At 42.2% G+C, this 92,988-nt stretch carries 71 protein-coding genes, 1 other RNA gene and 2 pseudogenes; 43 read left to right on the top strand and 31 right to left on the bottom strand.

The genetic code is table 11. The features are described 5' to 3' along the window. Positions 1-620: 620 nt before the first annotated feature. Positions 621-1,895, top strand: coding sequence for a CinA family nicotinamide mononucleotide deamidase-related protein (locus AB4160_RS06715; RefSeq protein WP_102440351.1), 1,275 nt, complete (start codon positions 621-623; stop codon positions 1,893-1,895). 77 nt (positions 1,896-1,972) lie between these two features. On the opposite strand, the gene AB4160_RS06710 is transcribed toward AB4160_RS06715, so the two are convergent. From AB4160_RS06710 to argE, 3 genes are all read right to left on the bottom strand, one after another. Continuing rightward, positions 1,973-2,509 carry a DUF1439 domain-containing protein gene (locus AB4160_RS06710; protein WP_102440350.1) on the bottom strand — a complete coding sequence of 179 codons (537 nt, stop codon included), beginning with the start codon at positions 2,507-2,509 and terminating at the stop codon, positions 1,973-1,975. Then, on the bottom strand, positions 2,509-5,157 hold the full coding sequence (gene ppc / locus AB4160_RS06705) for a phosphoenolpyruvate carboxylase (protein ID WP_102475814.1): 2,649 nt from the start codon (positions 5,155-5,157) through the stop codon (positions 2,509-2,511). Before ppc ends, AB4160_RS06710 begins: the two co-directional genes overlap by 1 nt. A 125-nt stretch (positions 5,158-5,282) precedes the next feature. Beyond that, positions 5,283-6,434, bottom strand: coding sequence for an acetylornithine deacetylase (gene argE / locus AB4160_RS06700; protein ID WP_102440348.1), 1,152 nt, complete (start codon positions 6,432-6,434; stop codon positions 5,283-5,285). Positions 6,435-6,695: 261 nt separating this feature from the next. Here argE and argC point away from each other — a divergent pair, with 261 nt between their 5' ends. The 5 genes from argC (at position 6,696) to argH (ending at position 12,123) form a co-directional block, all read left to right on the top strand. Next, positions 6,696-7,676: an N-acetyl-gamma-glutamyl-phosphate reductase gene (argC, locus tag AB4160_RS06695; RefSeq protein ID WP_372001404.1), complete on the top strand. Its 981-nt coding sequence runs from the start codon at positions 6,696-6,698 to the stop codon at positions 7,674-7,676. A gap of 14 nt (positions 7,677-7,690) precedes the next feature. Then, positions 7,691-8,473 (top strand): acetylglutamate kinase, encoded by a 783-nt coding sequence (argB, locus tag AB4160_RS06690; RefSeq protein WP_372003983.1) that lies wholly within the window; start codon positions 7,691-7,693, stop codon positions 8,471-8,473. Positions 8,474-8,484: 11 nt separating this feature from the next. Further along, complete coding sequence (locus AB4160_RS06685) at positions 8,485-9,390, top strand: ornithine carbamoyltransferase (RefSeq protein WP_076542002.1); 906 nt, start codon at positions 8,485-8,487, stop codon at positions 9,388-9,390. Positions 9,391-9,456: 66 nt separating this feature from the next. Beyond that, positions 9,457-10,677, top strand: a complete 1,221-nt coding sequence (locus AB4160_RS06680; RefSeq protein WP_102440345.1) for an argininosuccinate synthase — start codon at positions 9,457-9,459, stop codon at positions 10,675-10,677. A gap of 75 nt (positions 10,678-10,752) precedes the next feature. After that, positions 10,753-12,123, top strand: coding sequence for an argininosuccinate lyase (gene argH, locus AB4160_RS06675; protein WP_102440344.1), 1,371 nt, complete (start codon positions 10,753-10,755; stop codon positions 12,121-12,123). A 135-nt stretch (positions 12,124-12,258) separates the two neighbouring features. On the opposite strand, the gene AB4160_RS06670 is transcribed toward argH, so the two are convergent. Then, positions 12,259-14,880 (bottom strand): penicillin-binding protein 1A, encoded by a 2,622-nt coding sequence (locus AB4160_RS06670; protein ID WP_198589290.1) that lies wholly within the window; start codon positions 14,878-14,880, stop codon positions 12,259-12,261. 188 nt (positions 14,881-15,068) lie between these two features. Between AB4160_RS06670 and AB4160_RS06665 the strand changes: the two genes are divergently transcribed. The 9 genes from AB4160_RS06665 (at position 15,069) to AB4160_RS06625 (ending at position 24,249) form a co-directional block, all read left to right on the top strand. Next, positions 15,069-16,148: a pilus assembly protein PilM gene (locus AB4160_RS06665; RefSeq protein ID WP_102440342.1), complete on the top strand. Its 1,080-nt coding sequence runs from the start codon at positions 15,069-15,071 to the stop codon at positions 16,146-16,148. Further along, positions 16,136-16,714: a PilN domain-containing protein gene (locus AB4160_RS06660; RefSeq protein WP_102440341.1), complete on the top strand. Its 579-nt coding sequence runs from the start codon at positions 16,136-16,138 to the stop codon at positions 16,712-16,714. The genes AB4160_RS06665 and AB4160_RS06660 overlap by 13 nt, the downstream gene beginning before the upstream one ends. Beyond that, on the top strand, positions 16,711-17,325 hold the full coding sequence (locus AB4160_RS06655; RefSeq protein ID WP_076541990.1) for a type 4a pilus biogenesis protein PilO: 615 nt from the start codon (positions 16,711-16,713) through the stop codon (positions 17,323-17,325). The genes AB4160_RS06660 and AB4160_RS06655 overlap by 4 nt, the downstream gene beginning before the upstream one ends. Further along, the gene (locus AB4160_RS06650) at positions 17,325-17,840 is read left to right on the top strand and encodes a pilus assembly protein PilP (RefSeq protein WP_102440340.1); all 516 of its coding nucleotides are present in this window, start codon (positions 17,325-17,327) and stop codon (positions 17,838-17,840) included. Before AB4160_RS06655 ends, AB4160_RS06650 begins: the two co-directional genes overlap by 1 nt. 19 nt (positions 17,841-17,859) lie before the next feature. Further along, positions 17,860-19,908: a type IV pilus secretin PilQ gene (locus tag AB4160_RS06645; protein ID WP_102440339.1), complete on the top strand. Its 2,049-nt coding sequence runs from the start codon at positions 17,860-17,862 to the stop codon at positions 19,906-19,908. 296 nt (positions 19,909-20,204) lie between these two features. After that, the gene (gene aroK / locus AB4160_RS06640) at positions 20,205-20,720 is read left to right on the top strand and encodes a shikimate kinase AroK (protein WP_076541984.1); all 516 of its coding nucleotides are present in this window, start codon (positions 20,205-20,207) and stop codon (positions 20,718-20,720) included. An 8-nt stretch (positions 20,721-20,728) separates the two neighbouring features. Continuing rightward, complete coding sequence (gene aroB, locus AB4160_RS06635) at positions 20,729-21,805, top strand: 3-dehydroquinate synthase (RefSeq protein WP_102440338.1); 1,077 nt, start codon at positions 20,729-20,731, stop codon at positions 21,803-21,805. A 24-nt stretch (positions 21,806-21,829) separates the two neighbouring features. Next, positions 21,830-23,323 carry an ATP-binding protein gene (locus AB4160_RS06630; protein WP_303412352.1) on the top strand — a complete coding sequence of 498 codons (1,494 nt, stop codon included), beginning with the start codon at positions 21,830-21,832 and terminating at the stop codon, positions 23,321-23,323. 86 nt (positions 23,324-23,409) lie between these two features. Continuing rightward, on the top strand, positions 23,410-24,249 hold the full coding sequence (locus tag AB4160_RS06625) for a Dam family site-specific DNA-(adenine-N6)-methyltransferase (protein WP_102475816.1): 840 nt from the start codon (positions 23,410-23,412) through the stop codon (positions 24,247-24,249). Positions 24,250-24,288: 39 nt separating this feature from the next. On the opposite strand, the gene AB4160_RS06620 is transcribed toward AB4160_RS06625, so the two are convergent. Next, positions 24,289-24,471: a DUF2970 domain-containing protein gene (locus tag AB4160_RS06620; protein WP_372003981.1), complete on the bottom strand. Its 183-nt coding sequence runs from the start codon at positions 24,469-24,471 to the stop codon at positions 24,289-24,291. Then, complete coding sequence (locus AB4160_RS06615) at positions 24,471-24,839, bottom strand: hypothetical protein (protein WP_102440336.1); 369 nt, start codon at positions 24,837-24,839, stop codon at positions 24,471-24,473. Before AB4160_RS06615 ends, AB4160_RS06620 begins: the two co-directional genes overlap by 1 nt. A 300-nt stretch (positions 24,840-25,139) precedes the next feature. Between AB4160_RS06615 and rpe the strand changes: the two genes are divergently transcribed. From rpe to AB4160_RS06595, 4 genes and pseudogenes are all read left to right on the top strand, one after another. Then, a complete protein-coding gene (gene rpe, locus AB4160_RS06610) occupies positions 25,140-25,814 on the top strand; it encodes a ribulose-phosphate 3-epimerase (protein WP_102440335.1) in 675 nt (224 codons plus the stop codon). Positions 25,815-25,816: 2 nt separating this feature from the next. Further along, complete coding sequence (locus AB4160_RS06605) at positions 25,817-26,539, top strand: phosphoglycolate phosphatase (protein WP_102440334.1); 723 nt, start codon at positions 25,817-25,819, stop codon at positions 26,537-26,539. Between the two features lie 4 nt (positions 26,540-26,543). Further along, entirely contained in the window at positions 26,544-27,545 is a 1,002-nt protein-coding gene (gene trpS / locus AB4160_RS06600) for a tryptophan--tRNA ligase (protein WP_102440333.1), read from the top strand. A gap of 74 nt (positions 27,546-27,619) precedes the next feature. Further along, positions 27,620-27,817: pseudogene (locus tag AB4160_RS06595) on the top strand (EamA/RhaT family transporter); the annotation flags it as partial. Between the two features lie 83 nt (positions 27,818-27,900). Here AB4160_RS06595 and AB4160_RS06590 read toward each other — a convergent pair. The 4 genes from AB4160_RS06590 to AB4160_RS06575 all read right to left on the bottom strand — a co-directional run bounded on the left by AB4160_RS06590 (position 27,901) and on the right by AB4160_RS06575 (position 31,309). Then, positions 27,901-28,476, bottom strand: coding sequence for a BON domain-containing protein (locus tag AB4160_RS06590; protein ID WP_102440332.1), 576 nt, complete (start codon positions 28,474-28,476; stop codon positions 27,901-27,903). After that, the gene (locus tag AB4160_RS06585) at positions 28,473-29,066 is read right to left on the bottom strand and encodes a phosphoheptose isomerase (RefSeq protein ID WP_076541969.1); all 594 of its coding nucleotides are present in this window, start codon (positions 29,064-29,066) and stop codon (positions 28,473-28,475) included. Before AB4160_RS06585 ends, AB4160_RS06590 begins: the two co-directional genes overlap by 4 nt. An 81-nt stretch (positions 29,067-29,147) precedes the next feature. Further along, the gene (locus AB4160_RS06580) at positions 29,148-29,486 is read right to left on the bottom strand and encodes a YraN family protein (RefSeq protein ID WP_372001410.1); all 339 of its coding nucleotides are present in this window, start codon (positions 29,484-29,486) and stop codon (positions 29,148-29,150) included. Beyond that, a complete protein-coding gene (locus AB4160_RS06575) occupies positions 29,486-31,309 on the bottom strand; it encodes a penicillin-binding protein activator (RefSeq protein ID WP_372003979.1) in 1,824 nt (607 codons plus the stop codon). Before AB4160_RS06575 ends, AB4160_RS06580 begins: the two co-directional genes overlap by 1 nt. Before the next feature lie 89 nt (positions 31,310-31,398). Here AB4160_RS06575 and rsmI point away from each other — a divergent pair, with 89 nt between their 5' ends. The 4 genes from rsmI (at position 31,399) to rbsK (ending at position 34,830) form a co-directional block, all read left to right on the top strand. Continuing rightward, positions 31,399-32,241: a 16S rRNA (cytidine(1402)-2'-O)-methyltransferase gene (rsmI, locus tag AB4160_RS06570; protein ID WP_102440330.1), complete on the top strand. Its 843-nt coding sequence runs from the start codon at positions 31,399-31,401 to the stop codon at positions 32,239-32,241. 113 nt (positions 32,242-32,354) lie between these two features. Next, positions 32,355-32,698: RNase P RNA component class A (rnpB, locus tag AB4160_RS06565), an RNA gene on the top strand. 165 nt (positions 32,699-32,863) lie between these two features. Beyond that, positions 32,864-33,796: a pyrimidine-specific ribonucleoside hydrolase RihA gene (gene rihA, locus AB4160_RS06560; protein ID WP_372003977.1), complete on the top strand. Its 933-nt coding sequence runs from the start codon at positions 32,864-32,866 to the stop codon at positions 33,794-33,796. Positions 33,797-33,897: 101 nt separating this feature from the next. Further along, on the top strand, positions 33,898-34,830 hold the full coding sequence (gene rbsK / locus AB4160_RS06555) for a ribokinase (protein WP_372003975.1): 933 nt from the start codon (positions 33,898-33,900) through the stop codon (positions 34,828-34,830). 243 nt (positions 34,831-35,073) lie between these two features. On the opposite strand, the gene AB4160_RS06550 is transcribed toward rbsK, so the two are convergent. The 4 genes from AB4160_RS06550 to AB4160_RS06535 form a co-directional block, all read right to left on the bottom strand. Continuing rightward, positions 35,074-35,427: a YeeE/YedE thiosulfate transporter family protein gene (locus AB4160_RS06550; protein WP_372003973.1), complete on the bottom strand. Its 354-nt coding sequence runs from the start codon at positions 35,425-35,427 to the stop codon at positions 35,074-35,076. Between the two features lie 257 nt (positions 35,428-35,684). After that, positions 35,685-37,943 (bottom strand): hypothetical protein, encoded by a 2,259-nt coding sequence (locus AB4160_RS06545; protein ID WP_372003971.1) that lies wholly within the window; start codon positions 37,941-37,943, stop codon positions 35,685-35,687. Between the two features lie 397 nt (positions 37,944-38,340). After that, on the bottom strand, positions 38,341-39,612 hold the full coding sequence (locus AB4160_RS06540; protein ID WP_372003969.1) for a YeeE/YedE family protein: 1,272 nt from the start codon (positions 39,610-39,612) through the stop codon (positions 38,341-38,343). 496 nt (positions 39,613-40,108) lie between these two features. After that, a complete protein-coding gene (locus AB4160_RS06535; RefSeq protein ID WP_102440328.1) occupies positions 40,109-41,041 on the bottom strand; it encodes a LysR family transcriptional regulator in 933 nt (310 codons plus the stop codon). Between the two features lie 88 nt (positions 41,042-41,129). Between AB4160_RS06535 and AB4160_RS06530 the strand changes: the two genes are divergently transcribed. The 9 genes from AB4160_RS06530 to AB4160_RS06490 all read left to right on the top strand — a co-directional run bounded on the left by AB4160_RS06530 (position 41,130) and on the right by AB4160_RS06490 (position 55,827). Next, positions 41,130-41,936: a class II aldolase/adducin family protein gene (locus AB4160_RS06530; RefSeq protein WP_102440327.1), complete on the top strand. Its 807-nt coding sequence runs from the start codon at positions 41,130-41,132 to the stop codon at positions 41,934-41,936. A 106-nt stretch (positions 41,937-42,042) separates the two neighbouring features. Beyond that, the gene (locus AB4160_RS06525; protein WP_102440326.1) at positions 42,043-42,933 is read left to right on the top strand and encodes a bile acid:sodium symporter family protein; all 891 of its coding nucleotides are present in this window, start codon (positions 42,043-42,045) and stop codon (positions 42,931-42,933) included. Between the two features lie 287 nt (positions 42,934-43,220). Further along, positions 43,221-46,301: a chemotaxis protein CheB gene (locus AB4160_RS06520; RefSeq protein WP_372003967.1), complete on the top strand. Its 3,081-nt coding sequence runs from the start codon at positions 43,221-43,223 to the stop codon at positions 46,299-46,301. Between the two features lie 50 nt (positions 46,302-46,351). Then, complete coding sequence (locus AB4160_RS06515; RefSeq protein ID WP_372003965.1) at positions 46,352-48,634, top strand: EAL domain-containing protein; 2,283 nt, start codon at positions 46,352-46,354, stop codon at positions 48,632-48,634. Positions 48,635-48,913: 279 nt separating this feature from the next. Beyond that, positions 48,914-49,645: a histidine phosphatase family protein gene (locus tag AB4160_RS06510; protein ID WP_372003963.1), complete on the top strand. Its 732-nt coding sequence runs from the start codon at positions 48,914-48,916 to the stop codon at positions 49,643-49,645. Between the two features lie 89 nt (positions 49,646-49,734). Then, positions 49,735-50,481, top strand: coding sequence for an SDR family oxidoreductase (locus AB4160_RS06505; protein ID WP_303502915.1), 747 nt, complete (start codon positions 49,735-49,737; stop codon positions 50,479-50,481). A 281-nt stretch (positions 50,482-50,762) separates the two neighbouring features. Beyond that, positions 50,763-51,938 carry a BamA/TamA family outer membrane protein gene (locus AB4160_RS06500; RefSeq protein WP_102440321.1) on the top strand — a complete coding sequence of 392 codons (1,176 nt, stop codon included), beginning with the start codon at positions 50,763-50,765 and terminating at the stop codon, positions 51,936-51,938. Between the two features lie 1,191 nt (positions 51,939-53,129). Then, positions 53,130-55,280 (top strand): bifunctional 2',3'-cyclic-nucleotide 2'-phosphodiesterase/3'-nucleotidase, encoded by a 2,151-nt coding sequence (locus tag AB4160_RS06495; RefSeq protein ID WP_372003961.1) that lies wholly within the window; start codon positions 53,130-53,132, stop codon positions 55,278-55,280. Positions 55,281-55,527: 247 nt separating this feature from the next. Continuing rightward, on the top strand, positions 55,528-55,827 hold the full coding sequence (locus AB4160_RS06490) for a DUF3144 domain-containing protein (RefSeq protein WP_102440319.1): 300 nt from the start codon (positions 55,528-55,530) through the stop codon (positions 55,825-55,827). A 311-nt stretch (positions 55,828-56,138) separates the two neighbouring features. On the opposite strand, the gene AB4160_RS06485 is transcribed toward AB4160_RS06490, so the two are convergent. From AB4160_RS06485 to AB4160_RS06465, 5 genes are all read right to left on the bottom strand, one after another. Continuing rightward, a complete protein-coding gene (locus AB4160_RS06485) occupies positions 56,139-57,317 on the bottom strand; it encodes a transcriptional regulator (protein WP_372003959.1) in 1,179 nt (392 codons plus the stop codon). A gap of 142 nt (positions 57,318-57,459) precedes the next feature. Beyond that, positions 57,460-59,730, bottom strand: a complete 2,271-nt coding sequence (locus AB4160_RS06480; RefSeq protein ID WP_372003957.1) for an OmcA/MtrC family decaheme c-type cytochrome — start codon at positions 59,728-59,730, stop codon at positions 57,460-57,462. Positions 59,731-60,031: 301 nt separating this feature from the next. After that, positions 60,032-60,688, bottom strand: a complete 657-nt coding sequence (locus tag AB4160_RS06475; protein WP_372003955.1) for a hypothetical protein — start codon at positions 60,686-60,688, stop codon at positions 60,032-60,034. Positions 60,689-60,735: 47 nt separating this feature from the next. Then, on the bottom strand, positions 60,736-61,431 hold the full coding sequence (locus AB4160_RS06470; RefSeq protein ID WP_372003954.1) for a HupE/UreJ family protein: 696 nt from the start codon (positions 61,429-61,431) through the stop codon (positions 60,736-60,738). Positions 61,432-61,592: 161 nt separating this feature from the next. Continuing rightward, positions 61,593-61,991 (bottom strand): hypothetical protein, encoded by a 399-nt coding sequence (locus tag AB4160_RS06465; RefSeq protein WP_102519723.1) that lies wholly within the window; start codon positions 61,989-61,991, stop codon positions 61,593-61,595. A gap of 229 nt (positions 61,992-62,220) precedes the next feature. Here AB4160_RS06465 and AB4160_RS06460 point away from each other — a divergent pair, with 229 nt between their 5' ends. Beyond that, on the top strand, positions 62,221-62,817 hold the full coding sequence (locus AB4160_RS06460) for a TetR/AcrR family transcriptional regulator (protein ID WP_102440316.1): 597 nt from the start codon (positions 62,221-62,223) through the stop codon (positions 62,815-62,817). A gap of 97 nt (positions 62,818-62,914) precedes the next feature. Continuing rightward, positions 62,915-63,604, top strand: a complete 690-nt coding sequence (locus tag AB4160_RS06455) for a haloacid dehalogenase type II (RefSeq protein ID WP_102530826.1) — start codon at positions 62,915-62,917, stop codon at positions 63,602-63,604. A 173-nt stretch (positions 63,605-63,777) separates the two neighbouring features. Here AB4160_RS06455 and AB4160_RS06450 read toward each other — a convergent pair whose 3' ends face one another. Together AB4160_RS06450 and AB4160_RS06445 are read right to left on the bottom strand one after the other, a co-directional pair. Next, complete coding sequence (locus tag AB4160_RS06450; protein ID WP_372003951.1) at positions 63,778-64,434, bottom strand: DsbA family oxidoreductase; 657 nt, start codon at positions 64,432-64,434, stop codon at positions 63,778-63,780. Between the two features lie 220 nt (positions 64,435-64,654). After that, positions 64,655-65,203 (bottom strand): carboxymuconolactone decarboxylase family protein, encoded by a 549-nt coding sequence (locus AB4160_RS06445; protein ID WP_372003949.1) that lies wholly within the window; start codon positions 65,201-65,203, stop codon positions 64,655-64,657. Positions 65,204-65,671: 468 nt separating this feature from the next. Here AB4160_RS06445 and AB4160_RS06440 point away from each other — a divergent pair, with 468 nt between their 5' ends. Together AB4160_RS06440 and AB4160_RS06435 are read left to right on the top strand one after the other, a co-directional pair. Further along, positions 65,672-66,622, top strand: coding sequence for a LysR family transcriptional regulator (locus AB4160_RS06440; protein ID WP_303446348.1), 951 nt, complete (start codon positions 65,672-65,674; stop codon positions 66,620-66,622). Positions 66,623-66,734: 112 nt separating this feature from the next. Continuing rightward, positions 66,735-67,160 (top strand): DUF6491 family protein, encoded by a 426-nt coding sequence (locus AB4160_RS06435; protein WP_102440311.1) that lies wholly within the window; start codon positions 66,735-66,737, stop codon positions 67,158-67,160. A gap of 48 nt (positions 67,161-67,208) precedes the next feature. Here the strand turns inward: AB4160_RS06435 and AB4160_RS06430 are convergent, their stop codons facing one another. From AB4160_RS06430 to AB4160_RS06415, 4 genes are all read right to left on the bottom strand, one after another. Next, positions 67,209-68,759, bottom strand: a complete 1,551-nt coding sequence (locus AB4160_RS06430) for a ShlB/FhaC/HecB family hemolysin secretion/activation protein (RefSeq protein WP_372003986.1) — start codon at positions 68,757-68,759, stop codon at positions 67,209-67,211. Between the two features lie 403 nt (positions 68,760-69,162). Continuing rightward, positions 69,163-70,383 (bottom strand): threonine/serine exporter ThrE family protein, encoded by a 1,221-nt coding sequence (locus AB4160_RS06425; protein ID WP_102440310.1) that lies wholly within the window; start codon positions 70,381-70,383, stop codon positions 69,163-69,165. Positions 70,384-70,719: 336 nt separating this feature from the next. Beyond that, the gene (locus tag AB4160_RS06420) at positions 70,720-72,054 is read right to left on the bottom strand and encodes a spinster family MFS transporter (RefSeq protein ID WP_372003946.1); all 1,335 of its coding nucleotides are present in this window, start codon (positions 72,052-72,054) and stop codon (positions 70,720-70,722) included. A gap of 36 nt (positions 72,055-72,090) precedes the next feature. Beyond that, positions 72,091-73,638, bottom strand: a complete 1,548-nt coding sequence (locus tag AB4160_RS06415; RefSeq protein ID WP_372003945.1) for a M81 family metallopeptidase — start codon at positions 73,636-73,638, stop codon at positions 72,091-72,093. Between the two features lie 330 nt (positions 73,639-73,968). On the opposite strand from AB4160_RS06415, the gene AB4160_RS06410 reads away from it, so the two are divergent. Next, positions 73,969-76,146 (top strand): TonB-dependent receptor, encoded by a 2,178-nt coding sequence (locus AB4160_RS06410; protein WP_372003943.1) that lies wholly within the window; start codon positions 73,969-73,971, stop codon positions 76,144-76,146. A 194-nt stretch (positions 76,147-76,340) separates the two neighbouring features. Here AB4160_RS06410 and AB4160_RS06405 read toward each other — a convergent pair whose 3' ends face one another. Continuing rightward, a complete protein-coding gene (locus AB4160_RS06405) occupies positions 76,341-77,060 on the bottom strand; it encodes a Crp/Fnr family transcriptional regulator (protein WP_372003941.1) in 720 nt (239 codons plus the stop codon). A gap of 308 nt (positions 77,061-77,368) precedes the next feature. Here AB4160_RS06405 and AB4160_RS06400 point away from each other — a divergent pair, with 308 nt between their 5' ends. Beyond that, entirely contained in the window at positions 77,369-77,740 is a 372-nt protein-coding gene (locus AB4160_RS06400; protein WP_102475793.1) for a RidA family protein, read from the top strand. Positions 77,741-77,775: 35 nt separating this feature from the next. Next, positions 77,776-79,032 (top strand): D-amino acid dehydrogenase, encoded by a 1,257-nt coding sequence (locus tag AB4160_RS06395; protein WP_372003939.1) that lies wholly within the window; start codon positions 77,776-77,778, stop codon positions 79,030-79,032. Positions 79,033-79,127: 95 nt separating this feature from the next. Here the strand turns inward: AB4160_RS06395 and AB4160_RS06390 are convergent, their stop codons facing one another. Both AB4160_RS06390 and AB4160_RS06385 read right to left on the bottom strand, forming a co-directional pair. Beyond that, positions 79,128-80,507, bottom strand: a complete 1,380-nt coding sequence (locus tag AB4160_RS06390; RefSeq protein ID WP_372003937.1) for an FAD-binding oxidoreductase — start codon at positions 80,505-80,507, stop codon at positions 79,128-79,130. Positions 80,508-80,529: 22 nt separating this feature from the next. Continuing rightward, a complete protein-coding gene (locus AB4160_RS06385; RefSeq protein ID WP_372003935.1) occupies positions 80,530-84,018 on the bottom strand; it encodes an indolepyruvate ferredoxin oxidoreductase family protein in 3,489 nt (1,162 codons plus the stop codon). Between the two features lie 219 nt (positions 84,019-84,237). Between AB4160_RS06385 and AB4160_RS06380 the strand changes: the two genes are divergently transcribed. From AB4160_RS06380 to AB4160_RS06370, 3 genes are all read left to right on the top strand, one after another. Next, positions 84,238-84,633 (top strand): MAPEG family protein, encoded by a 396-nt coding sequence (locus tag AB4160_RS06380; protein WP_102440300.1) that lies wholly within the window; start codon positions 84,238-84,240, stop codon positions 84,631-84,633. A 177-nt stretch (positions 84,634-84,810) separates the two neighbouring features. Beyond that, a complete protein-coding gene (locus tag AB4160_RS06375) occupies positions 84,811-87,159 on the top strand; it encodes a YgiQ family radical SAM protein (protein WP_372003933.1) in 2,349 nt (782 codons plus the stop codon). Positions 87,160-87,388: 229 nt separating this feature from the next. After that, positions 87,389-87,943 carry a hypothetical protein gene (locus AB4160_RS06370; protein WP_241901006.1) on the top strand — a complete coding sequence of 185 codons (555 nt, stop codon included), beginning with the start codon at positions 87,389-87,391 and terminating at the stop codon, positions 87,941-87,943. A 2,174-nt stretch (positions 87,944-90,117) separates the two neighbouring features. Here AB4160_RS06370 and AB4160_RS06365 read toward each other — a convergent pair. From AB4160_RS06365 to AB4160_RS06355, 3 genes are all read right to left on the bottom strand, one after another. Next, positions 90,118-90,690 (bottom strand): YSC84-related protein, encoded by a 573-nt coding sequence (locus AB4160_RS06365; protein ID WP_102440297.1) that lies wholly within the window; start codon positions 90,688-90,690, stop codon positions 90,118-90,120. Between the two features lie 263 nt (positions 90,691-90,953). Next, positions 90,954-91,799, bottom strand: a complete 846-nt coding sequence (locus AB4160_RS06360) for a hypothetical protein (RefSeq protein ID WP_133126568.1) — start codon at positions 91,797-91,799, stop codon at positions 90,954-90,956. Positions 91,800-91,913: 114 nt separating this feature from the next. Further along, positions 91,914-92,330, bottom strand: coding sequence for a nitrous oxide-stimulated promoter family protein (locus AB4160_RS06355; RefSeq protein ID WP_102440295.1), 417 nt, complete (start codon positions 92,328-92,330; stop codon positions 91,914-91,916). A 315-nt stretch (positions 92,331-92,645) separates the two neighbouring features. Here AB4160_RS06355 and AB4160_RS06350 point away from each other — a divergent pair. Continuing rightward, positions 92,646-92,988, top strand: a pseudogene (locus tag AB4160_RS06350) (hypothetical protein); the annotation flags it as partial.

The following is a 92,988-nucleotide window of genomic DNA, read 5'->3' as shown; positions in this document are numbered from 1 at the left end:
TTTTTCGTATTGGGGGAAAACAACAATACCTAATGCTGATAATTTGAGTTATTAGCTGCAACATATCAGCGTGAGCGGTGAGTGTGGACGAATGCCCATGTGAAACTAGGGTGTAATGTCTGTGATTATAAAGCAAGGTTTTATACAGACATGGAACGCGAAGGATTTATCCGCAGCTGAACATCGCCAAGCGCTTAATATCTCTCGTAAGAGAGTCGATAAAGCCTGACTCACCGTGTCAGGTTTTTTCGTTTTTAGGATATAAATATCAACAAGTTCTGATAATTGAAGTATTTAACCATATTTTTCTGAATATAAATGTGGGCAATAAGCCAATGTAGAACCAAGTTTAAGTCAATGGCCTAATTTTTCTAGATAGAATAATTAGCCTATTACTTAAGAGTCAGGCTTTATTGTGTTTGTGATTATAGCGCTGCTTACAATTAATAATTCACTTAAGAACCTGTTGAGTGCACAAGTTGAACTTAAAACAACCTATTGCAGTATTAAATAGCAGTAACGTAATGCAGCTATCATGATGGTAAGCTATCTTGTAGGTTATTTTGCGGATTTAATCTTGCTTGTTGTTTCTTTTCAAGACAGGCTTTTTAGGGATAATGATGAAACTAGAGATGATTTGTACTGGCGAAGAAGTACTATCTGGCCAGATTATAGATACTAATGCTGCCTGGGTTGCTAATACCATGATGGAGTTAGGTATTGAAATGCAGCACCGTATTACAGTTGGTGATCGCTTAGATGATCTTGTTCAAGCATTTATTGATAGAAGCCATCATGCCGATGTGATTATTATTAACGGCGGTTTAGGGCCAACCAGTGATGATATGTCAGCAGAAGCGATGGCGTTAGCTAAGGGGGAGCCTTTAGTTGAGAATGTTGAATGGCGAGAGAAATTAATTGAATGGTTTTCGCGTAACAACCGTGTGATGGCCAAGAGTAACCTTAAACAGGCTTGGTTACCTGAGTCTGCAGTAATGATTGATAATCCTGTTGGAACAGCATGTGGTTTTAGAGTTAAGTTAAATAAAGCATGGTTATTTTTTACTCCCGGTGTTCCTTTTGAATTAAAGCACATGATCACCGAGCAGTTTATTCCTTTTATTAAGGCTGAATTTAAAGCTAGTGAAAACACTGCGCTAAAAAAACTGCTTACCATAGGTCATGGGGAGTCTTCTTTAGCTGATAGCCTAGCGGATTTAACTTTGCCTGATGGTGTCACCTTAGGTTACCGCTCTTCTATGCCACATATTGAGATTAAAATATTTGCTCGTGGCGATGAAGCAATTAGACAACTCTCAAGCGTTACCCAAGAAGTCAAAGCGATTCTCGGTACTGCAGTGGTCGCTGATGATAAGCCCACACTTGCTGCAGAAATTCATCAACGTTTATATCAATCTGGTTTTAGTTTAAGTGTTGCAGAGTCTTGTACTGGCGGTTTAGTAACGAGCCAGTTAATTGATTTTGCAGGCAGCTCATCTTATTTACATCATGGCTTAGTGACCTATAGCAATGAATCGAAAGTCAAAGTACTGGGGGTTAATCCACAGGTTTTGGATGATCACGGCGCGGTTTCTATTCAAACTGTTGAGGCTATGGCTAAAGGCGCTAGAGAGATTTTAGATAGTGACTACGCCTTATCTACTAGTGGCATAGCTGGACCTGATGGAGGTTCAGAGGAAAAACCTGTTGGGACAGTGGCCATTGCGCTGGCGACTAAAAATGCGGTATATAGTCAGATGATTAAAGTTTCCAGCCGCTCACGAAGTTTGGTGCGCAGTTTAAGCGCTGCAGTTGCCTATGACATGTTACGCAGAGCATTATTAGATGAAGCGATTATTGTTGATTACCCATCAATAAAACGTTTTGATAAGTAATTGAGCTTATTGTCTTTATATAAAAAAAGTAGCAATATTTATTGCTACCTTTTTTGTTTCAGTTGCATAATTAAGGTTTAAAACTTAATGACAATCTTGCCTTTTTGCACTTCAATCTCTTTGGTGATTGAGGCCATTAGTGCTTGATTAGCATCATTTTCATCCAGCACGTAGACAGGTTGCGATGCTAGAAAAGTACTAAGAAACATCATTAGCTGTGGTGTGATTGATGAAAGCATTTTTTCAATATCTGCGGGGGTTGATTTAACCTCAACCAAATCTAACTTCTTTAAATAGATGCTTTTGGTTTCAACGTCATACCAAGGCTCAGCCTCAAATGTTGTCACAAGATCCGCTTCTATAGATTTAAAAGGGTTTTTAACGGCCATTCTTGTTTGGGCTGTGACCGCAATAGTATTGGGCTTGTGGCCCAATTCTACTTCCATATCATTGAGTTTAAGTTGAAGCCCAAAAACTTGGTTACCTTGGGAGACTTCATAATGCATCTCGTTATTTAGGTAATCTTCAACTTCAGACTCACTAATGCTGTACTGAGTGGCGCAACCAGTCAGTAATAGCATTAGTAAACCTAAACCACATTTAAGTATGCGCATTAGCCAGTGTTTCTCATTCCTGCTGCGACGCCAGCAATGGTTAACATCAGTGCAAGTTCAACTTGTTTAGATGCTTGATCTTCATTACGGGTACGAGCGAGCAATTCAGCTTGTAAAAAGTTGAGTGGGTCAATATACGGGTTACGTAACTTAACAGACTCGCGGTTCCAAGGTGTATGCGCCATTAACTCTTCTGATTGGGTTAATGACAATACCTCATCAATACCTAATTGTAGGCTGGCGCGCAGCTTTATGCCCAAATGTTTTAATTCATCAGGAACAAGGCAGCTATCGTAATAACTAGCAAGGTTTGGCTCCGCTTTCATGTATACCATTTCAAGCATTGAAACACGGGTCTCAAAGAATGGCCATTGTTGCTCCATTTCTATGAGTAAATCAGCTTCACCTCGTTGTGACGCGGCTTGTAGTGCTTCGCCTGCACCTAACCATGCTGGTAGCATTAGGCGGTTTTGAGACCATGCAAATATCCATGGGATGGCACGTAAACTCTCAATGCCGCCATCGACACGACGTTTTGCTGGGCGACTCCCTAATGGCAGTTTACCTAGTTCAACTTCAGGTGTCGCTGCGCGAAAGTAAGCCACAAAATCAGGCTCTTCACGGACGATGCCGCGATAGGCTTTAACTGAATCATCTGCTAAGCGCTGCATACAGTCACGCCATTGCTGTTTAGGCTCAGGTGGCGGCAGTAAGGTTGCCTCCATAACTGCTGAAGTATATAAAGCCAAGCTTTGAACGGCCACTTTAGGTAGGCCAAATTTAAAGCGGATCATCTCCCCTTGTTCGGTGACACGAATTCGACCATCAACAGAACCCGGTGGTTGCGATAAAATTGCTTTATGAGCTGGTCCGCCGCCTCGGCCAATGGAGCCACCACGACCATGGAACAGCATCAGTTTTACATCTGCTTTCTTACATACTGCTACTAATTGCTCTTGGGCATGATATTGCGCCCATGCAGCAGCAATCACGCCGGCATCTTTGGCTGAATCAGAATAGCCGATCATCACCTCTTGCATGCCTTTGGTGTAACCGCGATACCAGTCAATATTAAGCAGTTGAGTCATGCAATCAGCTGCTGTGGTTAAATCACTTAATGTTTCAAACAATGGCACTACGCGCATTGGATGCTGGCAGCCACTTTCTTTAAGTAATAACAGCACCGCTAATACATCTGATGGCTTACTTGCCATTGAAATAACATATGAACCCAGTGCTGTCGCAGGCTGGCTTGCAACCAGTTTACAGGTGTTAAGCACTTCTTGTACGTCAGCCGTTGGTTGCCACGTGCTTGGAATAAGCGGTCTGCGACCTGTTAGTTCACGTAATAAAAACGCCTGCTTTTCGTTTTCATCCCAGTGATCATAGTCACCTAGGCCTAAGTAGCGTGTTAGCTCGGCAATGACGTCGCTGTGACGTTCAGCATCTTGGCGGATATCCAACCTGAGCATATGGATACCGAAACAGGCCATACGGCGAAGAATATCTAACAATAATCCGTTGGCAATAAGCCGCATACCTGATGAGGTTAAACTACGGTATAGCAGCTCTAGTGGTAGCTTTAAGTCTTCAAGTTCCCAAATAGTTTCATCAGGTTTCATATCGACTTGATGACCTTCAAGGCGGATATTTAAGTAGTCGATGGTATTACGTAATTTGTTACGTAGATCACGCAGCACATCACGGTAGGGCTCTTTACTGTTATTGGTTAATGCCATCAGTTCTTCACTGGCATCTTCCATGGATAATTCATTAATCAGCTTAACGATATCTTTGAGGTATAAGCGTGCGGCAGCATGGCGGTTTCGTAGTAATACTTCTTGTGTGACGACTGAGGTAACAAATGGATTACCGTCTCTATCTCCGCCCATCCAGCTAGAAAAACGTACTGGGCATATGTCTGTGGAAATTTGTTTGCCCGTTTTAGCTTGTACATGATCATTGAGCTGGCGTAAGAAGTCGGGTACAGCTTGCCATAGTGATGTTTCAATTGTGCTAAGTCCCCAGCGAGCTTCATCAACAGGGGTTGGCCTGTCATGACGAATTTCATTGGTATGCCATATTTGTGCGATGAGCTGGCGTAAGCGTAAATGAGATTGGCCTATTTCTCGCTCAGTTAGTTGCTGATTTTCTTGCTCTGTCAGACAATCGACCACCGCGGAGTATTTTTGAATGAGGGTGCGACGTGAAATCTCGGTGGGATGTGCTGTGAGTACTAAATCGATATCGAGGTTTTCAAGACACTGAATAACCTCTTGCTCATTGGAGCTGCTGTTAAGCATTCGTCCAAGTAGCTGCTCTACTGGATCCGGTGTACATACAAGCTCATCACAATTACGGCTAATGGTATGGAATTGCTCCGCGATATTCGCCAAATTAAGGAATTGATTGAAGGCTTTGGCAAACGGGACTAATTCTTCATCAGGAAGCGAGTTGAGTAAAGTGAGCATCTGTTGGCGTGATTCTGCATTTCCTTGGCGGGATTCTTTAGCCAAAATGCGGATTTGCTCGACCTTTTCGAGAAAACCTTCACCAAGATGATCGCGCATAGTATCACCTAAAATTTGTCCTAAGTTGCTGACATTAGAACGCAAGGATGCATACATATCGGCGGTTTGATCTGCCATAATTACTCCATAAGTTACTTAATAAGCGGTGACAATTTTTCCATAAGCTTTAGCACAATAGCGAGCGACAACTGCTTGGTCAATGGCTGATGAGATAAATTCAAAAGCCATTAATCTGCTTGTTGTTATTTAATACAAGCTTGATAAATCAGTTTTTTAATGAGCTCAACCGTTGGGGTTAAATATTCAAGGCCAATATATTCATCGGGCTGATGGGCCTGATTGATACTCCCGGGGCCAAGTACTAATGTTTGACAGCCTAATTGATTTATATAAGGCGCTTCAGTGGCGTAATTGACCACTTCAGCTTGGCTATTAGCAAGCTCAGTAACCAGCTTGGTCCAATAACTATCAGCTTTTCCTGCAAATGACTCAGAGCCTGGGTATAAGGTGCGTACTTCAATACTGCCTGGATATTGCTTATTAATTTCAGCAAGGTAGTTAATGACCATTAACTCTAAATCAGCTAATTCAATACCGGGCAGTGGGCGAATATCAAGGTGTAAGTCGCAGCAGCCACAAATACGGTTGGCTGCATCGCCGCCGTGAATATGGCCAAAGTTCATGGTTGGGTAGGGCACGCTAAAGGCATCTTCTCGGTAGTTTTCACTTAAGTGTTGCTTGAGCTTTATTAACTGACCTGTGACTTGATGCATTATCTCGATGGCATTAAGCCCACGTGCAGGATCTGATGAATGACCACTGCGACCAATAACGCGAATACCTTGGGCTAAATGGCCTTTATGCATATACACCGGCTTTAAGCTGGTTGGCTCGCCGATAATGGCATAATCTGGTGCTATAGATGTTGATTCAGCAAAGGCTTTAGCGCCATTCATGGTGGTTTCTTCATCGGCACTGGCAAAAATATGTAATGGACGCTTTAACTCAGTTAATGGGATGTCTTTTAACGCTTCCATGATTAGGGCAAAAAAGCCTTTCATATCGCAGGTACCTAGGCCATACCAGCGATTGTCTTTCTCAGTTAATTCAAATGGACTTTGGCTCCAACGACCTTCATCAAAGGGAACGGTATCGGTGTGGCCAGCTAATAACAAGCCGCCTTTGCCAGAACCAATGGTGGCGACAAGGTTTTGTTTACCTCTGCTATCAGCGACAGTACTAATTGTGCAGTCAAACCCCATGTCGCTAAACCAAGACTGTAGCAGTGCAATAACTGCATGGTTACTCATATCTTGTTCTACTTCTAAGGCACTGATTGAAGGTAGTGCAATCAACTGTTTAAAAGCATCTTTTAATTCTGGTAGTGAGTTCATAAGGGCCTTTTATAAATATTTAATTAAATAATCATTCATAATTATTGCATAAGTAATGTTTTGTGTTAGTCTAGCAAACAGCTAAGGAATTCACCATAACTTGATAAATATTTAAGAACTATAGATATGTATGTAATTGCGATTCAATTCACTGTAACAGATCCCAAAGTAAACTATTCTCGACGATAGTTTTAATCTCGAGCACCCTGCTCATATTTCAAATAAAAATTAATAGTTTACTGACTTAAAGATGACAACATAATGAAAAAAATCGCAATAATTGGTGCTAGTGGTTATACCGGAGCACAAATCACCGCTCTTATTGATGCGCAAGCGTCACTATCGATCCAAGGCTTATATGTTTCTGAAAACAGCCTAGATAAAGACCGGTTATTAGCAGATCTATACCCGAGTTATCAACACATTCAAATTCCTCTGTCACCGTTATCGGCTGATGCTAAACAAGCCATCGTTGATCAAGCTGACGCTGTTGTATTAGCAACAGAGCATTCAGTTAGTTTGGAATTGGCCGCATTCTTTTATAACCAAGGTTTAGCTGTATTTGATTTAAGTGGCGCATATCGGTTTGCTGATACCGCTCAATATCCTAAATGGTATGGTTTTGAACATACTCAAGCAGCAGTGCTTGCTGATGCGGTTTACGGCCTAGCAGAATGGAACGCGCAAGCCATTGCTAATAGCAAAATGATTGCTGTGCCAGGTTGTTATCCAACTGCATCACTCACAGCGCTAAAACCATTAAAACCATTGTTAACTGATGCTTACCCTGTAATTAACGCAGTCAGTGGTGTGACCGGTGCAGGCAGAAAAGCCCAATTGCATACCAGTTTTTGTGAAGTCAGCTTAACGCCCTATGGTGTATTAGGGCATAGACATCAACCAGAAATCGCCACCCAGCTGGGTCAAGAAGTTATCTTTACCCCGCATTTAGGTAATTTTAAGCGTGGAATTTTAGCCACCATTACTGTGCAACTTAAAGCGGGTACTACAGAAGCTGACATTGCTAAAGCTTATGGCGTATATGATGACTCGCCACTGGTGAGCGTAAAGCATAACCAATTTCCTAAAGTCGATGATGTGGTGCTAACACCCAATTGTATCGTGGGCTGGAAGTTTGACCCGCAAAGCAATTACCTAGTGGTCGCTAGCGCCATTGATAATTTAATGAAAGGCGCTGCAAGCCAAGGTCTGCAGTGCATTAATATTCACTTCGGTCTATAACAGGAGCCTTGATTATGTCTAATACCAACCCTGTTATCGTACTTAAAGTGGGTGGCGCGCTGTTGCAATCAGAGCCTGGCATGGCAGAGTTGATGTCAGTAGTTGCTGAAATGATGCAGCAAGGGCAGAAAGTGATTTTTGTTCACGGCGGTGGTTGCTTGGTCGATGAACAGCTTGAAGCTAATGGCAAGCAAACGATTAAGCTTGAGGGCCTGCGTGTTACCCCTGCTGATCAGATCCCGATTGTTGCTGGCGCTTTGGCAGGCACATCGAATAAAATTTTACAGGCCGCGGCAATTAAAGCTGGCATCGTCAGTGTGGGCATGAGCTTGGCTGATGGCAATATCGTCAATGCCAAAATTAAACATGAAAAGTTAGGTTTGGTGGGGGAAGTATCACCGAATGATCCGAGTTATTTAACTTATTTATTGTCGCAAAACTGGTTACCTATTTGCAGTTCAATCGCGATTTCACCAGCGGGCGATATGCTGAATGTCAATGCCGATCAAGCCGCTACCGCATTAGCTAAACTCGTTGCCGGTCAGCTGGTGTTATTGTCAGACGTACCCGGTGTACTTGATGCTAAAGGTGAGTTAATTGCCCAATTAGATCAACAACAAATTAGCTCGCTTGTGGAGCAAGGTGTGATTGAAAAAGGCATGAAAGTAAAAGTTGAAGCGGCATTAGAGGTCGCTCAATGGATGGGCAAAGCCGTACAGGTCGCCTCATGGAAACAACCCCAACAATTAATAGCATTAACTAACGGACAATCCGTTGGCACTCAAATTCAGCCTTAGGAGCAAAGCTAATGGAACACTTATTATCACTTAAAGACTTGTCGCAAACCCAGCTATTAGACTTACTGGCTTTGGCGAAAAAAATTAAAGCAAACCCAGCTGATTATAATCAAGCGCTGGCAGGCAAAAGTGTGGTGATGTTATTTGAAAAGCCATCACTGCGTACTCGAGTAAGTTTTGATATCGGTATTAACAAGCTAGGTGGTCATTCAGTTTATCTTGATCAACAAAATGGTGCATTAGGCAAACGTGAGCCAGTATCTGATTTTGCGACTAACATTTCGTGCTGGGCAGATGCGATTGTAGCAAGAACTTTTTCGCATACAACTATTGCAGGTCTTGCTGAACATGCGTCAGTTCCGGTGATTAATGCGCTATGTAATTTGTACCACCCTTGCCAAGGCTTAGCAGACTTTTTGACCTTATCAGAGAAGTTTGATGATGTAAGTAAAGTGAAATTAGCTTACCTAGGTGATGGTAACAATGTGACACACTCTTTGATGTATGGCGCTGCTATCTTAGGTGCGACCATGACTGTAGTTTGCCCGCCAGGCCACTTCCCTGACGGCAATATTGTCTGTGAAGTACAAGCTTTGGCTGCCAAGCATGGTGGCAAGCTTATCTTGACCTCGGATGTGAGTGAAATGGGCCCGCAAGATGCCATATACACAGATACGTGGATCTCAATGGGCGACAATACTTCAATGGCAGAAATTGAAGCGAAATTTAAGCCTTATCAAGTTAATAGTGAATTAATGAATAAGGTAGGTGCCAATTACTTTATGCATTGTTTGCCAGCTTACCGTGAAGTGGAAGCAACAGCAGAAGTAGTGGATGGTGAAGGTTCACTTATCCTCCAGCAAGCAGAAAACAGAATGCATGCACAAAACGCCGTATTGGTTACTTTGTTAGGTTAATAAATCATATTTTCATCAGCTGGCGTTAGCGAGCTTTTATAAAACAAATTTACGTTAGGAATTACCATGTCAATTGCAGCACAACCAAATATTAAAAAAGTCGTATTAGCTTATTCGGGTGGATTAGACACCTCAGCGATTATCCCATGGCTAAAAGAAACCTATGATAATTGTGAAATTGTCGCCTTTTGTGCTGATGTTGGTCAAGGTGCAGAAGAACTTGAAGGTTTATATGAAAAAGCCATCGCATCAGGTGCTTCAGAGTGTTATATCGTCGATTTAAAAGAAGAGCTGGTGGCTGATTATATTTATCCGACTATTGCCACAGGTGCTATCTATGAAGGTACGTACTTACTGGGTACCTCAATGGCGCGTCCAATTATTGCTAAGGCGCAAGTAGAAGTCGCCCGTAAAGTTGGCGCTGATGCGGTATGTCATGGTTGTACCGGTAAAGGTAATGACCAAGTACGTTTCGAGGGTTGTTTTGCCGCACTTGCACCAGAGTTAACCGTTATTGCGCCTTGGCGTGAATGGTCAATGGTCAGCCGTGAAGATTTGCTTGATTACCTTGCTGAAAGAAACATCGAAACTACAGCATCAGCGACTAAGATTTATAGCCGTGATGCCAACGCATGGCATATCTCTCACGAAGGCGGTGAGTTAGAAGATCCGTGGAATGAGCCAAGCAAAGAAGTATGGACCATGACAGTGGCACCAGAAGATGCCCCAAATACCCCTGAGTATGTTGGGCTAACCATCGCCAATGGTCGTGTTACTCATGTTGATGATGTTGCGCTATCTCCATATGACGCACTAATGAAGCTAAATGAATTAGCTGCAGCACACGGTGTTGGTCGTATCGACATTACCGAAAACCGTTTAGTGGGCATGAAGTCTCGTGGCTGTTATGAAACCCCTGGTGGAACAGTGATGTTTGCAGGCCTACGCGCAATCGAAGAGCTAGTGCTCGATAAAACAAGCCGTGAGTGGCGTGAGCAAGTCGGCGCACAAATGGCTCATCTTGTATATGATGGACGTTGGTTTACGCCATTGTGTAATTCATTGATTGCCGCGTCAGAATCTTTAGCTGAATTAGTTAACGGCGAAGTGGTCGTCAAACTTTATAAAGGCCAAGCAAGTGTGGTGAAAAAGCGCTCTCCAAACAGCTTATATTCAGAAGAGTTCGCGACCTTTGGTGACGACAATGTTTATGACCAAAAAGATGCAGCAGGCTTTATCCGCCTTTACTCTTTATCAAGCCGTATTAGAGCATTAAATACCAAGTAATTTCCTGTTATTTAAGATTGATACGGGGCTCATATAGCCCCGTTTTTATAGAATAAGTTAAAAGAGGGTATCGACATGGCGTTATGGGGCGGAAGATTCAGTCAAGAAAGCAGTGCATTATTTAAATTATTTAATGACTCATTACCAGTAGATTATCGTTTAATTGAAGAAGATATTATTGGCTCAATTGCATGGGCTTCAGCAATCACTTCAGTGGGCATTTTAACCCAAGCAGAATGTGAGCAATTGCATGGTGCGCTAAATGAGCTACTTAGCGAAGTTGCTGACAAACCAGAATTGATTATTGCTTCTGGCGCAGAAGATATTCACAGTTTTGTGGAGCAGTCTTTAATTGCCAAAGTAGGCGACCTAGGTAAAAAGCTGCATACAGGGCGTTCGCGTAATGACCAAGTAGCCACAGATTTAAAACTATGGTGTAAAAAAGAAGGTCAGCACTCACTTACATTACTGAAAAAGCTCTCTGCTGAACTTGTTAAGCTTGCTGAGCGTGAAATTGATGCTGTGATGCCTGGCTATACCCATCTGCAAAGAGCTCAGCCAGTCTTATTTGGCCATTGGTGTTTAGCTTACGTAGAAATGTTTGAACGTGACATTAGCCGTTTAGAAGATGCACTAAAGCGTGCTGATACTTGTCCATTAGGCACTGGCGCCCTTGCGGGAACAGCTTATCCAATGGACAGGCATCAAATTGCACAATCATTAGGCTTTGCTGCGCCAACCTTAAATAGCTTAGATTCAGTGTCAGATCGTGATCATGTTGTTGAGTTATGTAGCGACGCTTCAATAAGCATGATGCATTTAAGCCGTATGGCTGAAGATTTAATTTTCTTTAACAGTGGTGAAGCAGGTTTTATTGAGCTTGATGACGAAGTGACATCTGGTTCATCTTTAATGCCACAAAAGAAAAACCCTGACGCCTTAGAATTAATTCGAGGCAAAACGGGCCGTGTCTATGGCAGCTTAATGGGTATTCTTACTACCATGAAAGCATTGCCACTGGCTTATAACAAAGATATGCAAGAAGACAAAGAAGGCTTATTTGATGTCATGGATAGCTGGTCTATTTGTCTTGAAATGGCAGCATTAGTATTAAGTGGCTTGCAAGTTAACCGTGAAAGAACTTTAGTAGCAGCTCAGCAAGGTTATGCTAATTCTACCGAGCTTGCAGATTATCTGGTCGCTAAAGGTATGCCATTTAGAGAAGCGCACCATGTTGTTGGTGAGGTGGTCGTGGCTGCCATTGCCAAACAAACTCCATTAGAAGATTTTGTTATTTCAGAGCTACAGCAATTTAGTCCAATTATCAGTGATGATGTTTATGAGTGCTTAACGATTGAGTCATGCTTAGCAAAACGTGAAGCTTTAGGCGGTACCTCGTTAGCGCAAGTAAAATATGCATTAGCGCAGAAACAAGCTAATAGCTAAACAATATGTAAGCCTTATTAGTTTATATTTGTTTCTTTTAGGCTTAAATGAAAAGTCCGCAGTGATTAATCATTGCGGACTTTTTAATGCATTAACACCAGACTAATTTTTAAAAATAACTGCTGGTGGATTTATTTACTGAAATAAATCATCTGCCGGATTCTCTATAAACAGATCATCTTCGATAACTTCTTCTGTGGCATATTCAGTCGGCTCAGTGCCTTCGATAAAATATTCAAATGAAGTGGTGTAATCTGTTTTACGGGTTAATTTGCCACTAGCTAAGTCAATACGCGCCGAAATAATCCCTTTAGGTGGAATGCTCGCAACTTCTTCGGTACCAGTGAGCGCTTGGTTCATAAAATCATTCCAACCAGGCCCTGCTGTTTTTGCCCCAGCTTCAGCCCCTGATATTTGATTTTCAGGACCATCGGCAACCCAGCTGGTTCTGCCTAGTTTACGGCTGTGATCGTCAAAACCAACCCAGAATGTCGAGGTGAGAGTGGGGTTAAAGCCACTAAACCAAGTATCGCGGGATTCATTGGTGGTACCGGTTTTACCTGCAATGTCACGACGCTTTATCAAGCGTGATGCTCGCCAAGCGGTACCATTCCAGCCTGTGCCTTTACTCCAATTGCCGCCACCCCAGATTACACTTTTGAGGGCTTCAGTAATTAAGAAGGCGGTTTGCTCAGAAATGATCCTAGGAGCGTAGCGCGCGTTTTCATCTCCACAAGCAGCAATACCAGTATCACTAATATTAGAACTAGTCTCAGCACTAGCAAGTGTATTGTCTAAGCTGTTTTCAGTTTCAACTGGCGCTTGCTGTGAGCTAACAAACTCATTAGCCATTGCTGCAAAAGGGTCATCAATGCTGTTGGTTGTCTTATTAGTCGCATCATCAACCTCATTGACATCTGGGGTGCAGGCCAGTGCAGGCGACGCTTTTTCAATGACATTGTCATATGAGTCAGTAACCTTACTAATATAATAAGGTTCAACTAAATAGCCGCCATTAGTAAAGACATTAAAGGCGGTGGCGACTTGCAGTGGTGTTACTGAAGGGGACCCTAAAGCGACAGATTCATTTCGTGGTAAATCAGCAGGGTCAAATCCAAAGTCAACTAAGGTATCTATGGTGTTATCTAAGCCAATATGACGCATGGTACGAACGGACATTACGTTGATAGACTGAGCTAAGCCAATGCGTAAACGTGTTGGACCGCCATAAATGTCAGGTGAATTTTTTGGTCGCCATGCCGTACCTTGACGAGTATCGGGCTTATTAATCGGCGCATTATTGATTAATGTTGCAAGGGTGTAGTCTTTTTCAAGCGCGGCAGCATAAATAAACGGTTTGATATTAGAGCCTAATTGACGCTTGGCCTGGGTAACACGGTTATACTGGCTTTGACTAAAGCTAAAACCGCCCACCAAAGTGCGAATAGCGCCATCGCTTGGTTCTAATGAAACCGTTGCACTTGAAACCTGTGGAATTTGAGATAATTGCCAAAACTCGCCATTATCTCTAATCCATACCTTTTCACCGACAGTTAAAATATCCGCTGCTGTTTTAGGTGGCTTACCTTGACGGCGATCGTTAATAAATTTGCGAGCCCATTTCAGGCCATTCCACTGGATGACAACTTCTTCACCTTTAGTATTCAGTAAAGTTGCTTGTTGCTCACTAACCGACATGACAGCTGCTGGAATAATACCTTGTACTGCAGAGGTCGTTTTAAGGTTTTCTATAATGTCGCTGGTGGCCAGAGGTGTATCTGTCCACAAGGTGCTAATTGCTCCACGGTAGCCATGACGCTGATCATAAGCAAACACATTATCGCGTAGGGCGCTTTGAGCTTTTAATTGCAGATCTGAAGAAATGGTAGTGTAAACGTTATAACCATTAGTATAGGCGTCTTCTTCACCATACTTATTTACCATATAATCACGTGCCATTTCAGAAACGTAAGGTGCATATAGATCTATTTCTGCGCCATGATATTTCGCGGTTATAGGGGCATTTATGGCTTCTTGGTATTGTGTCTCGGTGATATTGCGTTTTTCCAACATGCGGCCTAAAACCCAGTTACGGCGTGTCATGGCACGATTCGGATTACGAATTGGATTAGCTGCAGAAGGCGCTTGGGGTAAGCCGGCAATCATGGCCATTTCTGGCAGAGAAAGTTGGGCTAAATCTTTGCCATAATACACTTGAGCTGCAGCGCCGACACCATAGGCACGGTTACCTAAAAATGAGCGGTTTAAATATAATGTGAGGATTTCTTCTTTAGATAATGCTTTTTCAATTTTTAGCGCAAGAAAAATTTCTTTCGTTTTACGAATATAGGTTTTTTCACGGGATAAGAAAAAGCCTCGAGCCACTTGCTGAGTAATGGTGCTGGCGCCTTGGCTTTTTTTGCCTGTAGTAACCAAAATAACGGCTGCGCGAATAATACCAATAGGATCGATACCCTGGTGTTCAAAGAAACGTGCATCCTCGGTATCTAATACCGCATTAATTAATTGCTGAGGCACATCTTCATATTCAACCGGTATTCGTCGTTTTTCACCAAATTGAGAAATTAATAAACCATCTTGACTATAAATTCTTAAAGGTGTCTGTAGTTTGACCGTTTTAAGCGAGTTTACATCCGGTAATTCTGGTAAAACGTAGAAATAAGCAGCGACAATGGTGCCGACGCCCAATAAAGTTAAGCTAAAAATAGCAATAAGTATTCGTTTAAACCACTTCACCAAAATAATCCAAAGTTCGACAATATGGCTTCTAGTATATAAGCGGGAGGGTTTTTGGTGAAGTAAAAACATGAAAACAAAAAAAAACTAGTTGTAAAATGTAGAAACATTTTATACAAATACTTATAACGAGTTGATTTTGTGCTAATCTATTTTAAAATATAAAATAATAAATGCGATGATGGAATATGCTTTCTAAATTTTGGAAGCGTCAAGCTCCGCAAATGGTGGGGATCGATATTGGATCCCATGAAATAAAGGCCATATTGCTGGGTAAGACTGCTGATGGATATAAAATTCAAAATTATATATCAGCTCCTTTACGAAAAGGAGCTGTAGTTGATCATGAAATTCGTGATTCTGAAGCTGTTATTGAATCATTAAGGCACATAAAGCGTGGACTACCGAAAGGTATTAAATCTGCCGCAGTGTCTGTTTCTGGTTCTGCTGTGATGACAAAAGTGATTTACATGGACGCTTCATTAAATGAAGAAGAAATGGAAGCGCAAATTGAAATTGAAGCAGATAATCTTATCCCTTATTCACTTGATGAAGTAAGTATCGACTTTGAAACTCTTAATCCCAACACTACCGACCCAACAAAGGTAGATGTGTTATTAAGTGCTTGCCGTACTGACAACATTGATTCAAGAATGGATTCACTTGATGCAATTGAGCTTGATACCAAAGTGGTTGACGTTGAAGCTTATGCTTTAGGGCGTTCAGCAGAACTTATTCTGGCTCAACTTCCTGAAGGGGCCAATGAAAAATCTGTTGTGCTAGTGGATGTTGGCGCCAATATGACGACATTTGCGGTTGTAGAAAATGGCGAAACGACATTTATTCGTGAGCAAGCATTTGGCGGTGAGTTATTTACCCAATCAATTCTATCGTTTTACGGTATGTCTTACGATGAAGCTGAAAATGCTAAAGTCACAGGTGATTTACCACGCAATTATATGTTTGAGGTGTTATCTCCATTTCAAACCCAATTATTACAACAAATAAAACGTACCTTACAAATTTACTGCACTGCCAACGGCAAAGATAAAGTTGACTATATTGTCTTAAGTGGTGGCACTGCAAAACTTGAAGGTATGACAACGTTATTGGCTAATGACTTAGGGGTGCATTCAATTGTTGCTAACCCTTTTCAAGGTTGTTTACATGCTGATGATGATATTAAAAACCAAATAGAACCTAGTATCAGTAAATATATGGTTGCATGTGGTTTAGCGCTTAGGAGTTACGCTCAATGGCGAACATAAACTTACTACCTTGGCGTGAAGAGGCCAGAGAAAAACACAAACGAGACTTTATTGGCATATTAGCGTTAGTGTTTTTAATGACCTGTTTAATTGTATTTCTGGCATTGAGTTTTATTGAAGTCGTTATCGACGATCAACGTGCTAGAAATTCATACTTACAGTCTGAAATATCATTATTAGACTCGCAAATTGCCGAAATTAGAAAAATTAAAGCGCGTAAAGATGATATTGAACGTCGCACTAAAATTATTCTAGACCTGCAGCAATCTCGTAATTTGCCAACACATGTATTAGATGAACTAGTTAGAATTGTGCCGCCAGGAATTTATCTTTCCAGTATTGAAAAGAAAGGTAGCTTGTTGTGGATTGAAGGTCGCAGTGAATCTAATAATAACGTCGCGAATATGATGAGAAAAGTTAAAACATCTCAATACCTCAATGATCCAAGCATGCAGTCAATTGTTAGTCATAATGAAAACTTACGACAATTGCAAAAGTTTAGATTAAGAGTGACTATTTTTGATGACCAAATCAGTACTGGCTCAAGCCAAGGAGGTCAGCAATGAATCTTGACTTAGAGCAGTTTAATGATATTGATTTTGAAAATATTGGCGCTTGGCCTGCATTAGTTAAAATTGTATTTGCTGCTTTTTTATCTATCTGTGTACTTGGCGCCAGTTATTATTTATTTATTTCCGATGCGATAGATGTCCTTAATGCTGAAGAAAGAAAAGAAATAACCCTAAAAGAAGACTTTCAAACTAAATATCGTTTGGCGGCAAACTTAAAACTGTATCGTGAGCAACTTGTGGTAATGGAAGCTCAGTTTGCAGAACTTTTAAAAATGTTACCATCTGAAAATGAAATGCCAGGTTTACTGGATGACACCACATTCGTAGCAACAGATGCTGGACTGCGAATTAATAGCTTAGATTGGGATACTGAAATTGAGCGTGATTTCTACTTAGAATTCCCGATAAAAATGTCAGTTGTAGGTGATTATCATAAATTAGGCAGCATGGTAAGCGGTGTCGCAAAATTGCCGCGGATTGTCAGCTTGCATGACTTTGTCATTAAGCGTGATGATTCAGGTAGTCTATCGATGGATATTTTAGCTAAAACCTATCGATTTAAAGAAGGTGCGAAAGTACCTGCGAATAAGAAGGGGAAGAAATAATGAAACTCTTACCCTTATTACTCATCATGCTATTGCTAACAGGTTGTATTGGTGACAGAAGTGATTTGGAGTTGTTTGTAACAACGACTAAATCCCAGCATGTTGCTCGCATTCCTCCGTTAAAAGAAACACCTAAGTTTGAGCATTTTGCCTATCAAGCAGAGCTTATGCGAAGTCCTTTTGTTCCACCTTCTCGAGAGCTCACAGAGGAAGTGATTGACACAAGTAGAGATTGTTTACAGCCAGATTTGAAACGTCGTAAAGGGCGCTTAGAAACGTATGCTATAGATAATTTAAAAATGCGCGGTACGTTAAGTGAAGATGGCACAGTTTGGGCCTTAGTTGAATCATCAGATACCAATGTTTATCGCTTAGGTGTCGGTGAGTATCTTGGACTTTACCATGGCAAAATAGCTGAAGTCACACCGCAATACATTGAAATTATAGAATTAATTCCTGATGGTTCAGGTTGCTGGGCTGAAAGAGCAAGCAACTTAGAACTTTCTGGCAAATAATGCGAAGGATGAGGGAATAATGAAATCTTCTGCCTCGATGCAAAAATCGACCACAAAAATATCACTGTTCAGAACCGTACTCGGTGCTGTGTTGTTGCTTGGTGCATTACCAAGCGCGTTAGCTGCGAATAAATTAGTGGATGTAAAGTATCATTCTATTGTTGATCACCAATTAGAATTAGAATTGGTGTTCGAATCTGACATTGTTCAGCCTGAAGTTGATTTGAAGGCGTCACCTGCTCAAATTCTATTAAGTTTTGACGATAGTATTTCAAGCCTCGATAAAGACGATATTACTATCGATAGAGTTGGGGTTGAGAGTTTAAAAACCTCTCAACAAAATGGCGCACTGAACATCGTTGTAGATTTAGCTGAGGTAAAACCTTATCAAGGCAAAGTGGTAGGTAATACTTACCGTTTAACGGTTAACGATACTGTATCTGGGCCTGATAGCGCTGATAACCCATTTGTAAATGGCATTGATACTATTGATTTTCGCCGCAATAAAAATGGTGGTGGCGATTTATTAATTCATTTAGATAATCGCTCTGTTGCTGCCAACGTAGCTCAGGTTGGCTCTAAATTAGAAGTGAAATTGTATAACACAGATATTAAAAGCGAGCTTTTATATGTGATGGATGTACAAGACTTTAATACACCAGTCACGAGCTTTGAGACCTTTAAAGAAGACTTAACTGCCCGTTTGATGGTCGATGTTGATGGCAACTATGATTACACATACAAGCAAGACGGTAATGTGTTCAAAGTGAGTATTAATAAAGTAGAACGTGCCATCGTTGCTAAGGATGACAAAAAATATAATGGCCGTTCTTTGTCGCTTAACTTCCAGAATATTTCTGTAAGAACAGTACTGCAAATTATTGCTGATTATAATGATTTCAATTTGGTCACCAGTGATACCGTAGAAGGCAATATCACTCTACGTTTAGATGATGTGCCTTGGGATCAAGCGCTAGATTTAATTCTCCAAACCAAAGGGTTGGATAAGCGTATTGAAGGCAATATCTTAATGGTTGCCCCAAGTGAAGAGCTGGCTATTCGAGAAAGGCAAGATTTGGCTAACAAGCAAGAAGTCAAAGAGTTAGCGCCGCTTTATTCTGAATATATTCAGGTAAACTATGCAAAAGCGGTCGATATTGCCGAGTTGATGAAAAGTGCTGATTCAAGCTTATTGTCAAATCGCGGTAGCGTTGCGGTTGATGAACGTACCAATACTTTATTAGTCAAAGATACCGCAGATACTTTAGAAACTATTCATCGTTTAGTTGAAGTACTGGATATCCCGATTAAGCAGGTATTAATTGAAGCCAGAATGGTGACGGTTAAGGATAACGTCTCTGAAGATTTAGGCATTCGTTGGGGAATTACTGATCAACAAGGTGAAAGAGGTACCTCTGGGTCACTAGAAGGCGCTAATGATATTGTTGCTGGGGTTATTCCTGCACTAAGTGACCGCTTAAATGTGAACTTGCCCTCTTCGGCCTCTAATGCTGCCAGTATTGCATTTAGTGTGGCGAAAATGGCTGATGGAACCGTACTTGATTTAGAGCTAAGCGCGTTAGAGCAAGAAAATAAAGGCGAAATTATTGCGAGTCCACGTATTACCACTTCAAACCAAAAAGCGGCCTATATCGAACAAGGTGTAGAGATCCCTTATGTGGAGTCTGCCTCAAGTGGTGCCACAACTGTGTCATTTAAAAAAGCAGTGTTGTCATTACGAGTAACCCCGCAAATTACCCCAGATGACCGTGTCATTCTTGATTTAGAAATTACTCAAGATACCCGTGGTGAAGTTGTTTCAACTGGTACGGGTGAAGCGGTTTCTATTGATACTCAGCGAATTGGTACTCAGGTGCTTGTTGATAATGGTGAAACCATTGTATTAGGCGGTATTTACCAGCAGAACTTAATCAGTCGAGTTAGTAAGGTGCCAGTATTAGGTGACATTCCTCTGGTTGGTTTCTTATTCAGAAACACATCAGATACAAATGAACGTCAAGAGTTATTGATATTCGTGACACCGAAAATCGTGACTGAAAAGCTGTAACAGCGAAAAATAATCATGCCAGCTTAATTGCTGGCATTTTTTTGCCTTAAAATAATTAATTGCTTGATTATATTAAGGTCATTAAACATACCATCATTTTTTAAACTCGCTGAATCTAGGGTTAAATTATTTATTTTTAATAAACTCACTATAAATCGCTCACATCACTTGCAACAACTGGTGCATAACTGAGATAATCCTCCGTCAAGTCTCATTAGAGCAAGGTTAAATAATAGGTCGGCTTGAGTTTAAGTCGATAAGGCATACTTTTCATATAAGATTCAGACGTATATACAATGGCTGAAAAACGCAATATTTTTCTGGTAGGCCCTATGGGCGCAGGTAAAAGCACAATTGGTCGTCACTTAGCCCAACTGCTGCATTTAGATTTCCACGACTCAGATCACGAGATTGAGCAACGCACAGGTGCAGATATTGCATGGGTGTTTGACGTTGAAGGCGAAGAAGGTTTTCGTCGACGTGAAGCTCAAGTCATCGCCGACCTTTCGGAAAAGCAGGGCATTGTCCTAGCTACTGGCGGCGGATCTGTACAAAGCAAAGACATTCGTAATCATCTGTCGGCTCGCGGTATCGTTGTATACCTTGAGACAACAATTGATAAGCAAGTGGCTCGTACTCAACGTGATAAACGTCGACCTTTACTTCAGGTAGATGATCCACGTGAAGTGCTTGAAGATCTTGCTGACGTTCGTAATCCTTTGTATGAAGAGATTGCAGACGTAATAGTTAAGACTGATGAACAAAGCGCGAAGATTGTCGCAAATCAAATTATTGAGCAACTCGGTTTTTAGGTAGGTTTATGCAACAAGTTCAGGTTGAATTAGGTGTAAGAAGTTATCCCATTTATATTGGCCAGAATTTATTGCAACAAAACGCTTATCTCACCGATTACCTTTCCGGTAAAAAAGCACTTATTGTCACTAACGACACCATTGCTCCGCTGTACTTGAAACAAGCGCAGCAAGCTATGGCATCTTGTAGTGATATAGGTGTGGTTGTATTGCCGGATGGTGAACAATATAAAGATTTAACTCACTTAAATTTAATTTTTTCTGCACTGTTAGAAAATAATTATGCCCGTGATTGTGTAATCGTAGCACTAGGTGGCGGTGTCGTTGGTGACATGGCCGGCTTTGCTGCATCTTGCTATCAGCGGGGAGTTGAGTTTATTCAAATTCCAACCACCTTATTATCTCAAGTGGACTCTTCTGTTGGTGGTAAAACCGCAGTAAATCATCCGCTTGGTAAAAATATGATTGGGGCTTTTTATCAGCCACAACTGGTATTAATTGACACCGATTGTTTATCGACATTACCTGCAAAAGAGTTTGCTGCAGGAATGGCAGAAGTCATTAAATATGGCGTTATCTGGGATAGCGATTTTTTTAGCTGGTTAGAGCAAAATGTTGCTCCATTAAAAGCATTAAATACCGAAGCATTAAGCTACGCGATTGCTAAATGCTGCCAGATAAAAGCTGATGTCGTTACCCAAGATGAAACAGAGCGTGGTGTACGGGCACTGCTAAATTTAGGCCATACATTTGGTCATGCTATCGAAGCTGAAATGGGCTACGGTGTATGGTTACATGGTGAAGCTGTTGCTACCGGAACCATTATGGCGGCGGTAACATCGCAAAAGTTAGGTCTAATCGAGCAAAAAGATGTCGATAGAATTATTCGTTTGATGTTGGCGTTTGATTTACCGATAAGCTCTCCTGATTCAATGAACTTTGCTGACTTTATTAAGCATATGCAGCGAGATAAAAAAGTTCTCGCGGGTCAAATTCGATTGGTTTTACCCACCTCAATAGGCTCTGCTGATGTATTCTCTGATGTTGAAGAGTCTTTATTAGCTGACGTCATTAGCCAAGTTTAAGCTTTTTTGTCTAATGGTGGAGCTGTGGACATTCAACAAACGCTTTTATTACCTTCCCAAGAAGCTTTAGTTCAGCGGCTACAACATATTGCCAGCTATAGTGAGCAGCTAGTATTAGTCTGCGGCGCTAAAGGTTCAGGTAAAACCACCTTAGTTACAGCATTGGCGAGCGAGCTTGATAACTATAACTCTGCGTTGGTTATCTGCCCAATGCACGCTGATAGTGCTGAAATTCGGCGTAAAATACTGATCCAACTGATTTCATCACCAATTTTTGATGATACCTTACCGCTATCAGATACCTTAATTCGCATCCAATCTAGCTTAACAAAACCGCTGCATATCATTATTGATGATGCACATTTGCTGCCTAAAGAATTATGGGCAGAATGTATAGTGCTGACTCAAATCCGTTGTGCGGATAAACCGGTATCACTGACTTTTACGGTCACCACTGAATCATTTGCAGAGTTTAATGAATTAACTAAAACCATGAAGGATTTATTGCTTCATGTCGAGGTAGAGCCATTATCCTTAGCTGAACGTGAAGGCCTATATCGCACTTTATTAGTTAGAAGCAATAAAACGCCATTTATACCTCGCGAAATCATTCAATCACAAATTGAAAAACAAATGGGTACTCCTACCGAAGTGATTGAGTTACTTAAGCTTGCGCTTGAGGATAAGGTTGAAGAGCCAAAACGCTGGCCAAAATATTTTCCCTTAGGGGTGATCAGCTTGCTGCTGTGCTTAACCTTAGCGATTGTCGTTTTTTTTTATAATGAACCCGCAGCAGAATCTATTGAAGCAAACCAAGTTAACTTTAGGGCTTACCAAGCGCCAGAATCTCCAGCGCAATGGGCAAACCATCATTATGGCCAAAGCTTATTATTGCCTTGGCTTCAATTACATTTGCCATCTCAGCAATCTTTAATAGCGGCTAATGAGCCAAGCGATCTTGTTTTACAGCTGCTTACTGAGCAGCAAATATTAACCAGCACTACAAAAAGTGGCGCAGTTGAAATCGAAGCAGCAAACACTCAACAGGATTACCAGAGCGTTCATACTGTGGCTGTTGAATTAGTGGCTGGTGAATTAATAGCAGCTGAGTTAGTGGTAAATGAAGATATTGATACCGCTGAAGTTGATGAGACATTGGTCATTATTGAAACAGATAAGCTACAGCTTACTGACAACAGTGCAGCGCTGAGCAATACTGACGATATTGCCACAGCCAATGAAGCGTTAGCCGAGCTGCAATATCGAGCGGGTTACACATTACAACTGGCGAGCGTTATCGAACCCAAATCACTTAACAGTATCTTGTTAAAATTAGATAATGAAACAGCTGTAATTCGTGCTAATTATAATAAACGTCATGTTGTCTTATTTGGGCAGTTTAATAACGCCAGCCAAGCACAAGATAAAGCGCTTAAATTACAAACCGAACTCGGTTTAAGTGCCCCTTGGGTTCGAAAATTCAGCGATCTTCAAGGTTATCAACTTAGTTCAAATTAATTAGTTAAAGCCCTTAAATCAGCAATGATTATTCTCAATAAAAAGAGTACAATCATCTGCTTTAATTTTGCTAGTAAATGGTATTCATGACTAAAAAGCATAGAGCCTTTCTTAAATGGGCGGGTGGAAAATTTAAACTCGTTGATGAGCTAGCAAAACATTTACCTCAAGGTGAAAGGCTAGTTGAGCCTTTTGTCGGTGCAGGATCAGTGTTTCTCAATACTGACTACGACTCATATCTGCTATGCGATATTAATCATGATCTAATTAACCTCTATAATATTGTTAAAAGTCAGCCTGAGAAATACATTGCAGCAGCAAAGGCCATGTTTGTTCCAGAGATGAACGTGAAAGAGCAGTATTACCGAGTGCGTGAAGAGTTTAACCAAACTCAAGATCCGTTTTTACGCTCCGTTTATTTCTTATATATGAATCGTCATGGTTTTAATGGTTTATGCCGTTATAACCGTAAAGGCGGCTTTAATGTCCCGTTTGGTTCTTACAAAAAACCTTATTTTCCTGAAAAAGAACTGCGTTATTTTTCTGAAAAAGCTCAAAAAGCGATTTTTGAGTGTGTGGGTTACGAGCAAGCATTTGATATGTCAAAAGCTGGTGATGTCATTTATTGTGATCCTCCTTATGCTCCGCTATCAACTACAGCAAGTTTTACGACCTATGCCGGCCCAGGTTTTAGTCTTGACGACCAAGCGCTATTAGCGAGAAAGTCTCGCCACACTGCACTTGAGCGTGATATCCCGGTACTGATCAGTAATCATGATATTCCACTGACTCGAGAGCTATATCGCGGCGCAAAAATGGCCTCGATAGACGTACAGCGCAATATTAGTCAAAAGGGTAATTCACGTAAGAAAGTAGCTGAAGTGATGGCGTTATATGATCATCATTATCAAGAAGTTATTGATTAAATCTTGAGTTAAGCAAAGGCTTAGCTGATAAATAGTGGCTTAGCTCAGTACCTGCTTAACAATCAATATTAGCGATAAAACCATCAGCACTGCCAGTGCAATGCCCATAAAGATGAAGGGTAAGGGTGATCGACTTTGCTTAAAATCACGTTGGCGATTATCTTCCGTTTGCACCCCAAAAAATGCGGCGATAGTACTGGTAAATACCTGCCAAATAAACATTAAAGTGCGTTAGGGTTATTCGTTGGCATATCACTTATTGGTCTATTGTGGTCATTACTATGCAGTAACTCCAATAAATCTAAAAAGTGAAACTGACTTGAGCGGCTATTGCCTGTTACCCAACTTCCCCAACTGACATTATCTGAATCAACTGCACAGCGGTTAGTCGGATGGCTACTGGGTAAACTCGCGTTATAGGCAACATTGTCAGAGCAATCACATTGCTGAGCTTGCAAGGCGGGCTCGCTTTCTGACATGAAAAAGTAGGCAACAAGCATTAATGCGCTAGTCGAAAATAAGCTAACAGCAGGTTTTAATGTTACTTTACCTGTTTGCTTAGTACTCATTTTTAGCTGACGGCACATCATAAGGGCTATCCTTGTCTTATACTTTCAGAAATTATTCAAAAGGGATTAATCATCTATCTACATTGGCACATACGCTGCCTAGCAGAAGATTGCTCACAATACACAGTGACATGTGTCGCATTATAGCAAGTTTGTTTAGATATTGAACAGCCATCATGTGTGATCTAGATCAACTTAATATCGACATAGCACTAAAATTTATATTTCTTGCTGTTGAAAAAGTTTTATTGGCGATTGAGACTAGAGCGATTTCTCTGCAAAGGGTAAAATACTGTCACTTATAACCGCCTCGAGAAGACTATGCGTCCATTTTTGATTGCCCCATCTATTTTATCTGCCGATTTCGCCCGTTTAGGTGATGATGTTAAAGCCGTTTTAGATGCCGGTGCTGACGTTGTTCATTTCGATGTTATGGATAATCATTATGTGCCTAATTTAACCATTGGCCCTATGGTATGCAAAGCGTTGCGGGACTACGGCATTACTGCTGATATTGATGTACATTTAATGGTTAAGCCTGTTGATAGTCTAATTCCTGATTTTGCTAAAGCAGGCGCATCAATTATAACTTTCCACCCAGAAGCCACAGAACATCTTGATCGCAGCCTACAGCTGATTAAAGAATCAGGCTGTAAGGCAGGCTTAGTGTTTAATCCTGGTACACCATTACATTACCTTGACCATGTGATGGACAAATTGGATGTGATTTTATTAATGTCAGTAAACCCAGGTTTTGGTGGCCAGTCATTTATCCCATCGACACTGGCTAAGCTTAAGCAAGTGCGTGACATTATTGATGCCAGCGGTTATGACATCCGTTTAGAAGTCGACGGTGGGGTAAAAGTAGATAATATTGCTGAAATCGCTGCTGCAGGCGCCGATATGTTTGTCGCAGGCTCTGCTATTTTCAATCAACCTGATTACAAAGTAGTTGTTGATCAAATGCGTGATGAACTAGCAAAAGTTGAAGGCTAATTATGACAGTATTTTCTAATATTAAAGCCATCGCTTTTGATTTAGATGGAACACTTATTGATAGCGTTCCTGATTTAGCTGCGGCAACTAATGCAACACTAACAGAGTTATCATTACCTAACGCACAAGAAGCGCAAGTTAGAAGCTGGGTTGGCAATGGTGCCAATATGTTAATGCGCCGCGCTTTAATGTTTGCTCAACCACAAGTGACTGATACGCAGGCTATTGACGCTCAATTAGAGCAAGTTATGCCAAGGTTTATGCACCACTATGGGCTTCATTTAGAAAAACACAGTAGCTTGTACCCTAACGTGTTAAGCACCTTGAAGCAGATAAAAGCTGCTGGCTATAACATGGCAATTGTGACTAACAAACCGTACAAATTTACCACACCGTTACTTGAGTCTTTTGGTATAAGTGCGTTTTTTGATCTTGTACTTGGTGGCGACTCGTTAGAAAAAATGAAACCCGACCCATTGCCATTAACGCATATTTTGCAGCAATGGCAACTTGAGCCAGCACAACTGCTTATGGTAGGTGACTCAAAGAATGACATACTCGCTGCGAAATCTGCCGGTCTAAGCTCAATTGGCTTGACCTATGGCTACAACTACGGTGAAGATATCGCCCTGAGCAGCCCAACGGCAGTATGTGAACAATTTAATGAAATTTTAGCGCTACTGAATTTATCCGCTGAAATGAATGCAACATCAATGGAGCAATAAACGAATGACTGCAAAACCTATCGTGTTTAGTGGTGCTCAACCATCAGGTGAGCTGAGTATTGGTAACTACATGGGCGCACTTCGTCAATGGGTTAACATGCAAGATAGCCACGACTGTATTTATTGCGTAGTTGATTTACATGCAATTACTGTAAGACAAGACCCTGCGAAACTACGTGAAGCCTGTTTAGATACCTTAGCTATTTACCTTGCATGCGGTATCGACCCTGAAAAAAGCACGGTATTTTTACAATCTCAAGTTCCGCAGCATACACAGCTGAGCTGGGCGTTAAACTGTTACACCCAAATGGGTGAGCTAAGCCGTATGACCCAGTTTAAAGATAAGTCGCAAAAGCATGCAAACAACATCAATGTTGGCTTGTTTGATTACCCTGTATTAATGGCTGCAGATATCTTGCTATATCAAGCTAACGAAGTACCTGTTGGTCAAGATCAAAAGCAGCACTTAGAGCTAACCCGTGATATCGCGACGCGCTTTAATAATGCCTATGGTGATACGTTTGTCGTGCCAGAGCCGTTTATTCCGCCAACGGGCGCAAAAGTCATGTCACTGCAAGAGCCGACTAAGAAAATGTCTAAGTCGGATGAAAACCGTAACAACGTTATTGGTTTACTTGATGATCCTAAAGCGATTATGAAGAAAGTGAAAAAAGCCATGACCGATAGCCAAGAGCCACCAGTGGTGCGTTTTGACGTTGAAGAAAAACCAGGCGTTTCAAACTTATTAAGCCTGATGTCAGGTTGTAATGGTCAGTCAATCGAGTCAATTGAAAAAGACTTTGAAGGCAAAATGTACGGTCACTTAAAAGTCGCTACCGGTGAAGCAGTTGTCGCTATGCTTGAGCCGCTGCAAGAGCGCTACCGTGAGATTAGAGCCGATGAAGATTATCTTAATGCAGTATTTAAAGCCGGTGCTGAAAAGGCACAAGCTCGTGCAGAAGAGACGATCAAAAAGGTCTACGAGAAAATCGGTATGATTGTGTAGTATCTGTTTTTTTAAGACAAAAAAGCCAGCATCAAGCTGGCTTTTTGTGAGCTGCCAATAAAGGCTAATGGTTTGAAATCGCCGTGGCTGAATACTCAGGATTACTATTTTGTGTCATGTTTGGATGGGTATGGTTTGGGGAATGGTTAGATGGGCTCGGTTGGCTGGGAGCTGGGTTGATTGTGCTGCCGACAACACTCGTTTCAATATGTGGAAAAGTCTTGATAGCCAAGCGTAAAGTATTGGCTAATAGGTTGGTCGAAACGCAATAATAGAAGGTTACTCATTAGCAACAGCCAATAAAAATAGTCTATACAAACTCTTTTTATTGGCAGTCTAATGATGAGTTATTGAGCTAGTCATCTTTATCGACGTACTCAAATACTTTGATTACCTTACGTACACCAGAAGTATTGCGGGCGATATCAACCGCAATATCCGCTTGTTCGCGATCGATTAGCCCCAGTAAAAATACCTCGCCGTTTTCCGTGATCACTTTAACTCGGGTCACATCCAAAGACTTCTCATTTAGCATCCGCGTTTTAACCTTGGTTGTTACCCAAGTGTCGTTGCTGCGAGTGGTAAATGAGGTAGGGTTACCAATGCGAATTTGATTATGTAATTTGCCGCCAATTTCCAGCTCTTGTACCGTTTTAATGGCTTTATCCCGCAACATTGAGTTAGGAGATTGACCAATCATCAATACATTACTGTTTAACACCACACCGGTAATATTGGTCTGGTTATGAATATCTTCATGCTTAGACAGTGCGCTGGTAATTTCAAAGTCGGCATTGGTATCACTGATTTGTGTCGACATACTACGCTCATCATTGACCATTTTGGCCCCGCCAACAGCACCAACCATCACCACGCCAGCGCAGCCTTGAAGAAGGAAAAGTATTGCTATGACAAGAGCCGTTTTTATCATGCTTGCTCGTCCTGTGGGAACAGAGTGCGGTCAATATTGTCACATAAGCAGTGAATTGCTAATAAGTGAACTTCTTGAATACGCGCAGTGACATTGGATGGAACTCGTACTTCAACATCGCCAGCGCTCATCAAGCCCGCCATAGCGCCGCCGTCTTTACCGGTTAATGCCACAATAGTCATGTCACGGCTTAATGCTGCTTCCATGGCTTTAATGATGTTACCTGAGTTACCGCTGGTCGAAATTGCTAATAAAATATCACCTGGTTGACCCAGTGCCATGATTTGCTTTGAGTAAATTTCGTCATAGCTGTAATCGTTAGCAATAGCTGTAATGGTTGAAGTGTCACAACTTAACGCGATAGCAGGTAGCGGTGGACGCTCAATTTCATAGCGGTTTAATAACTCAGCTGAGAAATGCTGCGCGTCACCTGCACTGCCACCATTACCACAGGCTAGGATCTTGTTACCACTTAAAAGACATTGCACCATCATTTCAGCCGCTTTCTCAATCGACTCTGGTAATGCTTCAGCAGCATCAATCTTGGTTTGAATTGACTCTGTAAAGCTATCTTTAATACGTTCTAACATGGGTTAAATCCTTACAAGGTAAAGTGTTGCTAGCATGCTTTATTTCTTCAATTGAGCAGCATTATAGCTAAAAATGGCTGTTTAAAAACACCCCTGAAGCCATTGAATGTCGGTTGTGTTAATGGCAACCATATCAAAACGGCATGGGGCATTGATTTTATGGGTTTGTATATACTGTTGGGCTGCTTTTCTGATGCGAGAAATCTGTGCTGCAGACAGGGCGGTGAGTGCGCCGCCAAATTGGGTTGATGAGCGAAATTTTACTTCAACAAAGACCCAAGTTTGTTGGTCGCGCATGATTAAATCAATTTCACCAAAGCGGTAACGCTGATTTTGAGCCACAAACTTAAGACCTTGTTGTTCAAGGTAAGTGCGTGCGGTTAATTCAGCCTGTTGGCCTTGACCCACAGTTGACGACATCATAATGGGCGCAGCTGGCCTCGTTGGTATTTACCCCAACTGAGTTTACGCTCAATGACGCCATTTTCATCCACCGATAATGCGCCACTACGGCCATTGAACTGGTAGCCAGGAAAGGCGCGCATTTGCGCTAAACGATTGACTAAATCAAGGGCGTCATAACCCATGATGTATAAACGCTTCTGGCTGTTATTCCAATTGCTCCAGAGTTTTTTGACCATGGTGGTTTCAGTATTCGTGCCCATTAACCAAGGGATATCACTGATCATCAGGTTGTTAAGCTCTTGAGCCGATTGAGTCGAGCTGCCACTTAAACGGCTGCGGCTGGTGGTATACAGGGCAACCGGATCGGCAAACACACTAAAATTGACGTCTAAAAAGGGCTTTAATAGCACTAAATCTTTTGCGGCTGAGATCATGTAAATAGCATCAATATCACGACGTGAGCGAAAATCAGCTTCAATATTGTTGCCAATCAGCTCTTTTATTCTAGCAATTCGCGCTTGGCTGTCTTTAACACCTAAGGCTTCTTGTACTGTTAGCTTCATCTGATCGCCGCGATCATAAAAGTGGACTTCAGCATTGTCTTCAGTGAGCTCAAGCCACTTTTTATTAAAGCTTTCTGCCATACGTTTACCCGTTGAGTCATTACTGACTAACAATAACGGTAGCGTGATGCCATCTTCATAGAGTTTTTGCGCAGCATCGCTAGCTTCTTGTGCTGGCGATAATGAAAAGTAAAACTGATCATTTTTTGGGGTAAAGCTGTCGGTTTGATTTAAATACAGCTGCGGCACAGTGAGCAAATCTTGCTCATTAAGTGCTTGTAGCTCTTCAACCGCGGAAGGCAATAGCGGCCCAATCACAAATTCAGCACCAGCAGCAATAGCAGCTTGATAAGCTTGCTCAACCCCAAGGTTAGTGTCAAAGAAATTAAGCTCAACATTGTCTTCAAATGCCGCCATATAGCTGGCAATTAAACCTTGTCTAATTGGCTCTGCAACACTGGCTCGTCGGCCTGTTAACGGCAATAACACTGCAATATTTTGTGGTTTAAAAGGTTTGGCATTTAAGGCTTGTTCTAAATCTGATGGCAGTTTCGCAGCGCCTGGGTGATTAGGGTTGGCTTGTTGCCACTCACCTAAGTAACGAACTAACTGTGAAGGGTCAACCGCATAATGTTTGGCAATGTAGGCTAGTTGCAACCAGCCTGAAAAAGTGGGATTACTGCGATCACCCATAAAGCTTTTAATGGTTTCTTCATGCAGTGGTTGTAGCGTGCGCCAAATGGTGTCATTCACTTCAAAGGCTTGCTGCTGCGGAAGATATAAACTGAGTAAACTTAATTGTCTAAGCTCATCAATCGGCTGCTTAGTTTGATTATATAAGCGGGCTTTATATTGATGATAGGAGACTCTTTGCCATTGAGGTAATTTCCACTGGCTAGGATAGCGTAAAATCGCTAAGGCATCGGCATCTGAACTGGTGTTTTCAGCCACCCGCGCAGAAAGGTAAATATACTCAGCCTGAATGCTTAAATCACTTTGCAAATCAGCTTTCATCGAGGTCAAAAGCTTGCTTGCGGCAACAAAATTGCCATCATTGATATAAGCATGGGCGGCAAGTAGCAAATAGCGGTCGCGAATTTGCGGCTGTTTAGCATTGCTTGCTGCAGATAAATAAACATTAGCCGTTTGTTCAACGGATGCCATTGAGCTATCAATAGCCTGTTTATTTTCAGTAGGTTGAGTCGCACAACCAAATAACACGGCTGATAAAATGGCGGCGAAAACAAATTTAGTTGTATTCAGTCTTTTTAACACAGGGCTTCACTCTGGTAAGATGCTGACTCTAGTTTAACCTGCTCTTTCACTTGGCGAAAGTCTTGATGATAGTCAATACAGAGGTAGTTATGGACCTATCGGTCGCACTTTATATCGTTCCCACTCCTATAGGCAATTTAGGAGACATCAGCAGCCGTGCAATCGAGGTGCTTAATAACGTTAAACTTATTGCCTGTGAAGACACGCGTCATAGTGGTAAATTGCTCAGTCATTTTGGCATTGAAACCCGTAAGACGGCGTTGCATGATCATAATGAACGTGACAGAGCCCAGTGGATTATTCAAAAGCTGAGTAATGGTGAAGCTGTGGCACTTATTTCTGATGCGGGCACGCCGCTCATTTCAGATCCTGGCTACCACTTGGTCAAACAGGTGCGTGAAGCAGGTTACAATGTTATTCCGTTGCCGGGCCCTTGCGCAGCAATTACCGCCTTAAGTGCATCAGGATTACCTTCAGATCGTTTTTCATTTGAAGGCTTTTTACCTTCAAAAGAAAAAGGCCGTTTAGACAAATTATCAGCACTTAAAGAAGACTCAAGAACCTTAATCTTCTATGAATCACCACATCGCATAGTGCACAGTTTAGAGTCAATTGTGGCGGCATTAGGCGAAGACCGTGAAATTGTCATGGCCCGTGAAGTGACTAAAACCTTTGAGACCTTTTTATCTGGCGCAGCAGGCGCTGTACTGCAACAAGTTAAAGATGACTTAAATCAGCAAAAAGGCGAAATCGTATTAATGATCCATGGTCACCGCAGTGACAGTGATTCAGAAATACCCACAGTGGTGATCAATACTTTAAAATTGCTATGTAAAGAACTGCCACTTAAAAAAGCCTCGGCATTGGCTGGCGAAATCTACGGCCTTAAAAAGAATGCGCTTTACAAATACGGTTTAGAAATCGGTCTATAGAGAATAGGTTGAGTTGAGTAGTTAGCTCAACCTGTTTACCTCAGCTTCATATGGTTTGCCATAAAGCCATATTTTAGTTGGTGTGTTGCAGTGGCTTAGGCTATAATCCGCGCCGAGTTGGCCAGACAGTTGCTGCGTTCGCAAGAACGGGGAGGAAAGTCCGGGCTTCAAAGAGCAGGATACCAGGTAACGCCTGGGCGGTGTAAACCGACGACAAGTGCAGCAGAGAGGAGACCGCCAACTTCGGTTGGTAAGGGTGAAAGGGTGCGGTAAGAGCGCACCGTGCGGCTAGTAATAGTTCGTAGCAAGGTAAACTCTATCCGAAGCAAGACCAAATAGGGTCCCGTATGGCGCTGCTCGCGTTGGGACCGGGTAGGTCGCTTGAGCCTGTGAGCGATTGCAGGCCTAGATGAATAACTGTCCAAGACAGGACCCGGCTTATCGGCCAGCTCACCTAATAGTACGAAGCCCGCTTATCGAAAGATAAGCGGGTTTTTTGCTGTCAGGGATCCCGCGTAACTCTCAACAATAGTCTTGATTATCTTCATAATTTTAGATGAACATCACCTATCTCTATCTTCTTTCATGATAATTTTGTTCACATCTTAAAGAGGAGTAAGTTATGACGCGTCCAGTAATTCTTGATTGTGATCCCGGACATGATGATGCCATCTCGCTTGTTCTTGCACTTAGCTCAACCGAGCTTGACGTTCTTGCCGTTACTACTAGCGCTGGTAATCAGACGCAAGCCAAAACGCTTAATAATGCCCTGCGGGTATTAACCTTACTTGGGCGGCACGATATTCCGGTCGCTTCTGGTTCACCTAAGCCATTAGCTCGTGAATTAATCATTGCAGATAATGTACATGGTGAGTCAGGCCTAGACGGGCCAGAATTACCAGATCCTGGCTTCGAGCCTGTTAAGCAAACTGCTATCGAGTTAATTGCTGAAAAGGTTCGTCAAAGTGAAGTGCCAGTAACCTTAATTCCTACCGGGCCACTGACCAACATTGCAATTTTTTTAACCGCGCACCCAGAGTTGCACGCTAACATTGAAACTATTGTTTTGATGGGCGGTGCTGCTGGGGCTGGTAATTGGACGCCTGCTGCTGAGTTTAATATATTCGTTGATCCAGAAGCTGCAGATATTGTGTTTAAGTCCAACATCCCTATTGTTATGTGCGGCTTAGATGTTACCCATGAAGCGCAAATTATGGATGAAGATATAGAGCGGATCCGCAACATCGATAACCCTGTGGCACAGTGCGTGGCAGAGTTGCTCGACTTTTTCATGATCTATCATCGGGATCCTAAATGGGGATTTACAGGGGCACCGCTGCACGACCCTTGCACCATCGCTTGGTTACTTAAACCTGAACTGTTTACCACTACCGATTGCTGGGTAGGCATTGAGACTAAAGGTGAGTATACCCAGGGCATGACCGTAGTCGATAGATATCAATTAACTGGCCGAGCGCATAACGCCAAAGTCTTGCTTAATATCGACCGTAGTGGTTTTGTCGACTTTATTGTTGATTGCTTAGAAAAATATTAATCGATATGCATTGGTTATTACTTGTCTGATTAGTATTAGATATGTAGTAGCGAATGGCCATTTAAGTTACATACAAAATAGAGCCGGCTGAACATAAAGGTATGAATAAATTATTAGTGATAGGGAGTGCGAATGCTGACCATGTATTAGCATTTGAAACATTGCCACAAGCCGGAGAAACCTTACTCAGTCAGCATTACCGACTTGAGCTCGGCGGCAAAGGTGCCAATCAAGCAGTGGCAGTGGCCCGATTAAAACGGCCTGCACAGCAAGTCGAATTTATTTGTGCCCTTGGTGATGATGCAAATGGCCAAATAATGCGCGATGCTTGGCAAAAAGATGATATACAACAATCAGGTTGTTATACCATCCCCAGGCAAAGCACTGGTACTGCGATGATTTTTGTCAGTCAAACGGGTGAGAATTGTATTGGAGTCGTCTCCGGTGCTAATGGTTGTTTGAGCCAAGATCACATAGCAGAGCAGCAAGATAAATTTGCTCAAGCAAGTTATCTGTTAATCCAGCTTGAGACCCCATTAGATAGCGTAATTAAGGCGCTATCTATCGCAAAACAGCAAGATTGTACGACCATCTTAAATCCTGCTCCGGCAATACATTTAGCCAAGAGCACATTATCACTCGTCGATATCATCACTCCCAATGAAACCGAAGCTCAAGTGCTAACGGGTATTGCAGTTAAAGACCCTGCATCAGCTAAACTTGCTGCTAATGCATTGCATTTGTCCGGCATTAGCACAGTGATAATTACCCTGGGCAACCAAGGCGCATATTTGAGCGTGCAAACAGCGGCTGAAAATATCAGTGAATTAATACCGGCTAGGGTTGTGACTGCTATTGATACCGTTGCGGCTGGCGATACCTTTAATGGTGCTTTAATGGTTGCTTTAGATGAAGGGTTAACCACCAAACAAGCGGTGGTATTTGCCAATAAAGCCGCAGCCATTGCTGTCACGCGTCATGGGGCGCAAAGCGGTATCCCATATCGAACTGAACTCACTTTTGAAGGTGAATAATGTTGCCATGGCTCATTACATATATATGGGAATATATTGCTTATAAGGCGCTGAATACCGCTAAATGAGTCTATTGCTGCTATAAAAGTTGAGTACTTCTGTAATTGTGGTTTGGTGTGTAAAATCGATTTTCATGCGTTGGCTGAGTTACTTTATAGCCCAGTTCACCTAATAGTAAAAAGCCCGCTTATCGAAACATAAGCGGGCTTTTTGTTTTATAGCGTATTAAGTCTGTTTTTTATTCTATTTCATTACCGCTTGTTGGAAACGGTTACCTGCAATAGCACCGATAACCAGTACCAGTAAATATACCCAGCCTGATAATGAGAAATTAGCAATGGGGGTGAACAAGGCGCCGACATTACAACCGTTAGCAAAGCGTGTACCAAAGCCCATTAATAGTCCACCTAAAGCAAACAATGCCAGCTGTTTTGTCGAGTGGTTTATGGCAAATGAGAATTTAAATTTGCCCATAAATAACACCGCGATGAGCGTGCCTAAGAAAATCGCGAAGTTTTGTACCGATACCCCATGTTCAAAAAAAGGCGTACTGAACATGGCTTCTGGCCGTTGGCTTATTTCGGTAATGGTGTTCATTTCAACCCCAAACAACATTAAACCTTTAGCAAACCATATACCAAAGGGAAAATAATGGGTGGCTTTGTATTTGTGCTAGCCGATAGCCTTACTGAGTTTGAGCGTGAACTACTAAATGCAAATAATGGGACCGCTGGCTTTGTTGCTATGAATGATGATTTGGTAGGCTTACAACATCAAATCAGTGTAGTGGCAATAGATAGCAAAAACCAGAGCACTACGCTCTGGTTTGGTATTGGCTTGAAGTTAAATTTAACTTACTTCAATGGGTGCATTTCTTTATCAATCCAAAACTTCAAAGGGCGAGAATGATGGGGTTCTATTTCTGGGTCGAAAACACCATCGTTGTTGCTGTCTTGCCAAGTTAGTTCGATGACAGAGGCAAAGCCACCGGTGTTATTGATGAGATGCCAATCCTTGTATTCTCGAATTTCACCATAGAATCTTGTTGAAAAACGAAGGTAAGTTTCGGTTTGATTATTGACCATTGGCTTGGCCGCCTGGCTTTGTTCCCATTCGGAGCATTCACCTAAATGATTGGTTGCCATGCAGATGGTCCTAGTTTTAGCTACAATAATGCTACCGTTACTGTTTTTGGTTAGTTGATATCCCTGTTGATACTGTGGCGTAATGGTTTGGACATCATTGATATCTGCAAAAATTAGCCTTGCCTGATTCATTGATGGAACCAACAGCCATTGCTGTGAAGTTTCTATTTTATAAAAGCTAGCTAGGTGTGGGTTGATTGCTGTGTCATCTCTCGTCCAGTTAGAACTAACTACTTTCCCGTCACGAATAAGCTCATTATTGAGTTCACCATCGAGATCCACGCCATGACGATGACGGGTCGTGATACCATCATACCTCAGTGTTAGTGCATCACCGTTATGTGACCACAGGATCTCTTTGCCATAAACTAATGATTGCCCTGAGCCTGCACCATTAAGGGTTACTAGATCAGACTGCCATTTGTCATTGATGTATAGTGCTAATGGCAAAGTTTTAGAATTTCCAACGGTGTCCGGTACGCCGTGCCATGGTTGTGAAAAATGATTTTCTAACACCATACGGGAGGTAAGGTAACCATTAGCATGTTTGTATTTAATTGTGGTGATTAAGTTACCTTCACTGTCATGAGCAGCGATGTGAAAAATAAGATCGATGCACTTAACTAAATGGTTCAAGGTTTGGAATAAGAACTCTACCTCAATAAGTGTGCCTACAGCGTCTTCAGGAAGCTGTTCTGGCATAGCTTGGATAAAGGTCGAAATATCGAAACTAGGCGACGAAACTAGGGTGGCTACGACCTTACGTCCTGTTGCAAAGTAATCGAAATCGAATACGCCTAGCTCAGTTGTGAATTGCCCGCCAACTTCATCGAACAGCCATCGACCTGACCATTGCGTATTTCGAATCAGGATTACATGTTCGCCAAGTGGTTTTATACCAGTGCCACTTTCCATAACTTGCACAAGCTTAGCTGATTTGGTTGAGATAGCATCGGCATTGTTGCTGCGGAACTGGGCCAGTTCGTCTGCAAACTCAGGCATAAACAGATCGCGGGTATTGACCAGAGTTTTATCGTCAGCATTGGTTACCGCAGTAGTCGTCATTTGCGGGCGAGCTTCAGCCACTGGCAAGACATAACCGTTGGCACCGATAAGTTCGATGATTGCGGCGTACTCAACCAATTCTTTAGCATCTAAAGTTTGGATAGCTTGCTCTAGCTGAACACTAGTTACGATTGGTTTGTCGTTATTGGCTGTAACCAGCAGGATTTCTTCTGCAGTTGTCAACTGAGTTGGGCGAACCGAAGGCTGGTTTTCTTCAATCAAGGATAAATGCCCTGATACCGTTTCAGTGGCAAACTGGATCAATTCTGCACCCGTGCCAACGATAGAAGTTAGCTTGATTTGCTCTTGGCTGTATTCAGAATTACCTTCTGCCCAAAGCACTACGACGTCTGTCGGTTGGTAAACGCGTGTGCTAACGCTAAACGAGCCATCATCTTGTGACACTCCACCAAATAAGGCCTCAGCATCTGAATAAACTCGAGTAGTTACATATGGCTTACTTAGAGTTAGATCACTGGTGCCGTTATAGGCGGAAAGATTGATAAGTTGGCCAACATTTAGCTCAATTTCACCACGATACTGCTTACCGTTATCTTCTGCTGTATAGCCAATAATTGTGGTACCAAGTGCGCGACGTTTAGGGGTAAAGGTAACACTATCATCTTCGTTAATGACGAAGTTACCAAATTCGGTTTCATCTATGGAAACCAATTTGGGCTCCTCACTTATGGTGTCATCATTTAGCAGCGGTGATAATGTTCCTGCTACAACCTCTTTAAACATAAATATTTCTAGTTTGTCAGCGTTGGCTGTCGGGGTATGTTCGGTAGGTGGTGTCGTATCTACCGCAGGAGGAGTTGGAGCTGAGCTATCATTACCACCTCCACACCCTGATATCAAAGCTGCAACAAATATAGCGGCTCCGCCTCGGATATAAATCATTTCAACGTCCTTATTTTATAGTTTGTACACAATTTTAACAATCATATCACCAAGGGGTGCTGAAATAGAAATTTTGAATTTAGGGGGGAAATGGAACGATAAAATTTTGGTAAAACGAAGTGTTGGTTTTTACCTTCAAAAGCCATTAAATAGTGATCGCTATAGGGTGAGGTGTCTCTTTTGCGAAAGGCAATATAGTGTAATCAATACAATACAAGGTAATTAGGGCTCTTGTTGATAAAAGCTGCTAGCACAGAATGAATCTGAAATTCAAATAGTTAATTTTACTAGTAAGTTATCATATAGCCCAGCTCACCTAATAGTAAAAAGCCCGCTTATCGAAACATAAGCGGGCTTGTTGCTTTTTAGCGTATCAAATCTGTTTTTTTATTCTATTTTATTTCATTACCGCTTGTTGGAAACGGTTACCTGCAATGGCGCCGATGACAAGTACCAGTAAATATACCCAACCAGATAATGAGAAATTAGCAATTGGGGTGAACAAGGCGCCGACATTACAGCCGTTAGCAAAGCGTGTACCAAAGCCCATTAATAGTCCACCTAAAGCAAACAATGCCAGCTGTTTTGTGGAGTGGTTTATGGCAAATGAGAATTTAAATTTACCCATAAATAACACCGCGATGAGCGTGCCTAAGAAAATCGCCAAGTTTTGTACTGATACCCCGTGTTCAAAAAAAGGCGTGCTGAACATAGCTTCAGGGCGCTGGCTTATTTCGGTAATGGTGTTCATTTCAACCCCAAACAACATCAAACCTTTAGCAAACCAAATACCAAAGGGGGTCGATGCGCCCCAGCCTGAGCCAGTACTTGCCATCATGATGCCAAAAATAACGGCAATAACTAATGCTGTGGTGCGCATTTGCCACAGGCTGGCAAGCCAGTTTTGATATGTTTTACGGCTAAATAACGTGAACTGTGTGTCTGCATCACGGTTAACGCTTTGGGATTGAAGCTGTTGACGCTCAATTTCACCGGCGACACCTAAGTATGAGCCTTTACGGCGGCGATAGTTTTCATATTTTTTGGCAATAATCACCACGGTTAACGCTAAAACTATGGTCACTAAAATTGACATGAAGTAACCATTTAGCGGCGTGCCAGCAAACAAGTCGGGTAAAAATACCCCTTTACCTTGATAGCTTGCTGATGAAAACCAGCTATCCGTTATCCAGCTTTGGCTGCTTTGTAATGGAAAGCCAAAAAAGACTCCCGCGCCAAAAAACACTAAGGTAATTGCCGCTCTTGGCACATCACTGACAAACTCCACCATCATCCCCGTTGCGCAGCAGCTGGATAAGCTCATGCCTGCACCAAACATGATGCCGCCAATCAATAGCCCTGCATTAATGGGGTTAATCCATAAATCATAGTGCTGGCCATCAGCGTTAAGCAATAAACCGGCATTGATGATGGCAGTGATCACAAACATGAACATCAGGGTTTGCAATAATTGAGTAGAGCCGCGGCGGTAAGCGCGGTTAATACTGCCTGCAAAACCGATGGCGCCTTTGGCTAACGCAAAGCCTAAACTAAGGCCTAATAACAAGCGTAAAAACAGCCCGTCATTGGCTAATTGAGTCGCACCAACCACTAAGGTTAATAGCAAAATGGCAACGGCCATCACCGCTTGATTTTTATTTATTTCCACTAGACCAACCCACTACATTTGATAACAAACTAAAAACAGAAATTAAACAAATGGCATTATTTTCAAGTGTTTAAGTGCGCCTGCTATTTTTAGGGAGATTATGGTGAACCCGCTTGTTGCTGTCTATCGTCAACCGTTGTTTTAAATAGACTGCTTTGTCATAACTCATGCAATAAAGTGAATTATGATGATAATTATTTAATGTCTAAACCATGAAAGAGCTCAATTATCGATTCATTTATTAGCATATGGATCAAAATAACATGGCCGTTATGTTGGTTGGCTTTTCATTGGCTTTTCATTGGCTTTTCATTGGCTTTTCATTGGCTTGTTATTGGTTATGACTCAATATTTGAGGCGTTAGTCATTGGCTGTAATAGAGTATTGAGTGTCTAGACGATAATAAAATAGGCGCTATAGTGATTGTAAGTCAGCGTGTTATTACATCACAAAGCCCCCTTTTGGAGAATAAGGAGTGCGTGAGTTACGGGTTCTTTTATGGCTGCTTGTGCTCAACTCTTAAGTCTAACTCTTCCTTTGCGATTTTTAACAGTTTATCTCGCATCCAACCATTTAATGGGTCTTGCTCCGCTTGTTTATGCCAATACATATAGACAGGTAAATCGGGTACTTCAAAGGGCAGCTCTACCACACTCACGGGCATTTTATCTTTGAGTAGACTGGCGTAAGCATTTGGCATAGTCAGTAACATATCGCTGCGACTGATCACGCTGGTGGCGGCAAAATAATGCTCACATCGCAAGGCTATTTTTCTCGCAAGCCCGTGCATCGCTAACGCCATATCCACGAGGTCAACTTTGGAATCTTTTAAGGTGACCAAGGCGTGGGGGAAATTAACATAGTTGGCTAAGGTTAAGTCTTGCAATATCGGATGACCTTGGCGGCATATTAACGAAAACCGCTCATTACACACTAGTGTGTGGCGAATATCGTCATGGGTTGGCATTAATACATCAATGACAATATCTAAGTCTTGATGCATTAACGCGGGCTCCATTTCAACCTGTGTAACTTGACGGCTATTTACTGTGATATTAGGGGTATTTGTCAGTAAGTCAGTGACCAATACTGGGAAAAATATCGATTCTAAAATATCGCGAAAACCAAACTTAATCTCCCGCTGATGTTGACTGACATCAAAGGCTGTATTGTCTGACAGTGTTTGCTCTAACACTGCTAATCCGTCAATCACTTGGGGAATAATGTTCTGGCAAACGGATGAAGGCACCATTTTTCTGCCGTGGCGGATAAACAGTGGGTCGTTAAATTTGTCTCGTAATCGTGCTAGTGCGTGGCTAACCGCTGGCTGGGTAAGATGCAGTTTAGTCGCAGCGGCGGTAATACTGCCTTCTTGATAGACAGCTTTGAGCACTAAGAACAAATTTAAATCAATCTTACTATGCATCATATTAATGTTTCGCCATAAATTTATATCACTTTTATTTATCTTACGACTATTTACATTAGATTAACATGAGTTAAAAAAGGAACAGTTAATGAATAGTCATATGATGGAACAAGCGAAGCGCATGACCATAGGTAGTGAGAAATATAAGCTACCAATGCCAGCGACATTTAGCGATCCGCTAGAGCAACGTGAATATGAAAAGCAGCGCTTAGCGGCAGGTTTTAGGGCGTTTGCCCTTAAAGGATTTGATGAAGGATTAGCAGGGCATATTACCTTGCGTGACTGCATTGAACCAGAGACTTTTTGGGTCAATCCTGTTGGGATGTACTTCGGCCACATTACAGTCTCTGACTTAGTTAGGGTTGATCACCAGGGTAATATTATTGAGGGGAACTCTGCCATTAATAATGCCGCTTTTGCCATTCATTCTAGGATCCATCATGCCAGACCGGATGTGAATGCCATTGCTCATGCGCATACCACTTATGGTCGCGCTTTTTCTGCCTCGGGTGAGTTATTAGCGCCAATTTCCCAAGATGCTTGTATGTTTTATCAAAATCACAGTGTGTTTAATGCGTTCACAGGAGTTGTCGCTGAATTAAGTGAAGGCGATATGATTGCTGAATCATTAGCTGATAATACCGCAGTTATTTTACAAAACCATGGGCTGTTAACCGTGGCTAAATCAGTAGATGCTGCGGTGGCTAACTTTGTGATGATGGACAGTTGTTGCCATAGTCAATTATTGGCACAAGCAGCGGGCAATATGCAGCTTATTAGCGATGAAATTGCCACTAAAACCCGTCAGTTTAATGGTTCTGACTTGGTGACATGGGGTAACTTTCAGCCCTTGTTCCAACAAGTGCTTGCTCAAGATAGTCGTTTTCTTGATTAAAGCGAGAGCAAACAGTGATTATAGGCGTCAGCAAAAAGTGCCAGTAGAAAGTACCTGCAGGGATAAATAACATCAATGGACATCAATGGACATCAGGGGGGGATGTATGGAAGCGTCAATTTTTACTGAGGTGTTATTACCGCTGGCATTGGCCTTTATTATGCTTGGTATGGGGTTGAGTTTAACTCAGCAAGATTTTACGCGCTTATGGCGCACACCTAAACCCATTATAGTGGGTTTGCTTGGGCAAGTGATTCTGCTGCCTTTGTTGGCGCTAGGTATTTGTATCGCGTTAGACCTTAATGCTGCATTGGCGGTAGGTTTGATGATCCTTGCAGCTTGTCCCGGCGGCACTATGTCTAATGTCTTTAGTCATTTAGCTAAAGCAAATCTAGCACTATCAGTCAGTTTAACGGCGTTATCCACATTAATTTGTGTGTTTACCACGCCGTTTATTATTGGTTACTCGGTGCTGTTATTTGTAGGTGATCAAGCGACAGAGTTTTCAATTTTGGCAGCGGCCTTAGGGCTGGTGCTGATTACTTTACTGCCTGTATTGATAGGCATAGTGATTCGGCACCATTACGCATCTTGGGCACAAAAAGTGGCAGTGTATTTTAGGCGGTTTTCACTGTTTTTTATGCTCACTATGATTATTGCCCTGATAATCAAAGAGCGTGAGTTGTTACTCGAATCATTTGAACAAGTCTTTCTGGCGAGTATTTCACTGAATATATTATCGGTAATGATGGGGCTATTACTGGCTAGGTTGTGCTCATTATCCATTATTGATGGACTAACGTTAGGCATTGAAGTTGGTATGCAAAATGCGGCTTTGGCAATATTAATTGCGATCAGTTTTTTGCATGAACCTGAGTATGCTATTGCCGCAGGGGTATATGGTTTAACTATGTACATTGGCCCTAGTTTATTAGTGTATTGGGTTAAGCACTTTCGCGGCCGAAAAACACAGGTGCAGCAACCTGCTAATCGTTAATGATGAAGGCTATTGTTATCATGACTTTCAAACATTAACAATGGGTGGCACTTTATTTAATAATAACTAATGCGATAAGGTGAATATTAATGGCCACTATACAATAGCTAAATCATCCGTTATAGAGGTGCTTAGTGCTAACCTCTATGATTGAATCGTCTGTAATTACGACCAATATATGTATTAAAGTCCTTATTAATCAGTAATGAGGCTAAGTTTATTGAGTTTCTTGCTCATGGGGCGCATTATCTAAACTCGACTTCTTTAACATAAAATCACTTCAAATAATGAAAAAGCCCAATGCTGCTACCGCGCCGACTCCGCTGACAACTGATGTAAAAACGTCGGCGACAAAGGCTGACTTTCCTATTATTGGTATTGGTGCTTCTGCTGGCGGCCTTGAGGCCATTGAGCAGTTTTTAAGCCAGGCTAAAGCTGATTGCGGTATGGCTTTTGTGGTGGTGCAGCATCTAGACCCTCACCATAAAGGCATTATGTGTGAGCTGTTGCAGCGTGTAACCCCGCTTAAGGTGCTACAAATTAGCGATCGCATGATGGTTAAGCCCAATCATGTATATGTTATCCCGCCCGCTTATGACCTAACTCTTTTAAATGGGACATTACTGCTATTTCCTCGTGTTGAGCCCCATGGGTTACATTTACCGATAGATTATTTTCTTAAGTCTTTAGCGGCTGATAAACAGGCTCAAAGCATTGCGGTGATTCTGTCGGGAATGGGCTCAGACGGCACGCTTGGGTTACGGGCTATCAAAGAAAAATTTGGTGCAGTGTTTGTACAGCGCCCTGATACGGCCAAATTTGCCAGTATGCCTAAAAGTGCCATTGATACCGGACTAGTTGATGCTGTAGCACCCGCAGATGTGTTAATGGATAATGTGGTTAATTACCTCAACCACATGCCTATTCAGGTTGAAAATACTGAACAAGATCACCACGACATTAAAAAAGTCATCGCCTTGCTGCGATCCCATACAGGGCATGATTTTTCCCGTTACAAAAAAAGCACCATTTATAGACGTATTGAGCGGCGCATGGCTTTGCATAAGCTCACCAGCATTGCTGACTATGCTCAGTATTTACGCAGTAATGCCCAAGAAAATGAACTGCTGTTTAACGAGTTACTCATTGGTGTGACACACTTTTTCCGTGACAGTCAGGTTTGGCTGCAGCTTCAGGATGAGGTTATTCCAGCATTGCTGGCTAAATACCCAGAAGGCGGCACCTTGCGAGCTTGGGTACCTGCTTGCTCTAGCGGTGAAGAGGCTTATACATTGGCAATCGTGTTTCAAGAAGCCTTAAAGCAAGGGAGTTATCCCCAGCATTTTGAGTTGCAGATATTTGCCACCGATCTTGATAATGACGCGGTTAAAAAAGCCCGAGCTGGGATCTACCCGGCGAGTATTGCAGATGATATTGCTCAAACGCGATTAGATCATTATTTTGTGGCCAATAAGGCAGGTTACCGCATCGGTAAAGAAATACGGGAAATGGTTATTTTTGCCCAGCAAAATCTGGTCACCGATCCACCATTTACTAAGCTTGATTTAATCAGTTGTCGAAACTTGTTTATCTATTTAGAAGCGGATTTACAGCAAAAGCTGATCCCCTTATTTCATTACAGCTTAAATCCTGGTGGGGTGCTGGTGTTAGGCACCTCTGAAACCATAGGTAAAGACGACGTCCTGTTTAGTGCTGTGCATGAAAAACTGCGTATTTATCAGCGATGCGAGACAATTGAACCGATTAATTTAATGAGCTTTCCAAGCAGAACCTCAGGTGGCTATTCACCTGAGCAAATGTTTGAAAAACTGGTGCCCGCTAAAACCCAAGGAGTTGATGATTTGAACTTAGAAGACTTGACCCAATCGCTGTTGCAAGAGCACTTTGTGCCAGCGGCGTTGCTGACCACAGAGCAAGCGGATATCGTCTATATCAATGGTAAAACTGGCAATTATTTAGAGCCCGCAGCCGGTAAAGTGAATCACAATCTATTTGCAATGGCTCGTGAAGGTTTAACTGCGCCCATAAGTGAAGTGTTTAATCGGGCTGTGCGCCAAAAGAAGAAGGCTGAACTAAGAAATATTAGTGTGGGGACTAATGGCAATACAGTGCAAGTGGATGTGAGTGTGCAACCATTGCTGCAACCTGCAAGTCTGTGTGGCATGGTATTGGTGCTGTTTAGTGAATCATCAATGCAGACTTCGGCTTTAAGCACGCACAGTAGCGCTGATGGCGTTGATAGCGCTACTGATACTGATGAAATAGTTGCCTTAAACCAAGTCCTGCAACAGGCTCGGGATGATTTAAGGATCACCACCAATGAGATGCAGTTTGCACAAGAAAACCTCAAGTCGACTAATGAAGAATTACAAAGCACCAATGAAGAGCTGCAAAGTACTAACGAGGAGCTGACCACCTCTAAAGAAGAAATGCAGTCGATGAATGAGGAATTACAAACCGTCAATCATGAGCTAAACACTAAAGTTAATGAGTTGTCAGAAGCCAGTGATGACATGAAAAACCTGCTTAATAGCACCAATATTGCCACCTTGTTTTTAGATAGCGATCTTAAGGTGCGCCGTTATACCACTGAAACACGCAGTATTTTCAAACTCATTGCCAGTGATGTTGGTCGTCCGATCACTGATTTAGTTAGCTCGTTAATTTATCCCGCCTTGGCTGATGATGCCTGCGAAGTGCTGCGGAGCCTGATATTTCAGCAAACAGAGGTGCAAACCCATGATGGTCGCTGGTATATCGTGCGCATCATGCCTTATCGCACCCAAGAAAACCTCATCGATGGCGTAGTGATCACCTTTAGTGACAATACTGAAAACAGAATGGCGAGTATTGCCATGACGCAATCGGAATCGCGATTCCGATTATTATTTGAAAATTCCTCCCATGCAGTTGCCTATAAAAGAATCATTTTGAACAATGACAAAGCGGTAGACTTCAACTATCTTGAAGTAAACAACGCTTATGTTGGCATAACCGAACTACATGACGTAATTGGAAAAAATGGCAGTGAAGTCATTCCAAATATCCTCCAATCGAATAGTGACTTTATGTCTGCTTGTGGTCGCGTCGCTATGTCTGGCAAGCCAGAAAAAATTGAGTATTACGTAAAAGAAACTAAGCAATGGTTTGAATGTTCAATGTACTCACAACAACAAGGTCTGTTTGTTTGTGTGACTAAAAACATTACCGATAAAAAGCACAACTTAAAAACCTTAAATAATGTAAGGGAAATACTTAAGCGGGGGAATAACTCCTCTGAAGCAGAGCTTAGGAATTTATTGGTGGATGTACAAAATAATCTGGAGAAACTTTGCAAGATGGAATAGCAAAGTGATATCCAAAGGCAAAGGAAGATAGCCATGACCAAGTGCACGCAATGAACAAGGGTATAAAGCCAACTATTCAAAGCCTGAATTCATTGCGTAAGGATTCTATGCAGTGTCAGCATAAACATGATTGCAATGATTGCAATGAGTGCAATGAGTGCAATGAGTGCAATGAGCGCTGCTCACTAGCGGATGAGGTTGCAGCTGATCGATTACTACATGAGTTACAGGTGCATCAAATCGAATTAGAGATGCAGCAAAACGAGCTAATAGTGGCCAGAGATATCGCCGAATCAGCCGCTGCAAACTATCAAGCATTATATGATTTAGCCCCAGTAGGTTATGTTTCGCTAAATCGCACTGGGTATATCACTCAGGCTAATTTTACCGCTGCAAGTATGTTAGGTATGCCCCGTAAAAATATACTGGGTAAACGCCTTGGAGCATACTTAACTGAAGACTCCCTACTGCAATATAACGCCCACCTTGCCAATACTTTTCAAGGCGTTGACTCTCCAGACAGTGAGATAAAACTTAACATCGATAATAAGCTAAGCACGGTACAGTTAAAGCTTACTATTAACGAAGATGGCCTTGAATGCCTTAGCGCACTGACAGATATTACCGCCACTAAAAAATCTGAAATAAAATTAAAACTTGCCGCCAGTGTTTTTAGTCATGCTCATGAAGGCATCATGATCACCGATTTAAAGGGCAATATCCTTGAAGTTAATGACACTTTCACTCAGATAACAGGCTTTAGCCGTCAAGAGGCCATTGGTAAAAACCCACGAATTTTCAGATCGGGTCGACAGTCTGCAGACTTTTACGACGGTATGTGGAGCACGCTGAAACAGCATAACTATTGGTGTGATGAAATATGGAATAAACGCAAAAACGGCGAAATTTATCCGCAAATGCAATCAATCAGTGCGGTGCGTGATGTGTATGGTAAGGTCATGCACTATGTCTCAATGTTTACTGACATAACCGATAAAAAAGCGCACCAGCAGCAACTAGAGCATACCGCCCATCACGATATGTTAACTGGTTTACCCAATAGAGCATTACTGGCCAATAAGTTAGCGCAGGCACTAAAACAGAGCCAGCGACGCGGTAAAAAGCTGGCACTGGCTTATCTTGATTTAGACGGCTTTAAAGCCATTAACGATACCCACGGCCATAGCACTGGCGATCAATTCTTAGTTTTAATTTCACAGGCGCTAAAAAGTGCGCTGCGTGCAGGAGACTTTTTAGCGCGTATTGGCGGTGATGAGTTTGTTGCAGTACTCAGTGACCTAGAACAGGCCAGTGATTGTGAACCAGTATTACAGCGGATGCTGGTGGCTGCATCGCAAAGTATTATTTGCAATGAAGAAATACTGCAAGCTTCAACCAGTATTGGGGTAACACTGTACCCGCAAAATGGCACCGATCCAGACTTATTGCTAAGACAAGCTGATCATGCGCTGTATCAAGCGAAAGACGCAGGCAAAAGCTGTTATTTATTTTTTGATAAGGACTCTGCTGAAGCCTCGAAAACGAAACGAAAGAGCCTTGAGTGTATTATTCAGGCTTACGAAAACCAAGAGTTTGTTCTTTATTTTCAGCCTAAAGTAAATATGAACACAGGGAAAGTAGTGGGGGTTGAAGCATTGCTGCGCTGGCAGCATCCGCAACAAGGATTATTGCTGCCAGAAGTCTTTTTACCCATGATTGAAGACCACTTAATTAGCATTAAAATAGGCGAGTGGGTAATTGATACTGTACTTAAACAACTAGATGAGTGGCAAGAAAAAGGCTTAACGATTCCCGTTAGTGTCAACATTGGCGCCAGCCAATTGCAAAGTAGTGACTTTGTCGCCAACTTAGCTGCAGCTTTAACCGCTTACCCTAATATTTCTCCCGAGCTATTGGAAATGGAGATATTAGAAACCAGTGCCTTAGAAGATATGGTTAAAATTAGTCAGCGAATGAACGCCTGTTTACAAATGGGCGTTAAGTTTGCCTTAGATGATTTTGGTACCGGTTACTCATCACTTACCTATCTTAAAAGCTTGCCTGCTACGAAATTAAAAATTGATCAGAGCTTTATTCGGGATATGTTAACAGATACGTCTGATCTGGCCATTTTGAAGGCTATTATCGGTTTAGCTGATATTTTTGACCTTGGGGTCGTTGCCGAAGGGGTAGAGACTAAGGCGCAAGCTGATAAGTTATTATCGCTTAACTGCACTGTAGCTCAAGGGTATGGTATTTCTAAACCTATGCCAGCAGCACAGGTGCCTAAGTGGGTGCAAGCTTGGCACTGCAATCCAACTTGGACTGCGTAATTCTTAATGCGAATAAAAGCGCTCTAATTCACTATCACTTACCCTCATAACTCAATTCTTTGCTTCCTAATCAAGTAACTAAAAAGGCTTCTTTTGTATCATGATTAAAGACTGTCGAATCCCCTTTAAAAATAGGCTATGTTAATGAAATAAACAGGTCGCTCTTACGGGCTTTAAATGCTGTTGAGCATGATTTAGCATTTGGATGTAAAAACGGTTTATGGGCATTATATAAGGCGCTTAACGCAGCAAATTCAGCATTTAGTGATGGGACTTACCATGAGTAAAATTTTTCTAATTCGTCACGGCCAAGCCAGTTTTCATGCCGATGATTATGATCAGTTATCTGATTTAGGCATTGAGCAGGCTAAGCTGGTGGGGCGATATTTAGCCAATAAAACCATTACGCCAGATCTCGTGATAACAGGCTCAATGTTACGCCATCAGCAAACCGCGCAGCATAGCCTAGATACCTTTGGTTTGGCCGATGATGCACTGATAAGTTTAAGTGAGCAAGATGCTGGCTGGAATGAATATGACCATCAAAAAATTCTCGGTGCGTATCATCCTGAGTTTACCAGCCCCAGTAAAATGCGCGCATTTTTAGCTCAAGAGCCCGATCCTCTCGCGGCTTTTCAGCAGCACTTTTTCGGCGCTATGGAGCAGTGGACACAGGCATCTGCAACGGCTAAGTTAAATGAAAACAACCTATATACAGAATCTTGGAGTGATTTTCAGCAACGGGTCATAGGTGTTTTTGAGCGCTTAACCAGCGAGCATCACGGTAAAACCATTTTGGTCTATTCATCGGGCGGACCAATTAGCGTGATTGCCAGTTTATTATTGGGATTGCCGCTAACACAGTTTGTCGATATTAATTGGTCATTAGTCAATGGCGGCGAGACCAAAGTGGTGGCCAGAGGTCAGGACAAGCAGTGGTCATTGTCGTCATTAAATGAGCACGATATATTCGAGCAACAAGGGGATAAAAGGATAATTACTTACACCTAAGTGCTTATTTTTGCTGTAACAGCGCCTAAAATGGGCTTAAATAGCCCATGTAAATAATAAAAATAACTCATCATAAAATGGATAATAAGATGCGAAAAAATATTTTGATCACCGGGGCAAGTTCGGGTTTAGGTCGAGGAATGGCCATTGAATTTGCAAAACAGGGATCTAACTTAGCACTGTGTGCGCGCCGAATGGATAGGTTAGTTGAGCTCAAGGCTGAGCTAGAACAAATTAACCCGCAAATTAACGTGCTGATAAAAGCCTTAGACGTGAATGATCATGAGGCTGTTTTTAGCGTTTTTGATCAATTTAACGCTGAAATGGGGCCGTTAGACCGCATTATTATTAATGCGGGCATGGGCAAAGGTGCTTCCATTGGTACTGGGTATTTTAATGCCAATAAACAAACAGCAGAAACCAATTTTATTGCCGCGCTTGCACAGGCTGAGGCGGCAATGGCTATCTTTAGGGCTCAAAATTCAGGGCATTTAGTCACCATATCATCTGTCAGTGCAGTACGTGGTTTTAGACGGGCGATGACAGTTTACGCAGCCACTAAAGCAGCGCTAACATCTCTTAGTGAAGGCATACGTATTGATGTAATGAATACCCCGATAAAAGTAAGCTGTATTCACCCTGGTTTTATTCAAAGTGAGATCAATGAAGGGGTTGAAAAAATCCCCTTTATTGTCGATACCGAAACCGGTTGTAAGGCGCTAGTAAAGGCCATCAATAAAGAAAAGCCCAACGCTTTTGTGCCAAGCTGGCCATGGGCTATTTTGCATTGGGTATTGCGAGTCGCACCTGTTAGCGTTATCCGTAAATTTAGCTAACATTTTCTTAAATCAAGCGCCATAACAATGGTTGAAAACTGACACGTATCTAGCCTGTTTATTCTTTGAATAAGCAGGCATTTTTATATGCATAGGCCAGAGATATCTTACCGTAATTGTATTGAATGGTTAGATCCTTCAACAGTGAGTCGAAAAGCTGCTTTAATTAAGTCATAATTTTTATCGTTAATGCTGCTGAGTTTTATTGTGCTAACCCATATTGGTATTTTTGGGGACGGCCGATTCAGTACTGGTACTCTTTTTACTTGGTTAGGTATTTCATGTTTAAAAAAATCTCATTATGCATTTTAGCTATGGCTTCTTGGCAAGCATCTGCTGAACAGTCTTATTTTTTTGACCAGCAAGATGGCCAATTTGATCTTGGCTATCATCTCGCTGAAAATGCCTATGGTTTTTTACCGGTTCCTATTTTAATTACTGAGCCTGCAGTTGGTGCTGGTGGTGGTTTGATGGGCTTGTTTTTGCACGAAACCGATGAAGAAAAAGAACTACGTAAACAAAAAGCCCTTGAGTCTATTGATGGCGGCGCCCAGTTAATTCCTGCAGCAATGACCTTGGTGGGCGGCGGCGCGACAGCCAATGGTACTTGGTTTGCTTTTGCGGGGCACCGTCATTCTTGGTTAAACGATAGTATTCGTTATACCGGCGGCGCAGGTGCTGCTAAGGCGAATTTAGATATTTATACTAATTTAGGTGGCTTACTACCTGAAGGGAAAAACCTCAAATTTGATACCACTACCGAAGCTTACTTTGCGATGCAAAAACTGCAGTTTAGAGTGGCTGATACGCCATTATTGTTGGGCTTAAAACAGCTATGGTCAGTGTCCAGTGTCTCATCATCAAACGCTGTAGTTGATTGGTTTTTGCAAACCGCACTGGGCGATAAACATACCACCTCAGGTCTTGGTTTGGTGGCCGAGTATGACACTCGAGATAATATGTTTTTCCCGAAAAAGGGTTACATTTTATCGGCTGAATACATGTTATATGATGAGGCGTTAGGTTCTGACAGTCATTACGGTACCTTAGATACCAGTGGCGAGTTTTATTTCCCTATTGCTAAAAAGTGGACCTTTGCGGTCGCTGCTAGTTATCAGGAATTGTATGAGAAAGACACCAGCCTTTCACCTACCACTAAGCCTTATGTTGATCTTCGTGGTGTATCAGCATTTCGCTATCAAGGTGATCAAGTCGGCACCTTACAAGCGCAGTTGATGTATCACATAGATCACCGCTGGACGGTATCGACCTTTTACGGTTACGGCCAAACAGAGACAGAGACGGAATCAATACAAGACAGCAGCGACTCCGTTAATGCTTATGGTGTTGGCTTTCGCTATCAAATTGCCAGACGTTACGGCATTCATATGGGAGTGGATGTCGCCGCCAGTGAAGAGGAGCGGGCATTGTATTTTAACCTAGGCTCGGGCTTTTAATCGTCAATCAGACACTTAAGCACATATTAATTGGCAATCAGTTTATATGTGCTCTTACCTTTATAAGTACTATTGAATTCAGTAGTAGTCAATATCATCTACCAGGGACTTAGTTATAATTCTTACACTTTTAATTAAGCACTTTTCGATAATAAAATTATATTTAGCTGATAATTGATTACACTGTTTAAATTGGGTAGTCTCTATGTCTGTATTTTACAAATAGTGTTGCTATTTTATCTTTGCTTATGTCTTTATTAACAATCTAATCATTTTGTAACTGCTGTAGGTTATTAATAATTAGGGTTTGAATAATTTAAGAAACTATTTTTATTAATTGCCATTTAATTTGTTGGTAATTTAAAGTGTCGCGGCGAGGCTTAAGATGTTTATTTGTTGTTGCTCAGGTGTTTGTTTGCGGCTTGATTGGTGTTTATTTTGTGAGAAACACTTGTTGCAGCCAGGTTTTTAATTTAAATTTTCAAAACTAATTTTATATTTATAATGTTATCAGTAGCAGTAGGCGAGTAGTACTGAATTGTTTTCTATTTTGGTCAGATTTGAAATTTATTGATCATTTCAAGAACAAGTGTCATTTCAATTGACTGGGACATAAGCTCTACCAATCATCACAACCATAAAAGCTAAGGTTTTGTAATTAAACATGGTGCCAAAGGCTAGAGTAAAATAGAGGTCTGAAATTTTGGTTTTATCTTATCTGTCTGTACTTTAATTATTTTATGTTTTTGATTGTGGCAGTGTCTTGCTGTCGAAACAATTCAGAGTGTTGTTTTTTATTCATATCTTGAGGGATATTTTTTATCCTAAGAGATACTTGTTGAATATATGTGCTGTTTTTATATTAACTGAAATATTTATGAGGGGTAAGTTAAGACTTAAGGTTTTTAGCCGTGAGTCTTAAGCTTGTTTTTCAAACTATATCTGTAATTTTTATTTTTACGTTTGTTGCTTGTTTTCTGCGTTGTTATTTTTTTGACTTTAAATTCAAAGCTGTTTTTTGTTTTTATTGTTGTTTGAAATAAAATCTTCACTTTACTTATTTGTATGTTTTATTTAATTTACTCCCGCCTTTACTGATGCTGAAATATTGCTTGAGATTAATTGACCAATCTTAATCTGTGGCAATAATTCGGCATACAGACATAAATAAAATAATTATCTGGAATAAATATGAAATTGAATGCTAAGAAACTTCTGCTTGCTACCAGTGTTGCAGCAGTACTTACAGGTTGTAATAGCTCATCAGACGATAAACCAAAAAACGATACCATTAGCATGGAAGTCCGTTTGATGGAAACCACAGATATTCATACCAATGTAATGCCATACAATTACTTTGAGAGCGCAGAACACAACGAAAACAACCTGCCTGAATGGGGCTTAGCACGTACTTCTTTAGTGATTGCTGAAACGCGTGAAGAAGTCGCCAATAGCATGTTATTTGATAATGGCGATTTAATCCAAGGTAGCCCAATGGGCGACTACATGGCAGCGCTAGGTGCTGAGCATCTTAAAGGTGAAAAGCATCCGGTTTACAAAGCGATGAACTATTTAGAATATGATGCAGCTAACTTAGGTAACCATGAGTTCAACTATGGCCTTGAATACCTAGATGAAGCGCTTAAAGGTTCAGATTTCCCTTATGTTAGCTCAAACGTATGGAAAGCTGATAGCTCGCTTGAAAAAGTCAGCAATGCGGCAGATGAATGTGAAGTACGCATTACTGAAGATTTTTATGACACCGCAGAAAATATGTATAACCCATATGTCATTTTAGACCGTGAGTTTATTGCCGAAAATGGTGAATCATACAATGTTAAAGTCGGTGTCATTGGCTTTACACCACCAGATATTATGGGCTGGGATGCTTCGCATCTAGTGTGTAATGTGATGGTTTCAGATATCAAGAAAACCGCTGAACATTTTGTGCCTATGATGAAGGCTGAAGGCGCAGACGTTATTGTGGCTATCCCGCATTCAGGCTTGAACGATAATGAAGATGAATTTGCTGAAAACGCAACATTGCATCTAGCTTATGTTGACGGTGTTGATGCCATCATGTTTGGTCACGACCATCGCGAGTTCCCGAATCAAACTGATGAATACGGCGATATCCCAGGGGTTAATCCTGAACTGGGTTTAATTAATGGTATTCCAGCCATCATGCCAGGTTTCTGGGGTGCTAAGTTAGGGGTGATTGATCTTAAACTTAAATCTAGCGATGACGGCGAGACATGGACTGTTGACCATTCTCACTCTACAACCGAGCTGCGCTCACTAATTCCAAATGAGTCTGATGTTCTTATTGAAGATCTAGTAGTTGAAGAGCACGAAGGTACAGTTGATTACATGTCAGCAATGATTGCTGAAATCGATGTCAACATGAACAGCTTCTTCCCACAAGTGGTACCAGATTTATCCATGCAAGTGGTTAACCAAGCACAGCTTCATCAACTGAATAAATGGAAAGCAGAAGGCGAGTTTGCTGATGCATCTGCAGACGCTATTTTCATGTCTGTATCTGCGCCATTTAAATCTGGTCGTAATGGCGGCGCCGATTACACCAACATTCAAACTGGTGAGCTAACTAACGCTTCAGTTGCTGATATCTATGTATTTGATAACAATACCCCTGCCGTTTTAAAAATGACCGGTGCGGATATGAAAAACTGGATTGAGTGGGTTAACTCAAATGCTTATAACAGCTTACCATTAGCTGAAGGTGAGACTTTCCTTGTTGAAGGCTTCCCTGGTTATAACTTTGATGCCTTCTACGCTGGTTTTAACCAGTCAGGTGAAGGGCTACTTAAGTACACAATCAACGTTGAAAACCAATCAAAGTACACCAACATTAATGGTTGGGAATTTGATACAACAGACAGCAAGCAGTTAGTTGAGCTTACCTATAACGGTGTTGAAATTGCTGATGACGCAGAAATCTATGTGATCACTAACAACTACCGTGCATCTAACTCGCGTATGCCAGGTGTTGATAATGCTGAGCTAGTTAAAGAAGAAGCGGCATTTAATAACCGTGAATTGGTGCAGTTCTACTTAGCTGATCGTTTAGCTGAGCAAGAAGGTGATAACACCTTAGCCTTCCCGAACGCTAAAGTGTTTGAGCTTATCGCGCCAAATACTACTAGCGTGTCATTTGCTTCTGCAAAGCTTGAAGAAGGTTTCCGTTGTGCGACCAATGAAATTACTGGTCTTTCAACTGAGCAGGAAGATGGGACTAAAGAAGGTACTGAAGGTTTCACTATTTACAACTTTAACTTTGATTACAGCGGTGAATTTAACTGTAAAGCTAAAGGTCAGTAATGCTGATTTAGCGTTAAAGTTTAGCGTTAAAGTATAGAAAGTATAAAACCCTACTTAATGATCAGTAGGGTTTTTTTATGTGTTAAATTCAGTGATTTCTCGACATATTGATGCTGCTCACAGTTACGGAGCATCATTATTGCAGAGTGTGAACCACCTTAAGGTTTACCAGCGTAAAAGCACGTAGGTTATTACCATTGCTATTTTACTTTGCCGCTACAGGCAACTTTCAGTACAAGGATCTATCATGTTTGATTCAAAACCAGATAAAGCTTTTTTCGATCGCGCTAGTCAGTTTATTAATGTTGCTAATGAGTTCAATCAAAATCCCAAGGTAAAAACGGGTGAGGTAAGCGCTTCATTCATGTATTCCTTAACCCGCTACAATGCTTGGTTTGCTTCTACTGGTTTTGATAATGCCGAAGAGATGCAGCAGAAAAAAGCTGACATGGTGGCCTATTACACTGAAGAGTACCGTAAGTTGTTAGAAGGTAATATGGACGATTACATTAAAAACTTTGATCATTACCGTAAAACACAAAAGTAAACCTGTTGCTGCACAGCGCAAGATTATGATTTAAAAAATCCACTATCAGAGTATCGTTAAGATAATCGACAGTGGATTTTTTATCGTTAATTATCTTGGTGTTGACGATTAAGCCCTATCAAGTGTCTCATTTTATACTCCGAGTAATGTTAATTACCCCGGCAACAACGGCATCGCAGTTTTGTTTCTAATAGAAACGGGCAAGACAAGATGACCAAGTTCCTATATCGCGTTGTGCTTAGCCGTACTGAGTACTCTGCAACCTGCAATCACCAACACTCAACAATGTGAAATGGGCTCATCAATAGGTGCTATAGCGCTAATTGTTGCCGATGCAGCCATGCTACCGGATTGCCTAACAGTGGTAACTGCCATACACCATAATGCTCATCATCTTGTAGGCGGTAGTAGCGAATATCATTATCGAACAATAGGCTTCGGCGCAACGAGCTGTAAAAAGTGAACAGTTCGCCTTGTTTTCCTAAATGTTGATCTGGAGTGAGGTGTTGATGGTCAACGGTCATGAAAAATACACTTATGTTGTGACCTTCTTGCTCTATTTGTTGCTCATTAAATTGATAACGAGCTTGAAACTGTATCGATGCCCCATCGCAATTTAACAGGCTAATACAGGCATCAACCGTCATAATACCTGCTTTGTCTTCGTTGTAGAGCAAGGCCATCCTAAAATCGACTCTTACGATGTCACCAGATTCAGTCGGATAATAAATATAATTATTATAATGTTGCTCGGTTAATTCAGTTGTTTGTACAGCCGCTTTGGGTAAGGTTAATTGATTTCTGGACGGCGTGGTGGTGAGCTGTATCTTTTGCGTCAGCTGCTGTAGTTGTACTGCAGATATTAAGGCGTTATGGCTAACGGTATTGAGCAAGCCCGTTTGAGCGCAATCACCTTCTGGGCACATTGCTAAACTGTAGTAATGATTGTGTTGTCCTAGCCATTGGGGCTGGGATGGATTAATTATGGGCAGCGGCAATGAATCACAGTGATCTTCTGAGGTCGTCTCAATGACTGCTGTTAATGGATGTTGTTGGCATAACGTAAAAGGCATGTTTACTGAAGACGGTTGCCATTGTCTATACCCTATAACGGCGATAATGATACTCAAAAATATCAATATAACCATAGCTTTGATGGTTAGGGTTGTACGGGGATTTTTGTTTTGCTTTGTTGCCTGTGGCGCGTTTAATGCGTAACCATGACGCGGAATGGTTTTAAGCTCTATTGACTCATCGCTGGCAAGCTTTCGTCTTAAGGTACTGATGCATTGATTGAGAGATGCATCAGTCGCATTGCGGTTAGGCCAACCAGCTGATTGTAAATCGGTTTTAGTGGCGACACCTTCAGCCAGTATTAAATGTTTTAATACTGCATTTTCTGAAAACGATAATGAGTGCTGCTCACCTGTTCTAGCATCCGTCAGGGTTTGTTTGTCAGAATCGAATAGCAAGTTGGCCAGCAACAACATGAAAATTCCTGAGTGCGTTAGAAGAGATATAATATAGCGGAATGTGGTTGATGTTGATGTGAAAGTGGTCAAATAATTTGACCTTCCTCAAATAAAAAGGGGCATAAATGCCCCTTTGAGAGAGTGATGATGAATTTGGGGATTAATTCAATTTATGCTGTTGTTTGAGTTTGTCTAATTTATGGCAAGTCACACAGGATTCTGTTTCCAGTTCATCCTTAGGCACACCAAAACGACCGCCATTTTGCTCCATATGCGCACGTACATGGGGCTTAATTACCATGGTATTGCTGTCTTCGTCATACCGCTTGGCATGGCATGAATAACAAGTTGCCGACACAGGGCTCACATAAGCATCGACGTTAACATCAGTGGCCGGATACGCTCTGCTATCAGGATCATAAGTCAGATCCAATGCTAAGGGTTTGCCTTCTTCAGTTAAACGCTCTGCACCAAAAGTGTCACCTTCATGACAACGGTAACAGTTGGCTTGGTTAGCGGGGTAATTTACTGAGCGGATCCAATCCGGTTGTTTCTGAGTTGCCCGCTGGTTGTTATGTAATGAATGCATCCAGATTTTATGATCTGGGTGACTCACAACGAGTTGCTCAACAAAGTCTTTGTCACCTTGCACAGTATGACGTTCGCGAATGGCTTGGGTCGGCGGAGTATTGGGATTATGACATGCGACACACGCATCAACGATATCAGCAGTTGAGGTGCCGTAGCCTTTACCGCGAGGTATCATAGGCTTAAATGCAATAGCTTCTTCACCATCATTACCGGAGAAACAGGTCGTATTCGCCAGCTCAAGATTTGATTCGGTCTTACGAGAGTGACAACCACGGCAATTTAGCTCGGTAGTATCCGTTTCTTCATTGTAACCATGACAAGAACCGCAATTTTTGTTTGACACAATTGGGCGACGTTTAATTTCATCACGCAGGCCATTGGCATCAAAGAACCAACGTTTGTTATAAGTAGCATTGCTCTTAACGCCTTCGGCACCACAGGTCGCTGCTTGACCTAAATCATCCGTACAGAAAAAGACTCGATTCGAGATAAAGCCATAATTGTCTGAGGTGTCACCTGCAAAGGTATCATTCATCTCAATTGGCCCGACCCGGTAAACAAGGTTGCCATCAACTAATGCATGCACAGGCGTTAAGGGACGTAATCCGCTTTGCTCTGACGTCATTCGTTTGGTGGTTTTACCGTAAACAGTATAGCCGCGGCCTTGTCCCATGTGACCAGCAAGCCCTATACCGTCTTGTTGCCCTTGGGTGAAATTAACATCAATGCCCCAGTTTACGTACAACTCAAGCCCGGATAAATAATCCCAATCTTTCGCTTCTGTACTAGTAAAAGGCAGCGGTTGGCCTTGTTGATCTTCAAGTCCAACCACGATTTCTGCAAATGATTCACCTTCAACATCAACAATTTTAGCATCGCTAATGTTGACATTCATTAGGCTGCGGCCAGCGATACCGGCATCGGCTTTGCCTCGGTGTTTATCATAGACATGCTCGGCACTATGGCAGCTTGAGCATTGGCTGTTATCACTCATACCGCTATGATCTATGTTGGCTTCTTCTAAGTTATGACAACTAGAGCAATTTTCACGAGTTGGCATTGTTTGCCAGTTTAACGCTTCAGTGTGTTCGGTTGTTTCTTCATCGTTGTGACAAGCTAAACAGTTACCAACGGTCTCAGAGCTAACACCAATATGAGCTTGATGAGCAATGATAGGCCATGTTTTATCATCATCGACTCTGCCTGCTGAGTGGCAAGTGGCACAGTTTTCTAGGCTATCACCACCATGTTTAATGCTGGCAATGTCTTCATGACAGCTTAAACATGTTTGACTATCGACAATATTACGGGTGAACGATAGCTCAGAACCATCGACCATGTAATCAGTGTTTTGATATGTGGTCGGCACTAACTCAGTGCCATTTACGCGGAGGATAACGCGTTGGGGTAAACTTGCATCATAGCCATTTGGAAAGTAACTGCTATCGGCTAGGTTGGTACCCATTGTGTATTGGTATTGGCCGTTAGCAAAGTCGGTTAGCTCTCCTGGGCACTCTTCATTGCAGGTTTCGTTGAGCAGGTATTGCCAAGCAGAGCTATCACCATTAATTGGTGCGAGTAACTGAGCGGCTTCAACTCTAATGCTGTTAATTTTTGTGACAGGCGTCCCTTGTTCATTTTCAGCAGAGAATTTAAGGGTAATATTACCTTCAGAGACAGAAATATCTTCAATATCGAGGGATAAAACCTTCGCTGAAGGGCTGCTAGGTGGTGGTGAAATACCGTCTTCACCATCACGGCCATCGTTACCACACCCTGCCATAACAAGAGCGGCTAGTGACATGCTATATGCCCATATGTGCTTTTTATTGTTCATCATGATCATCTTAATTTTAGGATTATTAGTATTGCTTCCGCCGAGGACATTAGCTAAAGATGCGCAGATTTGATGAGTGAACTGTTTTAAAAATAGAGTTTTTTAGAGGGTTTGGCCTGATTTTAGATATTTTTAGCTTTTTTAACTGAAGCTGCTGGTAGTTTGGCTTTGAAAGTGGGGCATTCTAATAAATAAAATCCACTATCAGAGTATCGTTAAGATAATCGACAGTGGATTTTTTCTGATTTAGTTTTTTGATTTAGTTTGATGACTCATCACCACTAACCACTAACCATTAAGCCAATCAGCCTTTAATGTTATAGGCCCCAGTCGTGTTGAGTACCACGGTAATGGCAGCATCGCTGGTGTTTTTCCAATACCAACCATGGGCACCTGCAAAAGGGGTGGTTAATGAGCCTGTCACTTTATTTGCAGTACTGATGTTGTAGCTTTCATAGTAGCCAGTGGTATCGCCTTGGGGCTCACCGTGAAAGTCAAAAAACAACGGCGCTTCATCAAGGGTGTGCCATTGATAGGTTAAATGAGTAAATTGATTGAGCAGTAATTTATATTCCAACCCTTTGCCTGCAGGAATAACCACATTGACGCTATCCGATCTTACCGCTGCCGTTTTTCGGGCTTGTTTAATGTCTGCAACTAAGGGCGCGGTGACAATGACTAACGCTGCACTCTCTATATCATCTATACCCTCTACACTTTCTGTATTTTCAACAGTCCCTATTTCAGCTGCTTGAGCGATTTTAGTTAATCCTGAGGCTTTGCCAATACCCGTCGGGTCGATATTGTATTCAGCAGGTAATATGGCTGTGACCAGTACAATCGCGGCAATAACACCTGCGGCGATACTGGCTTTAATAAGCGTTGCTGTGGAGTGTACAGGAATAGTTATGGAGTGCACCGGAATAACTATTGGCTGCAACTGTTGTTCATTATTGTTCATGTGTGTTCCTTAAAAATACTGTAAATGATGATGCATATACCGGTTGATTAATTGATGAAATAGCCGGTTAGTTGAAAGCCCACGAGCATTAAGCCACTGCTCATTAATAAGGTATTGGCCGCGGTAGAAAACTGCAGGTAGCTTCTATGACGTCGCCATAAACTCATCAAAATAAGCACTAAGCCCAACGCCAGAAACTGTCCGATTTCAACACCGACATTAAAGGCGATGATGTTGGCAACAAGTCCATCGCTGGGCAGCTGAAACTCTTGAATCTTGGTGGTTAAACCAAAGCCGTGAAACAGTCCAAAGATCATCACTGCAACCTTGGTATTAGGTTGAAAACCGAATAGGCGTTTAAAGCCGCCGAGATTATCAAAGCCTTTGTACACAATTGAAAATCCAATAATGGCATCGATAAGATAAGCATTAATCTGCACATCATTTAGCACCCCAAATAGCAGGGTTACACTGTGGCCGATGGTGAATAAACTGACGTAAATCAGCACATCTTTAGTGCGAAATAGAAAGAAAATCACCCCGACGAGAAACAGTAAATGGTCGTATCCAGTGACCATGTGTTTAGCGCCAATGTAAATGAAAGGGAAGATGGAAACGCCCTGATTTAAGGTAAGAAATTGCCGAGTGTCTTCATCAACACCATGGGCAAATAAAGAAAATGAAGCGAAAAGCCCCATGAATATCACCACCATTTTTATGGCAGTGGCCAGTGGTTGGCTCATTGTTGTAACTCCAATAAGTCACGCACAAATGCGCGTTATAAATATCGCTTTACGACTGAGCTCAATCATTGAAGCTCTGCTGAAATAACTCAGTTTGGCCTTGATGAATGCGCAGTCAGTTAAATCACTCTTATTACGAATATGATTATAAAGTCGCTGACTTATTGATGTGGTGGAGGTATAGGGGGAGCAAATTGGTAACTTTGATAATCTATTGGATTATCTGAAAGGGTATTGGTATGGGCAAATTCAGCGACAAATATGGATTCGAATGGTGGATGAGCCGCAGAGAGTGACTGATTAGCATGTTCATGATCAGCAGCGGACTTATCAGGGTTATTCGCTGCTAATATTTCTGCCTGTGATTCAGTGGCATTAAAGGTTTTTTTAAGTGTATTTTCAGCCTCTTGGTAAGGATGAGAGTGCTGTGATAAATCTGCATGGTGATGGGCAAGCACGATACCTGATGGATGTTCTCCGTGAGGGTATTGCACTGAGAATGCCGTACTAATAGTAAATAACTGACACAGCAATACCACTAACACTATTGATAGTGTCATAGGGGATAATGGCCTAGATGAAGATTGCAGTTTGGCCTGATCGTTATTGAAGTTCAGTTGTTTAAGCCTTGGCACCAAGTAGCGTCATTTATTAAGGTGATTAAATCAGATAAACCTTAAAACTACTAGAGCTGCAATTATTGGTCATCGCCAGTAAGGCAAACTAGACTTGAACAGTCGTTCATTGTAAAATTGAGCAATCGTTCAATATAGATCTGAGACTAAGATTATGACTAAAGCAGCCAAATTTAATCGTGAGGAAACGATTCAAAAAGCGGCCAACCTATATTGGCAAAAAGGTTTTCACGCGACTTCAATGCGTAACCTGCAAGAAGTAATCGATTTACGCCCTGGTAGTATTTATGCCAGCTTTGGCAGCAAAGAAGGCTTGTTTAAAGAGGCCTTACAATACTATGCGCAAACGGGTGTTGAGATGTTAGCCCAGTGCCGTATTGATGCTGGCTCGCCCCTTAGGGCGTTAAAACTGTTTATTGAGCGCTCAGTGTTAGCCAACAAATCAACCGTGCCAAGTGGTATGTGTATGCTGGTTAAAACTGTGGCAGAATTAACCACAGACAATGCCGATTTATTAGCTGAAGCTAAAAGTGCCTTAGGGATGGTTGAGGCTGAATTTGCCGCACTACTCACTGAAGCGCAGCAGTTAGGTGAGTTAGATACGACTCAAGATCCACAGGCGTTAGCACGTTTTATTCAAGTGCAGATAATTGGTATTCGTACTTATGCCCATGCCAATCAAGATGACGATACCATTCAAACTCTCATTGATGGTGTATTTGAAAGTTCGCAATTAATGCCTGGCCATTAAAAAGCGTTTGATTGTTGCAATGGCAATGCAGCGGCTAGGGACAAAGAGCACTAAAGTAAAACCTCTAAATAAATGATTTTATTTTTAAGGGATGAATATGGCTATTACACTGGCTTTTGATGTTTATGGCACGCTAATTAACACCCATGGGCTGTTGGCACAATTGCAAACGCTGGTGGGTGATAAAGCCTTTGGGTTCTCAACTACTTGGCGCGAGAAACAATTAGAGTATTCGTTTCGCAGAGGCTTGATGAACAATTATGTTCCTTTTAGTGAGTGTACCCGCCAAGCGCTAGATTATACCTGCCTGTATTATCAAATATCTTTATCTTCAAGCCAAAAACAAGCCTTACTAGAACGCTATAAAACCTTGCCAGCATTTGCAGAAGTAAAGCAAGGCTTGCTGGCATTTAAAGCCCAAGGTTATCGGTTATTTGCCTTTTCAAATGGTACTGCCAAAGCGGTTGAGCAATTATTGCAAACAGCAGGCCTTATTGAGTTATTTGAAGCGATAGTGAGCGCCGATGAGATCAATACCTTTAAGCCTAATCCGGCTATTTATCAGCATTTTTTGCAAGTGTCAGGCTCAGTCGCCAGTCAAACTTGGTTAATCTCCAGTAATTCTTTTGATGTGACGGGGGCTATATCGGCAGGGCTTAAAGCAGCTTGGGTTAAGCGATCACCAACGGCGATATTTGACCCTTGGGAGATTCAGCCCAATGTGATCGCCACTGATTTACTAGCATTAGATAATATGATGAGCCAATTTGCGATTAAAGAGACTTAACGCCGCAGTGATAACATTTACCAAAGCTTATTTAGCAGTGAAGTTAATGAGCCGTGCTCTAAAAGCTTAAAGCAGAACGGGATAAATCCCATCAACAGCGGGTTCATAAACTAAAAAACGGATGATATTTATCATCCGTTTATTATGTCATCGGCTTTAAAAAAGTCTCACCATTAGTTACTTTCTAACTCTGCCAATAGTTGCGTCAGTACCTGTTTATATGACTCAACCGGATGAGCGCCGTTTAAGGCACTAGTGCGGTTAAATATAACCGTCGGTACCGAAGAAATCCCCGCAGCGGTCCATTGGTTTTTTTCAGCGCTGATATGCTCTCTGATGTCGGGGTTGTCTAATAATGCCATAGCCTCATCGACGTTAAGCCCAATAGCTGCCAGTTCATTGGCCAATACTGCTCTATCTGAGACATTTTTATGCTCAGTAAAGTAAGCGCTAAACAAACGTAATTTCAATTCAGTTTGTTTATCAAAACCTTTGGCGTAATCCAGCAATATATGAGCATCAAAGGTATTAACGATATGCATATCGTCGCCAAAGTTAAACTCAAAATCGAATTCGGCGCCGCGCTGGGCAATATTTTCTCTGGCTTTGGCGCTATCTTCAGCACTTGAACCATATTTACGCGCCACATGTGCACGTAATTCTTCACCTTCTGTAGGCATATCAGGATTGAGTTCAAAAGGTTGCCACTCAAGTTCAACTTTGTCTTCTATCCCCAGCTCTTTAATGGCTTGCTGCAAACTCTTGTAACCGACCACACACCATGGACAAACTACATCTGAAACGATATCGAGTTTAATTTTTTCTGACATATTACACCTGCCTTGCTATGTGATTTTGGACTTATGCTTTTCTTGGGCTTGTACTTAGGTTTGTACTTAGGTTTGTACTTAGGTTTGTACTTAGGTTTGAATTTAGGTTCGAATTTAGAATTGTACTTGGATTTAGCTTTGAAAATGATTAAAGCTGATAATTATCAGCTTTAATGTTAACCGTAAATGTCTTACTTATTGGTGGGCGCTGAATTAGCGGCTACTTTTCCCAAGCAAATTGTTGAAAAGGCTTATCCACCGGAGTATGAGCAACATGGTTTACGTAGTTGCTAATGACTTTTTGTGACAGACCTAAAACGATTTCCAGTAACTGTTGCTGACCATAACCTGCTGTAAAGAAGGCTTCCATTTCAGCATCAGATAACAAGCCACGGTTACACACCATCAACAATGTGGTGTCATGTAGTGCTTGTAATTTAGCGGTTGGCATTGCGGTGCGATTTCTCAGTGCTTCAGTTAATGCGCCATCCACTTTCATCATATGGGCGATGCCAGTATGGGCTGGTACACAGTATGTACAACCATGTTCAACATTAATGGTTTGCCACACTACCGTTAATTCTTCGGCATTGAAAGATGAGCTTTCAAATAGGTTATGCAGTGTTTGATAGGCCTCAAAGGTATTCGGCGATTCAGCAAGCACTCCATGAAGATTGGGCACCATGCCAAAGCTTTTTAAAGACTGTTCTAACATCGTTTTACTTGCTTGTGGTGCAGACTCGATAGTGTGAATAGTAAATTTGCTCATGATGATGCTCCGAATTTGAATCTTCTTATAAATAATTTAGTTCAAGTCAGTTAGCTCTAGTAAAAAATAGGGGGTAACTTCATTGTGTGAAATAAATATAGACTTAATTGAACGATCGTTCAAGATTTATTTTGAACGATTGTTCAAAATAAAAAGTGTTTTGCGATTAATGCATTGAAAAAGCGTAGATTTAAGTTTAATTTCTCGACGTAATTGTTGAGTGATAGCCATTTTTTCTCAGGGCAAAGATAAGCATAAGGGCTTGAGGGAAGTTATTGATACTGAGCAATCGTAAACTTGAAGCTTATATCAACTATTAGGCGGCGACTTTGATTGGATTCAGTTTGGCAGCAAGCTATGATTAGTTTAATCAACGTTAGCTGAGTACGCTTATTCGAGCTTATTCGAGCTTATTCAAGCTTATTCAAGCTTATTTGAAGTTGCTTGAAGCTTCCAAGGACATGATAAATGCAATCGATTACTAAACAGCTGAGTCTTTTTCTTGATGTGGTGCAGCAGGGTTCGTTTACTAAAGCGGCGGCATTGCACGATATGGATAACTCGTTACTGTCAAAGCAAATCAAAAAGTTGGAAGCCGAATTAGGGGTGCAATTACTTAATCGCTCAACGCGCTCGTTTTCATTAACCTCAGCAGGGGAAGAGATCCTCGAACAAACCCAGACTTTATTAGATACCCTAAATCAAATCCAAAATATTGCAGATTCATATCAGTCTGAGCCGAAAGGGATTATTAGAATTACCTCGTCTATCTTCTTTGGTCAGGAGTATCTGCAACCTGTCATCAGCCAATTTATGAAGCAATACCCCAATGTTAAAGTTACCCTGTCATTGGATGATAAACGCGCCGATATTATTTCTGATCACTTTGATGTGGCTTTTAGGATTGGCAAGCTCACAGAGTCGAATTTGATTGCAAAAAAAATTGCCAAGACCCACTTTGCCATCTTGGCATCAGAAGCATTTTTGGCAGAGCATGGTCACCCGCAAACCCCAGAAGAGTTAATTCAATTGCCTGCGGTTATTTATAGCAATGGTAATGTCATCTTAGATCAGATGCGCTTATCCCAGCAGCCCCATGGCGAACAGTTTAAAAACTATAAAATGCAGGGGAATTATAAAGTCAGCGATGTCAGAACCATTATTGAAGCGGTGAAGGATGGCTTAGGTTACACTCATATTGATTTATTTAATTTAAATCAGTCGATTACTGAGCTTAAATTAGTGCCATTATTAACCCGCTATTCACTTTCCACTATGGATACTGGCATATATGCTGTCTATCCGCATCGTAAGCAAACCCTGCTAGTGAGTGAGTTTATTAAAGCGGTGCAGCAATATATTGGCACGCCACCTAAGTGGGTTGAACACGTACCGAATTATAAAAACTTGTATAAATAAACTGAAACTAATTTTAGTGATGGTTATTCATTGTAAGTGAAAAATGTGGCGTAAGTGGTTATTTTTGAGAGTGTTTGTTTTCAGCCGCAATGAATTAAAAGGAGGGTATACCATGTCTGTAAACAAGTTGATGAGCTTAGGATTCATGCTATTACTTACTGGCTGCGCCGCAACGCAAGCCAGTAAGCAAAAAGCGGCCATGTATCAGTTTGATGAGTTACAGCAGGTTAACTCGATTAGTCATTTTCGACTTGATAGTTGGCGCAGTATCGATAGCCGTAGTTTATTTATTGACGTGCGCCCAAGGCAAAGTTATTTACTGGTGCTTGATGGCATTGATAATAATTTGCAGTTTGCACAAGCCTTATTGGTCTCATCGAAACTGGGGACAGTTGAAGCGGGTTTTGATACGGTATCGACCGCGGCAGAGCCGCAATTCACCACCCGAATAAAAAGCATCTATCGCATTGATGATAAACAGCAAGAACAGCAAGTGAAACAAAAAATAGCAGGCTTTTCAGCGGTTAAAAAGCCTTAGTGGTTAGAGAGTAAAATTAAGCTTGCAGCAGTAACGACAAGTGTCAGTTTAAAAACGATTTTTCACTTGAAAGCGCCACTCCCAATCATCGACATATTCGCCGCTGGTAAAGGGCACCGCGAAATCAATATGGCCGACACTACCGTAGCTGGATTTTGATGAATACACTCTGGCACCAATGCCAATGCTGCCAATGGGGGCGTTGACTTCATTATTGTCATCAGGCCCGCCAAACGCCTGTCCAATATCCACAAAGGTGGCCCAGCCAAGTTCAGCAAGTTGATATAAATTGATGTTGGGATAATAGCGGACTTCTCCCGTGAGCAACCATTGATTATCACCATATTGATAGTCGTTAGGATAACCTCTTACCCCTGTATCATCGCCTAGGGCAAAGGGGTCATCGAGGTAATTATTTTGCGAGCTGGCTAAGCGGGTTTTAGCGTAGGCAGTCCATTTAGGGTCAATGTGATAAAAGTATTCAGCCTGGACGCTGACGTTATAGTAATCGGCTTGGCTGGTGTTAAAGCTCGCTTCGCCATGAAGGTTGAATAAGAATAAATTATCTTGTTGTTGATAGCCTCGACTGCTACTGACCGTCAGGTGGTATCCTACAGAAGACTCTTCGGCGACATCATTAGTCTCAATGCCTAATTGCACAAAGTGGCGCCAGCCTAAGTTAAAGTCCTCATGATTATTAATCAGATGGATATTGGTAAATACCTTATAATCATCTTGTAAGTATTCATAACTTGCCCAAGGGTATAAAAAGTCTCTGTCTTCAGGCAAGGCTTGATTTGGGAAGGTCTCACTGGGCTCAAATTGGTGTTTATCTTGGGTAAAACCTAAGCTAATTCGCGATAAATCCGCCTCTGTTTTATCAATAAGCCAGCCATAGCCGATAGCGGCATAATCGACATTATGCTCAAACTCATTAACGTCTTGGCCATTTTGTCTTAAGGTATCAATACGTTGATCGGTTAAGTATTCTGCGAAATACCTATCGGGGGTATCTAGTGAGTAAAACGGCTTATTAAAATACAGTTGGGTTGCTTGACCATCACTATTATCATACCAATTGGCAGCAATTGTGGCGTGTTTGATGAATTTTAGTGGTGCTGAAATGCCAAACTTATAACCGGTTCGATCAGCATTTGATTGATATTTAAAGCGGGTTTTAATGCCGCGTCCCATCAAGTTATCTTCTTTTATCCCGACAGAAAACTTAGTTTCACCACCGCTAGAGCTTAAGCTGAAGGTGGGCAAGAGTGACCAATTATCCCAGGTTTCCACCACCACAGTATCTTGCTCATTCTCTGCGCTAGGATCTTTTTCTGCGAGATAAATTTTGGCTTCTCGCAGGTAAGGCTCGGCTCGCAGTAAGCGCTGGGATTCTGCAAAGGTTTTTTGATTTACCTCATCGCCTTCAGTGAACGTAAGCTTATCGAGGATCGTTGCTTCAGTGGTGTTGATATGTAGCCAGTTGGCCCAGTGGTGAATAAAGAAGGCATCAGGGTCTGATTCATCAAAAATAGCATTGCTCTGCACGATAATGTTATCGACAGTAAAGGGGGTTGACTGGTTTTTGCTGTTTGTCATTACCAATGCCGAGGCTGAATGCTGCAGGTTGTTAATTTGCTCAGCATGTGCCGCGGCGATAGAGATAATCAAGGTAATAACAAGGATAATGGCTAAAGCGCAATTAGCGCGAATTATCACAATATTATTAGTTTTTATTATGGTACCTACTCAATTATTTATAGAAGGGATAGCTAATTAAGCTATTGAGTAAATAGCATTTAAAATTTCAACAGCTGAAATTAAATGCCTTATCTTAGTATGGCGGGTATTTTGAATTTCGCTGCTTTTTTGCGTAAAAATCAACAAGGGAGCGATGTGCTCCCTTGTAGGTGTTGGTGTTGCCGAGGGCCTTTTTTAGAGGGCCATTTTAAAAGGGCGGTTATATAAGAGGCTATTATATAAGAAGCTATTATTTAAGAAGCTATAAACTTCGCTTTGGCGGTACGATGACGTTAGCGAATATAAGCCCAGCAATCAGTGACATAAAAATCAAGAACACTTGTGAGCCAATATGGGCCTGATTGAGCATGGTTTCACCTGAAATCATTGCGTTTAAGCCGATATAGGTTTTACTGCCAGGCACCAAAATAACAATGCCTTGAAGTAGGGCAATGGATACCGGTGCTTTCATCCAACGGGCAAATAAGTTGGAGTAAATGCCCACCGCCAGTGCGCCGACAAAAATACCAATAGACTCGCCTAAATATAAGCCGCCAATCATGGCTGAAAAATACGCCACGATACCGGCAAAAATGCCCCAAGGTGAATCCTTAAGGCGGGCTTTAAAGATAATCACTAACGCCATTGAGAGTAATGGCACCGCCGCCCACGAGGCATAAATTGGTAGCGCGTAAGGCTCAATATGCACTGATTCGCCAAACATGACTTTACCCAGTGTCATGCCTAATACGGCGCCAAAATACAGCTTAAACAGCAGCATCATCGCATCCATAATTCTGGCTGTGCCTGAGATGAGATCCCGCGCGGCTAACTCCGCAAGCCCCAGTGTTAATGCTAAACCGGGAATAAAAATAATAATCCCAGAGAGGATCACCACAGGAATATTAATACTAGGGTCTAATATGGCAATACCGCAGGCAAGAATCGCACATATCACCGCCGCAAGGGGCTCAAGCATTTCTGCCATTCGTGACGAGCGCTCAGCCCAAAAAACCATGCCATAAACCAGTAGCCCTAGCATGGCTGACCAGAACACATCATTCCAACTGGTGTCCATCAGCATCGCAAAAGCGCCGGCGCTGACGCCAAAAGACAGCAAGGTTAATTTATGGCCGTAAGGGTTAGGCTTGTTGGCAATTTCTTCTAGGCGATTAAGGGCTTCGGTTAAGGTGCGCTGACCTGTGGTTAGCTCTTCAACTAAATCAAACGTGCGGGCAAGGGAGCCTAAATCTAACTCCCCTGGTTTGACCCGCGCCACATGATTATATTCTTGCTCAGTATCATGCTGTAACACGAAGGTCATTGAAGTGGGCGAGATCAAAAAATAGCCTTCAATCCCCAAGGTAGTAGAGACCGTTTGTAAATGGGACTCAAGGCGATATGCCGGGGTGCCAAATTTGTGCAACGCCTTACCTAATCTTATGATAAATCGGCGTTTTTCAATGAAGTTGTCATCGTTCATTTTGCATGGTCACTCTAGGGTAAAAGGGAGTCGTTATTTGGCGCGCATAGTAACCGAAATGTGCTTTACTGAATACCTACATTTGGCTATTTTTACGATTTTATCAGTCGGTTAAAAAGCATTGGCATAATTTAGTTTATACATACTGTAGACCAGAAATGTTTAAGCTGAGGTATTAACGCTCAAAGCGCAGGTCAAAGGGGGGATTAAAGGCAGAGGTTAGCGACGAGCCATGTTGATTTTTTGGCTGTAAAACCAGCAAGCAGACAGGTATCTATGATGGCAATGTTATAGCTAACGGCCTAGGTATTACCTAAGCCGTTGATGACAGGTTAATTAAAGCGACTGACTGTCTTTAACGATAGTGCTAGATGCTTTAAATAAATGAATCGCACCCCATGCCAAAATAATCATTGAGATACTGAGGGAATAGCGCAGTGATTGCTCGCCAAACTGTGGTACTAAAGCGTCACTGACCATGCCAACCACTAATGGTCCAAAGCCTTGACCTAAAATTGCCATACACAGCATGGTTAGTGCCACGGCCATGGCTTTCATTTTAGGCCCTGCAACGGTTTGCACTGCGGCAAATGATGGCCCAGTCCCAGTTGATAAGGTAAATACCCCTAAAAATAATAGCCCCAGTGCTAGCGTTGAGTTAGCAACTAAAAAGCTGCCGATAAAGATTGGAATGACAATCACAAAGCAACATGCGGCCCATTTGACTTCCCAGCGCTGATCTTTAGCAATAACCTTAGGGGCTAAAAACGCCCCTGCCAAGGTACCAAACAAGGTACCAAAGCCCATTACCGAACCATAAAGAACACCGACTTCTTCAAGGCTCATGTGATGGGTTCGGATTAAAAATGACGGTAGCCACTGCACAATGCCATAATTACCAAACGCGCCCATAGATAGCCCTAACATCAGGTTTCGATAGGTTCTTTGTGTTAGCAGATGTTTGATGGTCGCAATAAGGTTGAGCTTATCATTATCAGCATTGGTGAGCGGATTGCTGACACTATCTAGGCCTCTGTTATCTTTTACTGTCAGCCAAACCACCAAGCCCACGATTAAACCGGGCAGGCCCATAAAAATAAAGGTCATTTGCCAACCCACACTGTTGGCCAGTAAGCCGCCTAAAATTAATCCCGCTAAAATACCAACGGTGCCGCCAGCTTGGAAAATACCAATCGCAAAGGCTTTTTGTTTACCGGGAAATAAGTCCCCCAGCATGGCGTGACTGGCAGGAATACAGCCTGCCTCACCCACTCCGACGCCAATTCTGGCTAATAGTAGTTGAATGAAGTTAACTGACATACCGCAAGCTGCGGTCATGGCACTCCACAGCGCCACGCTCACTGAGATAATCAGCGGACGATTATATTTATCAGCCAGTCTGGCAATGGGAATACCAAACACAGCATAGAAAAAGGCGAACGCAAAGCCGGTTAACAAACCTAGTTGCGTATCAGAAAGGCTTAAGTCGTGCTTTATTGGTTCGATTAACACCGACAATACGAAGCGGTCCATATAAGCCAAGGCGCACACTAGCGCCAGCATAAACAGCACATAATAGCGATTGGTCGCCTTGCTATCTTCGGCAGTTGTGGGCCGGTTTTCGGCGTTTAATGCGCCATCGTCGCTGATGACATTGCTGGAACTTTTCATAAATGATCCTTGTTATTATTGTTATCGGCGAAGCGTTTACGCGCTAATGGGAAAGCTGGCATCATTATCAATGGGATATATAGGGTGCGTGAGCTTGGTATGCGCAAATTCGCCCACTCTGGCGGTGGTAAGCCCGGGTGAGTCAGCCATCAGTAAGTGATCACTTACTTTTTGGTAGAAGGCGCGCCAATGTGCTGATGATTTAACGCAAACCACATCGTATTCATAAATATCAATGCCGTGGGCACGCCCCGATACATCGTCAAAAGCTTGGCCTAAGCCTGTTTGCACAATCACATCCACTTGGCCAATGCTGAGTCTTACCGAAGGACCTAAATCGAAGCTGACACCGTTTAACATCGGCCCACGAATGGTTTCTATGCCATCAGAAATTGATTTAACGTAAGCCGTGCATTCAATTGGGGCGCCACTGCGAAGTGGATCTAACTTACCACCTAAATTGACACTAATCGTTGCGCCAACACCCGCCTCAATCGCTTGCTTTACCACTTGGGGGTCGCGAATGTTAAAAAAGGCCACTTTACCCAAGTCGGTGGTGAGAATTTTACTCAGCAAATGGGTTGTGTCACCGGTACAGCCGCCACCTGGATTGTCACCAATATCTGCAATCACAATCGGTTTATTATCATTTTCCCAAAAAGCGGCGGGGGCTTGATAGCGGCCTTTAGTGGCAAGAATATCGGTTGCGATGGCAATGGTTTGATCGACATTAGGTGGCAGATTAAGGCTGAGTTGTCTGTTGTCCCAAATCCATTGGGCAAATTCAGTGGCAATTTGCTCAGCTAACACAATATCGTTGTCAGTGGTCACTAATACATACATGCCGCAATATTCAGTGTCTTGATAGGGAAAACCGTGCATTACCGAGCAATTGAGTATTTGAGGATTTTCTTCATAGGCAAGGCACTTATCGCGGATTAAGGTGCCAAAGGTACCTGCCTCCATGGTGGTTGAAGGCGGCAATAAAATCGGAATTTTCTGGTAATTCATGGTGGGCGTCAGTTGATTTAAAAAGGCGCTAACCCCAGTGAGTAGTGCTTCTTTGGCGCAAGGATTAAAATCTACGTGGGCATATTCTTTACAGGTGGTGTAATAGTCATATTCACGAGCAATAAGATCTGTCACTTTGCCATGTAAATCAGTTGAGGCAACGATTTTGGTGTCAACCCCAACGACCTCGCGGATGGACTTAGCCAGATCGCCTTCTAAATCTGAGGTGCTTTGGACGATACCTGCGCCATGAACCATCAAATAAAATACATCGACTGGCTCATTGGCTAATGTTGATAACAGCTGCTGCTTGACGGCGGCATAAGCATCGTCGGTAACTGTGCCGAATGTGGTGTTAACGTGCATGAATACTGTTGGGACGATTTCCCAGTCATTTTCGAGACAGGCATCAATAGCGCCGCCCATGGCAGTACCCGCAAGCTTTAATAGCGCTTCACCTTCATACACCACTAAATCTTTAAGGGTTGTCGGCCCAGTTAACTCTGTGGCATAGGTGTTTGTTTCATGAAATAGCCCACCGATCCCCACGCGAATTTTATTTGAATCTTTCATGCCACCACCAACTTGTAATCAAAACGTTAACGTTAAGATAGGGGCTTAAGCAATCACCACACTGTCACATTGATTACATTTGCTGAACATTATGCGCCGAAACAGCAGTTGTCAGTCCAGTGACAAAGACGCTGCTGGCAAATGTTAAGATGAAATCTTTTTGTTTGTTGCGTGAAAGTTACCACTTTGTAATCTAGGTGACAGATTGCCTCTAATCAGTTTGTTACCCCTAGATAAAGGCAAAGTTGTTGAGTTGCGCAGTTTGGGAGCGTGCTGTTTTTTGCTTATAAAAATAATCCAATAAACAAAAATAAATAAACAGGTGCGACGATGAAGAGAACACAATTAGGTATCGCAATTAGTGTGGTTTTGCTGGGGCTTAGTGCTCCAAGCTATGCACAAGAAAATGACCCTACGCAACAAGACAACGCCACAGGTATTGAAGTCATTCAGGTGACATCACAAAAACGTGCCCAATCAATTAATGAAGTCCCTATTGCCATCAGTGCCATGAACGAGACCGATATTGAAAGGCTAGGCGCGCAAGATGTGCGAGACATGCAATTTAGTGTGCCGAACATGATTGTCACTGGGTACATAGAGTCGTCACCATCTTTTGGTATTCGCGGTATTAGTGATCGCTCACGTAACCCAGGTTACGATAACCGCGTTGGGGTATATATTGATGGCGTTTGGGTTGGGCGCTCATCAGCTGCTAACCAATCCGCGTTAGATGTTGAACGTGTTGAAGTATTGCGCGGCCCTCAGGGAACCCTATTTGGTAAAAATACCGTTGCTGGTGCGATTAATATTATTACTAAACGACCACATTCAGATGAGCTGAGCGGGCGTTTAGGTGTGGATATTGGCAATTTTGGCCTGCAAAGCTATAACGGCAGTATTAATGTTCCATTTTCTGAAGATTTTTCAGGGCGCTTGTCAGTGACGAAAACCGATCGTGATGGTTTTGTTGAAAACAGCGATCCGCTGGGGGTGATCCCAGCAGATAAAGTTGTTGATGAATTCAATAATAAAGATGAGCTGGCAACCCGAGCGCAATTTTATTGGCATGCGGGTGAGAATACCAACGTGTCGTTAAGCTTTGATTATGTTGAAAATAAAGCCAACGTATTACTGGGTGAAAAAGTCGATGATCCACTCGCACCGGATGTCAATGTGGTGTCATTAGATTCAAGCCAAAGGTTAGATAGCACCATTAAAGGCAGCGGGCTGACCATTGATCATACCTTTGCCAATGAATTCCAATTAACATCGGTTACAGGCCTACGTAGCTCAGAATGGAACTTAAGTGATGTGGATGAAGACTATTCGCCACTGCCCTATGCCTTTACTGAATTTCAAACAGAAGACTCAACTCACTTCTCTCAAGAGTTAAGACTCGCTTCTCCTGCCTATGAAAGCTTTGATTACATTGTTGGCGCTTACTACCTAACCCAAAGTATTGAGGGTGACTCAGATGTCCAAGCCTTTGCACCTGCACTTAACCCAGCTGCGCCACCAGTGTATGTTGGTGCTAGCCGTGTAGCTGATGTTGATGCCGATTCATATGCGCTATTTGCCCACGGTAATTATCGATTTACTGATCAGTGGAGTATCACCGCAGGTCTTCGTTACACCTATGAAGAGAAAGCTATTGATTACACCATTGTTGATACTTCAGGCTTGTTTACTAATTTATCAGCCAAAGAGTCACGTGACGCATCAGATGTATCACCTACGGTGAGCTTAAATTGGATCCCTGTTGAAGATTTACTGCTATTTGCCCGCTATTCTCGCGGCTTTAAAAGCGGTGGTTATAATGCCGACTTAATCAATGATGCCGAAGCGTTACCCTTTGAAGATGAGTCAGTTGATTCTTATGAAATTGGCTTTAAGTCGCCATTTTTAGATAACACCTTAAATCTAAATGCCAATGTGTTTATCTCACAACATGATGATTATCAGGTGCAAAGCTTTACCCAACTGCCATCAGGTGGCACGGCTATCACCATAACCAACGCCGCTGAAGTTGAAAGTAAAGGCTTTGAGCTTGAGCTGCAATGGCAACCTATCGACAGTCTACAGTTGTGGGCAAACTATGGTTACACTGATGCTGAATTTAAAGCATTTCCAGAGCCAGCAGGCCCTGGTACTGACTTCTCGGGTAATCAATTAGCTGAAGCGCCTAAATATACCTATGGCATTGGCGCTGAGTATCGTTATTCACTGAACTATGGCGATTTTGTGGTTCAGGCTGATTACTTCAAACGGGATAAGTTTTACTCAAACCCAGATAATGCCGTCAGTAACTTAAACCAAGAGCGCGGTGAAAGCGCTGCAAGAATTGGCTTTGAAGCTGAGTCAGGCGCATGGAATGTGTTCTTATGGGGTAAAAATCTGGCAGATGATGTGTCGCAAATTCATAACTCGACCTCATTTTTGGGCATAGGACGTGCTCAGTACAGCCAGCCAAGAACCTATGGCGTTAAAGGACAATATAAGTTTTAGCCTTGCAGGTGTAACCTTGGTCTAGCTAACGCTTAACCTTGGTTTTGACGATAAATAAAAAGCGCAGATTATTTTATAATCTGCGCTTTTTTGATGCTATTTAACTTAATGTTTAAAGTGAGCTATTAACTTCAACTCGTCACAGCAGTCATTAACTCATCCCATAACTTGCGGGCAATTAAGCCTATTTACGCCTATGACGCGATGGCTTTAACAGCCACTTGAGAGGTGATCATTTTATCCACCCCAGATATTTTGGCTAACGGCTCAGAATCTAAAATACGGATTTTTCCATAGTGATATTCAATAAATCCGGCATCTGACCAATCTTTCAGTAACTTGTTAATGGCCTGACGGGTCGCACCTACTGAAGAGGCTAACATCTCTTGGGTAAATTCAAGCTCTTGGCAAGCAGAGTTAGGAACATTAGTGGCTGAAAAGGCCAGTAAAAATAATATTTGATTGGCTAAGCGGCGCTCTAAATTAAAAAATAACCCATACTCATACATGTTAAACACCTCTCGAATACGATAGGACACATGCTCACACAGTGTCTTATAAATAATGGGGTATTTTTCGGTTAATTGGTCGAAGTCTTTGGATACAATTTTACCGACTCTGACCTCACCAATGGCGATAACATCTTGCGGGCGCACATCATTATCAATGGCTGATAAAAAACCGATGCAATCACCTTCGCCATAAATCACATAAGTGGCTTCTTTACCATTGTCGGCAATGACCCTGAGACGAACCGAACCACTGAGTATTTGATATTGGCCCGCGCCAGCACCTGATTCACCTTTTCTGTAAACGTACTCCCCATCACTAAAGTGTTTTATTTTAAATGTTGCAGTAACTTCGTCTTGGATGTGTTGCGGTAATAACGCAATCCAATTAGCTGTATTCGACATACTAGAGCTCACTTTGGTTATTATTTTTAGTATTTATGCTGAAATTGACGGCCATATTTTATTGTTATATTGGCCTTTTTCTTGTAAAAAATTTAGGCATCACCGTAAAGGCTGCTGATTATTTCTACCATGGCTGGCGCTGACAGCATAGTAATAAATGGTGCTAATTTGTTACCTGCAGACTTAGAGGGATCTTTTTTATTAACAAGAGTTACTAAAGTGTCATCTTGATTGCAGTGTTGGCTAAATAACTAAACCTATAATGATTTTTAATCATCATGACATCATTGATATAAGGTTGAATTTAAATGGCTAAACAAGTATTAGGTAACAATGCCTTAGGCTTACCTTTCTCTCCTGCGGTTGCTGCTGGTGGGTTTATTTTTTTATCTGGGCAGATGGCGTTTGATCAGAACAATCAATTAGTGGATGGTGATATCACCGTGCAGACCAAGCAAGTGCTAACCAACATCAAAAACTTATTGGCAGAGCAAGATTTAACGCTGGACGCCATTGTAAAAAATACCATTTGGTTAACCCACGTTGAAGATTTTGCCGCCTTTAATCAGGCCTATGCTGAATTTTTTCCTAATAATCCTCCTGCTAGAGCGACTGTGAGATCTGATTTATTGATCCCGGGTGCGCGCATTGAAATTGAAGCGTTAGCGATAAAAGATTAGCCACCAATTAGCGCTGTAATACTTGAGGGGAAAACATGAATATCATTATTATTGGTAGTGGACTGTTGGGCTTGAGCACCGCTTATCAGCTACATGCCCAAGGACATCAAGTCACAGTGATTGATCGACGTGAAAGTGCAGGGCTTGAAACCAGTTTTGCCAATGGCGGCTTACTGACCCCCAGTTTGTCAGATCCTTGGAATGCACCAGGTGTGTTCTTTAATATGCTAAAAATGATTGGCAAAGAAGACTCCCCGTTACTCCTCAGACCTAAAGCATTACCCTCGCTGGCATTGTGGGGGCTCTCCTTTCTAAAACACTCCAGCCGTAAAACCTATGAGCAGAGTATTTTTCGTAACACCCGCATGGCGAAATACACCCTAGATGTGCTTGATGATATGACCCAAGCAATCGGGTTGTCTGATCTGGGTGGTGGCAGTGGCACCATTAAGGTCTGTCGTCAGCAACAGGAGCTGGATGAAGTGCTGGCTATGGCTGAGTTTCTTAAGCCTGAAGCGGTTAAGTTCACTATGCTCAGCCGTGATGACACCTTTAAACTTGAGCCTGCATTGGCCCCGCTAAACGATAAGGTTGCAGGGAGTATTTATTTTCCTGAAGATCGCTTTGGCGATGCCCATCAATACTGTGTTGAGCTAACAACTTACCTTGAAAAAGTAGGGGTGCAGTTTTTATATAACACCACAGTGAACGATATTATTAAGCACCAGGGCAAAATCACCCACATTAACACTAGCCAAGGCCAGTTAGATGCCGATGCATTTGTATTGGCAGCAGGCAGTTACACGCCGTTATTAGCGAATAAAGTGGGCGTTAATATTCCGGTTCGCCCCTGTAAAGGTTATTCATTAACCCTAGCGCTTGATGGCTGGCAAGGCGGGCCTAGCATGCCTGTGATAGACCATTCGCTTCACGCTGGGGTGGTGCCGCTAGGGAATCGAATTCGGGTGGCGGGTACGGCAGAGTTTAACGGTTATGATACCCAGTTAAATCCAGGGCGGTTGCAGAATCTTTATGATTTATTGCAGGCGATTTACCCTGAGTCTAGCGCTTTTGTGAACCCAGAAACCACCCAAAGTTGGACGGGTTTACGACCAGTTTCAGCATCGGGTGTACCGCTAATTGGCCGCTCAAAAATTGATAATTTATATATTAATACTGGCCATGGGCATTTAGGCTGGACGATGGCGGCAGGCTCTGGCAAAGCGCTTGCAGACCTTATCAGTGGCGAGCGCCCTGAAATATCTCTCGCTGATTACGCAGTTAATTGCTGAGTTAATTGCTGAGTTAATTGCTGAGTTAATTGCTGAGTTAATTGGACAGCGTAGCAAACCTGAATGGCTTGCTACGCTGACATTTATTACCACCTCTAAGGGAAAACCTTGCCGCGGTTGAGAAGATTTTTAGGGTCAAAAGCGAGCTTCAAGCGTTTCATTAAGGCTATTTCGTTGTCAGTGCGGGAGCAATGTAAGTATTTAAGCTTATCTAAACCAATGCCATGCTCAGCAGAAATCGAGCCTGCGTAAGGTTTTAGCTGCTGATAAACAATGCTTTGCACTTGATGCTTCGTCTGCTCATCATAGCTACCTACACAAATGCCTAAATGTAAATTACCATCACCTAAGTGACCAAATACAATGAATTTTGCATGGGGCCACTGCGTCATAATTTGGCTTTCAACTTGCTGAATATATTGCTCCATGTTGGCAATAGGCAGGCTAATATCAAAGGCAAACAGTGGGTTTAACTCGCTGATGACAGTGTCAATATCATCCCTCATGGCCCATAACTGTTCACGCTGACTTTCTGACTTAGCAATTGCGGCGTCCACTAAAATATCTTGCTCTAACGCAGCCATTAGCGCTTCTTCAAATTGCACGGCGTCGCGCTCGGCGTTATGGCCTGTGGCTTCAATTAACACGTAATATGGATAGCCACTGTCGATAACCGTATTGTGCTTGTCTGAGTCGGTCATTAATTGATAAAAATTGCCCCACATCACTTCAAATGCCGATAGCTGACCATTTAAGTGACTGTTGAGTAATTTCAGTAGCTTGGCGACAGCATCAAACTGGGTTGCGGCGACAATGGCAGTATTGCGACTGCTGGGCAAAGGGTGCAGGCGTAACACGGCTTTAGTGACGATACCTAAGGTGCCTTCGGTGCCGATAAATAGCTGTTTAAGATCATAACCGGCGTTATTTTTTAGCATACTGTTTAATGACGAAATAACCGTGCCATCCACTAAAACCGCTTCTAAGCCCAAGACTTGTTCACGCATCATGCCATATTTAAGCACGCTATTACCGCCAGCATTGGTGGCTATATTACCGCCAATAGTGGCGCTGCCTCTGGCGCCTAAATCCAGAGCAAATAACCAATCTTCTGTGGCGGCTTTTTCTTGCACTACTTGTAGCGGCACGCCCGCTTGCACTGTCATAGTGCCCGCTTGATTATCGATGGACTCAATCTGAGTCATGCGCTCTAACGAAATCGCAATATCGTCAGCTGTTGCATAGGTACCATTGACCAATCCGGTTAACCCGCCCCAAGGGATGGTGGTTTGATCCTGCTGGTGGCAAAGGCTCATCACCTTAGATAGCTCTTCGGTTGAAGCAGGGCGCACTATGGCCAGTGCTTGGCATTGTCCTTTGCCATAAGAGTAAGCAGGCCTGTTGGCAACGTCATCCCCAAGGATAATGCCTTTATCACCTACGATAGCGGTTATCTTTTTTATAATATCTATCATATTCACTCTCTGTAGCTATGTATTAGCTAACTTCTTTAAATTGAATGGCTGATTTATCTGGGCCATGGATAAATTGATGTAATAGCTTTCCTTTGGCCATGAGTGTGGCGCTAATATTGTTTTCTTTAATATGGCCAAAGCCTTTAATCATTTGCGGTAGCTGAGCGATTTCAATGGCGAGTGGTAAATTATCATGATTCAGGTTTTCGATGATATGCTTTATATCTGCTTGATAATCTTTAATTAACTGCCTTTCCATCTTTCTTTCATTGGTATAGCTAAACATATCTAGTTTAGAGCCGCGCAAAAACTTAAATTTAGCCAACACTTTAAACGCCGTTAAGATCCATGGGCCAAATTCACGCTTAATCGGTAAACCAGTATCTGGGTGTTTTTTGCTAAACAAAGGCGGTGCGAGAGAGAATTTAACCTTAAAGTCGCCGTCAAAATCATTATGTAAATTTTGCATTAGCGTCGCTGAGCTGTGCAGACGCGCCACTTCATATTCGTCTTTGTAGCTCATTAATTTACTCAGATTAGTGGCTACCGCTAAGGTTAAGCGGTCAGAATTTTCAGCCACAGCTTTTTCTGCTTGGCTGACTTGTTCAATAAACTCACGGTATTGCTTGGCATAGGCATTACTTTGATAATGACTGAGATGCTCAGCCCCATCTTCAATGGCGCTAAAGGCGGTGGTCGCAATATTTTGCTGGCTGTCAGTGGTCAGTAATTGCGAGAAAAATTCAGGATTAAAACACAATAATCGGCCTAAATTTAACGCGTTGAGATTAAAGTCAACACTCACACCATTAAGGCGTAAGGCGTGTTCAACTGAGGCAACTGAAAGCGGTAACGCCCCTTTTTGCAGGGCAAAGCCCACCACAAATAAATTAGCGCCTATGGTATCTCCCATGAGTTTTTTGGCGATGTTAGAAGCATCGATAAAATCGACATTATCGCGGCCTAATAATTGGGTTAACGATTGTTGCTCTTTAAACTCAGTGGGGATCGCTTGTGGGTTTAATTGAAATATTGCTGGTGGCGCAATGGCAGCATTACCAATTAGGCGAGTTTGTTGGTAAGTAATGATTTTAATGATGTGCGGATCTAGGGTCGCCAGTAAATCGAATGCTAAAATTAAATCGGCGCTGCCAGTATCAATTTTAGGGCTAAATAATCGCTCAGGTGAGTTGGCAAATTTAAGATGGCTGTAAACCGCGCCATTTTTTTGCGACAAGCCGGTCATGTCGTAAATTGAGCAGGCTTTATTATCAATATGAGCTGCCATGCCTAATATCGCCCCGACAGTGATCACCCCTGAACCGCCAATCCCTGCAATCATGACATTGTAGTTATCATCAATGTTACACGCGGTAGGCGCGGGAATCGTGGCAAACACATCTGCTGAAATCGCGGTGGCAGCGGCCTTTTTCGGGGTGCCACCAATGACGGTAACAAACGAAGGACAAAAGCCTTTATTACAGCTGTAATCTTTATTACAACTGGATTGATCTATTTGACGCTTGATGCCTTTCGAGGTCACTTTCGGTTGCAAGCTCACGCAGGTTGACTGAACTGAGCAATCGCCGCAGCCTTCACACACGTCAGCATTAATGTATAAGCGTTTAGTTGGATCAGCAATTAAGCCACGTTTACGGCGGCGACGCTTTTCTGCTGCACAAGTTTGCTCGTAAATTAATACGGTGCAACCTGCTATTTTGCTGAGCATGGTTTGCACCATGTCTAAGCGGTCACGATGATAAATCTCAACGTTTTTGGCGATGTCTGGGTTATTGGCGTATGCCTGTGGCGAGTCAGTGACAATCACGCATTTACTAATGCCTTCATAGGTCACTTGTTGGCTAATTTCAGCGACGGAGATTGGCCCATCCACTGGCTGGCCGCCAGTCATGGCAACCGCATCGTTATATAAAATTTTATAGGTGATATTGACCTTGGCCGCGATGGCTCCGCGGATTGCCATTAAGCCAGAGTGATAATAGGTGCCATCGCCTAGGTTTTGAAACACGTGGTTGGTGTTAGTGTATTTGGCTAAGCCCACCCACTGCATGCCTTCACCGCCCATATGGCAAGGGATCATGGTGTCTTTGCGATAAAATGCTGCCATGGCGTGACAGCCAATACCAGCCATAGCGATACTGTTTTCAGGTACTTTTGTGGAGGTGTTATGGGGGCAACCAGAGCAAAAGTAAGGGGTTCTAGGTAAGCTGGTGGCGCAACTTTTAGGGTCAAGCTTTGAGCGTAAACGCACAATTGCGGCGTCAACCTTGGGGTGAGTTTGACCATTAATGCGCAGGCGCTCAGCGATGATAAAGGCCAGTGTGAGTGGCTCTAACTGCACATCGGCACTGACGAGCGCGAGGCCATTTTCATCCTGTTTACCAATAACCCGTGTGGCACCTTGTTTGCCAAACAGGATTGATTTTATTTGCTCTTCAATAAAGGCGCGCTTTTCTTCAATAACCAGTAATTCAGGTTGCTGCTGGGCAAAGTCGGTTAATTTGCTGGGCTCGATGGGCCAGATACAACCTAATTTGAATACCGATAACCCCAGTGTTTGCGCAAGATCATTGTCGATCTCTAATAATGCCAGGGCCGACATTACATCGTTATAGGCTTTACCGGCAGTGACAATACCCAGACTTCTTTGTGAGGCGTTGTCATTTTTGGCTACGCGAACCTGATCAAGATTATTGGCTTTAATAAAGCGATGCACCAAGGGCAAGCGGTGAGTAATGACATTGGTTTCATTGGTTTGCGGCGGGATAAAGCCACTGGTTTTGAGATTGATGCTGTCTGTGGGGGTGTCATCTCGACTAGGACGTTTGATATCTATATTGTCGAGATTAATATCAATGGTAGCGGTTTGTTCCACTGATTCATTCACACATTTAAAGCCTACCCATAAGCCGCTATAACGAGACAGCGCCCAACCTAAAATACCATAATCGATAAATTCGCTGACATCGGCAGGGTAAAGTGAGGGAATAAGATTTGCCGCTAAGGCCTGTTCACTTTGATGTGAAATAGTCGATGATTTACCAGGATGGTCATCACCGTAAACCACCAACACGCCGCCATGTTCATGGGTGCCAGCATAGTTTGCATGTTTAAATGGATCGCCACTTCTATCAACACCGGGCCCTTTGCCATACCACATGGCAAATACGCCATCGACATTAGGCTCGGGTATGGTGTCGAGTAACTGGGTGCCCCAAATCGCCGTTGCAGCTAGGTCTTCATTGACCCCAGGTTGGAAGGTGATGTTTTGTTGATCTAAACGCTTTTTGGCTTTCCAGATATAACTATCTAATGCTCCTAGTGGCGAGCCTCGATAACCTGAAATATAACCCGCGGTATTCAAGCCTTGGTTTTTGTCTAATTGCGCTTGAATTAGCGGTAATCGAACTAAAGCTTGGTTGCCGTTTATAAAGATACGACCAGATGTATTGTTATATTTATCTTCTAAAGTGATGTCACTATGTTTCATCTGCTCTGTTCCTTCGAGTCATATTTGGTGTTATCAATCGATTTTTAGGTTAGAACATGTGAATTATGATGACTGCAATATAGGTGACATTTGTTAAATAAATTCAAAATTAGGCTTTTGTAAGCCTTGCCGCTGTGATGATAAAAATCGCTTTTTTCATTAAACAAAGCTGATATTTAGCATATAGTGAAGCCTTAACAGCATTTAAAAGGAGTTCAAATGATCGCCAGTGTATCGGGGTTATATATCGCTTTAACGGCCATAATGGCCATTTATTTTAGTTTACGAGTGGTAAAGCTTAGAAAAGGGCTGAAGATTGGTATTGGCAATGAGGGTAATCAAGAGTTAATTATTGCAGATCGCGTGCACGCTAACCTTGTGGAGAACGCGCCATTTGCGCTGCTATTAATCTTGGTGGCTGAAGTGAATGGGCTTTCAGCACCGTTTTTACATTTGTTTGGCAGTTTGTGGTTATTTGCCCGTTTATTACATGCCATTGGCTTAACGCAGGGCAAAGGCGGTTATCATTTTGGCCGCTTTTGGGGAGTATTAATCACCTGGATAATTATTGTCAGCTTAGCCGTGGTTAATATCGGTTTATTTTTAGGCTTATGACTGAGTACTTGATAAGGTGGGAGTTTTACTATTCCCACTGTATTTATAAGGTTTTTTATTTTTAGTCATCAATAAAAAAATTTCACATCTGCTGCTTTTTTAGTCACACTTACTCATCGCCAACTGGTATACTCCGCGACCGTTTATCGACGTATCCATCAATTTTAGGTTACACACATGCAAGTTGAATCCACGTTATTTAATTATCCAAAGTTCTGGGCAGAGTGTTACGGCACAGCTCCCTTTCTTCCGATGTCTCGCAAAGAGATGGATCAACTTGGATGGGATAGCTGCGATATTATTATCGTCAGTGGCGATGCTTATGTGGACCACCCAAGTTTCGGCATGGCGGTTATTGGCCGTATGCTTGAAGCACAAGGGTTTCGAGTCGGTATTATTTGTCAGCCAGACTGGTCAAATAAAAATGACTTTATGAAGCTAGGTCGTCCGAACCTGTTTTTCGGTGTAACCGCCGGCAACATGGACTCGATGATCAACCGCTATACCGCAGATCGTCGCATTCGCAGTGATGATGCCTACACCCCAAACGATGAAGGCGGTAAACGCCCAGATCGCGCGGTAACCGTTTATACCCAGCGTTGTAAAGAAGCCTTCAAAGAAGTGCCCGTGGTGATCGGTGGTATCGAGGCCAGTTTACGCCGTATCGCTCATTATGATTACTGGTCTGATAAAGTGCGCCGCAGTGTGATATTTGATGCTAAAGCCGATATCTTAATTTACGGTAATGCCGAGCGCCCGCTGGTGGAAGTGGCACATCGCATCGCTAATGGCGAAAAAATGGCTGATTTGCACGATATTCGTGGCACCGCAGTTATTCGTCATGAACCTTTGCCCGGCTGGAAAGGCATGGATTCGCGCAAATTAGATCAACTACACAAGATTGATCCTATCCCCAATCCTTATGGTGCTGATGATGTCGGCTGTGAAAAATTATCCGGCCCAACCGATAAAAAGATTTTTGATAATGATGCCCCTAAAGCCATCAGCGTGCAGCCGCCAAGACCTAAGCCGTGGGAAAAAACCTATGTGCTACTGCCAGCTTATGAAAAAGTGGCTGACGATAAATTCTTGTATGCCCATGCTTCACGTATTTTGCATCAAGAGCAAAATCCGGGTTGTGCCCGCGCGTTATTTCAAGCTCAAGGAAATCGCTCTGTGTGGGTTAACCCGCCAGCGTGGCCATTAAATACTGATGAAATGGATGCGGTGTTTGATTTGCCGTATCAGCGCGTACCGCACCCAAGTTATGGTAAAGCGGTGATCCCTGCTTACGACATGATTAAAACCTCGATTAATATCATGCGAGGTTGTTTTGGTGGCTGTTCGTTCTGCTCGATTACCGAGCATGAAGGGCGCATTATTCAAAGTCGCTCGCAAGAATCTATCATCAAAGAAATTAAAGATATTCAAGACAAAGTGCCGGGCTTTACTGGGGTTATTTCAGACTTAGGTGGCCCAACCGCTAACATGTATCGCCTCGGCTGTACTAGCGTCAAAGCAGAAACCACTTGTCGACGTTTATCCTGCGTATATCCCTCAATTTGTGGCCATTTAGGTACCGATCATAAACACACCATTGATTTATATCGCGCCGCCCGTGACGTGCCGGGGATTAAAAAGGTTCTGATTGCATCAGGTGTGCGTTATGACTTAGCCACAGAAGATCCTCGCTACATTAAAGAGCTGGCTAAGCATCATGTGGGCGGCTATTTAAAAATCGCCCCAGAGCACACTGAAGATGGTCCACTAAGCAAAATGATGAAGCCGGGAATGGGCAGTTATCATAAGTTTAAAGAGCTATTTGATCATTACTCTAAAGAAGCGGGTAAGAAGCAGTATCTTATTCCTTACTTCATCTCAGCACATCCGGGGACCACCGATGAAGATATGCTGAATCTAGCCCTGTGGCTTAAATCAGAGAAGTTTAAGCTTGATCAAGTGCAAAATTTTTATCCATCGCCAATGGCCAATGCCACCACCATTTACCACACTGAGCTTAACTCATTGAAGAATGTGAAGCACACCAGTGAACAAGTGACCGTGCCTAAGAAAGGCCGTCAGCGCCGCTTACACAAAGCGCTGCTGCGCTATCATGATCCTGCAGGCTGGCCACTTATTCGTGAAGCCTTAGCTGCCATGGGTAAAGAGCATTTAATTGGTAATGGGGTGCAACATATTGTGCCACCAGAATCACGTAATGAGCGCCAAGGTTTTGGGGCTAAAAACCGTGGTGGCAAAAATGATGGTAGTAAGACGGCTTTCACCCGTTTTTCTGGTAATCAGTTTGCGGATAGAGACTGCGGTAAAAAACCGACCAAAGCCAACAAAGCCAAAGCGGCTGGCGAAAAGCAAGAAGGCGGCAAGTCATCTTCAGCTAAAAAACCAGCTAATGCAAATAGCGCTAACAAAGGCAAAGCTAAAACAGGCTGGTCACAGAAGAAGCAGCCATTTAGCAATAAGGCGAATGCAAAAAATAAATCTTCAAATAGTAAGGGCGCTAGATAAGCCGCTGAGCTAATTTGAAATTGTTAACTAGAAAACCGCCAATAGGCGGTTTTTTTATTTCAGGTTAAATTAAACAATCACTGTTAGTCTGCAAGCCTAGTTCATTTGCTTTAGGGTATCGCCCATGGTTTAAATGAATGATTAAAAACTAAAATAAATACCCCAAGGAATAATAATGAAAAAAATATTGGCCACTGCTGTATTGAGTTGTCTGATCCCCGCTACTGCTATGGCACATGGCAGTCATGATCATGATGAATCTACCACTTACGCTAGTGTACAAGACAGTTACTTTGATGCGCTTGCTGTGCATTGTGGTAAAGCGTATGCGGGTGAGGTGACTGCGGGCAACGAAGCTGATTCAGCTTTTAGCAATAAAGCATTAATCATGCACGTACGTGAATGCAGCGATACTGAGCTTAAAATTCCTTTTCATGTGGGTGACGATCACTCTCGTACTTGGGTTATCACCAAAACCACTTCAGGCTTGCGCTTAAAGCATGATCACCGTCATGAAGATGGCACTGAAGACAAAGTCACCATGTACGGTGGCGACACTGCTGACATGGGCACTGCAACTGAGCAATCATTTCCTGTCGATGCTGAATCAATTGCTAACTTTAATGAAAATGGCTTAACAGCGTCAGTGACTAACGTGTGGCATATGTACATTGAGCCAACAGTCTTCACTTATCGTTTAACCCGCGAAAATCGTGATTTTAGAGTGGATTTTGATTTAACCAAGCCTGTGGCATTACCGCCAACGCCTTGGGGTCATGAGTAATTGTTGTTTTAAGTATAAGCCTGCATAAATGACATCATAGGCAGCTAAAACCCGCGAAAATCGTGACTTAATAGCCTATTTTGAGATACCTGCCGAATAGGCAGTAAAACCTCTTCTTACTTTGTGTAGGAAGAGGTTTTTTATTTAATACTAACTCGCATTTGCTAACAAAAAGCCGCAAAACTTGTTTTACTCTTTTGAAAAATCAACGTCGTGGTACTGAGTTCACACCAGATTTAGACCGTAAGTTACCTTTCTGTATTTCCAAACTCCGTTTGGATTGACATCGTGGGTTTTCTACCCACACCCGACCAAAAGGGTATCAACTGCAATACCCTCTATACTCTTTATTAAAGAATTAGGCCCCGCAGCCCCCGATGAAAAATGCATGTTTTCAATGGGGATTGATCCAGCTTTCAACTTCGTTTATGACCCAAAGCTTGTTTGCTATTTTAAAAAACAACGTCGTGGCGCTTCGCCCACACCAGACCAAGAGGGTATCAACAGCAATACCCTCTTGGAACACCCCGCTGCCCCAACGAAAAATGCTGAAAAGCGCATGTTTTCAACGGGGATTGATCCAGCTTTTAACTTCGTTTGTATCCGGCTTCGGTCATTGTCGAAAAGCCCTAACGCTTCCGATAGGCCATCCCTGGCCAAACGAAAGCTAGCTTGGCATCCATGCCAAGCTCACGGCCTTTTCTCGATGACCTCAATTCAAATGGAGCTTTTAAATGTAAGATCTTCTAACTTTAACTCTTTAAATTATCACCAATGCTGTCAACTCGAAGAGACAATAACCCCAGTGTAGATGCGTTCAAGACCTTCGAAAACATGGCGAAGTTTCACTGTGTGGAACGCTCTGAGCGAGAGGCATGGATGCCGAACTGGCCGTTTAACATGGATGTTATTTGTTTTCGCAGAGCCCACAGGGATGTGTTCACGGCGTGTCTTGGATGTATCTGCACATAAGGTCGCTCTTTCACATCCATGTGATCGCGACATTCCGTTCATCCTGAACATCCCAGCGGCAGGCAATGGATTAGGTTGAGGTGATGAACTTCAATGATTCAGCCAATAAAAACTAAGTAAAACTATGAATTAATGACATAAGTTACATTAAGGTATCACCACTTAAGGACAGAGTTGGCTAACCTCGAATACAATCATCGGGCACGCCATTTAGGGAAGAAAAAGCCATTCAATAATATGTGCCTTCAACCCTCCTAGAAAGTTTACAGATTGACTTGACCACATCAGAGCCAACTAATTCAGTCGGACTAACCAGCAGAAACAGGGTGAGGCAATAAAAGTAAAGGTGAACTGAGTTGATACCAATTAATTGAGGCAAACGGTCACAGCCATTAACTGAAATATCAGTATCAAACAGGTAAACAAAGCAAAGTAAAAGATGAAAAATTCCACCTTAAAAGGTGTAATCAGAACAAATGATTAGTCGAAATACTGTACAAAAAAACTACCGTCAAAAAGCAAATTCCTATAGCATAAACCATACCGATAAATAGGGATGTGGTATCGGCCAAGTCCAACAAGCGATTTATGCCCTGCAAACAGCGCAACGCATAAATACTAAAACGTTATATTTAAAATCAAATTTTGGAGATTAATTATGGAAAATATCACGGAAAAAAGGAGTTTATCTCAATGGTTTTTTGGCGAGTATTCTTGGACTCTTAAATTTAGTTGGGTGCTAGCAACATTAGTATGCGTATACCTAGGTGCTACCCGCGAAGAAAATATCTGGATTCTTCTTGTTGATGGGCATGTCAATTCAGCCTTTCTTCTCTATATACTTGGATACTTATCTGATTTTCGGTATAGGTTCATTAAAGAATCGAGAAATAATTAAATATAACAAGAATTTCAAACGGAAAAAAACAGTTGGCTGTTTTCATTCCTCAACATTTTAGCCAGCCATTTTTAGCCGCTTAGCAAAGCGTTACTAAAACATTTCTGTCCAAATGTTTGTTAGTGATTGTGAATCGAACACTCGTAATAACATGCTTTAGGAGCAGGTTTATCAATGATAATTCGATTTGTCAGCTAATGATTGCAGTGAAAGTAACTGTTTATCAGATTATGCTTTAATCTTAGCGTGAAAAAGGCTGCAACTGCAGCCTTTTTATTGGGTGAGATTTTCTCGTTTACAAAAATTATTTAGCATCAAAACTAAATGATTGTCCTGCAATGGCGGCTTCATACATCAATCCGCCTTTCGCGGCAGTGAAAACCGCCATGCCATTCATATAAGCAGCATTAGCTGCTGTACGGTTGCCTGCATTGCCAGCCCCTGCTGAGTTACCTGTTGAGCCCACTTGTGCATTGGCGCCAACAGTAATGGCCACTGCAGATGCCTGGGCGCTAAACTCAAAGGTACCACTGGTAAAGTCGTTATAGGCTTCAGCATCTTTAAAGAAAATAATTTCGCTATAAGCTTGTCCACCTAATTGGAAGCCAATAGAAAGTTGTGACACGCTTGAATCACCACTATAAACACCACCTTTATATACCTTGCCTGAGCCGTAGGCCGCACCGATACCAAAGCCGCCTTTACCCACTGTTGGGTAAATCGCATAGCCGTAGGCACTATCAAAAAAACCTTGTACTTCGGGGGCCTTTTTAAAATCGGCAATGGCTTCGGCGTATTTGTCAGCGTGAGCTGAGCTAGAAAATGTCAGTCCGATAAGCACGAATGTGACCGCTAGCAATGACAATATATTTTTCATAAAAACTCCTGTGATAAGCAAACTTTAGTGATGATAGCTTTAGCATAGCAAACCCAAGCTGAACAAAGCTGTAATAAAAACGCCTAATATTGCTACTAGGTGCTTAAAACTAACATGAGTTCAGTTGGTGCTGAGTATTTAAATGAGTGGTGTTGTTATTTAAATCTAGCAGTGAGTAAATAACTCACTTAATATCCTCTTTAATTGAGCTTGTTTGTACAGGTGTTGGCTCAGGCTGTGGCCTTTATCTGGCGAAGTTAATTTCACTTAGTTTTTGGGACTGACTTGTTCTCTAAGCCCTGATCTGAGGCTTTGTCATCACTGATAACACTTCTTAAATAATCAAGTTCTTCATTATCCAGTAGCAGCTTGGCACTATGATGCTGGGGTGTTTTATTGACCTTGATACGTAAAAATACCAGTCGGGTCACTTGGTGTAGTCCGTATATGGCAAACCCATAAATGGTCGCTAATAGACATAATCTGACGATGCCAACAGCATAGCTAGAAATAGTGTCACCAAAATAGAAGGGTAATAACACCAATACCAATCGTAAAACCCAATTAAGTAAAATGCCGCCAGTAAGCAGTAATAACCACCTAAATCTAACATTTTTTAAGCTTTGATGTTTGTCGACTCTATGACGACTTAACGCGCTAATGATAAGGAAAAAATAGATCCCGCTTTGAATTAAAATAATGGCAGGCATGACTAGGGCTATTTTATTAATGGTGACTAATTCACTGATGTTGTTGACTTGAATATGGGATGCATCGGGAACCATACCAATATTGAACGATACAGTGACAACAATAACCGCCATGGAAATTAGCGTAGTAAGTATATGTTTGACGAAATTGAGGTCAGAGGTTTTAATTTGTAAACACGCTTTGCAATAGCTGTACAGTAAGGGCATCAGTAAGAAGTAAAATGGCACCATTAACGTCATCATAAAATGAATTTGAATTGGGGCATTTTCGCGGGTGATACTGGCTGAAAAAAAGAATAGCGAGATCAGAATAAATAAGGCGCCCAGTAAGCGATTACTATGGCTGGTGCTGCTGTCGTTATTAGCAAAAATATAGCGGACGTAAAAACCTACTCCCAAGCAATGTATGCCAGCGAGTAATGATAGCCAAATATACGCCTGTGAAAAAAACTGATTAATTACGATGGCCAATCCCTTTGTTTATCGTTAAGTCATATCTTAAATCACGCTTTATCAAGCAGCATTATTATGTTTTTTCTGTTTTCTCATATGACGGTTTGACGCCGCTTCGGGCGGTTTGCCAGGTGCGGGCTTTCTTTCTGCGAGTAAATGCGTTATCGCCATAATAGGATGGGGAAGCAGCATTCTTGGGCCAGAGTAAATCATGATTTCACGCACTTTTTGTTTCATGTGCGGTTTGTAGCAATGCACAGGACATTTGTTGCATGTCGGCTTTTGTTGACCATAAGGACAGCGATCTAAGCGTGTTTCTGCGTATTCAAGCAATTCAATGCAATCTGGGCACAAGCCTTGGCTATTTTCCGTTTGTAACGCAATTTGATGATGAGCCCGGCAATAAATTTTTGCCATAGCATTCATTGTGTTGAATTCATATAACAGCTTGCCTGATAGGATCGCGCTTATTGTCATGTGTTAATACCATAGTAAATCACTCGGGTATGGCTAGTTTACCTAATCACAGTCTGTTTATTCAATTCAATGCTTAATAAGCTTGAACTAGAGCACATAAAAACAAAAGCTAAAAATAATGTCAGCTTATTGTGTTAACGAGCATAAAAGCGACATAAACACTTGATTTTTGTCCTAAGAATAGCTTATTAATATTAGTTCAGCTTGTTTAATTTTCAAGCAGAAAAATGAAGCTTCCTTCTTCGGATAGGCTAGGAATGGTAAACTCCAAAACTATTCAAATGCACACAGCATGACACAAATATGGTGTTATAAATGATTATTAAAATTATTGTCGTTGTTTTATTGGTTTGGCTGGGTATTTATCTTTATCGTCGAACCCAAACCGTTGCTAAGCAAGAGCTAGAGCAGAAAGAACCAACTCAGGCAGATCCGCAGCCAGAAGCTGAGATAACAGATATAGCCTCAGCCCCATCTGAGATTGAGTCTGCACCGCAAGATAATACTGAACTTGAGACTGAATCAATAGCTCAAGAATTAGAACCAAGCCCTGTGCAAGATGAAGATACTGTAGTCACTGCCGTAGATGAAGTTGAAGCAACAGTTGAACAAATAGTCGAGACTGAGTCTTATGAGCTGCCAGAGCCAGAGCCAGAGC

Source organism: Shewanella sp. 10N.286.51.B8 (assembly GCF_041469325.1).
In the GTDB taxonomy this organism is placed as follows: domain Bacteria; phylum Pseudomonadota; class Gammaproteobacteria; order Enterobacterales; family Shewanellaceae; genus Shewanella.
The sequence above is the reverse complement of the archived record's forward strand: the minus strand, read 5'-3'. Positions and strand labels throughout refer to the sequence as shown.

Bases quoted from the DNA above. Each gene is read 5' to 3' on its own strand.
- AB4160_RS06715 (WP_102440351.1), top strand. From the start codon at position 621: ATGAAACTAGAGATGATTTGTACTGGCGAAGAAGTACTATCTGGCCAG.
- AB4160_RS06710 (WP_102440350.1), bottom strand. From the start codon at position 2,509: ATGCGCATACTTAAATGTGGTTTAGGTTTACTAATGCTATTACTGACT.
- ppc (WP_102475814.1), bottom strand. From the start codon at position 5,157: ATGGCAGATCAAACCGCCGATATGTATGCATCCTTGCGTTCTAATGTC.
- argE (WP_102440348.1), bottom strand. From the start codon at position 6,434: ATGAACTCACTACCAGAATTAAAAGATGCTTTTAAACAGTTGATTGCA.
- argC (WP_372001404.1), top strand. From the start codon at position 6,696: ATGAAAAAAATCGCAATAATTGGTGCTAGTGGTTATACCGGAGCACAA.
- argB (WP_372003983.1), top strand. From the start codon at position 7,691: ATGTCTAATACCAACCCTGTTATCGTACTTAAAGTGGGTGGCGCGCTG.
- AB4160_RS06685 (WP_076542002.1), top strand. From the start codon at position 8,485: ATGGAACACTTATTATCACTTAAAGACTTGTCGCAAACCCAGCTATTA.
- AB4160_RS06680 (WP_102440345.1), top strand. From the start codon at position 9,457: ATGTCAATTGCAGCACAACCAAATATTAAAAAAGTCGTATTAGCTTAT.
- argH (WP_102440344.1), top strand. From the start codon at position 10,753: ATGGCGTTATGGGGCGGAAGATTCAGTCAAGAAAGCAGTGCATTATTT.
- AB4160_RS06665 (WP_102440342.1), top strand. From the start codon at position 15,069: ATGCTTTCTAAATTTTGGAAGCGTCAAGCTCCGCAAATGGTGGGGATC.
- AB4160_RS06660 (WP_102440341.1), top strand. From the start codon at position 16,136: ATGGCGAACATAAACTTACTACCTTGGCGTGAAGAGGCCAGAGAAAAA.
- AB4160_RS06655 (WP_076541990.1), top strand. From the start codon at position 16,711: ATGAATCTTGACTTAGAGCAGTTTAATGATATTGATTTTGAAAATATT.
- AB4160_RS06650 (WP_102440340.1), top strand. From the start codon at position 17,325: ATGAAACTCTTACCCTTATTACTCATCATGCTATTGCTAACAGGTTGT.
- AB4160_RS06645 (WP_102440339.1), top strand. From the start codon at position 17,860: ATGAAATCTTCTGCCTCGATGCAAAAATCGACCACAAAAATATCACTG.
- aroK (WP_076541984.1), top strand. From the start codon at position 20,205: ATGGCTGAAAAACGCAATATTTTTCTGGTAGGCCCTATGGGCGCAGGT.
- aroB (WP_102440338.1), top strand. From the start codon at position 20,729: ATGCAACAAGTTCAGGTTGAATTAGGTGTAAGAAGTTATCCCATTTAT.
- AB4160_RS06625 (WP_102475816.1), top strand. From the start codon at position 23,410: ATGACTAAAAAGCATAGAGCCTTTCTTAAATGGGCGGGTGGAAAATTT.
- AB4160_RS06620 (WP_372003981.1), bottom strand. From the start codon at position 24,471: ATGTTTATTTGGCAGGTATTTACCAGTACTATCGCCGCATTTTTTGGG.
- AB4160_RS06615 (WP_102440336.1), bottom strand. From the start codon at position 24,839: ATGATGTGCCGTCAGCTAAAAATGAGTACTAAGCAAACAGGTAAAGTA.
- rpe (WP_102440335.1), top strand. From the start codon at position 25,140: ATGCGTCCATTTTTGATTGCCCCATCTATTTTATCTGCCGATTTCGCC.
- AB4160_RS06605 (WP_102440334.1), top strand. From the start codon at position 25,817: ATGACAGTATTTTCTAATATTAAAGCCATCGCTTTTGATTTAGATGGA.
- trpS (WP_102440333.1), top strand. From the start codon at position 26,544: ATGACTGCAAAACCTATCGTGTTTAGTGGTGCTCAACCATCAGGTGAG.
- AB4160_RS06590 (WP_102440332.1), bottom strand. From the start codon at position 28,476: ATGATAAAAACGGCTCTTGTCATAGCAATACTTTTCCTTCTTCAAGGC.
- AB4160_RS06585 (WP_076541969.1), bottom strand. From the start codon at position 29,066: ATGTTAGAACGTATTAAAGATAGCTTTACAGAGTCAATTCAAACCAAG.
- AB4160_RS06580 (WP_372001410.1), bottom strand. From the start codon at position 29,486: ATGTCGTCAACTGTGGGTCAAGGCCAACAGGCTGAATTAACCGCACGC.
- rsmI (WP_102440330.1), top strand. From the start codon at position 31,399: ATGGACCTATCGGTCGCACTTTATATCGTTCCCACTCCTATAGGCAAT.
- rihA (WP_372003977.1), top strand. From the start codon at position 32,864: ATGACGCGTCCAGTAATTCTTGATTGTGATCCCGGACATGATGATGCC.
- rbsK (WP_372003975.1), top strand. From the start codon at position 33,898: ATGAATAAATTATTAGTGATAGGGAGTGCGAATGCTGACCATGTATTA.
- AB4160_RS06550 (WP_372003973.1), bottom strand. From the start codon at position 35,427: ATGAACACCATTACCGAAATAAGCCAACGGCCAGAAGCCATGTTCAGT.
- AB4160_RS06545 (WP_372003971.1), bottom strand. From the start codon at position 37,943: ATGATTTATATCCGAGGCGGAGCCGCTATATTTGTTGCAGCTTTGATA.
- AB4160_RS06535 (WP_102440328.1), bottom strand. From the start codon at position 41,041: ATGATGCATAGTAAGATTGATTTAAATTTGTTCTTAGTGCTCAAAGCT.
- AB4160_RS06530 (WP_102440327.1), top strand. From the start codon at position 41,130: ATGAATAGTCATATGATGGAACAAGCGAAGCGCATGACCATAGGTAGT.
- AB4160_RS06525 (WP_102440326.1), top strand. From the start codon at position 42,043: ATGGAAGCGTCAATTTTTACTGAGGTGTTATTACCGCTGGCATTGGCC.
- AB4160_RS06520 (WP_372003967.1), top strand. From the start codon at position 43,221: ATGAAAAAGCCCAATGCTGCTACCGCGCCGACTCCGCTGACAACTGAT.
- AB4160_RS06515 (WP_372003965.1), top strand. From the start codon at position 46,352: ATGAACAAGGGTATAAAGCCAACTATTCAAAGCCTGAATTCATTGCGT.
- AB4160_RS06510 (WP_372003963.1), top strand. From the start codon at position 48,914: ATGAGTAAAATTTTTCTAATTCGTCACGGCCAAGCCAGTTTTCATGCC.
- AB4160_RS06505 (WP_303502915.1), top strand. From the start codon at position 49,735: ATGCGAAAAAATATTTTGATCACCGGGGCAAGTTCGGGTTTAGGTCGA.
- AB4160_RS06500 (WP_102440321.1), top strand. From the start codon at position 50,763: ATGTTTAAAAAAATCTCATTATGCATTTTAGCTATGGCTTCTTGGCAA.
- AB4160_RS06495 (WP_372003961.1), top strand. From the start codon at position 53,130: ATGAAATTGAATGCTAAGAAACTTCTGCTTGCTACCAGTGTTGCAGCA.
- AB4160_RS06490 (WP_102440319.1), top strand. From the start codon at position 55,528: ATGTTTGATTCAAAACCAGATAAAGCTTTTTTCGATCGCGCTAGTCAG.
- AB4160_RS06485 (WP_372003959.1), bottom strand. From the start codon at position 57,317: ATGTTGTTGCTGGCCAACTTGCTATTCGATTCTGACAAACAAACCCTG.
- AB4160_RS06480 (WP_372003957.1), bottom strand. From the start codon at position 59,730: ATGATGAACAATAAAAAGCACATATGGGCATATAGCATGTCACTAGCC.
- AB4160_RS06475 (WP_372003955.1), bottom strand. From the start codon at position 60,688: ATGAACAATAATGAACAACAGTTGCAGCCAATAGTTATTCCGGTGCAC.
- AB4160_RS06470 (WP_372003954.1), bottom strand. From the start codon at position 61,431: ATGAGCCAACCACTGGCCACTGCCATAAAAATGGTGGTGATATTCATG.
- AB4160_RS06465 (WP_102519723.1), bottom strand. From the start codon at position 61,991: ATGACACTATCAATAGTGTTAGTGGTATTGCTGTGTCAGTTATTTACT.
- AB4160_RS06460 (WP_102440316.1), top strand. From the start codon at position 62,221: ATGACTAAAGCAGCCAAATTTAATCGTGAGGAAACGATTCAAAAAGCG.
- AB4160_RS06455 (WP_102530826.1), top strand. From the start codon at position 62,915: ATGGCTATTACACTGGCTTTTGATGTTTATGGCACGCTAATTAACACC.
- AB4160_RS06450 (WP_372003951.1), bottom strand. From the start codon at position 64,434: ATGTCAGAAAAAATTAAACTCGATATCGTTTCAGATGTAGTTTGTCCA.
- AB4160_RS06445 (WP_372003949.1), bottom strand. From the start codon at position 65,203: ATGAGCAAATTTACTATTCACACTATCGAGTCTGCACCACAAGCAAGT.
- AB4160_RS06440 (WP_303446348.1), top strand. From the start codon at position 65,672: ATGCAATCGATTACTAAACAGCTGAGTCTTTTTCTTGATGTGGTGCAG.
- AB4160_RS06435 (WP_102440311.1), top strand. From the start codon at position 66,735: ATGTCTGTAAACAAGTTGATGAGCTTAGGATTCATGCTATTACTTACT.
- AB4160_RS06430 (WP_372003986.1), bottom strand. From the start codon at position 68,759: ATGACAAACAGCAAAAACCAGTCAACCCCCTTTACTGTCGATAACATT.
- AB4160_RS06425 (WP_102440310.1), bottom strand. From the start codon at position 70,383: ATGAACGATGACAACTTCATTGAAAAACGCCGATTTATCATAAGATTA.
- AB4160_RS06420 (WP_372003946.1), bottom strand. From the start codon at position 72,054: ATGAAAAGTTCCAGCAATGTCATCAGCGACGATGGCGCATTAAACGCC.
- AB4160_RS06415 (WP_372003945.1), bottom strand. From the start codon at position 73,638: ATGAAAGATTCAAATAAAATTCGCGTGGGGATCGGTGGGCTATTTCAT.
- AB4160_RS06410 (WP_372003943.1), top strand. From the start codon at position 73,969: ATGAAGAGAACACAATTAGGTATCGCAATTAGTGTGGTTTTGCTGGGG.
- AB4160_RS06405 (WP_372003941.1), bottom strand. From the start codon at position 77,060: ATGTCGAATACAGCTAATTGGATTGCGTTATTACCGCAACACATCCAA.
- AB4160_RS06400 (WP_102475793.1), top strand. From the start codon at position 77,369: ATGGCTAAACAAGTATTAGGTAACAATGCCTTAGGCTTACCTTTCTCT.
- AB4160_RS06395 (WP_372003939.1), top strand. From the start codon at position 77,776: ATGAATATCATTATTATTGGTAGTGGACTGTTGGGCTTGAGCACCGCT.
- AB4160_RS06390 (WP_372003937.1), bottom strand. From the start codon at position 80,507: ATGATAGATATTATAAAAAAGATAACCGCTATCGTAGGTGATAAAGGC.
- AB4160_RS06385 (WP_372003935.1), bottom strand. From the start codon at position 84,018: ATGAAACATAGTGACATCACTTTAGAAGATAAATATAACAATACATCT.
- AB4160_RS06380 (WP_102440300.1), top strand. From the start codon at position 84,238: ATGATCGCCAGTGTATCGGGGTTATATATCGCTTTAACGGCCATAATG.
- AB4160_RS06375 (WP_372003933.1), top strand. From the start codon at position 84,811: ATGCAAGTTGAATCCACGTTATTTAATTATCCAAAGTTCTGGGCAGAG.
- AB4160_RS06370 (WP_241901006.1), top strand. From the start codon at position 87,389: ATGGCACATGGCAGTCATGATCATGATGAATCTACCACTTACGCTAGT.
- AB4160_RS06365 (WP_102440297.1), bottom strand. From the start codon at position 90,690: ATGAAAAATATATTGTCATTGCTAGCGGTCACATTCGTGCTTATCGGA.
- AB4160_RS06355 (WP_102440295.1), bottom strand. From the start codon at position 92,330: ATGACAATAAGCGCGATCCTATCAGGCAAGCTGTTATATGAATTCAAC.